Origin of the sequence: Candidatus Tisiphia endosymbiont of Stenodema calcarata (assembly GCF_964030695.1) — a bacterium.
Classification (GTDB): domain Bacteria; phylum Pseudomonadota; class Alphaproteobacteria; order Rickettsiales; family Rickettsiaceae; genus Tisiphia.
The window spans coordinates 749726-865068 of the sequence record NZ_OZ034911.1 but is presented as its reverse complement, the minus strand read 5'-3'; the positions used below and the strand labels follow the sequence as shown (position 1 = coordinate 865068).

General features: G+C 32.2%; 93 protein-coding genes, 2 tRNA genes and 2 pseudogenes (2 of these 97 running past the window's edge). 62 read left to right on the top strand and 35 right to left on the bottom strand.

Annotation, left to right across the window (positions count from 1 at the left end; all coding sequences use genetic code 11):
• The 12 genes from atpA to ACQH1W_RS03875 form a co-directional block, all read left to right on the top strand.
• Nucleotides 1–793: the 3' portion of a F0F1 ATP synthase subunit alpha gene (gene atpA / locus ACQH1W_RS03930; protein WP_341763245.1), read on the top strand. 779 nt of this gene lie to the left of the window's left edge; 793 of the gene's 1572 nt are visible here — the last part of the coding sequence; its start codon lies beyond the left edge, outside the window; its stop codon occupies nucleotides 791–793.
• Between the two features lie 212 nt (nucleotides 794–1005).
• Complete coding sequence (gene atpG / locus ACQH1W_RS03925; RefSeq protein WP_375333123.1) at nucleotides 1006–2043, top strand: ATP synthase F1 subunit gamma; 1038 nt, start codon at nucleotides 1006–1008, stop codon at nucleotides 2041–2043.
• A 20-nt stretch (nucleotides 2044–2063) separates the two neighbouring features.
• Nucleotides 2064–3497 (top strand): F0F1 ATP synthase subunit beta, encoded by a 1434-nt coding sequence (gene atpD / locus ACQH1W_RS03920; RefSeq protein WP_375333122.1) that lies wholly within the window; start codon nucleotides 2064–2066, stop codon nucleotides 3495–3497.
• The gene (gene atpC / locus ACQH1W_RS03915) at nucleotides 3497–3892 is read left to right on the top strand and encodes an ATP synthase F1 subunit epsilon (protein ID WP_375333121.1); all 396 of its coding nucleotides are present in this window, start codon (nucleotides 3497–3499) and stop codon (nucleotides 3890–3892) included. The genes atpD and atpC overlap by 1 nt, the downstream gene beginning before the upstream one ends.
• Nucleotides 3893–4258: 366 nt before the next feature.
• Entirely contained in the window at nucleotides 4259–4675 is a 417-nt protein-coding gene (locus tag ACQH1W_RS03910) for a 6-pyruvoyl trahydropterin synthase family protein (protein WP_342278694.1), read from the top strand.
• A gap of 18 nt (nucleotides 4676–4693) precedes the next feature.
• Complete coding sequence (gene cutA / locus ACQH1W_RS03905) at nucleotides 4694–4990, top strand: divalent-cation tolerance protein CutA (RefSeq protein WP_341755864.1); 297 nt, start codon at nucleotides 4694–4696, stop codon at nucleotides 4988–4990.
• A gap of 315 nt (nucleotides 4991–5305) precedes the next feature.
• Nucleotides 5306–6511, top strand: coding sequence for a dicarboxylate/amino acid:cation symporter (locus ACQH1W_RS03900; protein ID WP_341763250.1), 1206 nt, complete (start codon nucleotides 5306–5308; stop codon nucleotides 6509–6511).
• Nucleotides 6512–6737: 226 nt separating this feature from the next.
• Nucleotides 6738–8042 carry a citrate synthase gene (locus ACQH1W_RS03895; protein WP_375333120.1) on the top strand — a complete coding sequence of 435 codons (1305 nt, stop codon included), beginning with the start codon at nucleotides 6738–6740 and terminating at the stop codon, nucleotides 8040–8042.
• A 647-nt stretch (nucleotides 8043–8689) separates the two neighbouring features.
• Nucleotides 8690–9217 carry a ubiquinol-cytochrome c reductase iron-sulfur subunit gene (petA, locus tag ACQH1W_RS03890; protein WP_341763252.1) on the top strand — a complete coding sequence of 176 codons (528 nt, stop codon included), beginning with the start codon at nucleotides 8690–8692 and terminating at the stop codon, nucleotides 9215–9217.
• 6 nt (nucleotides 9218–9223) lie between these two features.
• The gene (locus ACQH1W_RS03885) at nucleotides 9224–10420 is read left to right on the top strand and encodes a cytochrome b (protein WP_341763253.1); all 1197 of its coding nucleotides are present in this window, start codon (nucleotides 9224–9226) and stop codon (nucleotides 10418–10420) included.
• A 107-nt stretch (nucleotides 10421–10527) separates the two neighbouring features.
• Nucleotides 10528–11310: a cytochrome c1 gene (locus ACQH1W_RS03880; protein ID WP_425361198.1), complete on the top strand. Its 783-nt coding sequence runs from the start codon at nucleotides 10528–10530 to the stop codon at nucleotides 11308–11310.
• Between the two features lie 1311 nt (nucleotides 11311–12621).
• Nucleotides 12622–13263: an HD domain-containing protein gene (locus ACQH1W_RS03875; RefSeq protein WP_425360936.1), complete on the top strand. Its 642-nt coding sequence runs from the start codon at nucleotides 12622–12624 to the stop codon at nucleotides 13261–13263.
• On the opposite strand, the gene ACQH1W_RS03870 is transcribed toward ACQH1W_RS03875, so the two are convergent.
• The 8 genes from ACQH1W_RS03870 to ACQH1W_RS03835 form a co-directional block, all read right to left on the bottom strand.
• Nucleotides 13250–14584, bottom strand: a complete 1335-nt coding sequence (locus ACQH1W_RS03870) for an MFS transporter (protein WP_425360935.1) — start codon at nucleotides 14582–14584, stop codon at nucleotides 13250–13252. The two genes, ACQH1W_RS03875 and ACQH1W_RS03870, sit on opposite strands and share 14 nt — an antisense overlap.
• 836 nt (nucleotides 14585–15420) lie before the next feature.
• Nucleotides 15421–17670 (bottom strand): tetratricopeptide repeat protein, encoded by a 2250-nt coding sequence (locus ACQH1W_RS03865; protein WP_375333116.1) that lies wholly within the window; start codon nucleotides 17668–17670, stop codon nucleotides 15421–15423.
• A 608-nt stretch (nucleotides 17671–18278) separates the two neighbouring features.
• On the bottom strand, nucleotides 18279–19190 hold the full coding sequence (gene miaA / locus ACQH1W_RS03860; RefSeq protein WP_341761218.1) for a tRNA (adenosine(37)-N6)-dimethylallyltransferase MiaA: 912 nt from the start codon (nucleotides 19188–19190) through the stop codon (nucleotides 18279–18281).
• Nucleotides 19191–19627: 437 nt separating this feature from the next.
• Nucleotides 19628–19703: transfer RNA gene (locus ACQH1W_RS03855), tRNA-Ala, on the bottom strand.
• A gap of 40 nt (nucleotides 19704–19743) precedes the next feature.
• The gene (idi, locus tag ACQH1W_RS03850) at nucleotides 19744–20295 is read right to left on the bottom strand and encodes an isopentenyl-diphosphate Delta-isomerase (protein WP_341763256.1); all 552 of its coding nucleotides are present in this window, start codon (nucleotides 20293–20295) and stop codon (nucleotides 19744–19746) included.
• Between the two features lie 4 nt (nucleotides 20296–20299).
• Nucleotides 20300–21586 carry a lipid IV(A) 3-deoxy-D-manno-octulosonic acid transferase gene (waaA, locus tag ACQH1W_RS03845; protein WP_375333115.1) on the bottom strand — a complete coding sequence of 429 codons (1287 nt, stop codon included), beginning with the start codon at nucleotides 21584–21586 and terminating at the stop codon, nucleotides 20300–20302.
• Nucleotides 21587–21594: 8 nt separating this feature from the next.
• On the bottom strand, nucleotides 21595–22173 hold the full coding sequence (locus ACQH1W_RS03840; RefSeq protein WP_341763401.1) for a lysophospholipid acyltransferase family protein: 579 nt from the start codon (nucleotides 22171–22173) through the stop codon (nucleotides 21595–21597).
• A gap of 50 nt (nucleotides 22174–22223) precedes the next feature.
• A complete protein-coding gene (locus ACQH1W_RS03835; protein WP_375333114.1) occupies nucleotides 22224–23426 on the bottom strand; it encodes a pyridoxal phosphate-dependent aminotransferase in 1203 nt (400 codons plus the stop codon).
• A gap of 606 nt (nucleotides 23427–24032) precedes the next feature.
• Between ACQH1W_RS03835 and ACQH1W_RS03830 the strand changes: the two genes are divergently transcribed.
• From ACQH1W_RS03830 to ACQH1W_RS03800, 7 genes are all read left to right on the top strand, one after another.
• Nucleotides 24033–25055, top strand: a complete 1023-nt coding sequence (locus ACQH1W_RS03830) for an SAM-dependent methyltransferase (protein ID WP_375333113.1) — start codon at nucleotides 24033–24035, stop codon at nucleotides 25053–25055.
• A gap of 7 nt (nucleotides 25056–25062) precedes the next feature.
• Nucleotides 25063–25818 carry an MlaA family lipoprotein gene (locus tag ACQH1W_RS03825; protein ID WP_425360934.1) on the top strand — a complete coding sequence of 252 codons (756 nt, stop codon included), beginning with the start codon at nucleotides 25063–25065 and terminating at the stop codon, nucleotides 25816–25818.
• 13 nt (nucleotides 25819–25831) lie between these two features.
• Nucleotides 25832–26413, top strand: coding sequence for an MlaC/ttg2D family ABC transporter substrate-binding protein (locus ACQH1W_RS03820; RefSeq protein ID WP_425360933.1), 582 nt, complete (start codon nucleotides 25832–25834; stop codon nucleotides 26411–26413).
• A gap of 284 nt (nucleotides 26414–26697) precedes the next feature.
• Complete coding sequence (locus ACQH1W_RS03815; RefSeq protein WP_425360932.1) at nucleotides 26698–27693, top strand: ribose-phosphate diphosphokinase; 996 nt, start codon at nucleotides 26698–26700, stop codon at nucleotides 27691–27693.
• A gap of 14 nt (nucleotides 27694–27707) precedes the next feature.
• Nucleotides 27708–28808 (top strand): alanine racemase, encoded by a 1101-nt coding sequence (locus ACQH1W_RS03810; protein WP_375333111.1) that lies wholly within the window; start codon nucleotides 27708–27710, stop codon nucleotides 28806–28808.
• The gene (locus ACQH1W_RS03805) at nucleotides 28798–29577 is read left to right on the top strand and encodes an MlaE family ABC transporter permease (protein WP_341753861.1); all 780 of its coding nucleotides are present in this window, start codon (nucleotides 28798–28800) and stop codon (nucleotides 29575–29577) included. Before ACQH1W_RS03810 ends, ACQH1W_RS03805 begins: the two co-directional genes overlap by 11 nt.
• A 16-nt stretch (nucleotides 29578–29593) precedes the next feature.
• Nucleotides 29594–30352 (top strand): ABC transporter ATP-binding protein, encoded by a 759-nt coding sequence (locus ACQH1W_RS03800; protein WP_341763265.1) that lies wholly within the window; start codon nucleotides 29594–29596, stop codon nucleotides 30350–30352.
• Between the two features lie 87 nt (nucleotides 30353–30439).
• Here ACQH1W_RS03800 and ACQH1W_RS03795 read toward each other — a convergent pair.
• A pseudogene (locus ACQH1W_RS03795) lies at nucleotides 30440–30655 on the bottom strand (IS481 family transposase); the annotation flags it as partial.
• 43 nt (nucleotides 30656–30698) lie between these two features.
• Here ACQH1W_RS03795 and zapE point away from each other — a divergent pair.
• From zapE to ACQH1W_RS03770, 5 genes are all read left to right on the top strand, one after another.
• A complete protein-coding gene (gene zapE, locus ACQH1W_RS03790; protein ID WP_375332982.1) occupies nucleotides 30699–31730 on the top strand; it encodes a cell division protein ZapE in 1032 nt (343 codons plus the stop codon).
• On the top strand, nucleotides 31720–32337 hold the full coding sequence (gene tmk, locus ACQH1W_RS03785) for a dTMP kinase (protein ID WP_341762347.1): 618 nt from the start codon (nucleotides 31720–31722) through the stop codon (nucleotides 32335–32337). The genes zapE and tmk overlap by 11 nt, the downstream gene beginning before the upstream one ends.
• Nucleotides 32338–32342: 5 nt before the next feature.
• Nucleotides 32343–34517, top strand: a complete 2175-nt coding sequence (locus ACQH1W_RS03780; RefSeq protein WP_375332983.1) for a 3-hydroxyacyl-CoA dehydrogenase/enoyl-CoA hydratase family protein — start codon at nucleotides 32343–32345, stop codon at nucleotides 34515–34517.
• A 730-nt stretch (nucleotides 34518–35247) separates the two neighbouring features.
• A complete protein-coding gene (locus tag ACQH1W_RS03775; RefSeq protein ID WP_342278657.1) occupies nucleotides 35248–35619 on the top strand; it encodes a hypothetical protein in 372 nt (123 codons plus the stop codon).
• Nucleotides 35620–35640: 21 nt separating this feature from the next.
• Nucleotides 35641–35940 carry a hypothetical protein gene (locus ACQH1W_RS03770; protein ID WP_341762345.1) on the top strand — a complete coding sequence of 100 codons (300 nt, stop codon included), beginning with the start codon at nucleotides 35641–35643 and terminating at the stop codon, nucleotides 35938–35940.
• A gap of 395 nt (nucleotides 35941–36335) precedes the next feature.
• On the opposite strand, the gene ACQH1W_RS03765 is transcribed toward ACQH1W_RS03770, so the two are convergent.
• The 4 genes from ACQH1W_RS03765 to ACQH1W_RS03750 all read right to left on the bottom strand — a co-directional run bounded on the left by ACQH1W_RS03765 (nucleotide 36336) and on the right by ACQH1W_RS03750 (nucleotide 39186).
• Nucleotides 36336–36992, bottom strand: a complete 657-nt coding sequence (locus tag ACQH1W_RS03765) for a 2OG-Fe(II) oxygenase (RefSeq protein WP_341762344.1) — start codon at nucleotides 36990–36992, stop codon at nucleotides 36336–36338.
• Between the two features lie 23 nt (nucleotides 36993–37015).
• On the bottom strand, nucleotides 37016–37255 hold the full coding sequence (locus ACQH1W_RS03760) for an exodeoxyribonuclease VII small subunit (protein WP_375332984.1): 240 nt from the start codon (nucleotides 37253–37255) through the stop codon (nucleotides 37016–37018).
• A gap of 212 nt (nucleotides 37256–37467) precedes the next feature.
• Complete coding sequence (locus ACQH1W_RS03755; protein WP_341762342.1) at nucleotides 37468–38658, bottom strand: fatty acid desaturase; 1191 nt, start codon at nucleotides 38656–38658, stop codon at nucleotides 37468–37470.
• Nucleotides 38659–38733: 75 nt separating this feature from the next.
• Nucleotides 38734–39186 carry a hypothetical protein gene (locus ACQH1W_RS03750; RefSeq protein WP_375332985.1) on the bottom strand — a complete coding sequence of 151 codons (453 nt, stop codon included), beginning with the start codon at nucleotides 39184–39186 and terminating at the stop codon, nucleotides 38734–38736.
• 358 nt (nucleotides 39187–39544) lie between these two features.
• Here ACQH1W_RS03750 and ACQH1W_RS03745 point away from each other — a divergent pair, with 358 nt between their 5' ends.
• The 6 genes from ACQH1W_RS03745 (at nucleotide 39545) to ACQH1W_RS03720 (ending at nucleotide 44448) form a co-directional block, all read left to right on the top strand.
• Nucleotides 39545–40006, top strand: coding sequence for a division/cell wall cluster transcriptional repressor MraZ (locus ACQH1W_RS03745; protein ID WP_341761205.1), 462 nt, complete (start codon nucleotides 39545–39547; stop codon nucleotides 40004–40006).
• Nucleotides 40003–40953, top strand: coding sequence for a 16S rRNA (cytosine(1402)-N(4))-methyltransferase RsmH (rsmH, locus tag ACQH1W_RS03740; protein WP_375332986.1), 951 nt, complete (start codon nucleotides 40003–40005; stop codon nucleotides 40951–40953). Before ACQH1W_RS03745 ends, rsmH begins: the two co-directional genes overlap by 4 nt.
• Nucleotides 40943–41356, top strand: coding sequence for a cell division protein FtsL (gene ftsL / locus ACQH1W_RS03735; protein ID WP_341761203.1), 414 nt, complete (start codon nucleotides 40943–40945; stop codon nucleotides 41354–41356). The genes rsmH and ftsL overlap by 11 nt, the downstream gene beginning before the upstream one ends.
• 253 nt (nucleotides 41357–41609) lie before the next feature.
• Nucleotides 41610–41792: a palindromic element RPE1 domain-containing protein gene (locus ACQH1W_RS03730; RefSeq protein WP_341762340.1), complete on the top strand. Its 183-nt coding sequence runs from the start codon at nucleotides 41610–41612 to the stop codon at nucleotides 41790–41792.
• A 13-nt stretch (nucleotides 41793–41805) separates the two neighbouring features.
• Complete coding sequence (locus ACQH1W_RS03725) at nucleotides 41806–43509, top strand: peptidoglycan D,D-transpeptidase FtsI family protein (RefSeq protein ID WP_375332987.1); 1704 nt, start codon at nucleotides 41806–41808, stop codon at nucleotides 43507–43509.
• A 168-nt stretch (nucleotides 43510–43677) separates the two neighbouring features.
• Entirely contained in the window at nucleotides 43678–44448 is a 771-nt protein-coding gene (locus ACQH1W_RS03720; protein WP_425360931.1) for a GNAT family N-acetyltransferase, read from the top strand.
• 3 nt (nucleotides 44449–44451) lie between these two features.
• On the opposite strand, the gene polA is transcribed toward ACQH1W_RS03720, so the two are convergent.
• Both polA and ACQH1W_RS03710 read right to left on the bottom strand, forming a co-directional pair.
• Nucleotides 44452–47121 (bottom strand): DNA polymerase I, encoded by a 2670-nt coding sequence (gene polA / locus ACQH1W_RS03715; RefSeq protein ID WP_425360930.1) that lies wholly within the window; start codon nucleotides 47119–47121, stop codon nucleotides 44452–44454.
• Nucleotides 47122–47215: 94 nt separating this feature from the next.
• On the bottom strand, nucleotides 47216–48493 hold the full coding sequence (locus ACQH1W_RS03710) for an MFS transporter (RefSeq protein WP_425360929.1): 1278 nt from the start codon (nucleotides 48491–48493) through the stop codon (nucleotides 47216–47218).
• 153 nt (nucleotides 48494–48646) lie between these two features.
• Here ACQH1W_RS03710 and ACQH1W_RS03705 point away from each other — a divergent pair, with 153 nt between their 5' ends.
• The 7 genes and pseudogenes from ACQH1W_RS03705 (at nucleotide 48647) to ACQH1W_RS03675 (ending at nucleotide 62290) form a co-directional block, all read left to right on the top strand.
• Nucleotides 48647–49237 (top strand): hypothetical protein, encoded by a 591-nt coding sequence (locus ACQH1W_RS03705; protein WP_375332990.1) that lies wholly within the window; start codon nucleotides 48647–48649, stop codon nucleotides 49235–49237.
• Nucleotides 49237–49653: pseudogene (locus tag ACQH1W_RS03700) on the top strand (YqaA family protein). The gene ACQH1W_RS03705 and the pseudogene ACQH1W_RS03700 overlap by 1 nt, the downstream one beginning before the upstream one ends.
• Nucleotides 49654–49665: 12 nt before the next feature.
• A complete protein-coding gene (locus tag ACQH1W_RS03695) occupies nucleotides 49666–53094 on the top strand; it encodes a PD-(D/E)XK nuclease family protein (protein ID WP_375332992.1) in 3429 nt (1142 codons plus the stop codon).
• A gap of 298 nt (nucleotides 53095–53392) precedes the next feature.
• Complete coding sequence (gene xseA / locus ACQH1W_RS03690; protein WP_375332994.1) at nucleotides 53393–54742, top strand: exodeoxyribonuclease VII large subunit; 1350 nt, start codon at nucleotides 53393–53395, stop codon at nucleotides 54740–54742.
• A gap of 27 nt (nucleotides 54743–54769) precedes the next feature.
• Nucleotides 54770–56362 carry a transporter substrate-binding domain-containing protein gene (locus ACQH1W_RS03685; RefSeq protein ID WP_375332995.1) on the top strand — a complete coding sequence of 531 codons (1593 nt, stop codon included), beginning with the start codon at nucleotides 54770–54772 and terminating at the stop codon, nucleotides 56360–56362.
• Between the two features lie 282 nt (nucleotides 56363–56644).
• Complete coding sequence (locus tag ACQH1W_RS03680; protein ID WP_425360928.1) at nucleotides 56645–60643, top strand: hypothetical protein; 3999 nt, start codon at nucleotides 56645–56647, stop codon at nucleotides 60641–60643.
• A gap of 108 nt (nucleotides 60644–60751) precedes the next feature.
• Nucleotides 60752–62290, top strand: coding sequence for an Npt1/Npt2 family nucleotide transporter (locus tag ACQH1W_RS03675; protein WP_375332997.1), 1539 nt, complete (start codon nucleotides 60752–60754; stop codon nucleotides 62288–62290).
• Here the strand turns inward: ACQH1W_RS03675 and ccmA are convergent.
• Nucleotides 62271–62873: a heme ABC exporter ATP-binding protein CcmA gene (gene ccmA, locus ACQH1W_RS03670; RefSeq protein ID WP_341762328.1), complete on the bottom strand. Its 603-nt coding sequence runs from the start codon at nucleotides 62871–62873 to the stop codon at nucleotides 62271–62273. The genes ACQH1W_RS03675 and ccmA overlap by 20 nt on opposite strands.
• A 125-nt stretch (nucleotides 62874–62998) precedes the next feature.
• On the opposite strand from ccmA, the gene acnA reads away from it, so the two are divergent.
• The 7 genes from acnA to ruvC all read left to right on the top strand — a co-directional run bounded on the left by acnA (nucleotide 62999) and on the right by ruvC (nucleotide 71770).
• On the top strand, nucleotides 62999–65659 hold the full coding sequence (gene acnA / locus ACQH1W_RS03665) for an aconitate hydratase AcnA (RefSeq protein ID WP_425360927.1): 2661 nt from the start codon (nucleotides 62999–63001) through the stop codon (nucleotides 65657–65659).
• Nucleotides 65652–66008, top strand: a complete 357-nt coding sequence (locus ACQH1W_RS03660; RefSeq protein WP_342278633.1) for a hypothetical protein — start codon at nucleotides 65652–65654, stop codon at nucleotides 66006–66008. The genes acnA and ACQH1W_RS03660 overlap by 8 nt, the downstream gene beginning before the upstream one ends.
• Nucleotides 66008–66838, top strand: a complete 831-nt coding sequence (queF, locus tag ACQH1W_RS03655) for an NADPH-dependent 7-cyano-7-deazaguanine reductase QueF (protein WP_375332999.1) — start codon at nucleotides 66008–66010, stop codon at nucleotides 66836–66838. The genes ACQH1W_RS03660 and queF overlap by 1 nt, the downstream gene beginning before the upstream one ends.
• 226 nt (nucleotides 66839–67064) lie before the next feature.
• A complete protein-coding gene (locus ACQH1W_RS03650) occupies nucleotides 67065–67463 on the top strand; it encodes a hypothetical protein (protein ID WP_341761188.1) in 399 nt (132 codons plus the stop codon).
• Between the two features lie 49 nt (nucleotides 67464–67512).
• Nucleotides 67513–68172: an amino acid ABC transporter permease gene (locus tag ACQH1W_RS03645; protein WP_341762325.1), complete on the top strand. Its 660-nt coding sequence runs from the start codon at nucleotides 67513–67515 to the stop codon at nucleotides 68170–68172.
• A gap of 14 nt (nucleotides 68173–68186) precedes the next feature.
• The gene (locus ACQH1W_RS03640) at nucleotides 68187–71246 is read left to right on the top strand and encodes an efflux RND transporter permease subunit (RefSeq protein WP_425360926.1); all 3060 of its coding nucleotides are present in this window, start codon (nucleotides 68187–68189) and stop codon (nucleotides 71244–71246) included.
• Between the two features lie 38 nt (nucleotides 71247–71284).
• Nucleotides 71285–71770, top strand: a complete 486-nt coding sequence (gene ruvC, locus ACQH1W_RS03635; RefSeq protein WP_341762323.1) for a crossover junction endodeoxyribonuclease RuvC — start codon at nucleotides 71285–71287, stop codon at nucleotides 71768–71770.
• On the opposite strand, the gene ACQH1W_RS03630 is transcribed toward ruvC, so the two are convergent.
• A complete protein-coding gene (locus ACQH1W_RS03630; RefSeq protein WP_425360925.1) occupies nucleotides 71765–72280 on the bottom strand; it encodes a hypothetical protein in 516 nt (171 codons plus the stop codon). The two genes, ruvC and ACQH1W_RS03630, sit on opposite strands and share 6 nt — an antisense overlap.
• Nucleotides 72281–72725: 445 nt before the next feature.
• Between ACQH1W_RS03630 and ACQH1W_RS03625 the strand changes: the two genes are divergently transcribed.
• Nucleotides 72726–73001, top strand: a complete 276-nt coding sequence (locus ACQH1W_RS03625; RefSeq protein ID WP_425360924.1) for an HU family DNA-binding protein — start codon at nucleotides 72726–72728, stop codon at nucleotides 72999–73001.
• A gap of 193 nt (nucleotides 73002–73194) precedes the next feature.
• Complete coding sequence (locus ACQH1W_RS03620; protein WP_375333001.1) at nucleotides 73195–73995, top strand: DNA polymerase III subunit delta'; 801 nt, start codon at nucleotides 73195–73197, stop codon at nucleotides 73993–73995.
• A gap of 107 nt (nucleotides 73996–74102) precedes the next feature.
• Here the strand turns inward: ACQH1W_RS03620 and ACQH1W_RS03615 are convergent, their stop codons facing one another.
• Together ACQH1W_RS03615 and dcm are read right to left on the bottom strand one after the other, a co-directional pair.
• Nucleotides 74103–75422 (bottom strand): type II restriction endonuclease, encoded by a 1320-nt coding sequence (locus tag ACQH1W_RS03615; protein WP_375333002.1) that lies wholly within the window; start codon nucleotides 75420–75422, stop codon nucleotides 74103–74105.
• Nucleotides 75423–75425: 3 nt separating this feature from the next.
• A complete protein-coding gene (dcm, locus tag ACQH1W_RS03610) occupies nucleotides 75426–76427 on the bottom strand; it encodes a DNA (cytosine-5-)-methyltransferase (protein WP_341762319.1) in 1002 nt (333 codons plus the stop codon).
• 858 nt (nucleotides 76428–77285) lie between these two features.
• Here dcm and ACQH1W_RS03605 point away from each other — a divergent pair.
• Genes ACQH1W_RS03605 through ACQH1W_RS03595 form a run of 3 tightly spaced genes read left to right on the top strand, consistent with a single transcriptional unit; the run spans nucleotide 77286 to nucleotide 79771 of the window.
• The gene (locus ACQH1W_RS03605) at nucleotides 77286–78182 is read left to right on the top strand and encodes a DUF2608 domain-containing protein (RefSeq protein ID WP_375333003.1); all 897 of its coding nucleotides are present in this window, start codon (nucleotides 77286–77288) and stop codon (nucleotides 78180–78182) included.
• The gene (locus ACQH1W_RS03600) at nucleotides 78166–78999 is read left to right on the top strand and encodes a DUF2608 domain-containing protein (protein WP_341762317.1); all 834 of its coding nucleotides are present in this window, start codon (nucleotides 78166–78168) and stop codon (nucleotides 78997–78999) included. The genes ACQH1W_RS03605 and ACQH1W_RS03600 overlap by 17 nt, the downstream gene beginning before the upstream one ends.
• Nucleotides 79000–79009: 10 nt before the next feature.
• Complete coding sequence (locus ACQH1W_RS03595; RefSeq protein WP_375333004.1) at nucleotides 79010–79771, top strand: 3'(2'),5'-bisphosphate nucleotidase CysQ family protein; 762 nt, start codon at nucleotides 79010–79012, stop codon at nucleotides 79769–79771.
• Between the two features lie 251 nt (nucleotides 79772–80022).
• Here ACQH1W_RS03595 and ACQH1W_RS03590 read toward each other — a convergent pair whose 3' ends face one another.
• The 4 genes from ACQH1W_RS03590 to ssb all read right to left on the bottom strand — a co-directional run bounded on the left by ACQH1W_RS03590 (nucleotide 80023) and on the right by ssb (nucleotide 82846).
• On the bottom strand, nucleotides 80023–80571 hold the full coding sequence (locus tag ACQH1W_RS03590) for a GNAT family N-acetyltransferase (protein ID WP_341762315.1): 549 nt from the start codon (nucleotides 80569–80571) through the stop codon (nucleotides 80023–80025).
• Nucleotides 80564–81262 carry a 7-cyano-7-deazaguanine synthase QueC gene (gene queC, locus ACQH1W_RS03585; protein WP_341761175.1) on the bottom strand — a complete coding sequence of 233 codons (699 nt, stop codon included), beginning with the start codon at nucleotides 81260–81262 and terminating at the stop codon, nucleotides 80564–80566. The genes ACQH1W_RS03590 and queC overlap by 8 nt, the downstream gene beginning before the upstream one ends.
• Nucleotides 81263–81567: 305 nt before the next feature.
• Nucleotides 81568–82416 carry an alpha/beta hydrolase gene (locus tag ACQH1W_RS03580; protein ID WP_375333005.1) on the bottom strand — a complete coding sequence of 283 codons (849 nt, stop codon included), beginning with the start codon at nucleotides 82414–82416 and terminating at the stop codon, nucleotides 81568–81570.
• Nucleotides 82397–82846 carry a single-stranded DNA-binding protein gene (gene ssb / locus ACQH1W_RS03575; protein ID WP_341761173.1) on the bottom strand — a complete coding sequence of 150 codons (450 nt, stop codon included), beginning with the start codon at nucleotides 82844–82846 and terminating at the stop codon, nucleotides 82397–82399. Before ssb ends, ACQH1W_RS03580 begins: the two co-directional genes overlap by 20 nt.
• A 101-nt stretch (nucleotides 82847–82947) precedes the next feature.
• Here ssb and uvrA point away from each other — a divergent pair, with 101 nt between their 5' ends.
• Together uvrA and ACQH1W_RS03565 are read left to right on the top strand one after the other, a co-directional pair.
• Nucleotides 82948–85815 (top strand): excinuclease ABC subunit UvrA, encoded by a 2868-nt coding sequence (uvrA, locus tag ACQH1W_RS03570; RefSeq protein ID WP_342278619.1) that lies wholly within the window; start codon nucleotides 82948–82950, stop codon nucleotides 85813–85815.
• 84 nt (nucleotides 85816–85899) lie between these two features.
• A complete protein-coding gene (locus ACQH1W_RS03565) occupies nucleotides 85900–86046 on the top strand; it encodes a hypothetical protein (protein WP_341762310.1) in 147 nt (48 codons plus the stop codon).
• 369 nt (nucleotides 86047–86415) lie between these two features.
• Here the strand turns inward: ACQH1W_RS03565 and ACQH1W_RS03560 are convergent, their stop codons facing one another.
• Nucleotides 86416–88257 carry an AAA family ATPase gene (locus ACQH1W_RS03560; protein ID WP_341762309.1) on the bottom strand — a complete coding sequence of 614 codons (1842 nt, stop codon included), beginning with the start codon at nucleotides 88255–88257 and terminating at the stop codon, nucleotides 86416–86418.
• Between the two features lie 864 nt (nucleotides 88258–89121).
• Here ACQH1W_RS03560 and ACQH1W_RS03555 point away from each other — a divergent pair.
• On the top strand, nucleotides 89122–91227 hold the full coding sequence (locus tag ACQH1W_RS03555; protein ID WP_425360923.1) for a hypothetical protein: 2106 nt from the start codon (nucleotides 89122–89124) through the stop codon (nucleotides 91225–91227).
• A gap of 106 nt (nucleotides 91228–91333) precedes the next feature.
• Here the strand turns inward: ACQH1W_RS03555 and ACQH1W_RS03550 are convergent, their stop codons facing one another.
• The 5 genes from ACQH1W_RS03550 to ACQH1W_RS03530 form a co-directional block, all read right to left on the bottom strand.
• Nucleotides 91334–92803: a proton-conducting transporter membrane subunit gene (locus ACQH1W_RS03550; protein ID WP_375333007.1), complete on the bottom strand. Its 1470-nt coding sequence runs from the start codon at nucleotides 92801–92803 to the stop codon at nucleotides 91334–91336.
• Nucleotides 92804–92885: 82 nt separating this feature from the next.
• Complete coding sequence (locus ACQH1W_RS03545; protein WP_410521684.1) at nucleotides 92886–94400, bottom strand: proton-conducting transporter membrane subunit; 1515 nt, start codon at nucleotides 94398–94400, stop codon at nucleotides 92886–92888.
• Nucleotides 94397–94753, bottom strand: coding sequence for a Na+/H+ antiporter subunit C (locus ACQH1W_RS03540; RefSeq protein WP_341763417.1), 357 nt, complete (start codon nucleotides 94751–94753; stop codon nucleotides 94397–94399). Before ACQH1W_RS03540 ends, ACQH1W_RS03545 begins: the two co-directional genes overlap by 4 nt.
• 237 nt (nucleotides 94754–94990) lie before the next feature.
• On the bottom strand, nucleotides 94991–95737 hold the full coding sequence (gene virB9 / locus ACQH1W_RS03535) for a P-type conjugative transfer protein VirB9 (protein WP_341762305.1): 747 nt from the start codon (nucleotides 95735–95737) through the stop codon (nucleotides 94991–94993).
• Entirely contained in the window at nucleotides 95734–96435 is a 702-nt protein-coding gene (locus tag ACQH1W_RS03530) for a VirB8/TrbF family protein (protein ID WP_341762304.1), read from the bottom strand. The genes virB9 and ACQH1W_RS03530 overlap by 4 nt, the downstream gene beginning before the upstream one ends.
• 236 nt (nucleotides 96436–96671) lie before the next feature.
• Between ACQH1W_RS03530 and ACQH1W_RS03525 the strand changes: the two genes are divergently transcribed.
• Nucleotides 96672–96746: transfer RNA gene (locus tag ACQH1W_RS03525), tRNA-Gln, on the top strand.
• Nucleotides 96747–97089: 343 nt separating this feature from the next.
• Here the strand turns inward: ACQH1W_RS03525 and ACQH1W_RS03520 are convergent.
• Nucleotides 97090–97743 carry a queuosine precursor transporter gene (locus tag ACQH1W_RS03520; protein ID WP_341761044.1) on the bottom strand — a complete coding sequence of 218 codons (654 nt, stop codon included), beginning with the start codon at nucleotides 97741–97743 and terminating at the stop codon, nucleotides 97090–97092.
• Between the two features lie 456 nt (nucleotides 97744–98199).
• Nucleotides 98200–98328 carry a hypothetical protein gene (locus tag ACQH1W_RS03515; protein ID WP_341762303.1) on the bottom strand — a complete coding sequence of 43 codons (129 nt, stop codon included), beginning with the start codon at nucleotides 98326–98328 and terminating at the stop codon, nucleotides 98200–98202.
• A 211-nt stretch (nucleotides 98329–98539) separates the two neighbouring features.
• Between ACQH1W_RS03515 and ACQH1W_RS03510 the strand changes: the two genes are divergently transcribed.
• Nucleotides 98540–99139, top strand: a complete 600-nt coding sequence (locus ACQH1W_RS03510; RefSeq protein WP_375333008.1) for a bifunctional (p)ppGpp synthetase/guanosine-3',5'-bis(diphosphate) 3'-pyrophosphohydrolase — start codon at nucleotides 98540–98542, stop codon at nucleotides 99137–99139.
• 111 nt (nucleotides 99140–99250) lie between these two features.
• Here the strand turns inward: ACQH1W_RS03510 and ACQH1W_RS03505 are convergent, their stop codons facing one another.
• The gene (locus tag ACQH1W_RS03505; protein ID WP_375333009.1) at nucleotides 99251–100663 is read right to left on the bottom strand and encodes a phosphomannomutase/phosphoglucomutase; all 1413 of its coding nucleotides are present in this window, start codon (nucleotides 100661–100663) and stop codon (nucleotides 99251–99253) included.
• A gap of 53 nt (nucleotides 100664–100716) precedes the next feature.
• Between ACQH1W_RS03505 and tsaB the strand changes: the two genes are divergently transcribed.
• A complete protein-coding gene (gene tsaB, locus ACQH1W_RS03500; protein WP_375333010.1) occupies nucleotides 100717–101394 on the top strand; it encodes a tRNA (adenosine(37)-N6)-threonylcarbamoyltransferase complex dimerization subunit type 1 TsaB in 678 nt (225 codons plus the stop codon).
• A gap of 335 nt (nucleotides 101395–101729) precedes the next feature.
• Here tsaB and ACQH1W_RS03495 read toward each other — a convergent pair whose 3' ends face one another.
• Both ACQH1W_RS03495 and ACQH1W_RS03490 read right to left on the bottom strand, forming a co-directional pair.
• Nucleotides 101730–103052: a hypothetical protein gene (locus ACQH1W_RS03495; protein ID WP_425361192.1), complete on the bottom strand. Its 1323-nt coding sequence runs from the start codon at nucleotides 103050–103052 to the stop codon at nucleotides 101730–101732.
• A 57-nt stretch (nucleotides 103053–103109) separates the two neighbouring features.
• Nucleotides 103110–104783, bottom strand: coding sequence for a ribonuclease J (locus ACQH1W_RS03490; RefSeq protein WP_425361191.1), 1674 nt, complete (start codon nucleotides 104781–104783; stop codon nucleotides 103110–103112).
• Between the two features lie 63 nt (nucleotides 104784–104846).
• Between ACQH1W_RS03490 and ACQH1W_RS03485 the strand changes: the two genes are divergently transcribed.
• The 5 genes from ACQH1W_RS03485 (at nucleotide 104847) to ACQH1W_RS03465 (ending at nucleotide 110658) form a co-directional block, all read left to right on the top strand.
• The gene (locus tag ACQH1W_RS03485; protein ID WP_425361190.1) at nucleotides 104847–105515 is read left to right on the top strand and encodes a phosphatase PAP2 family protein; all 669 of its coding nucleotides are present in this window, start codon (nucleotides 104847–104849) and stop codon (nucleotides 105513–105515) included.
• Nucleotides 105506–106273, top strand: coding sequence for an NAD kinase (locus ACQH1W_RS03480; RefSeq protein ID WP_341748486.1), 768 nt, complete (start codon nucleotides 105506–105508; stop codon nucleotides 106271–106273). Before ACQH1W_RS03485 ends, ACQH1W_RS03480 begins: the two co-directional genes overlap by 10 nt.
• A 623-nt stretch (nucleotides 106274–106896) precedes the next feature.
• Nucleotides 106897–107340: a DUF2335 domain-containing protein gene (locus tag ACQH1W_RS03475; protein WP_375331075.1), complete on the top strand. Its 444-nt coding sequence runs from the start codon at nucleotides 106897–106899 to the stop codon at nucleotides 107338–107340.
• A gap of 37 nt (nucleotides 107341–107377) precedes the next feature.
• Nucleotides 107378–109243 (top strand): patatin-like phospholipase family protein, encoded by a 1866-nt coding sequence (locus ACQH1W_RS03470; protein WP_425361189.1) that lies wholly within the window; start codon nucleotides 107378–107380, stop codon nucleotides 109241–109243.
• Between the two features lie 233 nt (nucleotides 109244–109476).
• Entirely contained in the window at nucleotides 109477–110658 is a 1182-nt protein-coding gene (locus tag ACQH1W_RS03465) for a hypothetical protein (RefSeq protein ID WP_425361188.1), read from the top strand.
• 550 nt (nucleotides 110659–111208) lie between these two features.
• Here ACQH1W_RS03465 and ACQH1W_RS03460 read toward each other — a convergent pair.
• Nucleotides 111209–112345, bottom strand: a complete 1137-nt coding sequence (locus ACQH1W_RS03460; protein ID WP_375333016.1) for a glycosyltransferase family 4 protein — start codon at nucleotides 112343–112345, stop codon at nucleotides 111209–111211.
• Nucleotides 112346–112434: 89 nt separating this feature from the next.
• Between ACQH1W_RS03460 and ACQH1W_RS03455 the strand changes: the two genes are divergently transcribed.
• Together ACQH1W_RS03455 and ACQH1W_RS03450 are read left to right on the top strand one after the other, a co-directional pair.
• Complete coding sequence (locus ACQH1W_RS03455) at nucleotides 112435–113349, top strand: NAD-dependent epimerase/dehydratase family protein (RefSeq protein ID WP_375333017.1); 915 nt, start codon at nucleotides 112435–112437, stop codon at nucleotides 113347–113349.
• Nucleotides 113346–115343 carry the 5' portion of a glycosyltransferase gene (locus ACQH1W_RS03450; RefSeq protein ID WP_425361187.1) on the top strand. Its footprint extends 384 nt past the window's final position, so only the first 1998 of its 2382 coding nucleotides appear in the window; the start codon lies at nucleotides 113346–113348; its stop codon lies beyond the right edge, outside the window. The genes ACQH1W_RS03455 and ACQH1W_RS03450 overlap by 4 nt, the downstream gene beginning before the upstream one ends.

Genomic DNA, 115343 nt, shown 5'->3' with positions numbered 1-115343 from the left:
TTTTCGTGATAATGGTATGCATGCACTAGTTATTTACGATGATTTAAGTAAACATGCTGTTGCTTATAGACAAATCTCACTATTACTTAGAAGACCGCCGGGACGTGAAGCTTATCCAGGAGATGTATTTTATCTACATTCTAGGTTACTTGAACGAGCCGCAAAAATGTCAGATAAAGCTGGTGGTGGATCTCTTACGGCTTTGCCAATTATTGAAACCCAAGCAGGTGATGTTTCCGCATATATTCCAACCAATATTATATCAATTACTGATGGACAGATTTTTTTAGAAAATGAGCTGTTCTATAAAGGTATCAGACCGGCAGTAAATATTGGTATATCAGTGAGTAGGGTAGGGTCAGCAGCACAAGTAAAATCTATGAAGCAAGTGGCAGGAAGTGTGAAACTTGAGTTAGCACAATTTAGGGAATTAGCAGCTTTTTCTCAGTTTAGTTCAGACTTAGACGTTGCAACTAAACAACTTATTTCACATGGTACAAAGCTTAGCGAAATATTGAAGCAGGATCAATATAGCCCTTTCCCTGTTGAAGAACAAGTGGTTAGTCTTTATGCTGGGGTAAAAAATTATCTTGATAGTATTCCTGTTGAACGAATAAAAGAATTTGAGCATAGAATGCTACAAGAAATAAAACTGAGTGAAAACAATATTTTAGTATCTATTAGAGAGCAAGGACGAATTACTGAAGAAATGGAACAAAAGTTAAAAATTTTCTTAGAACATTTTGTGCAAAACTTTAATGCTTGTTCACTCGATAATCAAGTTTTTCCTTAACCGTCATAGCAAGGCTCTTTAGATGCCGTGGCGATCCAAGTAAACAGCGAAGCTGTTTTTTTAGAGTAACGCTTCGCGTATCCTAGATTGCCGCGTAGTCGCTTTTTCGCGACTTCTCGCTAATAGACGTATTTTTTAATAATTCTAAAAAACTTGATTATCGAGTGTTCAGTAAGTTAAATCGACTTCAGATTAAGATTAATTAGGTAGCTATGTCAGGTTTAAAACAGTTAAGATCTCGTATTAAGAGCATTACAACAACGCAAAAAATCACTAAGGCTATGCAGATAGTTTCGGCTACTAAGTTTACAAAAGCCAAAAACCAAGTTAAGGACTCAGAGGATTATATTGGGATTCTACAGGGTATAATGTCTAGCGTGGCATCTAGCAATAATTTACAGTATCTGCCTATTGAACAGAAAAAATTTTTTTCGGAAGGATTATTAGAGCAAGGTGACTTGAATAGACCTCTTGCAGAATTCGCTTCTGCTAGGGAATTTGCAGAAGCCACGGAACGCAGAACCGCAGCGTACTTAAGTGTACGTGAGGATTCGAGTACCGGAGCGACGCACAAATTACCAGCAGAAGTAGAATTATGCAAGAGGTCTAATATAAATAAGTCACATTTACTAATAGTAGTCACCTCCGAACGAGGTTTATGCGGAGCTTTTAATTTTTTACTGTCCAAGCAGGTAAAATCTGATATTGCAAATTTGGAAAATGCTGGTAAACAAGTAAGGCTTATTATTATTGGCAAAAAGGGTTATGATGCATTTAAGGGACAATATTCCCATTATATTGATGATTATTATGAGTTTCCAAAAGCTCATAATAATAATTTGTCATTTCAAATCAAAAAAAAACTGATGGAGATGGTAGAGGATTCTAGAATTAGCAATTGTCAAATATATTTTAACAATTGTAAAAATGCTATGATACAGATTCCAACTAAAAAGCAAATATTGCCAATTGAAAAACAGCTATGTTCAAATGAGAAATATTTGAGCTATGAATATGAAGGTGAAGGGCTTATTTTGCATATGATTAATCTTTATGTATCGGCTCAAATTAATTATGCTCTACTACAAAATAGAGCTAGCGAAGAAGGAGCTAGAATGACAGCAATGGATAATGCAACCAAAAATGCTAAGGAGCTTATTAATAAGTTAACACTAAAACTTAATAGATCTAGACAAGATATGATTACTAAGGACTTGATAGAGATTATTGCAGGGGCAGAAGCCGTATAAAAAATAAATTAAGGTAAAATATGACAAAAACTATTGGCAAGATTGTGCAGATTATTTCAGCTGTAGTCGATGTGCAGTTTAGTAGTGATGGTAAATTGCCAAAAATTCTCAATGCACTTGAGTGCGATAATAATGGAGAGAAAGTGATACTAGAAGTATCACAGCATATAGGAGACGATATTGCTAGATGTATATCTATGGGTCCAACAGAAGGGTTAGTAAGAGGGCAAGAAGTAATAGATACAGGTGAGACTATTAAGATACCTGTCGGTATTGGCACACTCGGACGCATAATAAATGTGGTTGGTGTACCAATTGATGAAAGAGGTAAGATTGATTCAACTGACTTTGCTTCAATTTACAAACCAGCTCCAAATTTTGTTGATCAATCAACTGAAAAAAACATTTTGGTTACAGGGATTAAAGTCATTGATCTTTTAGCCCCTTATTCAAAAGGAGGAAAAATTGGGTTATTTGGTGGTGCTGGGGTAGGAAAGACAGTGTTAATTATGGAACTTATTAATAATATAGCAAAAGCACATGGAGGATATACGGTTTTTGCAGGAGTTGGGGAAAGGACTAGAGAAGGTAACGACCTTTATCACGAAATGATTGACTCTGGGGTAATTGATTTAAAAAATCCCAAAAAATCTAAAGTAGCTCTTGTTTATGGACAAATGAACGAACCACCCGGTGCAAGAGCTAGAGTTGCTTTAACTGGTCTTACTATAGCCGAAAGTTTCAGGGATTTAGATGGAGGACAGGATGTCTTGTTTTTTGTCGATAACATTTTTCGCTTTACTCAAGCTGGTTCTGAGGTATCAGCCCTATTAGGTAGAATACCTTCAGCAGTTGGTTATCAACCAACATTGGCAACAGATATGGGAGAGCTGCAAGAGCGTATTACTTCAACAAAGCTTGGATCAATTACCTCTGTGCAGGCTATTTATGTGCCAGCAGATGACCTAACTGATCCTGCTCCTGCTGCTTCTTTTACTCATTTGGATGCGACTACCGTACTTAGTCGACAAATTGCTGAGCTTGGTATTTACCCGGCAGTAGATCCACTTGATAGTAGTTCACAATTACTAAATCCGGCAATTGTTGGAGAGAAACATTACTTGGTTGCTCGTGAGGTACAAAAAGTTTTACAGACATATAAGTCTCTGCAAGATATAATTGCCATTCTAGGAATGGATGAGTTGTCGGAATCAGATAAATTAACCGTTACTAGGGCAAGGAAAATTCAACGCTTTTTATCTCAACCTTTCCATGTTGCCGAAGTATTTACAGGTATAGCTGGAAAATTTGTCAGTTTAGCTGATACTATTGAAGGGTTTCATGGGTTGGTTTCCGGCAAATATGACTATTTACCAGAGGCTGCTTTTTATATGGTTGGTAGCATTGATGAAGCAGTAGAGAAAGGCGAAACACTTAAAGAAAAAGTGGCATAATGAATAAAATAATTAGGGTTAAAATTGTAACGCCAGCGAATGTTGTGTTTGACATGGAAGCTCAGATGGTAACAATGCCGGGAGAATTAGGAGAATTTGAGGTTTTACCAGGTCATGAGTTATTAATTGCAAATTTAAAAGATGGATTGACAAAAATTACAGTAGATAATTCTGTATTTAAGTATTTTATCTACTCAGGGTTAGCTGAGGTCACGTGGACAAATGTAAATATAGTAACAGAATTTGCTGTTGATACTAGTAGTTTGCAACTACATGAGATAATTAGGAAAATAGACTCTTTAACAAAAGAAATAGACGAAGAAATTGATGATACAAAAATTGATATTATTAAATTGGATATTGCTAGATATGAATCTTTGCTAGCTCATATTTAAAGAATTAAACAATTCTTCAAAGCAGAAGAGTATATAACATCATAGTACACATTTTTCTATAATCGTCATAGCAAGGCTCTTTAGATGCCGTGGCGATCTAGGTAAACAGCGAAGCTGTTTTTTTTTCTAGTACGCTTCGCGTATCCTAGGTTGCCGCGTCGCCGCTTTTTCGCGACTCCTCGCTAATAGACGATCAGCAGCCATTTTAATAGTGGTTATATAAAAAATGTAGATACTATAGATATAACATCCTTCTAGGCTATTTTCTTAGATACCAGCCGCCTACGCCTGAGATGACATCAAAAGTGCATGGATGATATCCTAGGCTATTAAAACGATGTCTTACATCGATACTTGAGGTTAATTATGATAAAGTGTACTCGTAGAATTGAATTTGATGCAGGTCATAGAATTGTTGGACATGAGAATAAGTGTCAATTTCTACATGGTCATCGTTATGTCCTTGAAGTTACAGCGGGATCAAGTGTTACCGATAATCTTGGTATGATTGTAGATTTTGGTCACATGAAGTCAATAATACAAAAGTGGATAAATGATAATTTTGATCATAATCTTATATTACACCAAAATGATAGAGAAATGGGAGATAGAATATGTGACTGGACTGGTCAAAAAATATATTATATGCAACAAAATCCAACTGCAGAAAATATAGCATTATACCTAAAATTGAATATTTTACCAAAATTGTTTGCTAATAGTTCTTTTATTATTACAAAAGTCAAATTATTTGAAACACCTAATTGCTTTGTGGAGGTATAAGTGGTACAAAGATGTTGTATGATTTTAACTACAACCAATGACCAGCAGGTGGTAGACAAAATAACAACTAGCTTATTGGAAGAAAATCTAGCTGCTTGCATACAAGTAGATAATATAGTCAGCTATTTTAAATGGGAAGGCAAGATATCTTCTGTGCTAGAATATCGTATTGTGATAAAGGCTAAATCTGATAACTACAATACAATAGAAAAGGTGATTACTGATATACATAATTATGATCTTCCGCAAATAATAAAGCTCGACATTCAAGATGGGCTGTCTAGCTATTTAAATTGGGTAACTCAAAGTATCTAATTTAAGAGAGTGTTTATTAGAACTAAGATTTACCCAAACTATATAATCCACTGCTTCCTGAGTTTAAGTCAGCGATGTTATACTCTTCTGCTTTGAAGAATTGTTTTTTGAAAATATCATGGATTCGCATGCGTAACTATACTATATGTACGCTACGCCTTCTCACCATTCATTTTCAAATCCAATTCTTCAAATCATTTGAGTATATCTAGAATTCCAAAGTTGGTGTCATCCTGAACACAAGTGGACATTATCTTGAATTTATTTCAGGATGACGTCGGATCAAAACACTCTTTAAATTAATTAAGGAAAACAATGAAATTATGGAAAAAAGTTACCTTGGGATTAATCCTAGGTATAATGTTTGGTATATATTTTCCTGAATATGTATCTTATATAAAACCGGTAGGAGATATTTTTTTGCGTTTGATCAAAATGATTATTGCTCCTTTAATATTTTTTAGTTTAGTAGCAGGCATAACTAGTATGAGTGACCCTACTTCTCTTGGCAGAGTAGGAATAAAGGCTGTTGCTGCTTTTTTAGGAACTACTTTTTTTGCTGTAGTGTTTGGTCTTACCGTTGCTCTTGTATTAAAGCCAGGTCATGGTGTTCATATTAATTTTGATGTTGCCTCAAATACTTCACAAGAGAAATCCTTTAATATGATTGATTTTTTTGTGAATATTGTGCCTGATAATGTCATAGGGGCTTTTGCCAATTCTAATGTTTTACAAATTGTATTCTTTGCAATATTTTCTGGACTTATACTAAATAAAATGGGAACTAGTGCTGCACCTGTTAAAGATTTATTTCATAGATTATCAAAAATGGTGTTAAAAATGATCTCAATGATCATTCAACTTTCTCCATATGGTGCATTTGCTTTAACGGCTTGGGTAGTCGGTACGCAAGGCTTTGATGTAATGATTAGTTTATCAAAATTAGTTGCTGCCGTAGTGATTGCCATGATATGTCAATATGGTATTTTTGGCATGCTAATTTATGTATTTTGTCGAATGTCACCATTACCTTTTTATAAAAAGAGTTTGGAATACCAAATACTTGCCTTTTCTACTTCTAGTAGTAAAGCAACGCTTGCTACAACTATGCAAGTTTGTCGTGAACGGCTAGGCATCTCTGAATCTAGTACTTCTTTCATATTGCCACTTGGGGCATCGATAAACATGGATGGGTTTGCTATAAATTTGGCTCTTACCACCATATTCTTTGCTCAAATGATGGGTATAGATTTAGCGGTGCATGATTATTTAGTCATTATTATTACCTCAACTCTTGGATCTATAGGTGGTGCTGGTATTCCAGGAGCCTCTTTAATAATGCTACCTATGGTTCTATCTTCAATCCATTTACCGATTGAAGGTGTTGCTATAATTGCTGGAATTGATAGGATATTAGATATGTTACGTACCACCATTAATATTACAGGTGATGCAACAATTACCTTGATTATTGATAACAGTGAAGGTACTTTGGATAGAGATACATATAACTCGGTTTAACAAATATACCAACTGTACAAGTTTAAGTAGATATAACAGCCATAAGATGTCATTCTGCTTCAGTGCGGAATCTAAAAAAATAGCCTAGAAGACTATTTAGACTTTTCTAGCCCCCTGCCTACGCAGGGGTGACATTGTGGTGGTAGGGGTGACAATTTGGTAAAATATATAAAAAAATACATTTTTTGTATTAGTGGGCAACATAAAATATGATAAAAGAGAACATATGACAAATAATGGAATTAAAACTTTGGAAAATGTTGAATTAAAAATAGGTGATAAGTCTTTTAATTTACCAATAAAAAAAGCATCGATTGGTCAAGATGTTATTGATGTTAGCGGTATATATTCATTAACAGGCTATTTCACTTATGACCCTGGCTTTATGTCTACAGCAGCTTGTAAATCTGCAATGACGTACATAGATGGGGATCAAGGGATATTAAGACATCGGGGATATGATATTAAAACGTTAGCAGAAAAAAGTAATTTCTTAGAAGTCGCCTATTTACTGTTAAATGGTGAATTACCAACCACTAATCAGTATAAATCTTTTTCTCAGAAAATTACTAATCACTCTTTGGTTAATGAGCAGCTTAGAAGTTTATTTATGGCTTTCCGTCACTCAGCTCATCCTATGGCAATTATGTTGGCTGTGGTAGGATCTTTATCTGCATTTTATCCAAATTTTTTAAATGTAGAAGAAAATGAACGCGAGTTAGCTGCTATTAGAATGATTGCAAAAATGCCAACTATTGCAGCAATGGCATATAAATATTCAATAGGTCAGCCTTTTATATATCCTGATAATAGTTTAGATTTTACTGAAAATTTTCTCCATATGATGTTTGCGACGCCTTGTGAAAAATATAAGGTAAACCAAGTAGTAAAGAATGCCTTAGATAAAATATTTATTCTCCATGCTGACCATGAGCAAAATGCCTCCACTTCAACAGTACGTTTGGCCGGATCATCCGGTGCTAACCCGTTTGCCTGTATCAGTACTGGCATAGCGTCTTTATGGGGACCAGCACATGGCGGAGCAAATGAGGCAGTAATTAATATGCTGAAAGAGATTGGGACAATAGACCGTATTCCACAATATATTGCAAGAGCAAAAGATAAAAATGATTCTTTCCGCTTAATGGGTTTTGGTCACCGAATCTATAAAAGTTATGATCCAAGAGCAGTTGTACTTAGAGAGACCTGCAAAGAAGTATTAGATGAATTAGGAGAAAATAATAACCCATTACTACAAATTGCTACTGAGCTTGAAAAAATTGCTCTCAATGATCAATATTTTATAGATCGTAAGCTTTATCCAAACGTTGATTTTTATTCTGGTATTATTTATCAAGCTATGGGGATACCATCACAGATGTTTACAGTGCTTTTTGCTATAGCAAGAACTGTTGGTTGGATGGGACAATGGAAAGAGATGCATGAAGATCCCGAACAAAAAATTAGCAGACCTCGGCAATTATATACTGGGTATGTACAAAGAGAATTTATTCCTTTTAATAAAAGATAATTATAGTAAAATCCTATATAGATAAAGCTAATCCGAGAAGGTTTAAGCATAGTACCCTTGTATCTTAAATATTGTCTTTAGTGAATAACTATAAGATACTTAAGAAAACTTAAGTAAGAAAGCTAGTATACAGATAGTACATTTCTTTATAATCGTCATCGCGAGGCATCTTTAGATGCCGTGGCGATCTAGGTAAACAGCGAAGCTGTTTTTTTAGAGTAACGCTTCGCGTATCCTAGATTGCTGAGTTGCCGCTTTTTCGCGACTCCTCGCAATGACGTATTTTTTATGTTAAATTAATATTTTGCTAAAAACATGATTTTAATCCTTTAAAATCATGTTTTTAGCTTTAGAAAGGTTTAAAATGCATTCGCGTTAGCCGCTTTAAGAATGCATTTTTCCTTATAAGCAAAATTAGGGTAATACTTCACTGTTAATTGTTGAATTGCTGAAGCTACCCTTGATTTTTTGTTACTTTTCCAGTAGTCTATTATATTAAATATAATAATAAATATCAAGTTTGTGCAAAAAGTGAAAGCCACTACTATAGAACCTAGGCTCTATAGTTGCACTCATTGTAAAATAATTCCCTACTTCAAGAGTTGTGAAAACAACTATTGAAGTAGGAGAGGTATACTAGTCAGTTTATGTCAAATACTAATGATTATGATAAGGCAACTCGTAGGGATTTTATAACCTTAACTGCCAGCAGTATGGTTGTGGTTGGAGCTGCATGTGCTACCTACCCTCTTGTTGATTCATTCAACCCTTCAGCGGATGTTCTTGCCCTATCTTCAATAGAAGTGGATTTATCTCACATACAACCAGGTCAAACTCTTACTGTTAAATGGCAAGGTAAACCGGTTTTTATTACTAACAGGACTCCAGAAAAAATTGCTGAAGCAAGAAGTGTAAACCTTTCCGAGTTAATAGATCCTGAACTTGATCAAGTACGAGTTAAAGCTGGACATGATAAATGGTTAGTAACTATCGGCATTTGTACACATTTAGGTTGTGTACCACTTGCAAACCAAGGAGATTATGATGGTTGGTTTTGTCCATGCCACGGCTCTCAATACGACTCATCTGGTCGCGTTCGTAAAGGACCAGCTCCTTTAAATTTGGCTGTCCCACCATATGAGTTTATTTCCGATACAAAAATTAAAATCGGATAGTTATTTATGAATGAAACTAATGATCCTAAAAAATCAAACCCCGTTATAGAATGGATAGACTATAGACTACCTGTTTTCTCGTTCCTTAAACATTTAGGCGAATACCAAACACCCAAAAATTTAAGTTACCTATGGAACTTAGGGTCAATAGCTGGTATCGCTTTAGTAATTCAGATAATCACTGGCATTATTTTAGCTATGCATTACACTCCTCATGTCGATTACGCCTTTGAGAGTGTTGAAAAAATTATGCGTAATGTCAATTACGGCTGGTTAATACGTTATATACACTCAGTTGGAGCATCAATGTTTTTTGCTGCAGTTTATCTACACATCTGTAGAGGATTATATTATGGCTCATACAAAAAACCTAGAGAGTTGTTGTGGCATATAGGCATAATAATTTTTCTTACTATGATGGCTACTGCTTTCATGGGATATGTATTACCTTGGGGACAAATGAGTTACTGGGGAGCAACTGTAATCACCAATTTATTTTCAGCTATACCTATTATTGGCAAATCGATAGTTACTTGGCTTTGGGGAGGATTTTCAGTTGATAACCCTACACTTAACAGATTTTTTGCTTTACATTATTTATTGCCGTTTATTATAGTAGCTTTAGTACTACTCCATTTAGTAGCACTACATATTCATGGATCAAATAACCCTAAAGGGATCGATGTTAAGTCATCTAAAGATACCATCCCTTTTCACCCGTATTATACGGTAAAAGACTTTGTTGGATTCGGTGTTTACTTTTTAATATTTGCCTTTTTTGTCTTTTACCAACCAAATTATCTAGGGCATCCTGACAATTACATACCAGCTAATCCTTTGGTTACTCCAGCTCATATAGTTCCCGAATGGTATTTTCTGCCATTTTCTGCCATTTTACGTGCAGTACCGTCAAAGCTAGGTGGCGTAATATTAATGTTCTCTAGTATTTTGTTATTATTTGTTTTACCTTGGCTTGACAGTTCAAAAGTTAGGAGTAGCAATTATAGACCAATGTTCCGCATAGCTTTTTGGCTGTTCATATTTGACTGCTTGACACTTGGGTATCTTGGAGGACAACCAGCAGAAGAACCTTACATTACCTTAAGCCGGTTTGCTGCTACTTATTATTTCTTTCATTTTTTAATTGCAGTACCCCTAATTAGCAAATATGAAAAAACTCTGCCATTACCGGATTCTATATGAAAGACAACAAAGTTATACAAAGGTATTTTATACAGGGGCATATGATATTTAAACCAATATTTAATGGTCTTTCAGGATATCTTTCTTGGATTCCCGCTGTAGCTCGGATGACGTTTTTTCTGTCATGGAGAAACTCTATTATTTGTCTATTCATATTATTACTATCAAACATCTCTATCGCAAACGAAGCACTACCTACAAAAAAGATTGCTTGGTCATTTGATGGAGTTTTTGCAACTGTTGATAGGAAAGCTGCACAACGTGGCTTCCAAGTATATAAAGAAGTATGCAGTAGCTGTCATGGTCTTTATAATTTATATTATCGTAATCTTAAAGATATAGGATTTTCAGATGAAGAAATTAAAGAAATAGCCAAAAATTATACTGTACAAGATGGTCCAAATGATGCAGGAGAAATGTTTGAAAGACCGGCTCTAACCTCTGATCCATTTGTTCGTCCCTATCCTAATGAACAAGCAGCAAGAGCTGCCAATAATGGAGCAGACCCGCCTGATTTATCGTTGATTATCAAAGCAAGACCTGATGGAGCAAATTATTTATATTCTATACTTACTGGTTATAGTGATCCTCCTGAGAATTTTAAACTAATGCTAGGATTAAATTACAACCCATATTTTCCACATAGTCAGATTGCCATGCCAGCTCCCTTGTCAGATGGACAAGTAAAGTATATAGACGGAACAAACTCATCAGTCGAACAAATGGCTATGGATGTTACGATATTTTTACAATGGGCTGCTGAACCTGAAATGGAAAACCGTAAATCCATGGGTTTAAAAGTGATGATGTTCTTAGTAATTTTTATAATTTTCTTCTATATCTCTAAAAATAGAATTTGGAAGAATCTAGAAACAGAAGAGCATAAATGAAGAGTTGATAGAATCAAAATTATGATAGTAGCAGGAGTCGAAGGGTCGAGGTACACAACTGTTGAAAGTTAAAACCGTCTATTAGCGAGGAGGCACAAAGTGCCGACGTGGCAATCTTGTGAAGAAGAGCTTAAATTATCTCGAAGCCGCCTAACAAAGGCAGATATTATTTCATGAGATTGCCACGTCGGCGATTTCATCGCCTCCTCGCAAGAGCAGAGAATGTGATTTAAAAATTTCCTTCCAATCAGCATATATATTACCGTCCCAACTATTTCATAATTTCATTAAAAAAATTCTATACTGTTTTTATAGTGTTTTTTTAGCAAAATTCCCCAAGTTTGACATACAAAATAGTCTATTTTTAACCGTTTTTCACGGGGAGGAAATATGACAGAATCGTTAATTTTTCCGACAACTTAATTGAAAATCCTAACACTATTTTCTATAATATAGTCGGTAATTTTGTCCCGCCTGAGTGGCGAAATCTTACCAATAATTGTGGCAAACAATTAAGTAAAACATCTCGTCAACTTTTATCGTTGATAGTTTCTTGCACGAAAACTGATAGCTACAACAATACACAAGAATTACAAGAAGGCTATCATTTTTTCGAGAAAGAGCTAGAAGTCATACTAATTATCTTTCAATAAAGAATTAATAGGATTAATAATCCAGTTCCAACTAGTGATAGACTTAATAATTTGAGGACTTGCTTCATATTTTAATATAGCATCTGACATTCTATTTAATACATCCTCCATTGAATGGAATAGTTTGTTGTAAAAGAACTTTTCTTTTATTTCTTTCCATTAAACCAGCAAAAGTTGCTCTTGTTGCTGTTATGCGTAAATTACTAGCTTTTATGCACTCTATTGTAAAAAATAATTCTTCTTGGAATGAAAATTTATGTTAAGTTACTATTTTTTTATTGACTTCCATTACGGATGCTCAGGTGTATAGGTAAAATTAGAAAATAAACTAAAAATACTCTGAAATAAATAATAAATATATAACAATTTACACCAAGGCAACCTCATTAAAATATTATTCTAGTTTTTTCTAGCAAGAGTTCTATAACAATATAAATTTTACTGGTATTTTTTTGTCTAGTCATTTACAGTTTACACAACGATTTATAGGATATGTGAATATAAAGGAAGTAGCTGTCTATTTATACAACAACAAAATGCATATTTCAACAAAATACAAAAATATTCATCTTTTGTAAAAATAGATAAAAAGTCCTTGGTAATAATTTATATTTTAGTTTAATCTATAAATTGAATATAAAAATATTTAGGGTTTTTTATGAAAGAAGAAGATATTAATTATCGGGACAATTCAAAGTATGCACCTTGTCAATATGCTACTAGGTTACTGGACAAACTCTGTAAGATGAATGAGGAAGTAAATAGACCAATAGATATTAACGAAGTCAAAAAAGCAATATATTACGCCAAGAAATATCATGGTAGCCAAATGCGGCAGTCAGGCGAGCCTTATTACTCCCATCCACTAGAGGTGGCGTATATGATTTCTGATTATCTTTTTCGCACTGATATTATTGTTACCAGCATACTGCATGATACCATTGAGGATACAAAACTTACTAAAAAGATGATTGCTTATATTTTTGGGGAGCAGGTTGCTAGTCAAGTAGAAGACTTAAACAGGAACAAGCCTCACGGAAAGATTAGCTCGGCGGAAACATTAGATATATTACTTCAACAAGAAAAATATGATGTGGCATTGATTAAATTATTTGATCGAACTCATAATATACAAACTCTAGAAACTAAATCACCGGAGAAAGCAAAAAAAATTATAATAGAAACCCTTAGTAGGTTTATGAGCCTTAGTATGTATTTTAATACACCAACAATTGAGCAAAATTTTGCAGAATTATGTTCTAAATTAATACATACTTATTATAAAACTAATAACTATTAGTTACAGTTATATTCTCCAACTTTGCAAAGTAAAATATCCCAAATCCATAACTTATTACTATAGGCAACATAATACATAGTATTCCTATTTGCCCCATATATTTTGTACAATATATAAAACCAAAAGATGTAACAACAGAAATTGTGGCATGTGCTAAGGCGTATACAATACTACTATAAGTAAAGCGTTTAAAAATAGGGAAATATTTATAAAAAATTGCACTAGCTGGAGCTGAATCAGGTGCAAATAACACGATCAATAGTTGTATTATAAATAAATGTATAGGAGTGCTGACCCTATAAAGAAAATAAGGGCAAAATATTATAAAAGTAGAGAAAATTACCCACCTGACTTTAATAATCTTTAAAGGGTATATTCTATAACTTAAATACGCTAATAATAGCGTAGTGAATAGCTGTATTATCGAAATAAGAAAGTTATGATAAATAATATCTCCAATGCCATAACCAAAAGAATTCCTGAGTATATTACCACAATAAAAATACACAAAATATGTTGGTACTGGACCAGCACATTGAATTAAAAAATAATAGAATACTGTTTTTTTCTGCACTTTTTCTTCTAAAATCGGATCACCTTTTAATATTTTTCTATCAATAAAGTGGTTATCAAAAAATGTTTTTAATCGCAATTTTGCATTAGCAAATTCTTGTGCTTCTCTTAAGTTAGTTCTAGCAACTGTACCTATAGTGGCAATTATCATTCCAAACCAAAAAAGATACCGCCAATTAAATCCATAGTTAGTAATCAAAAAACCAAAACCTAATGCAACCATTGACCCCAAGGAGGCACAAACCGTAATCAACGTTACAACTGGATATTGTATTGGTGGTTTTGTTATTTCCATTAAATATAACTCTGCTCCCACCCTCTCACCTAAGGAAGATATACCTTGTACTGCACGACATATACTAATAATCCATGAAGCCGTAATTCCAATTTGTTCATAAGTTGGTAAGGTAGCCATAACAAAACACGAGGCTGCCATCATAAAGGTTGTAACAATGATAGTTATTTTTCGACCAATAGTGTCTCCTATCCAACCAAACAGCAATGCTCCAAATGGTCTAAAAACAAAAGTGATACTATATGCAATTGCAGTAAAAAAAGCGGCAGAGTCTAGATCATTTTGGGGAAAAAACAGACTATTAAGTAAAACTGTCATATGAACATAAAGCATCAGATCAAAATACTCAAGGAATGTTCCTATTGACAGTAACCCGACGGCTTCTTTTTGTTCTCTCGTTAGATTGGTTTGGGGATAGATAACCCTACCATCGGCTTGTACAAATTTACTCATAGTTGTTTAAATCTTACTTATATATTATCTAGAATTATAATTATATATAACTGTTTTAAAAACCCCCCATGTCAATTTGACATATGGGACTATAATTTTAGGGTTTGATGCTACATAATTTCACAACACATATGGAGTTTCCAGCTAGTGCTATATCTTCTTCCGAGTCAGATGTATCAAGACAAGTGTCGTACGAAGCATTATGCTGGGAAGAAGATGCCCCCTGATATGAGAGGAATTGTTGACAACGCGATTCTAATTGTCTATCAGCTTATCCCTATCATCAAAATCATCAGCCATTTTATATTTTGCCATGCTATTTAGGTTGATTTATGTTGCCATATTTTAATTAGAATCAATTCTAAAATAATAGTCAACTTATTTTAATAAAAAAATTAATTATTTTTCATAATATAAACAATATCTAATATTCTACTCGTATGCGATACGATTTTGATAATCAACATCTCTTTGATCTCAGGCTATATTTTTACCAAATATCTCTTTTCCCCCTTCTAATTCTAATTTGTTTATAGAACCGTGATATTGTTACAACCAAGATTTATTATTTCAATTTTCGATATTATAATTTTCTTGCTATCGTTCAACCAAATCTTCAATATTTATAAATACTATAATAAATGATAGGATATCAGCAGGAACAAAGAAGCCTAAAGAATAAATCTCCTACATTAATTAAACCGAGCTAATGTAAAGTTGGAGTATTGAATGCAAAAATTAATCTCTTAAACAAGGTCTCTTATATATTATAAACACATAATGCCATCAATGATTTTACCAACAGCTGCCGAGTAGAAATCATAGAACCTTAATGTTTAATTGTTCTTGACCCACAAATCCATGTTATATTGTTTGCAATATTCAAACATATCAACTGTATTAGGGTGGTGTATGCCAAACTCCTTAATTTGTGGCTTGCCAAAGAATTTGTAATTATATAAATCTTTGCTTTTACAAGAGGCTCTTGCTCCATGATTATACAGATCACTTATTCGGGCAACATTTTTACTTCTATCTCCATATGAATAATGATATATAACAAACGCTTTTTTATAGGATTCTATAGCTTGCTTAAAGTTATCTTGAGCAAACAAAACATCACCTTGTACTCTATAACTATCTGCTAAATCAACATTTTTAGAATAATTTGCGCTTTCAAAATCGTTGTTTTCATCTGCTAAAAATATGGAAATAGTTTTATTAATGTATTCAGAAGCTTTATCTATTTTACCTAAACCTAATTCACTTCTTGCCATTTCTGTATAAATATCTGCAAATATTTTATTAGGCTTATGTTTAAGGGGTTTATATACGTCATATATCTGTTGAACTTGAGTATAAGCTTCTTGATATCTACCAAGAAAATTTAATATACTTGCTCTATATAATCGGTGTTCACTAAGGGCTAAGGCATTAATATCAAATCCATTTTTTATAAATATTTCAGTAGCTTTATCTACATACTCTAAACTTTCCTTATATTTGCCTTGCATCTCACATAATGCACTTTTTAATTGATACATTATAGATATATCAATTTCTTGTATTACTCCTTGTTTTGCTAGTTCTTCTATCTTTTTAAGCAATTCTTTAGCAAGTGTTATATTACCTAAAAATATCTGAGATTCAGATATATTTGACATAATACTAAATTTAAGAGAATAATTGGCTTCATCATCATCAAACTTATCTACAATATTTAATGATTTATTCAGATAAAAACTCGCTGTGTCAAAATTCCTTAATATCATTTCATGATACACTCCTATTGCTCCTAAGTACCTAGCATAATAAAATTTTTGAGATTCAGACATTTGCCACAATTTAAATTCCTTATTTTTATCTTTTTGATTAAACCAATCAAACATTTGTTTGGCTTTGTCGTTATAAATGTTTAGATATAGAGAGAATAACTCAGACCTTAAGGTAAGTATTGCGTATAAATTAATATTATATTTTTCAGAGTTTTTTAGAAGAATCTCTAAATTTTCTAGTATAGTTTTGGCACTTCTCCACAAATATGCTGAATAAATTCCTTTTGGTTTAGGTAATTTGCTAATCATATTTTCTAAATATATTTTATTATTATTGCCATTTAGTTCTATTATTTTATTGCTGATTATATCATGCATTTCAAAAATAGGGTTATCCTCGCTAGCATTAATATTACTGATTAGCACAAATTTAGATAATTGATATATATCATCCTCTAAAGTATCTTTATTATCAGTAATGATGGTAAGAAGCTGTTTTGAAAAGCTTTGGTTATTTAATAAAGCTATTTTATTAAGTAACTTTACTGCATTAGGGTTTAGCTGTTGAATAGCCATACTAATATTTGTTGCTATTTTATTAGTCGATTGATAGATTTTCTTTTTATATTCCTCTTTATCTAAACCTTTAATTTTGTTAAGTAATTGCGCCCCTTGCACGATAAGTATTGGATAACCACTAAAAGATTGCACTAAAAATTCGATACTATTATTATCCTTATTGTTCAATAAGTTATTAGCTAAAGCTACAATAGTAGGGTGATCGAGTAGCGGCATGGCTATAATGTTATGTAACTTTTCATTATCTTGCGAGCAAAACACTACATGACCATTATGTTCCCAATCAATTAAATCTTGTACTTTTTTATTTTCATTAACTTTTAAATTATCAAACACCAATAACCATTTAGTAGTAGTAGTTAAATATGATATTACTTCTTTTTTGGATAGAGTTATTGCTTCAGATATATTAGCTTGTTTAACCATATTGAGTTGTTGGGCTAATTTAACAAATTGTTCATTAAGGTCTAGGTTACAATCAAAAAACCAAATTAGATCATAATTATTTTTATTCTCATAACTATACATCCTAATCAGTTGAGTTTTACCTATACCACTAGTACCAACTATACTTGCTTGTCTATATTTATTTAAATGCTCATCAAGGATTTTAAGTTGTTGCTCATGATTGACAAAATAACTAACTGGAGTGATTAAATTAGATACTTGTTCTTGAGCAAAAGTATTACTATAAATAATTAGTAATATGAATAATGTTAGAAATTTTTTCATATAATGAAACTGTTGAAAAATAAATTATGCCTTAACGGTACGTATAAAACATATTATTACAAACAATTATAAAGAATAAGCAAAAATAACTCAACTTAAGTTTGAATATTAATAATAAAAATCATTAAAAAAAATAGGAAAGTTTGTTTGCTAATTCTGAACCTAAATTTCACTAACCTAGTATCAGTAGGGCATCTTTACAATCTCAAAGTTCGTATAATCCCTTATGGTGATTTTTGACATGTATAACGCCGATAGACCTCTAAATTATAACCTTATCCCAACGTAACTAGTGATTTGAGCAGTATTATTTATCAGGAGTGTAAATGACATCGTCAAACTCCTCACTTAACGAAGGCATTCTGATTTGCAAACTTGCTGTACAATTTATCACATTAAAATTGATGGAATATATTTACAACATATATGATACAATTAATAGCTCTTTAACCAACTCGGCTAACTGCAACTTTAACACAGTATAGTCGTAAATACTATACAATGAGGTTGATAGCTCACCAACAACAGTTTGTTTATGTTATTACATAATGCACTGCATTTTGTTTGGTGCTTACATCGAACTTAGGTTAATTATAGGTCTAGTTAATTTATAATATCTCCAAATCAATAATCAACTCTTCAAATTGCTGATTATTAGAATATTCTAGAGTTACCTTGTCCTTTATTTGGTTTTTGAACCAAGTAATTTGCCTTTTTGCATATTGCCTAGTCTTAATTTGTGCTAGATTTATGGCATTTTGCAAAGTAATTTCATTATTTAAATAGCATAATATTTCCCGTAGACCAATGGTTTTTATTGCAGAAGAATATATATCAGGAAAATCTTTTTTAATTTGAGCTACTTCTTCAATTGCTCCTTCATTAAATAATTTTTCTAACCTAGTATTACATGTTTGATAAAGAAATTCCCTCTTTGGATGTAGAAAAATTACCTTAAAATCAAATGCTGGAAGAATAGATTTATTTTGTAAGCTTTGGAAAGCAAATATAGATTGCCCGGTTTCCATAAATACTTCATAGGCTCTTATAACCCTTTGAGTGTCGTGTTCATTTAACTTCTGAACAGCTAGGTTATCTAGCTCTTTTAGTTTATAAAAAAACTGGGTTGAACCAATCTTAGAGTGTAGCTCTCTAACATATTGCCTAATTTTAGGAGATATTGATGGTATTTCATTATAACCAAAAAGTAATGAATTAATATATAACCCCGTACCGCCAACAATTATTGGTAACTTGCCTCTACTACGAATGTTTGTAATTTTTTCAAGAGCATAATTTATATATTGTATTACCGAAAATTCTTGTTCTATAGATAAAAAATTATAAAGATGATAAGGAATCTCATTACGGTATATTTGTGATGGCGAGGCAGTAATAATGGGAATCTGCCTATATATCTGCATAGAATCACAGTTAACTATCTCAGCATTATATATTTTAGCTAAATAATGTGCCAAATAAGACTTGCCACTAGCGGTAGGTCCACATATAACTAACATCGAGTCAATAATTTTTTTTGTGTAAGTTAGCTTGATCTTTATATATATTACATTGATCAACTCAAGCTTTTATCAAAGCATTATATTGCAAATCTGTATTCTATATTTCATTTTCAGACGAAACTCTCATATATCCAACCAACATTCGTAAAACCAATGACAAAAGTTGACGAGAGGTTTTACTTAATTGCTTACCACAATTATTGGTAAGATTCCGCCACTCAGGTGGGACAAAATTACCGACTATATTATAGAAAATAGTATCAGGATTTTCAATTAAGTTGTCGGAAAAATTAACGATTCTGTCATATTTCCTCCCCGTGAAAAACGGTTAAAAATAGACTATTTTGTATGTCAAATTTGGAGACTTTTGGTGGGAAACCAAAATAAAAATACTTTTAAGAAATTATAAAAACCTTGGAAAGGTTGGAGGTATCTGGTGGAGACAGGGGGAATCGAACCCCCGACCTTTTGAATGCCATTCAAACGCTCTACCAACTGAGCTATGACCCCTAGAAATACTTTATATCATTAGTTCAGCTTTATACTATAGTTACAGAGCTGAATCTATAAATTTTTTGAATATTTCATTATTTTCTAATATCTCGAACTCTTCGATGCACCAAGGGGAAAATTTTGTTGGGTATTTTTCCATATATAACTTAAAGTCTACCCATTTAAGTAATTTTACTTCTGCTATTTCTTGTTCATTTATTTTTATGATATCATCTGATAAAGCCAAATATATCGGGCATATTTCATTTTCTACAATATTATTTATAGCAAATTTATATCGATAATTAGCAATAATATCTACTTTCTGTAGGTTTACTAAACCTAATTCAAACTTTGCATGCCTATAAATTGCTTGTTCATAAGTTTCGTTAATTTGTGGATGTCCACAAAAACTATTTGACCAGAATCCACCCCAAGTTTTTTTGAGTAAACTTCTTTTTTGTATCAAAAATTCTTTTTTGCTATTGAAAAGAAATACAGAAAATCCCCTATGCAATGGAGTATTAGAATTATGAGCTTTTAACTTATCCTCTATTCCAAGGATATTATCTTGTTCATCAACTAATACCACATGTTCTGAGTATAACATAACATTAATTTCCCACTAAGTGTTTTTCTATAATATTTAAATAATTACCTAAAATTTGTTGGTTTTTATTGACAAATTCCAAAGCATTAGCCTGATAAACTTTAGCTTCCTGAGTACCAGTCTCAGATAGAAGATACTCAATTTTATTCAGTAAATCATTTCCATCTCGAATTTGAGTAGCAGCTTTATTAGTAAGCATTTCATTAGCAATATTAGTAGAATTACTCATATCTGGCCCAAATATAATATAATTAGCAAAATATGCTGGTTCAAGTACGTTATGTCCTCCTTGTTTAAATGAACCGCCAATGAATGAGATATAGGCTATGCTAAAAAACAATCCAAGTTCGCCAAATTTATCAACAATGTAAAGATCATCAGTTAGAATAGGTATATTTTGTTTGGACTTGATACTATAAGTTAAATTTAATTGAGTACACGCTTTTCCTATATCATTCTTACGTTCAGGATGACGTGGAATTAGAATAAAATAGCAATCTGGGTATCGTTGTTTTATTGGTTTTATAATGTTAAGTACTACTACCTCATCGTCTAAGTGGGTGCTAGCAAATACAATAATTCTTTTACCACTCATATGTTGTGTTAAAATTGTTAACTCTTGTTCATGTACAGGTAATTTTTTGTTGGCAAATTTAATGTTACCTAAATTAACTATATTTGTCACACCAAGTTGCGTAAATTTTTGGAAATCACGGTTACTTTGCACAATAATCTCACTAAAGTTAGCGGTAACTAATCTAAAAAATGAACTTATTTTTTTCCATGATTCAAATGATTTATCAGAAATACGTGCATTCAATAATAATAGTTCACAATGTTTTGCCCCTTCGCTAATGAGACATGGCCATAACTCTGATTCAACAAGAATTCCTAGGTTTGGTTGCCAATTTCTAAAAAACTTTTTAACAAAAATAATATTGTCTATAGGAATGAATTGATGAATGGCATTTTGCGGTAGTTTTTGTTGTAATATTTTTCCAGAAGATCTAGTTCCCGAAGTAACCAAAAACTTTAAGGAGGTTTTTGGCATAGTTCTTTTTAACCAAAGATTATTGATATTTTCAACTAAGGTAAAAGCTATAAGAGATTCCCCTACACTGGCTGCATGTATCCAAACTAAAGTTTCATTTCGTTTAGCATGTGCATGGGAAATAGCAAAACGTTCCTTAATACGTTTTACATCTTCTTTGCCAATAATAACTCTTAATACTAATAAAAAGAAATACACTGGAAGAAGTAGAAAACTTAAGACATAGTATAAATAGATCATAGATAGATTTACTTCAACCCCGTTAATGCTTGTGCTAAATTAATATTGTCTTGGTTTTCATTTCCTACAAAAGCTAGTGGTAAGCCTATAAAAGCTGTTATTTTACCAAAAGGTAGAGGCATAATCAGTTTATCCCAACTTTTGAGTAAAAAATATCTAGAAGCACTACAAGAAACTGGTATCAATTTTATATTATATTTTTGAGCAACTTTGTTAATATTACTATTTATTTTATAAATAGGCCCACGTGGGCCATCTGGTGTAATCACTATATTACTACCGTTATGTAACTTTTGGATAATTATTTTTAAAGCTGATACAGGATTCTTATTACTAGAACCATTTATTACCCCAAAGCCAAATTTACCTACTATATCACTAATTATTCTGCCGTCTCGATGAGGGGAAATAAGAGCATAAATATCTTTATGACCAGCAAATATTCCTGGACCTAAAGCCAATCTGTTATGCCAAAAAGCAAAAATTACCCCTTTTTGTGCCAAAAATTCTTGTTTATTGTGATTATCTGAAAAAACAAATTGCCAACGACAGGTAAAATAAACCACTCTCAAATAAGTATACAGCATCTTAGTAACTACACTAAGTACAAAATTGTTTTTTTTAAGGATTTTTTTTATCACGTTAATTGATTACAAGCATTCTTTATACGCGAGCATGCTTGCTCCAAGTTTTTTATCGAAGTTGCGTATGAAATTCTAAAATAACCTTCTAGACCAAATGCAATACCAGGAATAACCGCAACGTTACATTCTTCAAGCAGATATTCTCCAAAATCGTTACTATTTTTGATAATTTTACTACTGGGAGTTTTCAAACCAAATAATTCATTACATTTAGGAAACAGGTAAAATGCCCCTGCTGGTTTATCGCAACTAATACCCTTTGTATCACTTAGAATTGATAAGGTTAGATCACGTTTTTCTTGAAAGTTTTTTGCATTAGGTTTAATAAAATCTTGAGTGCCAGTTAAAGCTTCAATAGCTGCCATTTGGCTTATAGAGCAGGGGTTAGAAGTACTTTGTGACTGAATAATAGTCATTGCCTTAATTAATGATTTAGAACCAGCCCCATATCCTATACGCCATCCTGTCATAGAATAAGCTTTTGATACACCATTAACAGTAAATATTCGATCTTTTAAATCCGGTGCTACTTGGGCAAAAGTATAAAATTTAAAATCATCAAAAATAATATGCTCGTAAATATCATCTGACATAATATTTACATTGGGATATTTGCGTAGTAATTCAGCAATATCTGCTAGCTCTTGGTAAGAGTATGCAGCTCCTGTTGGATTACTTGGTGAGTTAATAATTAACCATTTAGTTTTTTGGGTAATTACTTGCTCTAGAGCTTCAGCTGTAAGCTTAAAATTGCTATCAATGCCACAGTTAACAAATACTGGAATCCCTTCAGCTAACATTACCATATCTGGATATGAGACCCAGTAAGGACTGGGAATAATTACTTCGTCCCCTTGGTTAAGGGAAGCCATAAATAAATTATAGATTACTTGTTTACCGCCGCTTGATACTATTATCTCATCTAACTCATAATCTAAATTATTTTCATACTTGAATTTAGTCTGTACTGCTTGTTTCAGCTCCAAAATGCCATCAACATTAGTATATTTTGTGAAACCATCTCGCAGTGCTTTAATTGCAGCCTCTTTGATATTATTGGGTGTGTCAAAGTCAGGTTCACCAGCCCCAAGAGAGATTATATCTCTACCCAGCTTTTTTAGTTCAAATGTTTTTTTAACTAAAGCTAAAGTTGGAGATGGTTTTATTATATCTAAGCGTTTAGCAATAAGTGACATGATTCTGTAGAACCTTATAATTATTTTCGTATTACGCGAATTTACGCGAATTCGGGATAACAGGTTATCCCAAATTCGGCTGTATATATAGAAACAATCAGGTTTGAAGCGGCTGCCCACCTGATTGTTAAAATATCATTTGCGTTCAATAGATGATTTTAATAATTAAAATCATCTATTGAACGGTAAAAAAGTTAAAATGTACTCGCAGAACCGCTTCAAGAGTACATTTTTCTTTATATCACAGCTAATTTGGGATAAGAATTTGTTAATTCTTATCCCAAATGGGGGGTATTATACTATATTGTTAAAAAAAAACAATTCTTGAAAGCAGAATTTAGTACAATATGATTTATTTTATATAATTTATTACTATTAAGTATTAGTGTCATTTGATATATATGTTATCATATACTCAGATAGAAAATCAAGAATTGCGTTGTCGTCTTCAGGGATCGTAGGTACTCACGTACTAAATGTACGCCTAGCACCTCGAGCCTTTGACTCCTGCTACTATCATGATTTTGATTCTATCGTCTATCAATTCTTCATTTACGAGTAGTATATGATGAATATATGTTTAAAAAATCAAATTTATAGCAATTTATGTTCGGCAGCAAAATTATTCGTAACAGTTACGACTCAATAAAAGACAAAATAAAATTATACTATAATTATATTAAGAATTTCCCATCTTGGTATAGGGAGAAAATCTTTACATCTATCAATTATTTTGTCGATGTAAAATATAGGGTAACACACTTAAAAGAAACTAATTTTAATCTTGGTATAGAACATTTGTATAAAAATAACTTAAATGACGCTATACTAAGGCTTAAATTGGTTGATAAAATTCTTTCTCCTAACGACCATCAAGCTAATTATTGGCTTGGTTGGACATATTTCTTAAAAAATAATTATGAAAAAGCTTTGTATCATCTACAAAGAGCTTTTGAAGCTGATCAAATAAAGTTAGCATCTTTTCTACAAAATTATAATAATTTGTCAGAGATTCCACCGCAAATTTGGCATCAATATAAAAATCTTACCGCTGAATATTATGGCAATAAATTTCGCAGTAATAATAAACTGTACCTACCTTACAGTTTTGTAAGCACAACTATGAATAACATAACAGACTTACCTGATCATTACCATATTTTGGAGTTAGGTAGTAATATAGGCTTAGTGGGTTATGAAGTAAAAAAGCGTTTTCCTGATGGCTTTACTTTTACCGGTATTGAAAATTCAGAAATTATGAATAAGCTTGTCATTATATATGGTAATATTTATGATCAGTTATTAGAAATTTCAATATCGGATTTTATTAAACACGACTCTAATAAATATGATGTAGTACTGAGTTTTAACTCTCTTTCTTTTACTAAAAACCTATTAGATTACTTTAATTCTATTTATTCTATAGTCAATACATTAGGGTATTTTGCATTTTGTTTACCAATAGATAACGTCACAAACCTTTCATTAAAGAGAAAAGGATTTGTTTTTACTATAGCAGATATTAAGAAAGCTTTAGGTCAAACTAAGTTTACCATATTAAATAGTGAAGAATTATCTCTAGAAAAAAATGATAAATACTATATGGTGATTTGTAAGAAAAACCATTAATGAAGCCATGAAGCAATTTATATTACTGTTGTTAGTTAATTTTTCTAGTATAACTGCAATAGCGAGTACTCAAAATACTCAAGATGATGAAGATTTTAGGTATGTTTATAATGAAGGTAAGGGATGTACTCAAGTTTATGACCCTTATGAGAAACTAAATCGTAAAATTTTTGCCTTTAATTCTGTTTTAGACTATCTGTTCTTACGCCCTATTACTATAGGCTATAAACGAATTAGTAATAATTATACTAGGGCTAGAGTGAGCAGTTTTCTAGATAACATTAGTGTGCCTTTGACTGCCGTCAATTATGGTCTACAGATGAATTATGACCAAACTATGAAAAGTCTATGGAGATTTTTAATCAATGCCACGTTTGGTATAGGTGGGTTATTTGATGTAGCAGATAAAATTGGATTGAGAGTTACCAAACAAACTTTGGGTAGCACTCTCGCCCACTATGGAGTTGGTCCAGGACCATATTTAGTCATACCATTTCTTGGTGGTACTAATGCAAGAGATAGTACAGATGCTATATTTACAAATAGTTACTTAAATCCTATAATGTACGCGGTACATAGAGATTTTGAAATCATAGTTTCTGGTGTACAAGTTATAAATACTAGGTTAGGATTATTACCGTTTACTGACTATATAGGATGTAGTTCTACTGATCCTTACATAGCTGTAAGATCAGCTACACATCAAAATCGTGAATCGGTAATTGTCTATCCTAAGCAATTTAAATGCCCTAAACCTAATTAAAAAATGCAAAATTATGAAAAAAATTATTGTTTGCTTAATTTTAAGTTGCCTGTCCTTGTCAGCCTATTCTGCTACTGATAACAAAATGGTAGTTGATAATTATGTTAATCAACTAATAAGAGCTGGGCTAGATGTATGTAATGATGAGAGTTTAGATCAAGATGCCAAAATAGCTAAAACTAAAAAGCTAATTTTAGCTAACTTAGATCTGAATTGGATGGCTAAATTCACCCTTGGTGTTTACAGAAAAACTCTAACTCCTGAACAAATTAAACAATTCACAGAAGTTTACAGTAATTATGTAAGCAAGGCCTATGCTGATTTAGTAAAGAATTACCATGGTCAAGAACCTAAAGTTCAACAAGTGCGTGTTCTTGATGAAGGAGAGTTTATGGTAGAAATGTTAATAGGAACTGCTAAAGTAAATTACTTAGTACGTCAAGTAAAGGGTACAAGCTATAAAACTAATTTAAAAGTCTCAGATGTTATTACAGAAGGTGTTAGTCTTATCAATTCTCAACAGTCAGAGTTCATGAATATTCTCAGTAATAGTGGTTTTGATAAGTTAATAGATGAATTGGGAAAGAGGTCGTGATTTTTTAAAAGGCGTATACTTAATATGTCATTGCGAGCGAAAATATGTGAGCGTGGCAATCCATAGTACCCCACATTTTTCTATAATCGTCATAGCAAAGCTCTTTAGATGCCGTGGCGATCTAGGTAAACAGCGAAGCTGTTTTTTTAGAGTAACGCTTCGCGTATCTTGGATTGCTACGACGCCGCTTGCAGAAACTCCTCGCAATGACGATTTGAGCTTTCGACAGTTGTGGGAGCTTTATTTTATCGCAGCAATGCTACTACTCGTTAATAGACGACAACTTGAATAAAAATAATAAAAATATTTTTTATAAAACACTTAGTGCAAATTATAATTATTGTATACTACAGAAACTTAAACCAATTATTATAATTAGCATGAAAATTCTTGCAGGTCTTAGTCATAAAAAATTAGCTAGATATTTAGCTGAGGAACTAAATTGTGAATATGTGGAAACTTATATTACAGCTTTCGATGATGCTGAAACAAGGGTGGAAATCCTTGAAGATATGCATAAGTGTGATGTTGTTATAGTACAATCTACTTCTAGACCAGCCAATAACCACTTGATGGAACTTTTATTATTAGTTGATACGGTAAAAAGAGCAGGAGCTTCACAAGTAACTGCGGTTATACCGTATTTTGGTTATAGCCGCCAAGATCGTAGATATTGTAGTTTTACTCCAGTATCGAGCCGTCTTGTAGCGAGTATGCTGGAAGTTGCTGGTGTTAATCATGTAATAACTGTCGATTTGCATTCACAGCAATTAGAGGGTTTTTTTAAAATTCCACTACAAAATCTTGATCCAATAAGTTTATTTGCTCCGATTATTGAAACTTATAATAATTCTATTATTGTATCTCCAGATGTTGGTGGTTTTGCACGTGTACGTGATGTGAATAGGCTTTTTAACATGAATATAGCTGTTATTAATAAAAGTAGAGATGTCAAGAAGTCTAATGATAAATGCCAAATATCAGAAATAATAGGTAACGTTTCCGGCAAGCATTGTATATTAATTGATGATATTGTTGATAGTGGCGAAACCCTTTGTAAGGGAGCTAAGCTATTAATGGAAGTAGGAGCTTTATCTGTCAATGCTTTTATAACTCACCCAGTGCTTTCTAGAATGTCTAAAAAAAATATTCAGAATTCTGATATAATGAACGTATATATAACTGATACAATAGAAACTACTGATTTACCATCTAAGTTCCATGTAATATCAGTTGCTCCAATTATTATAGCAGCATTACAAAAATCTGTAAAATTATGAGAATTTAAAACTTTATGCATACTGATAAATGTACACTTGAAATAGACTTAGCAAAAATTCGTGCTAATTATCGTATTATTTCTAAAATTTGTAAAACTTCAGAGATTGCTTCTGTGGTAAAGGCTAACAGCTATGGACTTGGTGCTGATGCTATCGCACCAGCCTTACAGATGGAGAATTGTCAAAGTTTTTTTGTAACCTCAGTTGATGAAGGAATATCATTGCGTAAAGTATTGGGGCAAAAATCTAATATTTTTGTGTTTAATGGTGTATTTAGCAATGATGTTGAGGAATTTAGAAATAGTAATTTAATTCCCGTACTTAATAGTTTAAAACAAGTTGAAATTTGGCAAGAGTTTGCCTCTCTTAAAAAAGAAGTATTACCTTGTACAATCCATGTTGATACTGGTATGAATCGCTTAGGAATGCTCGACACAGAAATGCAACATATAATAGACAAACCTGATCTATTAGTTGGTCTTGAATTGCAGTATATTATAAGTCATTTATCTGCATCTGAAGTAGTTGATGATCCTTATAATTTACAACAATTAAAAAAGTTTAAGCATTATTTAAAATATTTCCCAAAAGTCAAAGCTAGTCTAGCTAACTCTAGTAGTATATTTCTAGGGAAAGAATATCATTTTGACTTAATACGCCCTGGTGCTGCATTGTATGGTATTAATCCTTTGGGTAATACATTTAAAAATCCAATGCATAATCCAATAAGACTGACTGCTCCAATAATACAATTGCAAGAATTACCACCGGAAAGTTACATTGGTTACAATATGACCTTTAAAACAAATAGTAATAGGCTAATTGCTACCTTACCTCTTGGTTATGCTGATGGCTATCCCCGGGCTTTTAGCAATTGTGGGGTAGTAGTTATTGATTCGTATTCAGCTCCTGTAGTTGGCAGGGTGTCAATGGATTCAATTACTGTTGATGTTACTGAACTACCACCAAACAAAATTTTTCTAGGACAACAAGCTGAAATTATAGGGAATTATTGTACTTTAGATAAAATAGCGAATATAATAAATACCATTGGTTATGAAATTCTCACTCTACTAGGTAGCAGATATAAGAGAGTATACAAAAATGATTCTTGATACCGTTAATTTATTAGGTAAACATACTATTGGTTTTGCAAGGACTATAGGGGCTTTTTCTCTATTTACTATTGCGGGAGTCACTAGTATTTTTAAAAGACCTTTATACTACAACTTAGTATTAAAGCAGTTATTGTCTATAGGTTTTTATTCCCTACCAGTTGTAGCTATGACTACCTTTTTTTCCGGTGCTGTGCTGGCATTACAAAGTTATACAGGTTTTTCTCGTTTCTCAGCTGAAAGTTCAATAGCTACGGTGGTAGTCCTTTCAATAACTAGAGAGCTTGGACCAGTTCTTGCTGGTCTTATGGTTGCTGGTAGAGTTGGTGCATCAATTGCTGCTGAAATAGCTACTATGAGAGTGACTGAACAAATAGATGCTCTTTATACTTTGTCAACTGATCCCATAAAATATTTAGTTTTTCCAAGAGTACTAGCCGCAGTTATTACGTTACCATGTTTAGTATTAATAGGTGATATATTAGGAGTAATGGGTGGTTATTTGGTAAGTGTTTATAAGCTTGATTTTAATAGCTTTAATTATATAACGAATAGCTTTAAGTTTTTAGAACCAATAGATGTCATTTCTGGTTTGGTAAAAGCAGCAGTGTTTGGTTTTATTATCTCAATAGTAAGTTGTTATAGTGGTTATTATTCAGGTACAGGAGCAAAAGGAGTTGGGACGAGTACAACTTCCGCGGTAGTAAATTCTTCAGTTCTTATTCTAATCAGTAATTACTTGATAACAGAGTTGTTTTTTAAAGTATAAGACTCGAGAATAGATTATGGATGAATCAAAAATAAAAATACGCTCATTATATAAATCTTTTGGCGATCATAAGGTACTTGATGGTATAGACTTAGATATAAAGCGAAATAGTTCAATAGTAATTCTTGGGGGATCAGGAACTGGTAAATCAGTGTTAATAAAGACTATAGTTGGTTTAATGCAGGCTGATGAAGGTAGTATAGTTATTGATGAAGTGGAGACTGTAAATATTCCAAGTAAAGATAGATTTAAAATGATGAAAACCATGGGATTTCTATTTCAGGGAGGGGCTCTTTTTGATTCTTTAACTGTTCAAGATAATATTACATTCTTTACTGAAAAATTGTATAAATTATCTCCAAAAAATAAAGAGGAGTTAGCTGCATCTAAACTCAATTCTGTAGGTTTGTCTACAAAAATACTGGGTCTTTATCCATCTGAGCTTTCTGGAGGTATGCAAAAGCGAGTATCTCTAGCTAGGGCTATTTGTGGCGATCCGTTGATTCTTTTCCTTGATGAACCAACTACCGGTCTTGACCCTATAATGGCTAATGTTATCAATGAATTAATAATTAAAGTTCAAGAAGAGCTAAAGGCTACTACCATCACCATAACTCATGATATGAATAGTGCTTATATGATAGCTAAAGAGGTTGCTATGATTTATAAAGGGAAGATTTTATGGTTTGGTAAAAAAGATGAGATAAAAAATAGTGATAATCCTTACTTGCAACAATTTGTTAATGGTTTAACTACTGGACCAATTGAGATTTAGTATGGTGTATTCAATAATAGAAAGTCAACTAAATCTACAAAATTAAATAATGTACTAGTTACGACTTAATCTGACAATAAGTAATAATCAGGCAGCTTGATAAGTAATAGCCAAATTGTCTGATATTCTCTCTATATTACTAATATTTTTATCTTTAGCAATATAAAGTGAATCTCTAAAAGTTTGCATTGGTGTTTTACCAAAACAATGTTTACCTGAATGAGACCTTTCGTTATTATAATTTGTAAGCCAAGTATCTATATCAGCTTGTAACTCATCTAATGTATTATAGAGCTTTTTACGGAATAGATAGGTTATACTAAATCTAAAATGAGAATGTAATATATTGCCTGAATTAAAATTTGACGAAAAGCAGTTGCTTTTACTCAGCAGAATTAAAGAGTTTGCTAAACAAATTGAAGATAAGTCGTTTTTTAGATTCTTTAATAGCAGTTTATTAGCAAAAAAAGCTATATATTTATATGGTAATGTAGGTAATGGCAAAACTGTATTAATGCAACATTTTTTCCAAATATTGCAAATTAAGAAATTAATGGTACATTACCAAAACTTTATGCAATCGGTACATAAAGATATTTATCAGTTGCAAGATAAATCACAATCTAAAAATAATATTATCAAAAGAATTGCTGCAAATTATGCAAAGCAGGCGGAAGTAATATGCATAGATGAGTTTGAAATTAAAGACATAACTGATGCTATGATAATAGGACCACTGCTCCTTGAACTCATAAGACATAAGGTGTTTATCTTCATTACTAGTAATATCGAGCCAAAAGATTTGTATAAAGATGGTTTACAAAGGAATTCCTTTTTGCCAATAATTAAAGAGATTTATCAAAAGTTTGAAGTTATGCATTTAGATAGTGATCATGATTATCGATTAGATAAAATTATACACACGACTAATAGACGTATAATATACCCCATTAATGAAGATAATAAGCTTGAGATACAGAATATTATTAGCAAGTTAAATAGTAATAACCGATTAGTTTCTAAGGATATCCTAGTTTTTGGACGTAAAATATCTTTTAAAATGGCTAGTGAAAAAGTATTAGTAACAGATTTTGAAGAGCTATTTGTAAGAGAATTAGGTTATGTTGATTATGTAAATATTTGCCAAAAATTTTCTATCATAATAGTAGAAAATATTCGTATAATAGATTCTGATAACACAGACTTAGCTGTTAGGTTTATTAATTTTGTTGATAATGCTTATTTTTATAAGGTTGTATTATTCATGACATTGCAAGATGAACCTATAAAAATATATCAGAATGGTTTTCGCAAAGGTGAATTTAACAGAACTATTTCAAGGTTATATGAGATGAATAGTGATAGCTATGTCAATTAAAAAGGGTAAATTTATTACGTTTGAGGGTGGGGAAGGGTGCGGTAAATCCACCCAAAGTAATATGTTATACCAGTATTTACTATCACAAAATATTCCCGTAGATTTAACGCGTGAAGTAGGGGGAACTATTTCTGCAGAGAAGATGCGTGACATTTTAGTTAATCAAGATTTACTACCTATGTCAGAATTGCTGCAAATCATGGCGGCACGTTATGAACATATTCATAAAAAGATTATTCCTAAACTAAATTCTGGGATATCAGTTATTTGTGATAGGTTTGTAGACTCTACAGCTTGTTATCAGGGGCAAGATATAGGGATTGATTTAGTTTATGATCTTCATAAGTCTTTAATATCTGATGTGATGCCTGATATTACATTTTTTATTGATATAGATCCAAATATTGCCTTACCAAGGGCATTAGTGCGAGGGAATAATAACAAATTTGAAAGCAAAAATATTGAATTTCATCAAAAAGTCTATGACGGATTTCAATATATATCAGCCAAATTTCCAAATAGAATAGTAAAAATAAATGCTTCAACTCTTAGTGTGCAAGAAATTCATGATATAATAGTTGCGATGCTCGTTACAAAGGTTTGGTGAATAAGATGGAAAATAAAATAGAGAAAATATGTGTTATTGGTTCTGGAGTAATGGGGCTAGCAATAGCTTCCTTGGTAGCCAATTCCTCTAACCGAGTTGTTTTACTAGATGTAGTAAGCAACAACCCTAATGATAGGAATGCCATACTTACCAAGGCTCTAGAAAATATAGAGAAACAACAACCAGCTCCTTTATCACATCCAAGTAAATTAGCGTTTATCACCATTGGTAATTTAGAAGATGATCTAAAGCTGATTACAGAATGTGATTTAATCATTGAAGTTATTATTGAAAAAATTGCAATAAAACATCAGCTGTATGAGAAGATTCTACCCTACCTAAAAGAAGATGCTATTCTAGCTTCTAATACTTCAACCTTACCTTTAAGGAAATTAAAGGAGCAAATGCCTGATTCTATAAAATCTACCATCAGGTCTAGATTTGTCATTAGTCATTTTTTTAATCCTCCAAGATATATGGAATTGCTTGAACTTATTGTAGATTCAGAGGTTAGCTCAGGGGTTATAGAGAGGATATCAGATTTTCTAATACGAGATTTAGGGAAAACTATTATTAAATGTCACGATACTCCAGGTTTTATAGCAAATCGAGTTGGTTGTTATCTACTTGAGCTGGTTGTTCGTAGTAGCATAGATGAAAATTTAAGTCCAGTAATTATCGATAAAATTTTTACTGATTTATTTAAATTACCAAGTACAGGAATCTTTGGCTTATATGATTTGATAGGTCACGACGTAATAAGATTAATTTCTACATCACTAGTTAATTCCCTACCGAATAATGATGATTATCACCAAGTTTACTCAGCATCTTCTATCCTTGATAAGATGATAGAGAATAACTTGATTGGTCGTAAAGCTTTAGGAGGTTTTTACCGTATATCAAAGATAAATGGCATAAAAACTAAAGAAGTCATAGATTTTACAACTTTAACTTATGCAGCATTTGAAGATACCAAGATTGAATATAGTTCTATTGATCAGTTGTTAAATAGCAACTCTAGCTATGGTAAATTTTTTCATGAGATACTAGTGAAGTTTTACTTATATATAACATCTTTAATTCCATCGGTTACTGATAATATTTACGATATAGATACAGCTATGAGGCTTGGTTATAGTTGGAAGATTGGTCCTTTTGAGTTGTTAATTAATCACATAGGAGGAGGATTTGAGTGGCTTAAAAAACAAGCAATGCTAATGAATTTAACATTACCGGAATATATCGCTAATAGTTCCTATGAAACTATTGAACTGAGTCAGTTTCATTTGCCTAAAGTCAGATTAGAAGAAAGTAAGATTTTATTGAAGAATGATTCGGCTCAACTAGTTCTGTATAAAAATAGGTTAGTTTTTACTATTAATACTAAAATGAATTGCCTCAATGAAAATGTTTTTAAACTTTTGTTAGAATCTGTTGATATTGCAGAAAATGAGAAGCAAACACTATATATTATGCCATTAACCAACAATTTTTCAGCTGGTGCTGACTTAAAATTCATTGCTTCCTGTATAAAAAATCAAGATTTTGCTAAATTAGAAGATTTCTTAAAACTTGGTCAAAAAACCATGATAAGGTTAAAATACTCGCATATTAATATTGTTAGCTGTGCTTTAGGTGCTGCGTTAGGTGGGGGCTGTGAAATATTGTTACATTCTGATTTTATTGTAGCTAATCAGGAGTTAAATGCTGGCCTTGTTGAGGTATCGGTTGGCTTAGTTCCAAGTTGGGGAGGCATTAAGGAAATGTTTTATCGTGCAAGTAGCGATAAAAGTAAGCTAGTAAAAAATTTAAGAAATATCCTATTACCAAATAAATCAAGTTCTGCTGATTATTTTATAGCTGATTATGATATTACTAACGTGCAAGTAAATATGAATAAACATTTAATACTGCAAGAGGCTTTTGCCTTGGATTTGCCAGAAAAAATAAAGAAAGTAAGCAAGCAAGTTATTTTATCTAAAGTTACTTTAGCTGAAGAATTTGCAGAAACCAATTTTTCAAAGCAGAAGAGTATAGCTGAGTATGATAATCTTCAAGGATGGCTATTGTCAAAGTTTCAAGATATCATTTCCATGCAACAAATTGATGAGCAAAAATTATTGCAATTTGAACGAGAGATATTTTTAGAACTTGCTAAAAACCCTAAAACTCGATAATCAAGTTTTTTAGAATTATTAAAAAATACGTCTATTAGCGAGGAGTCGCGAAAGCGACGACGTGGCAATCTTTTGAAGTATTACTTTACGAGATTGCCACGTCGACCCGTTGCCGGGCATCCTCGCAATGACGGTTAAGGAAAAACTTGATTATCGAGTAAAAAGATTTTTGGTTTTTAGAACAAAGTTTACTATACAATACTATATCTTCCAATGAATTCCAAAAATTATCTCTGCTAGAAGGGTACTATGGTGGCGAACTAACAAAATTCTCAATAAACTTAATATTCTCACAAATTTTTTTATTAAAAGCACTTTACACATCATAATATCTATTGTATCATATAAAAATATACAGCTCTAAAATTAAAGAGAATTCCTATGTACCCATAAAATTAGACCAAGAAAATGTTATATCCAAGAATAGTAGGATAAAATAACAATAATAAAAAAGATAAAAATTTTATTACAGCAAAGAGAAAGTATAAAGACATTAGAGGTAAAAGTGGCATTACTAAGTAATAAACAATCAAAAAAGTATACTTGAATATGCTCTTCTGCTTTGAAGAGTTGGTTCTTGCAAATACTATCGGGTAATTCGCGTACTCACGTACTGCTTGCGTTTGCTCATCCCTTGTTTGTGTCTCCATTCTCCAAAGCATTTGAGTATACCAATCGAGCATTCGAATGTATAGCTTATCTCGTGGAAGGCAATAAAAGGAGGAATGAAATGATTCAACTATTAGCAATTTCTTCAAGTATTTTAATCATTATTGAAATGCTATTGATAGTAATTTGTATTAAGTGGTTATATAGTATTAGGCTGGCATGTACCAATATTTGGCTTATGAGTCAGGATTTCTCGAATAGTTTCATTACAGCCAAAGAAGAAGTAATTTTGTTACATAAAGAATTAAAAGAGATAACCACTCTAACTACCAAGAAAGAACAGCATATTTTGCACATGACCATTCATTTAGATGAAGTAGAAATGGGCGTAAAAATGTTACTTGATGAGTTTAGGAGAATTAGCACACTCAAAGAGAATAATGCATTACAGAAGATACTGGAAGAAACAGTAAAAACAGTCTTGCACAAATAAGATGAAGGCAATTATATTAAGATGCAGATTACAGCAAATTATCTATATCAAACTGAATCAGAGACTTTGAAGAGATATCAACAAAGGCTAGAAGATTTAGTACTAATACTTAACAATGAAAAAGAGAGATTGCATCATAGCATTGATGGTATAGATAAAGATAGTATAGAAAAACACATTAAATTTTTACAAGATGAAATAGATGAGTTTGATGCAAAATTGGGTGAAGTAATAGGTGGATTAGTAGAACTAGAAGATAAGGTAAAGATATTAGAGACTGTACCTTTATTGATAACTACCCCAATTCAGGATAAGAATTAATAATTCTTATATCGAACTGGCTTTAATATACTCGATGAAAATCAAGAATTGCGTTGTCGTTTTCAGGGATCGTAGCACAACTGTTGAAAGTTAAAAAATCGTCTATTAGCGAGGAGACCGTAGGTCGACGAAGCAATTGTAAGTTAAAAGTATGATATAATAGATATCTATATGACAAGCTTCATGGATTGCCACGCTCACATACGTTCGCTCGCTAATAGACGGTTTAGGGCTTGCAAAGCTCATCGCAATGACGGGTTTTTAACTTTCAACAGTTGTGGTGATGTTCCTGCCTTCGCAAGGATGACATCGGTGGTGGTTAAACTTACATCTATAACAACTAATGGTTGTAATTTTTAAATTGCCCTGTAGCATTTAATGTCCAATAAACCTTATCAGTTAGTGATACCAACATTTACAGAACGACTAAATATATTTTTTAAAAACAATGTTAATTTTCCTCTTTTATTCTTACGCTCAATATCTTCTATACTATTAAGCCAAGTTATTTGAATGACTCGCCTCTCCCCTTCAAACGGCATATGACCATGCCACGAATTCTCAGAGCGAACAAATACTACAAAAGAACCAAATTCCGGAGGAATAATAGCTGCTGCACTTTCAAAAGTTTTTTTATCCTTTAATACCCGAAAACTCCCTCCATCCTTACCTTGTAACCAATTGTCATTTAAATATAATAAAGCCGTAACAATTTTAGATTTACTGTCATTATGGATTCTGCCATCAGATTTTGTTGACCACCTCCTTATAGTTATCATAAAAGGCTTATCTTTAAGCTCAATCTTTAGTTTTTTAGTCAAGATATCAGCAAGTTTAGGAGCTTGCAATTCTTGGATTAAATTTTTAAAAACTCCCTCATACTTTATACTTTCAAGAGGAAAAAAACCAGCACTTTTTATTTGGGGATAATCGATAGAAATGATATCTTTTTTATCTATATTAATTACATTTTTAGCAACCATATAAGTATAAGGAGAATTAGATACTAGAGCTGATTCCAATTCATCGAAATTTAGTAATGCAAAAGACATAAAATTATTAATTTGTTTTTAAATTAGGACTCTACCTTTTCTATAGCGATGGTTGAATCTGGCAGCTTAGTGATTTTTTCAATCTTTAAGCGAGCGGCTTGTAGTTTCTTTTCACAGTGATCTTTTAGTAAGACTCCTCTTTCAAAACTATTAATTGATGAATCTAAACTTTCCTCTCCCGTATCAATTTTTTTTACAATTTCTTTTAGTTCAGCTAAGGCATCTTCAAAGCTCATATTTTCAATAGATTTTAAGTCTAGCATAATAATTTCTCCTTCAAATTTACTTATGCTGTGAAGTATGTCCTCAGCCTTGCCTAACTGTGCAGCATAAGTACCCTTAAGTATTTTTATCGTATTTCCAAAATGAATGGCTGCTTCGTCTGCTATTAAATTTTAATCCATATGTTAAAGGCTGGATACCCAAAATTGCTTTGTTTGTTGTCCCCATTCTCCAAATCATTTGAGTATATATATTAGTTCCTAATATACTTTCTATCTAGCTCGTTATATAATCTATAAATTGCCATTTCTCGATCTTTAATTTTTTTACTAGCAATTTTTAGTAATCTTTCTGATGACTTTTCAGTTAACTGAATTGATGAATGTAGTTGTTCAGCAAGCTTCTTCAGTGATTCCTGAATTTCCATAAAAGATTTTTTTAATTGAGCTTTAATAGATATAGAAGAATTCTCAAGCTCATTAAGCTTTACATACACATGTTCTACCAGTTGATTAATTTTATCTTGCAGTAAATTTAATTGTTGTTTGCGTCCCTCTATTAGGTATTTACTAGTCTCATTTATCTTGGCTTGTATTCTGATTTTGGAAGTAACTTCTAAATTCCAAGCTAGTCCAAGTTTGCTCATTACGTATATTATCCATTTATGGACATCAAAATGATACCACTTAGCACCATTGCGATAATCTGATGGGAAGGCATGGTGGAAATTATGCCAGTTTTCACCTAATAAGAACAAAGCCATCCACCAAATATCTCCTGCAGTACCTTTATAATATTGTTTACTACCAACGAAATGGCATAGAGAATTGACACAAAAAGTTGCCTGTTGTTGCAATGCTCTCCCCATACCAATAAACAGGAAACCAGCATATGCAGAATTGATAGTACCACCTATTAAGTAACCTATTAATGCTGGAAATACAATATTCATAAACGCAGCAATTTGCCAATAATATTTTAATTGCCATCTTAGCAATTTATTTTTACCAAGTTTAACCATAGTAATCCGGTCAATTGACTTATAACTTCCATCAATGATCATCCATCCAATATGTGACCATAAAAATCCCAAGATTTTATTGTCAAACTTTGATGGGCTATGCGGATCTTGATCTTTATCAGTATAACTATGGTGCTTATAATGATTTGAGGCCCAAGACAAGGCTGGTCCTTGTAAAGTAGCAGCTGACATTATAACAAGAATAAACTCCACCGCTGTATTTGTTTTAAAGGCATGATGTGACCAAAGCCTATGCAAACCAACACCAACAGTAATATTAGAACCATAATAACCGGCTATCAGCAAACCTATTTCGAATATACCTATCTTGTGGCTAATGTGATATTTTATAACCAAAAATGCAAGTAAAATTGGGTATATGATAAGCACAAAAAAAGCAAGCCACGAAATTCTTTTTAGCATATATCTAATCTTTAAATAAATTAAATGTTCTTAACTCCATAGCTACAATATAACATATTGCAACATATTGCAATATTACATTTTACGTTTCCATAATTTGTTAAACATCCGTTGTCCGAAATAGAAACTAATAATACCGGCAAAAATAGCCTGATCGTCTATATTCCATAAAACATCAAGATATTCTACGAGGATCGCCGTACTCTGTATGGTTCTATATTGTACATATTTGATGTAGGCATACATAATAAAAAAACTATAGGCAAGGACAGGGCGAACTAACCCATTCAACGCGTCAACCCAATTAACGCCTGATTTATATGTTGAATATAAAGTATTATTTTCAGCAATGTCTTTTGAAGCATCAAGCTCTGTTAGTAGCTTTGTATGTCCTAGTTTATTGATTTCAATTTGTCGATCTAAAAGATTAAGTGCATGTTTTTTATCATTTTGATCCTTTAGAATTTTTAAAATCTCCGGAATAATTGAGCTAATAAAGCCCGTTATTGAAGCAAGTAGTGTAATCATAAAATGCTCATTAAGTTTTAGTATAATATAATTATAGTAAAGTTTTTCTCTGCACTAATACTCGTCATCCACTTTTTTTTAATATTTTTTTATTAATTCTTTGAATCACATATATACGTCAAATAAGTCACAATAGATAAAAATTTATAATTTGTTTATCAACTGTTTAAAACCTTCTTGACTCTATAATTATAGTACAATATCCTAAAAATTCCATATAATCCCAAATTATCCCAATTATAACCAAAAATTAGTTATAACTTAATTATGGGATAATATTTAAGCAATTTTTGCTGTCATCCCAGCGTAGGCTGGGATCTGATACCCCATGTGGTAATTATTGAAAGGTAAAGGGTAAATGAATATTTTTTTATCAAAATATATAAACAATATTGATAAGAAAGGTCGGGTTTCGATACCTGCCAGCTATAGATTAGCTTTGTCTAGTCAGTCGTTTAATGGGATTATTGCCTATCCTTCTTTTAGAAATAAGTGCATTGAAGGTTGTAGTTTGAAGAGGCTTGAGGAGCTAAGTCAAATAATCCAAACCTTAGATCCCTATTCTGAGGAGCGAGATGCTTTCGAAACAATCATTCTTGGTGAAGCTATCCAGCTTAGCTTTGATAGTGAGGGGAGGGTGATTCTACCTAAATCTTTAATAGATCACGCTGGTATATCAGATCAAGCTTGCTTTGTAGGGAAGGGATTGGTCTTTGAAATTTGGCAGCCACAAAATTTTGAAACGTATCTTTCTTCAGCTCGGCAAATTGCTCAAAGTAACCGTTTAACACTGAAAAACATTAAGGATATAGTAGTATGATACAAGAGTTCGCATCATCTCATACGCCGGTTATGTTGAATGAAGTTAAAGAAGTCTTATGTCCTAAAGATGGAGGAAGTTATTTAGATTGCACTTTTGGTTTTGGTGGTTATAGCAGGATGATATTAGATTCTTGTAATTGTCAGTTAGTAGCAATTGATTGTGATCCAAATGTTAGAACTTATGCTAATCAATTGGTAAACGATTATCCTAGCAGAGTGAACTTTATTCAGACAGGTTTCGCTGAAAGTTTTTCAAAATTAGGCTCGTTGAAATTTGATGGGATAGTTATGGATTTAGGGGTTTCTTCTATGCAACTTGATTCTAGAGATAGGGGTTTTTCATTTACCCATGATGGTTCACTTGATATGAGGATGAGCAATACGGGATATAGTGCTGCAGATTTTATAAATGAGGCTGATGAACAAGAAATAGCAGATGTAATTTATAAATATGGTGATGAATCTTATTCTCGAAGAATCGCTAAAAAGATTATAGAACACAGGTTATTAGAGCCTATTACCAATACAGCAAAATTTGCCCATATTGTTCGTAGTAGTATAGGTTTTAGAAAAGGTAAAATTGATTCTGCTACTAAGACTTTTCAAGCAATTCGTATTCATATCAATGATGAACTAGGTCAATTAGCAAGATTTCTAGATAATTGCAAGAATATTTTAGCACCAAATGGTCGACTAGTAATTGTTTCATTTCATTCATTAGAAGATCGAATTGTTAAGAATTTTTTAAAAGCAAATTCTGCTAAGGTAGTTGCTAGGTCTAAATACAGTGTAAAGATTTCGCCTGAAGAAAGTTCTAAAGAATGGCTTAAAATTCTTACAAAAAAACCATTATGTCCATCGCCTAAAGAAGTTGCACTTAATCCAAGAGCAAGGTCTGCAAAGTTGAGGGCTGGACAGAAAATAGGTAATATATATGGTAGTTAGAGTATTTAGCTATATAGTGGTAGGTACTATAATTCTTTCTATTTATGGCTTATTTAGAGTCAAAGATAAGGTCATTAGTTTGCATTATCAGCTTGGGGAAGTTTCAAAACAACTAACTGATGAGAAAAACATGATTCACGTGTTAAAAGTCGAACAATCATACCTTATTTCTCCAGCTAGACTAAGAAAATTATCATCACTTTATTTACAATTAGATACTATTAAGGTTAAGCAAATGATTAGTGACCCTTTAGCACTTAATGAGAGTAAAAAATATGCAAAGGCTAATGAAGTAAGTGGCTCGTATTCTAGTAAAACCAACACTAAATGGCGTTATAAAACAATTGCTAATAATAAATACATACAAACTGTTTCAACTAAAAAAACAGAATATATTCGATGAAAATCAACATTAGTATGGTACTTACATGGAAAAAAAGATGTTATACTCGATGAAAATCAAGAATTGCGTTGTCGTCTTTAGGGATCTTCGGTGCTCACGTACTAAATGTACGCTCCGCTCCTCGACCCTTCGACTCCTAGCACTTCATGATTTTGATCTTCGTCTACCAACTCTTCATTTACGAGCAGTATATCCTGATTCGGTGTGGGATCTAAAAAAATACCTTGAAAGACTATTCAGTATTAGACCTCTTGTGAAATTCGCTTGTGCTAGGGAATTTGTAGGAGACACGGAACGCAGAACCGCAGCGTACTCAAATGTACGTGAGGATTCGAGTATCGGATCGACATCCAAATTACCAGCAGAAGTAGAATTGCACAAGAGGTCTATTATAGATACGCTACTTTCGCAGAATAACATACTAATAAGCCATTAGCAGTAGTATGTAGATGGGTAACGATATATTTTTATTGGTATTTCTAAAAAATACTCTAACTAAGATGAAGAAAAATTTTGGTAGTATTATTTTATGGGATGTAGGTGCTAACAATACCAAAATCAGATTATTAATAGTCAGCTGTTGTTTTGCTATGTTTTTTTGTGGTCTATCATATCGCTTAATAATTGTTGCGACCAATGGCTATGTTAAGCCAGAATATCAAGTAAAAAATAGTGACTTTAGGAAAGAGATAGTAGATCGTAATGGTAACTTATTAGCAGTAAATTTACCTTCCTCCTCATTGTTTGTCAATCCACAGAAAGTAATTAATCCTTCGCAATGTTTAGAAAGATTATCCAAGATATTGCCTGAGATTGATAAAATGAAGTTACTTGCAGAGCTACAAAGTAATAAAAGTTTTGTATGGATCAAAAGGGATTTATTGCCAAAAGAGCAAGAGGCGATATCAAATTTGGGAATGCCAGGTTTTAGTTTTGAACAAGAACAAAAAAGAATCTATACTTTTTCCAATTTATTGTCACATATTATAGGATATGTGGGTAGGGATTTGGTTGGTCTTGCTGGATTAGAAAGAACCTATGATAAGTTTCTAACTAATTCTGACTTTATACAGCCGGATCAACTTAAAAAACCTCTTGAACTATCTATAGACGTAAGATTACAAAATATTCTAAGTGAAGAAATAGATAGGACATTAAAGGAGTTTAGTGCAATAGGAGCGGTGGGAATAATTGTCAACCCTAATAATGGTGAGATTTTAGCTATTGTTAGTAAGCCGGATTTTAACCCACATTATCCTAGTAGAGCAAAGCCAGAAGAACTGTTTAATATGGCAAGTCTTGGTATCTATGAGATGGGGTCTGTATTTAAAACTTTGACTATGGCCGTAGCTTTTGATACTGATTCTATAGCAATGAACGATGCTTATGATATTAGTTATATGAAGGTAGGGGGATTTAATATCAAAGATTATCATCCAAGGCAAGGATGGCACAGTGTTCCAGAAATTTTCTTGCATTCATCAAATATTGGTGTTAGCCAAATTATGCTTGAAGTTGGGAAGAATGATTTTAAAAACTATTTAAAGAAATTAGGTTTACTAGATCAGCTTAAAATTGAGTTACCAGAGAGAGGTACTCCTTTGTTTCCATCTGACAAGAGGTGGAGTGATCTTACTACTGCTGTTATGGCCTATGGTTATGGCATTTCAATTAGCCCTTTACACTTTATGCAAGCAGTATTGCCAATAGTAAATGGAGGGATATTATATGATCTGACTCTAATCAAAAGGCACGATGAGCGTCTTGTTGGCACGCGTGTTTTTAGTGAGAAAACCTCTAAACAAATGAGTGAGTTATTTCGTTTGGTGGTAAAAGAAGGGACAGGACGTAGAGCCGATGTTAAAGGATATCTTGTCGGTGGTAAAACTGGTACTGCTGAAAAATTAACTTCAGATGGACATGGCAAGAAAAAATATCTTAAGAATAGCAGAATGTCATCATTTTTAGGTTTATTACCAGCCATTGATCCCCAATATATTATTTTTATAATGTTTGATGAACCAAAAGGAACAAAAGAATCTTTTGGCTTTGCTACTGCTGGCTGGACTGCAGCTCCTACTGTTGGAAGAGTCCTTGAGCGAATGGTATCACTATATGGAATAGAGCCAGTTGAAAAAGGGGAAGGGTTGTGATATTTTTTCTACAGTAGTATCAACTATCTAAACCATATTCCAACTGATAATATTTTTTCTTTGCTAAATTTACTACGGTTCTTATATCTTAAAAATATGCTATAAGAACCTAAGCAGAAGTAGAGTTTCGCAAGAAGTTTAATATTTTTTAATATTTATTTGGTAACAATGTCTAAGCAAATTAATACTTTACAAGATGCACTTACATATTATGAAAGAATTTGTGGTAAATTCGATGTAGCCATTGGTGAAGAGAATGAAGATGGTATATTAAAAAGTTATATATATACAGATAGATTTCGTGCTGAATCATTATACACTACAGAAAAGGATTTTGTAAATTTCTCGGATCAAATTAAACAATTATTTAACGTTACATTTGCAGATCCTGCTGTAATGTCACAATATGCAACAGGAAAAGTAAGTACTCAAGAAGAATTTGCAAAAAGAATTAACGAACAAAGTTTTCGATGGAACAATGGTTATCCATTTGCTGCCTTTTTAGTTACAGACAAATCTAACGATGTAGTTGTTGGATATGAAGTGATAGGTAATGGTTCTAAAGAACACGTAGGGGAAATTGCTTATTTGTTCAATAAAGAATATCATAGAGGTGCTGCAACACATGTAGGATATGAGAATGTTGGTGCATTAATTTTGGGATATGGTAAAGAATTAGCAAAAAAACAAGATTATGTAAATAAAACTTATGACGAAAAATCAGTAAAATTTGTTGGAGGTGAAATTTTTACTACAGTTCAGGCTACAACGCTAAAAACTAATACCGCCTCTAAAAAAATACTAGAAAATTTAGCTTTTAAACTAGTTGGTGAATCATATAAGTATGGAGGTAATAGGTATGAATTTGAATTACACTACGATACTGTACTAGACGCACCTTTAGCTGGTGATACAAAAGTAATTTTGGAATGGGAATAATGACTATTTGACATATGGATTTTTAGTTTTAATATAAATATGTGTATTTAGCCAATCATCTCCTACCTTGGTTTCAACAATAAGTGGAATGGCTAATTTAGGTGAGTTTTCCATAGTGGTTTTGATTAGGTGAGTGGCTATTTCTATTTCATCAATAGGAGACTCAAAAAGTAACTCGTCATGGATTTGTAGAATTAGTTTGGTTCTTAATTTTAATTTCCGTATCTTACGGTCAAGATCAATCATTGCCACTTTTATAATGTCTGCACTAGTTCCTTGAATTGGAGCGTTGATTGCTGCCCTTTCGGCAAATTGCTGTAGGGAGTGTTTTTTATCATGGATTAAGGGAATAAAACATTTCCGCCCGAATAGGTTTAGGACATAACCATGTTCCTTGGCATAGTTTTTTATATATTCCATATATTTTTGAATTTCCGGGTATTCTTCAAAATATTTTTTTATGTATTCTGCTGCTTGTGCAGAGCTAATATTTAACTGTTTTGCTAGTCCAAAGCTACTGATACCATAAATAATACCAAAATTTATGGCTTTTGCTTTACGCCTATGTTCTGGTGTTAAATCTTTTTCGGTAATTTTAAATATATTACAAGCCGTTTTACTATGTATATCCTCACCATTAACAAAAGCTTGCTTTAAGGAGGGTATATCTGCCATGCTACTTAAGATTCGGAGTTCAATTTGTGAATAGTCAGCTGAAATTAATTTATGCCCATATTCTGCAATAAAAGCTGCTCTGATTCTGTTGCCTTCTTTCGAGCGAATTGGCACATTCTGTAAGTTTGGATCTTGAGAACTAAGCCTACCAGTGCTAGTTGAAGTTTGCAAAAATGTGGTATGTACCCTATTAGTTATTGGATTTACTTGCAGGGGTAAGCTATCTGTATAAGTATTTTTTAATTTAGTTAAATGACGCCATTTTAATAATAAATCGGCAATAGCAAAACCACTCTCGCTAATTTTTTCAAGTATTTCTGCACTAGTAGAATAAGACTTAGCTTTTGATGACAATTTACCAAAGGGTAGTTGCATTTTCTCAAACAAAATTTCTCCCAGTTGCTTTGGTGAAGCAATGTTAAACTTTGTACCAGTAATGGTAAAAATTTCCTGCTCTAATTTAGTAATTTCATTACCAAATTCACTTGATAGCTGTTTAAGATACTGTGAATCGATTTTAATCCCAGCTTTCTCCATTTTATCTATTATATAACATAAAGGTAAATCAATTTCTCTATATAGTGCTAAGGCATGATTATCCTTTAACTCTAACAATAGTTTTTGATAATCAGTACTAAAGCCAGTAATTATTTCTGCCATGGCTTCTAAATTATCCTTTTTCACCGAATCAAACGGGTCTTTTTGAGGTTTACCGGCAGATATCAGATATTGCATTAGTTCTAGATCTTCGCATGAGTATATTTCACTATCGACAAAGAATTTTAATAATGATTTTAGTTTATAAGTGATTTTCTTAATAGACTTATTTTTTAGCAATTTGAGAATATCAGGCATAAACCATTGATGCAGATAGTTTTGGCGAAAATCATCAGAAAGTAAATCAGGCATATGGCTAGGGGTTCTAGCTATAAACTTAATGTTGTAGCATTTATCATCAATCGATAAAATTATAGAAGGATTTTGTCCTAGATGATCTGATAGATAAATACTAACAACCCCATGCTCTTCAGCTTTAATCGTCACAGAGTCAAGCTGTTGTTTAGAAGATATCTCCTGAACTATGACTTGCTTAATAGGCAAAGATTCATTGGTAATTTGTATTTGGAATAAATTTTCCACTCGTTTGTTTAGAGATTTAAAACCATATTCTGCTAGAAAGTCAGAGATTTGCCTATTATCAGGTGGTCTATATTGCAATAAACTAAAATCCAAGTCTATATTAACATTATAATCTAAACCAACTAGTTGCCAGGAAATTAATGCTAGATCCTTTGAGGAGTTAATGATTTCCCTTTGACGATCGTTACTGATTTGATCGAGAGACTTTAAAAGTTCTGCTAACGAACCAAACTGTTTTATAAGTGTTGCAGCAGTTTTAGGACCAATGCTTGGAACACCTGGTATATTATCTGACTTATCACCGATCAAAGCCATTACTTCCCTGAGCTTACTTGGTCCTACACCAAATTTCTCTATCACGTCATCTTCAGATATGTATTTTGCTTTTATAGGGTCATACATTTTAGTATGCGAATTAATTAATTGCATTAAATCTTTATCAGAAGAGATAATAATAGTATTTTCTTGTAATGCAGTTGCTTTATTGGCTAGAGTGGCAATTATATCATCTGCTTCACAACCAGCTTTCTCAATTATTGGAAAATTTAGGCTACTTGCTGCTAGACGAATAAGTGGTAATTGATCATTCAAATCCTTTGGTGTAGGCGGTCTATTTGCTTTATATTGCTCATAAATTTGGTGACGAAAATTCTTACCACCAGAATCAAAAATAATGACAGCATGCTTTGGCTTAAAATCGTTCAATAGTTTTAACAAAATGGAGGTAAAACCATACAATGCTCCAACAGCTAAGCCACTCGGAGAAGTTAATGGTGACTGAACATGGTATGCTCTGAAGACAAATCCATAACCATCAATTATTAATAAAGTATTTTTGTTAATTGTTTCGTTGGTCATTTTGTTATTAGGACAAATGGTTATGTTTATGTAGTATACAACAATTATAATTTGCACTAAGCTTTATTAGTAATATTTTATAAAATATTACTATTTAAGCTGAAACAGTCTTTTCCACAAGCCTATTGATTGATATTTGAGTTTTTGACTTTTTGGACAAGTAGTAAAAGCCGGTGATTCCAATAAGGCAACAAATTGGAACTATAGAAATTGCCATAATAAAATCAAAGCGACTATAAATAGGTACAGCTGATTCACTTAGTAGACCATCCCAGTTGTAAGATATTAAATTACTCATAATTTTATGGAAAAAATGTCCGAATGACATATTAATGCAATTGACTATCTCAATAGCAAGTCCAGCAGATTTATCTGTAACAAGGTTACCTACAACAGTAAAAATTAGAACTTGATAACAACAAAAAACTCCTAATAAAAACATTAGAGAACTACTAATAAAGAAATTTAATGAAGGACAATATAATAGAATAGTAAAAATTGCTACCGTTAGCAATCCAGTCATTATTATTATAAAATTAGATGATTTTGATAAATTAGCAATAAGTGCAAGTATTGGACCACCAAAACACATACCTATATAAACGAATGAGGTAACCAAGTTACTTTCCATATCATTCATTTGATAAACTTGTTTGAAGAATGGAATAGCCCATACATCAGCAAAACCTTCTAATGCTCCTACCATTAGACCACCACAAACTCCAATAAATAAAATAGTAGGATTTAATAAGAGCTTCAATATTGAAGATTTGGAGTCGCTAGTATTAGAATTACTTCTTATATCATCGGTTTTTACTAATAAAATCATTAGTCCAATGATAAATCCAACTAGAGCTAGACTATTAAAAGTTACGTCATAACCAAAATGTGTAAATAATAGCTTCATTGGAGTAATGCCAAATACTGCTCCAAGTAAGCCAAAGGTAAAGGAGAATCCAAGCATTAAGGAATGATATTTAGCCGGGAAGGAGCTTCTAGTAATCTTAGCTACTGATAAAAAACCTACAGCAGAACCAGCTCCGATCATAAATCTACCAATGAGTAAGTAATTAAAATCAGTGCTAGCAACAAAAGTTAGAGTACCAAGAGAGGTAACTAAGATAGATAAGAATGTGACAATCCTAAAATTAAATTTATCTAGCATTATGCCGATTGGTAATTGCATTCCTGCATAACCTAGATAATAATATCCAGCAAACGTACCAAATGCTATGGTATCAATGGCAAATTTTTGTATAATTTCTTCTCTAAGAATTCCAGTTGAGAGTCTTAATATAAATTGAAAAGCAAAAAACAGGGTGGCAAGAGACCATAGCAAAAGTGGTTTTTTTAAGGATAAAGCTTTGTCCACAGGAAAATTTAAATTATAATATATTGTATTTTAAGGTAGCAAATTATAGTATCGATAATATTTTGTCAAATTTATTATTTTTGAATTTATAATTGCTGTTATATCGAGATTAAGATAATATTATAAGGTGATATGCTTTAATTAAGGGGTTTTATGCAATTAAGAATATATTTTGATACATTAAAGAAAACAGCTTTTGGGTCTTGGTTTGCTCGATATAAAGAATTTTTTAAGGATGAAGATTTGAATAAAGATAAGTCAGTTGTACAATCTCAATTAGATGAAACTGATAAAGATTATAAAATAGTTATCACATCTAATGACGTTATTAAAGTATTAAAAACAAGTCAAAGTGAGTTGTTTGAAAAAGAAATAACACCTCATGTTATTGGAAGAGTTGTTACAGCAATTACTAACCTGCAGTTACAAAAATTTTCAGACTTCATATTAAGGTTACCTGAGAAAGTAGAAGAGTATATAAATTATTTTTGCAATGAGGAAAAAAATAATGGTTTTTCTCTCATTAAGTCTTTTAAAGAGGTTGTAGAAATAGATAAGTTAGTTGAAAAATTTCATAATTCACCAAATCAAGAACATAAAGACAATTATGAAAAAATTAAGGAAGGAATAGAGAGTTTAAACAATTTCATAGCTACTCATCCTATAATAGAAGATGAGGGGTCTCAATTATTAGGAGAAGTACCTGCTATATTTGAAGGTGTGGTTTGTAACCAGTTTGAGTGATGGATCAGTTTGAGGCATATTCGTTATTATTTATTGATAGTTTAGTAGGTAATTTAGTTGTAAGTTTAGATAGTGAATTAATCGTTCACTCTATGAGGATATTTGGTGTTTATAATAATTTAATAATAGTTACTGTCGCCACCATTGCTTCATTATTTGCTACTAGCATAAATTATTTCTTTGGTTTGATATTATTGAAAATTTTTTATTATTCTAAAAATGAATAGGTTCATACTAACCACCAATCATTTTCCCAATTTTTTTTAAAATATAACATATTTATACTTTGGTTTACGATAATACCGTTATGGGGCAAGTTTATTCCTTTAATTGCCGGTTTTACTAAAACAAGATTTTTAAGAGTTTTAGCTATTAGTGGTGCTGTCAAGTTATGTTATTATATTTGTATGATATAATTAGGGAATTTAATGAACCTTTATAGAGTCAACCCGTCTTCATCGTTTTTGGATATAGTAGCTGATTTTATTCTAGATAATTTTGCTAAAGAATCTATTAGCAATCTTAAAATTATATTGCCGAGCGGCTTTGCTTGTTTAAATTTACAAAATATTTTGATTAAGAAGCAAAATATTGCGATTTTACCGAATATTATCCCTTTTTCCAATATTATGGCTGAAGGTGAGGAAATATTTGGTATTACATCAGAAAATCTAGAACCTATAACGCTAGAGCCTATAACGTTTTTGCAAGAGAGAATTATATTAGCAGAAATCATCCATAATTACCCTAAGCTACAATTCAGTATAACACAATCTTTACAGTTTTGTTCAACAATAGCTGAGTTATTTTATCAGCTAGCTTGTAATAATTTATCGATAGATTCTGTAAATGAAATAGAAAAAATGAATCCATCAAAACATTGGAATGTTATTTATGAATTTCTTAAATATACCCATCATCAATGGAAAAAACAGATAGAATTGTTCGGATTGCTAGATCGTGTAAATTATCAAATAACTATGATGGAAGCAGAGATAGCAAGGTTGAAAAGAGCTGATACCAATTTAATAGTAGCGGGTGTCATAGGTCACAATCTTATATCATGGAATTTCTTAAAGAATGTTGCTAATTCGCCGTGTGGTTTTATAATTTTACCGCCTATTAGTAATAGACCTCTATTAGAATATGATAAGCATGAAGAAGATTGTTTATATAGCCTAAAAAAATTACTGACAACTCTAAATAAAGATTTATCAGATTTTCAGCCTTTAGGTAATGAGCAACAACATCATTCTATTCTAGATCAGATAATTTTTGAGGATATAGTTAATTCAGGAGAATTAGATAGCAGGTACGATGGAGCGAAGCCTATAGATAATAGGCGAGTGATCGAAGACGACGTTACAAAATTCTCATCAATTGACTATAAAGATTTAAAAACTAGCGAGTCTATAGATTGCATAAAATATTTTGAGCTTGAGGATATTTTTCAAGAAGCAGAACAAATAAGCCTGATCTGCAAACAGTATAGTGATAAGAAGATAGCTATTATTATTAATAATCAAACAAGCAAGAGTTTTTACTGTAATTTTTTGACCAAATATTCTTTAGAATTTCAAGATTTACTAGGTGATAATTTAACAAAAACGCTAGTTAGTTCTCTAATAATTTCTGTTAGTGAAATATTATGTAATGATTTTGATATAAAAAAGTTATTCTTACTATTAAAGAATCCTTTTATTAATTGTAAATTAGTACCAAAATTAGAACTATTAATGAGTGGTAAGAACCGTTTCATACGGCAGCCTAGTCAGATGCTGTCTTTAGTAGAAAAAACCAATGATGATGCATTAATAAAGTGGTGTAAGAAACTAATAGACTTACTTTATACAAATAGTGGTAGTAATTTTGTTAAAATATTAAAATCCTCGATTAAGATTGCTGAAAAACTTTATCCAAATATTTGGTATGAACAGCCTGCTACTGAACTATCAACTTTTTTATCTAGCTTAATCAAAGATAATTGTAATCTAACATTAAGTAATAAAAAATGCTTTCCAGAGTTACTTAAATCTTTAATGTTTAGTTGTAAGTATTTTGCACATAATAATTATTCTAAAAATATAATTATTGGTAAAGCTGAAGATTTAATGTTACTTAAATTTGACCTAGTAATTTTATCCGACTTTAATCAAGGGAGCTTAGCTTCGTCATCAGCTATAAATCAGTGGATTAATGAGCAGACGCTTAAAAAATTACATATTGCTACTGGATCTACCATACATCAATATTATTTCTATTTATTTCTGCATAATGCTCAAGTGATAATTACTAGAGCAAAAAGACAAGATGGTAAATCAGGTTTATTACCATCAAATTTATTACTAAAATTGCAATTTATTTTACAGAAAAGTTTGATTTCAGAAAATTATTTAACATATTTATCAGAAAATAACTTAGTGGATGTACCAAATAATAGATATCTTTCGAAACTCGCTTGTGCTGAGGAATTTGAAGGAGTCACGGAACGCAAAACCGCAAGCAGTACGGCAAGCGTACGTGAGGATTTGAGTACCGGAACGACGTACAAATTACCAGCAGAAGTAGAGTTTCAAAAGATATCTAATGTTAATATGGTTGAGTCAATTATAGCTAATCCGACTAACATTAGTTCGTCATTGCGAGGAGCTACTTTAGTAGCGACGAAGCAATCTAGGGAAGTGAATAGAAATGGATTGCTTCGTTCGGGCTTCGCTCCACAACTGTTGAAAGTTAAAAAATCGTCTATTAGCGAGGAGACCGTAGGTCGACGAAGCAATCCATATGACAAACTTCATGGATTGCCACGCTCACGTACGTTCGCTCGCAATGATGGCATGGACTTCGTCCAAACCCATCAATGGACTTCGTCCATATATGACGATTTAAGCCTTACAACAGTGCTTAGCAATGACGTCAAAAATACTAATTGGGTTAGCCATAATCATAGTGGTTATGTATATAGTCCAATTTTTCCTGAAGTGATATCAGTTACTGATATAGAAATGTTAGTACGGAATCCTTATAGTTTCTATGCTAAAAAGATTTTGCGTTTAAGAAGTAAGGATATGATAGGGCAGGAGCCTAAAATATCTGAATTTGGTAGTTTTGTTCATAAGGTCTTAGAACAATATTCTAAAAATTATGATAAGTTAGAAAATAACAAAATTGGATTAATATTGGAGATCAGTAATAATATTTTACAGAATACTATTCTACCAGCATATACACAAAAAATTTGGCAAATAAAATTTATTCCTATTGCTGAGTCTTTTATTGAGTTTGATGAAAAACGCAGAAGTGATTTCCAATATATTTACTCAGAATGTAGAGGAGAAATTTCGTTAAATATTGGAGGGCAAGAATTAACAATAATTGGAGTTGCTGATAGAATTGAGGTAGATGAACTTGGGGCAGCTGTCATTATCGATTATAAGACTGGTAGCTTACCGAGTAAAAAAGATGTAGAAGCCGGATTATCTCCGCAGCTAATCATTGGAGGTTTAATGTTACAGGAAGGTGGTTTTGCTATAGTCAATTCAGGAGGATTTGGTGCTAGGAGCGATGGAGCGACGCCTATATGTAATAGGCGAGCGACGAGTGACGACGTCACCAACTTCTCATCAATTGACTATATAAAAGTTCATAGCGTTAAACAGGTTACTTATGTAAAAATTTCTAGCTCGAAACCAATAATCCAAACTTTGGAAATAGACTTAACGAAAGAAGACTTAGAGCGTCATAAACAGGGGATGATGCGAGTACTAGAATATTATGTAACGAATAAAAACTTTCCATATGATATTGATTTACTAAAGTATGACGACTATGCACATTTGGCAAGGAGAGATTTATGAAGAAAATAGCTCGGCGTCATTGCGAGGAGGCTGTAAGGCCGACGAAGCAATCCAGTAACATCATTTATCTATAGATTGTTTCCTAGATTGCTTCGCTTACGCTCGCTAATAGACGCTGTGGTATAGGTATTTGTAAACTTTCAACAGTTGTGGCATAACACCCTAGGCTATTAAACCGATGTCTTACATCAATATTTGAGGTTATAATACACTAATTGTCTATTTGTTCTTGAATTTATTAGTTTAAAATGCTTATATAAAATCATTTTCAAAATCCACTATCTAAAGCAGTGTCATTATGTTAGAAGAAGATAGTTTTATTACTAATCTAGTAGATCAGGAATTTTCAGTTACTGAAATTTCTAGTAAGATCAAGGAGTTGCTAGAGAATAATTTTGGTTATATTAGAGTAAAGGGGGAAATTTCTGGTCTTAAGATAGCAACTTCTGGTCATGGTTACTTTAATCTTAAAGAAAATACAGCTATTCTAGCCTGTACTTGTTGGCGTCCTGTACTTGCAAAAATTAAGTTTGTACCAATTGATGGTATGGAAGTGGTAGCTAGAGGTAAGCTTTCTGGGTATGCAGGAAATTCACGATATCAGCTATCGGTAGAAGTCCTTGAACCCGCAGGTCTTGGTGCTATCATGCAAATTCTCAAGGAGCGGCAAGAGAGATTAGAAAAAGAAGGTATATTCAATAAACAAAAAAAGCCACTACCTTTTCTGCCTAATAAGATTGGGGTGGTTACATCAATGACTGGGGCGGTAATTAAGGACATTATACACCGTATTAATGACCGCTGTCCATCTCATATACTAATATGGCCAGTTGCTGTTCAAGGCGAAAATGCTGCAAGTGAAATTGCTAGTGCTATTTCAGGATTTAATGAATTAGATAAAGATATAAAACCTGATGTTATAATTGTTGCAAGGGGAGGGGGGTCTATAGAAGATCTGTGGGCTTTCAATGAAGAGGTAGTAGTACGGAGCGTATTTAATTCAGCTATTCCTATTATTTCTGCAGTTGGACATGAAGTGGATAATACTTTAATTGATTTAGTAGCTGACAGGCGAGCCCCCACACCAACTGCTGCAGCTGAATTTGCTGTACCTGTGCTTTCTAATTTACATTATACAATCAGTTCGTATTATGATGTACTACGCAGTCGTATTAATCAGCTAGTTAAATATGAACAGCAAGCAGTTAACTCTAATACTGACATTTTTAGGAGTATAACTACTTATATAGACTATAATCAACAACTTCTTGATGAACTCAGTTTTAGATTAACAGATTCTTTGCCTAACCTACTCAGATTTAAAGTGGCAAAACTTGACTCACTTAATATAGAAATATTAAATCCTCTAAGAATAGTTAATTATCAGTCGTTGGAATTAGTGCATCAATCTAATTATATGCTAAAATCTATTAGCACTAAGTTAAAAAATTATGAGCATCAATTAAATTTAAATAATTTGCTACTTACAAGTCTAGATTATAAAACTGTACTAAAACGTGGCTTTGCGGTAATTAAATCAGAAAATGGAGAATTCATAACATCAAAAGTTGTTGCAAGCAAAAAACAAGAATTTAATATTAAGTTCTTTGACGGTGATATTAATGTATGCTGCAAAAACTTGGAATAGACCTTAATTTAGGAGAACTAATGCAAAATGCAAGTACTTAAAAGTATCATCCCGATTATTATTATTGTGCAAAACTTTTTTACCTTTGCTAATCCTGAGGATAGTAGTAATCAACTATCTAGTATTCAGGACAAATATTTTACTCAATGTACTGAAGAAATGTCTGATAAAGATAATCTGCTTGTTGATTGGTATCCACTAGAACCCTACCAATTTAGTCATATAGCTAAAAATGGTCACTATTGTGTTACTGGCTTAGATATTGAATTAATCAATAGTATTAGTAGCAAAATTAGCATTGGCGTACAATATGCTGATTCTGTGTGGGAGCGAGCAATATCAAATATAGGGCATGGTGACAGTGATATGGTGGCGGGAGCTACTTATACTGCTGAGAGAGCAGTCTTTGCTAATTTTTCTCTTCCATATCGATTTGAAGAAATTTCCTTATTTACTTTACGTTCAGCAAAAAAACAATTGAGTTTTAGTAATATAAATGAATTTTTAGCTCAGATACGTTTACTAAATTTCCGTCTTGGTATAATTAAAAAAGCTGTTTATGGTGATGCAAGAACGACTGATTACCTAAATCAGGTGAATAATAATGATATTATCATTAAATATGGAAGTAATCTAGAGTTATTTAATGGGCTGCTACGTAATGAAATTGATGGGTTTCTTGCTGACAGAATTTCAGGGGTAGCTCTTTCATTAAACTATATTAAAAAAGATCAAATAGAAGAAATCCCTACTGGTATTAAAACCCCTGTACATTTAATGTTCAGTAAGAAAACTGTATCTTCTAACATAGTCGCACGGTTTAACGATTCAATAAAAGAATTTGTCGATAGCGATGAATATAAAAAAATCGTTAAAAGCTATATATATCATATTTTATTGCCAAAATCTATTGATTCAGAATGGTGTTATATTATTGGAGTTATCGGGAGTATAGCATTCGCGATTTCTGCTATCACTATATCCTCTAAAACAAATGCCACGTTGTTTGGTACTTTTGTATTAGCAATGTTACCGTCTCTATTAGGATGTATTTTACTCGATATTATAATAGTACACCATGGTGATAATATAAAACTTGTTTTGACTCCATATTATACTTTCCGTGTTTTTATAACGGTACTTGTTGGCTTCTCTACCGTTAAACTCCTAGCTTATTATAATAAGCAGTTATATGAGGATAGTTTTATCCAAAAAATATGGAGTAATACTCTTGTTATTTGTGATTCTTTAGGGCAAGCATCCTTTATGATAATTGGCGTTGTAACCGTAATTGTACAAAGAATTGAACCTTTAGAGTTTTGGGGGTCATGTTTTGCGTGTTTGACTTCTAGTGCTGGTATAATATTGCGGAATTTAATTTGTAAGCATGACAAGAATATGGAGTATATACCTAGAGAAGTTAATTTTGAAATATTTATATTATGGGGTGTAATCTTTAGTATATTATTAGATGCTTATGCTTATAATCCTAATTATAATACAATAAAATACTCTATTATTACGGTAATTGCAGGTGCTTTTGTCAGTAGGTTTTTAGTTCACTACTATAATATTCCAAACTTAACTTTTCGTTCGGATAATGGGAGTATTGCGAATTGATTCTTTTAGCTAATGGTGATAGAATTGATGTCATATATGGACGAAGTCCATGCAATCATTCCCGCGGGGGCAATACCACAACTGTTGAAAGTTTATAAACACCTATACCACCAGCGTCTATTAGCGAGCGTAAGCGAAGCAATCTAGGAAACAATCTATAAATAAATGATGTTACTGGATTGCTTCGTCGACCTTACAGCCTCCTCGCTAATAGACGTATAGCTAAGATTAACATATGGCTAAAACCTTCTTAGGTTAACTATAAATAAAGGAGAATTAGATATGAGTAAAACAAATGATAAGGTATCAACCTTTACTAAAGCCGTCAAGCAAGTTTTTAAATCGGCTAATCATACTTTGAAAAATCTACAAGAAAATATTTATAAAAAAGAAAAAGAAGTATTAGATATAAAGAACCTCAAAGATAAAGAAAAAATTGCCAAACAATCAGCAAAAATAGAAAAAAAGATAAAAAAAATAGAGGAATATAAAAAATTAGTTGAGCAAAGGCAAGCGGATTTATTAGCAGAAATTACTAAGTATAAAGAGTTAATTGCATTAGCAAGGCAAGAACCTCAGCAAAAACCTCAAGAAAAAAAGACAAAAGAACAACTGAAGTCATGGGAAGAAAAACTTAATGCATGCAACAAAGAGATAGAGGATTATAACAAGTTAGTTAACTCACATGATAAACAGCAAGCAGGAAAGGAGATAAAACAGGAACAAAAGCAACAAGAACAACAGCAAAAGCAAGCAGAAAAAGAGATAAAGCAACAGCAAAAGCAACAAGAACAACAACAAAAGCAAGAAAAAAAGGAGATAAAGCAACAGCAAAAGCGAGAACTTTCCTATCAAGAAGAAAAAGAGAAATTTTTTAAAATATGTAGCGATATTTTAAAAGATCAAACTCATTTAGAGAAAATATTATCTCCTTTAGCAGAGGCAAGAACAAAAGAAAAAGGTATTGGTAAAGGTCAGGCATTTAAAGCTGCCATAGAGGGTATACAATTTGCAGTAAGTCATGCTAAAACAACTGTTGGTGTTATAACTTCAGGGGGTTTTTATGCTAAGGAAATAGAGAAATTGCAGAAAATATTAAATGGTGAAGAAAAATATGATCCATCTAACGCTCCTTTCTTTATAAAATTATTGCAAGATCCTGATACAAAAACATTTCTTACTCAAAATGTCGAAATAATTAATGGATTAGTGGAAAATCTTGCTCCAATTCTTACCAAGATTGCATTAAAAGAGTTGGGGAAAATAGATGAGATACAAAAAGATTTTAACTCTAAAAAGGATGATATACAGAAATTACCGGAACTAGACAAAGAATTACAAGAGCTAAAATCATCTACAATAAGAAAAGAATCTAAAATTAAAGAATTAGAAGAAAAAATTGATTCTTTAAAATCTCTACAAGCCAAGTATGATAGGGCTATTTTATTACAAGAATTAAAGAAATCTGGTTTTGATGAGAAATATATAAACAGTCAATTATTACCTATTATCAAAAATACCGTTGTTGAGATACTTAAAAATCCTGAAAATATTATAGAAATTGTACAGCTAACTGCCGATAGAGCTTTATCTGACGATCCTCAAGTAAAAAAAGATTTACTTGCTACAATATTAGATAAAATAGATCTTATTGTACTTATAAAAAATGATATACTATCTAAATTCTTAATTAATGATGGAGAAAATATAGCCAAAGCATTGCAAATAATCGTTGGATCAAATACAGAACTGCAGGGAACGCTTAGTAGCTTGGGAATGGAAAAAGAATTATTACCGGAAGTAGTACCTGTACTGTCAGAACTTATTGGTAACGTTTTAGCAAACCATGCAGGGGTTAGTAATATATATGAAGCTTTAAAGCCAGTTATATTGGATGATACTGATGATAAAATACGAGAGGCTAAAACTATTTCGGAAGTAAGTCACCTAGATAAACAAGGGGGAGCTAAAAAACTTGCTATTGTTAAACAGTTACCTAATATTTTGTTACAAGATGCAACCTTAACAACACTAAAAGAGAGATTGCCGGATGTTTTAGCAAAAAATAAAACAGAGATTGCCAATGTTGCTGTTCAAGTTTTGCCAAAATTGCTTGAAACACTAAAGAGTAATGCTGAATCTTTAGCTCAAAGCAATACTCAAAATTTAGAGAAGGAGGATATTTATAAAGTAGTAGTATCACCTATTGTTCCAATGCTAGCTAATGTGAACCCTGAATTTTATGGGAAGGTAATTCCTACAGCTATTGATGTGCTACAAAATACCATGAAAGCACTAAGTCTAGAGCAAATAAAGGCACTCTATCAAGATATACAAACAATAACTCAGGAAACTGGTGATATTGAGTTGAAAGATCAAGCTACAGAAAGATTAATTAAACAATTTATAGGATTACTTGAAAATGTAGATGTCCAGAAAAATATAAAGGAGGATTTGCCAAATTTACTTAGAGCAAATACAGAAACTATCAAGGCTATAGTTAATAATATTAGCAATAATAATCCCCAAATTGCAAGATATGGTGTACCACAAGAATTGATAGATGCTACAGTGCCATTAATTGTCGATATAGTGTCAGATGGTCTTAGTACAGTGCCAGAGCTAGTTAGAATTAATAGTAATTTAGCTAAGTACCAAAATGAGCCTAGTAATGAAACTAGTAATGAAGCTACGCTAGAAATTTTGTCTAATATAATTGATGATGCAGGTAAGATTGCTCAAAATATTACTCCTCTATTAACTAAGAGTATCCCTGCTTATTTACAACAAAATAAAGATACTATTTTAGCAGTTACAAAAAATGTAACTGAGCAAAAAGAGGTTAAAGCTAGCCTAGATCCTGCTGGAGTTAAACCTGAGCTAGTATTAAAGATGGCTGAGTTAGCTATTGATATTGTCCCACAAATATTACCAATAGCAACTGATTTGGTTAATGCTACTTTAAAAGATAAAGAGGGGGTAACAACTATTATTACTAAAATTCAAGACGTAGTAAATAGTCCTGAACAAGAGAAAATTGCTCAAGCTGTTACAGTAGCAGATTCTATTTTAGATTTTATAAATAAACCAGAAAATGCAGATGTGAGGAAAATAATTGATAAAGATATTCCAAATTTTCTTAGCAAGAATGCTGACCGATTTGGTGCTGTAGTTGATGAATTTCTCAATACGACAGTTGTGGGTAGGAATTTAAAAGTAAAAGGTCAGGAAATTATTGAGTTAGCTAGCAAAAAGATACCAGATTTAACAAAGATAGCCGAACAATTTAAGACTGGTAATTATAACATGGTTATGTTCGGGATATTCAAATTATTATCTGACAAGAAATTACTAGGAATAGTATCAGAAACATTAGTTGAAGGGGCTAGATTCCTAATACAAAGAAGTTTTACCTCACTGAGAACACGTAGACAAAAATGGAGTGAATCTTTAGGCAAAGTTCGTTTTAGTTTTTCTGATAAAGATTCTCAGCAGAGTGTTCAGCAAAGTTCTCAGCAAATAGATGAAGGGAAAGTTGATTTAAGTGAGTTACTTCAACAACAAGCTGATGCCACCAATATTGGTACAATCTCAAAAACTGTAGAATATTCTCTAATAAGTAAAGATTTCAGAGGTTTGGTTTTTGACAAAGAAAATCCGATACCTACTGAAAATGTTATAATTAATGGGTTTAATTTTGATAAGGCGATATTTAAAGAACGTTCTTTTCAAAATAGTGAAATTAGCAATTGCTCTTTTAAAGGAGCTATTTTTAAAGATAAAATTAGTTTTGAAGGGGCAACTATTGATGCAAAATCTTTAAAAACTCTTTTGCCTGCAATTAATAAATATAATAAAAATCATGCAAATAATAAAATAACTTTAGATAATGTTAAAATTGTTGGCGATATAAGTGGGCTAACATTTAAAGATATTTCTATGAAAGGCACAGATTTGACTGAGGCACAATTTACTTCAGAAGACTCTAAGTCTAAGAGCAAGGCAATTAGTAAAGCTACGTTTGATCAGGTTAGTTTTGACGAGAAAACGAAATTACCTGAACATAAAAAAGATGTTCAAAGTGAGGCTAGAAAAATAGGTAAAGAAGCAACCAGTTATGTGGCAAAGAGTACTAAAAGTAAGAATGGTAAAATGGCCATTAATGATATAAAGAATAGTGTATCTAAACATGTTGTGCCAAATGGGACATCTAACAGCGATATAAAACATTTGCCATCTCCCAAGTCTAAACAAACAACAATTACTGGAAGCGTAATATAAGGTATATGTTAATCTTAGCCTAGCTAGAAGCGATGTATTAAATTATAAAACCACTTGACATGGTTTTTTTTATAGTTTAGGTTGCTTAGAAATGAACATGGGTATTAAATGGATGCAGTAAATTCTTCTTTCAATATGTGGAATAGGGCTAGAAATAGTAAATTTAGACACGTTGTTTGGCCTATTAGATCTAACGAGTTAGTAAAGTTTATACCTATGGCTTTACTAATGTTTTGTATTCTCCTTAACCAAAATCTAGTACGTAGTATCAAAGATAGCTTGGTAGTGACATTAATTAGTACGGAAGTTTTAAGCTTTATAAAACTTTGGGGTGAGATGCCTATGGGTGTCTTATTTGTCATTCTTTACTCCAAACTTTGTAATATTATGACAACTGAGCAAGTGTTTAGGATAGTAGTATCTTTTTTCTTGGGATTCTTCATATTATTTGCTTTTGTGTTGTTTCCATACCGGGAATATTTTCATCCAGATCCTGAAGTAATAGAATATTATGTTACCGTACTTCCACATTTAAAATGGTTTATCATCATTTGGGGAAAATGGAGTATTGTGTTATTCTATATAATGGGGGAGTTGTGGCCAGTAATTGTATTTACACTATTATACTGGCAACTTGCTAATAAGATTACCAGTATTGAAGAAGCTCCAAGATTTTATACGTTTTTTTCCTTATTTGGTCAAACTAACTTACTAATATCTGGCAGTATAATTATATATTTTGCCAAAGGTAAACATTTTTTGTTACCTCTATTTTCCCATCTTAACGACAAAACAGAAATTCTCCTTAAATCGTTTATGCTAATCATTATAATTTCCGGTCTAATTTGTTTAATCTTGCATAGATTTGTTGAATCGAAAATTATAGAAACTACTAAAAATATTAGATTCAAAAATAAAAGAACCGATATACTAAAACTAGGGTTAGTTGACAGCAGCAAAATAATTTTTACATCTAAATATTTAGGAATTATTTGTGTATTAATGATTTCATATTCCATGACAATCAACCTAATTGAAGGATTATGGATGTCTAAAACCAAGCAATTATACCCTAGTACCCAAGCATTTATATCTTACACTGGTGAGGTGTTTTTTTGGACGGGAGTACTTACTTTAATTTGTGCTTTTCTAGGTAGTAGTTTAGTTAGGGTTTGTGGTTGGTTTTGGGGAGCAGTGATCACCCCTATCGTAACACTGTTATCAGGTATGATGTTTTTTACCTTTGTTGTACTAGAAAAACCTTTAATGGCAATTATGACTGGTCTTAGTTATCTTTCTCCATTAATGATAATTGTTTTTGTAGGTGGTTTGTGGCATGTTTTAGGGAAAAGCGTAAAATATTCATTGTTTGATTCTACTAAAGAAATGGTATATATACCTCTTGATAATGAAATGAAAACTAAGGGAAAGGCAGCAGTAGATGTACTTGGATACAAAGTAGGAAAATCTTCTGGAGCAATTATTCAATTTGTCTCTTTCAGTATTTTCCCAAATGCTGTACATAACGATCTAGCTGGTTTTTTGATGGTTGTTTTTCTTGTTGTTTGTGTAGCTTGGATTTTGGGTGTAAAAGTCTTAAATCGATATTACAAAAACTTACTAAGGTCTAACAATTATAATCCTTAAGGTTGATTATTTGTGCTGTCTTAATATCTATATTAGAGTGGGAGGTAGCCACAATAACTCCAGCATTATTTGCTTTCAAAATAATCAAGTTATATAGTAATTCTTTGTTTTCTTGATCTAGGTTTGCTTCTACTTCATCTAATAGCCATAAATTTGACTGGCAAGCAATGAGTTTTGCTAAGGCAACTTTCTTTTGGTTACCAGCAGACAGCTTGTAACATTTCTCATGTAAAATATTATGTAACTTGAAATAGTATATCGAAGATTCTAAAGCTTCAAGGGAATCATAAATTGTAGACCAAAATTTTAGATGCTCTAATACAGTTATTTGGGATTTTAATCCAAGATTATGTCCAATATAATTACAATAAGGTTTCTTTAAATATTTACAGTTCAATGATCTATACAAAACATTGCCACTTGTTGGATTTTGTATATTAGCTACAATTCTAAGTAGTGAAGTCTTCCCGCAACCATTTGCTCCCTGTAAATAAACTATAGATGATGGTAAAAAAGTCATACTAATATTAGTGAAGATAGTTTTTTCGTCTATAATAAGAGTTAGTTGTTCAAATGACAGCATTTATACGATTCTAAGAAAGTTTTTATATAATTTACTTCAAATATTTATTTTTTCAAGTTAAGTTAAATGAAGGCCTTAGTGGTAGGTATTTTTAGTGTATACTTGAATTTTAAAAAATTGGAGAAATGGCAATGAATCCTGATTATCTTAAAGAAATATCTGTAGGAGATAATCTTTATAAAATTTTTGATATAAATAAAGCGGCAAGTGATATTAATCTTGAGTTAAAGCGTTTACCTTATAGTTTAAGGATATTATTTGAAAATGTCCTTCGTCTAACTGGTAGTAAAAAAAACTTGTTACTATTTAAAGAATGGCTTAAGGTTAGAAAATCCGACGCTGAGATACCGTTTATGCCGGCTAGGGTACTGATGCAGGATTTTACCGGAGTTCCTGCTATTGTTGATTTAGCTGCTATGCGTGATGCTATAAAAAAACTAGGGGGTAATCCATTAAAGATTAATCCTCTGATTCCGGTTGACCTTGTCATAGATCATTCTGTACAAGTTGATTATTATGGAACAAGTGATGCGTTTGCTAAGAATGTCAAAATGGAAGTAGCACGGAATCTAGAGCGTTATGAGTTTTTGAAATGGGGGCAAGAAGCATTTGATAATTTTAGAGTAGTACCACCAGGAACAGGAATCTGTCATCAAGTTAATTTGGAATATTTAGCCAATATTGTGTGGAGCAAACAACAAAATGGTGTAACTTTCGCTTATCCGGATACATTAGTTGGCACAGATAGTCATACTACGATGATTAATGGTTTAGCAGTTCTTGGTTGGGGAGTTGGGGGAATTGAAGCTGAGGCAGCCATGCTTGGTCAACCTTTATCAATGATTTTACCAGAGGTAATTGGCTTTAAGTTAAGTGGTTCTTTAAATGGTATGATTACAGCTACAGATTTGGTGCTAACAGTTACCCAAATGCTAAGAAAGAGAAATGTAGTCGGCAAATTTGTTGAATTTTATGGAGATGGGTTAGAATCACTGAGCTTGGCAGATAGGGCGACTATATCAAATATGGCTCCTGAGTATGGTGCTACTTGTGGGTTCTTCCCAATTGATAATGAGACTATAAAATACCTTAATTTTACAGCTAGAGATCAAAATAGAATAAAGCTAGTAGAGCAATATGCCAAGCTACAATCATTATGGTTTGATCCAATAATTACTCCAGAATATACTGATATATTAGAGTTGGATTTATCTACTTTAGAATCTTCCCTAGCTGGTCCAAGACGTCCACAAGATAGGGTTAACCTAAAAAATGCTGCTAGTAATTTTAAAACTGAACTACCTTCTCTAACTAGAGGTGATGTTGATATTGATAAAAAATACTCTGTTGATGAGCAATATAGTATAGGACATGGTGATGTCGTAATAGCTGCAATCACAAGCTGTACAAATACTTCGAATCCTACTGTGATGATTGGGGCAGGCTTGCTTGCTAAGAAAGCAGTAGAACTTGGGTTGATGAAAAAACCATGGGTTAAGACTTCATTGGCCCCTGGTTCAAAAGTAGTAACGGAATATTTAAAAAAAACTGGACTTGACCAGTATCTAAATAATTTAGGTTTTAATCTTGTCGGCTATGGTTGTACTACTTGTATAGGCAATTCTGGTTCGCTTATGCAGGAAATAGAAGAGACTATTGCCGGGAACAATCTTGTTGTTGCTTCGGTGTTATCTGGTAACAGGAATTTTGAAGGAAGGGTACACCCTTTAACAATAGCTAGTTATTTGGCTTCTCCTCCCTTAGTCGTTGCTTATGCCCTAGCAGGTACTATGAACATTGATCTTGAAACTGACGTGATAGGTAAAGGTCATAATGGTAAGGATATATATCTTAAGGATATTTGGCCAACCCACCAAGAGATAAAAGAGTTAATAGATCAATCTATTAACTCTAAAATGTTCAAAGACAAATATAGTGAAGTATTTTTAGGCGATAAAGAGTGGCAAGATATTAAGGTAACTAAAACCGATACTTATAATTGGAGTAAAGATAGTACTTATATTAACAATCCTCCTTATTTTGAAGGTATTGAACATATATCTAGTAGTTTGCACGATATAGAATCTGCTAGAATATTAGCTATTTTTGGCAATTCTATTACGACTGATCATATATCTCCAGCCGGCAATATTAGTAAAACAAGTCCTGCCGCTAAGTATTTAACTGAGCATGGCATTCTACCTCTCGATTTTAACTCTTATGGATCACGGCGTGGCAATCATGAAGTAATGATGCGAGGCACTTTTGCCAATAATAGGATAAAAAACGCCATGTGTCCTGGAATTGAAGGAGGGGTAACTATAAACCAACTAGGTAATCAAGAGAGTATCTATGATGCTGCAATGGATTATAAAGCTCATTCTGTGCCTTTAGTAATTTTTGCAGGCAAAGAATATGGCTCTGGTTCATCAAGAGACTGGGCAGCAAAAGGTACTAGTTTACTTGGAGTAAAAGCAGTAATTGCTGAAAGTTTTGAAAGAATTCATAGGGCAAACTTAGTGGGTATGAGTGTTTTACCGCTTGCTCTTTCTTCTTCTACTGTAAATGACTTAAAACTTGATGGTTCTGAGTATGTCACCATTACTGGCTTGAGTAATGAAATAACGCCTTATGAGCAACTTAATTGTATCATAAAGAGAAAAAGTGGTATAGTTGAGACTATCAAAGTAATATTACAAGTTTTTACAGATAATGAGATAGACTATATAAAACATGGTAGTATAATGCATCTAGTAGTTAAAAATTTAAGAGATGAACATGGATAAGGAGATTAAGAAATACATAAATGCAGGGAAAACAAACCTTATAGTAATATATATATTATTTCTGTGCGGAGTAGTTGCACCATTATTACCTATTATTGGAGCAGTTTTTGCATATATTAATAAGGATATTAAAGATAGACTTTTAGCTAGCCATTACACTTTTATATTACGTACTTTTTGCATAGGATTTATTGGTATTATAATATCTATGATAACCACTATAATACTAATTGGTCCGGTGTTATACGCATGCTTGTTTGTTTGGTTTATATTAAGAATCGCTATAGGTCTCAAATATTTGTTGAATGATACAGGACATCCAAACTATATGACTTACTGGATAAAATAATGTTTATTGAAACCGTACTTGGAAAGCAAACTAAATATGCAGATTTGTATGACAATAGTTTACTATACCCAATCAGTCGTAAATTTGCTAGAGATAGCTTACAGATAGTAGGTTCTTTGCCGTTTAATGGATTTGACATTTGGAATTGTTATGAAGTTTCTTGGTTAAGCCCAAGTGGTAAACCTGAAGTAAAAATATTGGAGTTCATGGTAAGTTGTGAGTCGCCTAATATTATAGAATCAAAATCACTAAAGCTTTATTTAAATTCTTTTAATAATACTAAGTTTGATAATAGAGAGCAAGTAAAGGAATTAATTGCAAAGGACTTAAGTTTGGTATTTCAAGCACCTGTAACTGTTTCTATAAAAGATTTAGAATCATATGAGGGAACAAAGCTGCAGTCCTTTTCAGGCATAAATTTGGATAGGCTGGAGGTGACAATTACTAGTTTTGAGACTAGCCAAAATTTGCCAAAATTATCTGAAGACGATACGCAAGTAGTAAATGAAGTACTATATTCTAACTTGCTAAAATCGAATTGTTTAGTTACTAACCAACCAGATTGGGCATCGGTACAAATTAGTTACAGAGGCAAAAAAATTGACCATAGTTCTTTATTAAAATATTTTGTATCATTTCGTAATCATAATGAGTTTCATGAACAATGCGTTGAGCGTATTTTTTGTGATATTAATAAGTTTTGTATTCCCGATCAATTAACTGTTTATGCGAGATATACAAGACGTGGTGGCATAGATATTAACCCTATACGCTCCAATTGCAACCTAGAGGTTACAAAACTTAGTAATATAAGACATATTCGTCAATAATAATGCTTAGTGGTAGTATCAATTTAGAGTATATTTATATTAAACTCGATAATCAAGTTTTTTAGAATTATTAAAAAATACGTCTATTAGCGAGGAGACCGTAGGTCGACGAAGCAATCCATATGACAAGCTTCATGGATTGCCACGCTCACATACGTTCGCTTGCAATGACGGTTAAGGAAAAGCTTGATTATCGAGTTAAAGTGGAGAAAATATTGGAGAAAATATGGGCAAAAATAAGTTAAACTCGAATAAAAAACTACCTCCGGGTGTTCAATTAAAGGACAATTCAGATAGTTCTGAAATGAAATCTGAAACAATAGACAATTTGGTTAGTCAATTATCGAGATTATCAAAAGAGTATACTGATATAGTAAATTCTGCAATTTCTAAAAACTTAGCAGTTGTTAATAATCGTATTAGAATAACCGAAGATATATTTAGTCAACTCTTATCATCGATGAGTAAAGGAATGCAGGATAATGTTGTACTTACTAAAGATTTGTTGAAATGTAATGGGTTACTAGATTTAGCTTTGTTACAGCGGAAAATGTTTGAAATATATTGTACTAATATGATGAATTCTTCCATTGAGGTTGCTCGTAATATACGGAAATTTGAATAGGTAGTAAGTTTGGCACAATTCCAAAATTGAGGTTATTTAAGAGTGTTAGATGTTTGAGCAATTACTTGATTTTTCTTCTATATATTTTATTATGCAAGGGATGGTAGTAACACTGAAATACAGTATAGTTTCAGTGTTATTAGGGTTGATTATTGGTATCTTACTAGCAATTTGTAAGGTAAGTAAAAGTTGTGCGTTAAGACTGTTTGCTAATTTCTATACATCTATTTTTCGTGGTACTCCGTTACTTATACAACTTAGCATAATTTATTTTGGTTTACCTAGTGTAATTGGCATTAAGCTTGGTGTCTTCGTTGCTGGTAGCATAGCTTTCTCATTAAACTCCGGGGCATATGTTTCGGAAATAATTAGAGCTGGAATTAATAGTGTTGATAAAGGACAGATTGAGGCAGCTAAAGCATTAGCTATACCCGAGAGATTAATGATGAAAGATATTATCTTGCCCCAAGCCATAAGAAATATCTTACCTTCACTGGTTAATGAGCTTATTAATTTAATCAAAGAATCATCGATTATATCAATGATCGGTGAAATGGATTTAATGCGTAGAGCTCAATTAGTATCGCTTGAAAGTTATACTTATTTTACCCCTATGTTAATAGCAGGACTTTGTTACTATGTTATGGTAATAATTATCAGTAAATTAGCTAAAATTATTGAGAAAAGACTAGTAATTGGAGCTGAGTAGGATTTATTGATAATATGTACTTAAGTGAAATATGTATAAAACGTCCGGTATTTGCAACAGTGTTGAGTCTAGTGGTTGTTATTTTAGGGGCGGTATTTTTTACTAAACTGCAAATTAGGGGTATTCCCGATATTTCTTTTCCTGTAATAACAGTATATGCAAATTACCCTGGGGCAGATGCTCTTTATATGGAGAAAGAGATAACAACTCGTATTGAAAAAGCACTAAAAACTGTCAAGAACCTTGATACTATCACTTCACAAAGTACTACAAGTAGCAGTCATATAGTTTTAAGATTTCTATCATCGGTTGATATAGAAACAGCCTTAAACGATGTTCGGTCTAAAATATCTGATATAAGTTACATATTCCCCCAAGGTATGAGCATGCCTTATGTTGCTAAGATGGATGCAGATAATTTCCCTAGTTTGTATTTAAGTATCAGTAGTGATGTATATGATGATTTACAATTAACCCAAATTGTTCAAGATAGCGTAAAAACCATTTTAGAAAAACTTGAAACAATAGGTCAGGTTGAGATATATGGTGCTAAAGATTACTCTATGCGTATAGAACCAGACCCGGTAAAATTATATCAGCATAAAATGTCAGTGTTAGAAATTGAGAGTGCTATAAAAAAACAAAATATTTATTATCCAGCAGGAACTATTAAAACAACTGCACGTGATTTTACTGTAAGATTAGATGGCTCTTTAAGTAAACTGGAAGAGTTTGAAAAAATTATACTAAAAGTGAAAGATGCTAATATATTAAAGTTACGGGATATTGCTAAAATATATTTAGCCCCTCCAGATACTGAGGTAATTTTTAGATATAACGGAAAAAACTCGATAGCACTTGGTCTTATAAAACAATCGAAGGCAAACATACTTGATTTATCCAAAGAGGTTAGATATTCACTAGATAAAATAAAAAAAAATCTACCTAAGGGTATAACAATTGATATAGCCCATGATTCATCAATTCCAGTTAGGGCTTCAATCAGATCAGTATTCTTCACTATCATGGAAGCACTAGTTTTGGTTATGGTAGTAATATACCTGTTCTTGGCATCAGTAAAAATCACCCTCATACCATTTGTAACTGTTCCGATATCATTAATTGGTACGTTTATTGTTATGTATTATTTAGGATTTTCTATCAATATATTTACCCTTTTAGCAATGATATTAGCTATTGGTTTGGTAGTAGATGATGCAATAGTAATGTTAGAAAACATTTTTAGGTACAATGAAATGGGGCATTCTCCTATAGAAGCTGCCTTTCTTGCATCTAAGGAAATTGGTTTTGCCATTGTAGCGATGACTATAACACTTGTTTCAGTATTTTTACCAATAGGTTTTATAGATGGATTTATTGGTAAGTTATTCATTGAATTTGCTTGGACCTTAGCATTCTGCGTTTTATTTTCCGGTTTTGTGGCGATTACTTTAACGCCAATGATGGCAAGTCGAATGATTAACAAAAATGTTCAACCTCCTTTAGGGTTTTTAGTTAAATTTGATCAGTTCATTAAATTAGTACAAGGCAAGTATTTGTACTATTTAGATCTTGCTCTTGATCATAAAAAGAAATTCTCACTTATTATTGCACTATCTTTAGTTGTACTAGTTGTTAGTTTTATTTTTGTCAAAAAAGTTTTTATTCCTCAGGAAGATGATGGTTTCTTACAAATTTTCTTCACTGGTCCTCAAGGTTCTAGTATTAAACAATCAGAAAAAATAGTAGCAGAAGCTGAGAAAATACTTAGTCCTCATAAAGATATAGCAGGTTATTTGACAATAATTGGCTCTGGAGGTAGTAACAGTGCTTTTGCTTTCGTACCTCTTAAAGATTGGAAGGAAAGGTTAATGTCACAAGAAGATATAAAAAATATGCTTAATAAGCAATTTCAACAAATAGCGGGAATGTCGATTTTTGCTCAAAATCCACCTTCGTTGGTTAGTGGTAATGCTAGAAATGCTGTCGAATTTACTTTACAGACCTCACTTGAATATGACGAGTTAGATCAAATATCACAGAAATTCGTTAATAAAATGAAGAAAGATCCAGTTTTTATCAATGTGGGTAGTGATTTAAATTCTTCTATGCCGACAATTGACGTAATTGTTAACCGAGATAAAGCTTATCTGCTTGGTGTGAGTTTAGAAAATATAGGAATAACATTGCAATATTTGCTGGCAGGAAGAAAAATTGGTGATTTCAGAATGGGCAATAATCTCTATGATATAACTATGCAATATAACCTAAAATACCGTAATAGTACCGATCATTTTAGTAAGATACTGATACCAACCAATAAACCAACTAATAATTTGCTGCCATTAAGTGTAGTTGCTAATATGGTTGAGAAAGTGTCTATTGAGTCTTATAACCACTATAATAATTCTAGATCTGTAACGATTTCGTCAGGTTTAGCTCCAAAGCAAAAAATTACCGATGCCATAAATTCGATAAATACTATAGCTGATGAATTATTGGATAGTAGCACAACTACATTAGAATATATTGGAGAGATTAAAAGAATGACAGAATCACAAAGTAATCTTATTGTTACTTTCTTATTTGCTTTGTTGTTTATTTATTTAGTGCTTTCGGCTCAATTTGAAAGTTTTACTGATCCTATATTAATACTTATTGCTGTACCATTCTCAATTACTGGAGGGGTATTAATTCTCTTAATATGTGGTAATACGCTTAATATGTATAGTAATATTGGTTTGATCACTTTAATTGGTTTGATAACAAAAAATTCTATTATGATAGTAGAATTTGCTAATAACTTAAGAGACCAAGGACTAACTGTTAGAGAAGCTGTAACTAGGGCCTCTAGCTTAAGACTTAGACCTATTCTAATGACTACTCTAGCAACTATTTTTGGGGCAATGTCATTAGTGATTAGTTCTGGAGCGGGAGCAGCCGCTCAAAATTCTATTGGTTTAGTAATAGTTGGTGGAATGAGTATAGGAACTCTTTTCACTATATTCGTTATTCCAGTTTTATATCAAAGTTTTAAAAGGGAATATATTCAAATAAATGAATTGAAGAATTAGATAATTTTTTACAAAAATCTATTAGTGGGGGAATAATTTTGATTATACTAGGAATTGACCCATCTTTAGCTGGTATGGGATGGGGGGTAATTGATACCAAGCCTCTGAAATATTTAGATAGTGGGGTCATAAAGACTAAATCAAGCGAAGCAATGCATAAAAGGTTAGCTTTCATTAGCTCGTCCTTGCAAAAGATAATAGTACAATATAAACCTGCTATTGTTGCTATGGAGGAGACATTTGTTAATATAAATAATGTTTCATCTTTAAAATTGGGATATGCTAGAGGAGCAGTCATGTCACTTATAGGAGGATATGATATTGCTTTTCAAGAATTTAAACCTAATGTTATCAAAAAATCTGTAGTGGGTTATGGTCATGCTGAAAAAAATCAGGTTCTGCAAATGATTAAACTTTTACTACCAGGAGCAATTGCAATCAGTAACTTTGATGAAGCAGATGCCCTTGCAGTGGCTTATGTTTGTTGGGCTTATACTTCAAAAACTCCCATAATTGAATTATAGCAATTCTTTACCTTTTGCTTTTTTCATTTTTTCTTCTTCTTTTTGCTTACCTTTAAATTTTGTTAGAAACTCATCTGTTATGTATATAAGACTCATACTAAAGCTAAGGAATGGAGCATCTAATATAATAGTACAACTACCATCGGCAAATCTAATCTCCTTATTACCTAAATTAGGGTTTTGGCTATGGGTGAGTTTGTATTTTTCTGAAAGTAACTCATAAAACTCTGTAAATTTATCGTTATTTATCGTTAAGATGATTGCTTGGATAATATTATCATCATTACATATTACTAATAACTCAGTCAGCCCTTCTAATTTGACATCTCTAACATTAACATAATAATTATATCCATCCCAATGATTCCTCTCTTTTTTGGTAATCTGATATACTTGCTCTACATCCGCTATACTTGCTTTATTTAATTCAAAACCCAATGGAGCTGGATTAGCACTAGTATTTAAACTAAAAATTGAAATAAATAATATGTAGAATAGTCTAGTGATCATAAAAGTTACCTTTTTATATATTAAATAAGAAAATTATAATATATAAATTATCATGATTTTCAACTAATTATTTCATTTAAGCAAAAATAATATACTATCCTCCTAACTACAGGATAAGAAACTAACTTGATGTAAAATAGATACAATTTTATTGAAATTAGATTATAAAATAATATATTCAAAAGTTCTAAAGAAGTCTCAGTTGCAGTCAATTTAGTGTTTGCTATAATCTAGCCAACGAGATATAACAAATCTTGCTGGTATGTTAGTATATACTCGAATGCTTTGAAGAATTGTTTTTTAAAATATCAAGGACAAACGTAACAACGTACCTTATGTACGCCCCGCTTGTTCTTCATTTTTAAATCCCATTCTCTAAATCATTTGAGTATACTAAATACATTAATGTCTGAAATGTTAACAATTTATTTGGAGAGTTGATCATATGAATAAAGGAGAATTAGTAGCATTAATGGCTGAAGCAGGTCATTCAAAAAGTGATGCAGAAAAAGCCCTTACTTGGGTTGTAGATAGTGTACTTAAAGCACTTAGTCGTGGTGAGGACGTTAACCTAGTGGGGTTTGGTTCTTTCCATATACAAACTAGAGCTGCACGTGAAGGTCGTAATCCAAAAACTGGTGAGAAAATGCATATTGCTGCCTATAAACAACCAGTCTTTAGAGCCGGTAAGAAAATGAAGGAAGCCTGTAATAATAAGTAACCTGAGTTCAATACAACAAAACTAGTGTCATCCCTGCCTACGTAGGGGTTGACATTGCTTTTGCCATACAAGTATCATTACTTACGTTGGCATTTCTGACCCATGTTAGGGATAAGAGTTAGTTAATTCTTATCCCGAGTTCGCGTATGTTGGCAAAGCCTAGAAACCTATTTTTTATTATGCCATTAGTAGAATGATCAAAGAATATCTTGAATGTAGATTCAAACAGGCTAGGCTTTATAATAGTTGGCTGATTGATGTTGATGATACCGCAAAAGCTTTAGAAGATTTGCTTATATTTATAGAAAGCAGTTTGATTGTAGATAAAATTCAATTAACAAATCATCCGGATTATCGGTTAGTAGCTAGGGATAATTCTGTGACGAGCAGTGTCAAAGACATATCTATTGACCAAATTAGAGATTTACAGCAATTTTTTTATAGAACATCATCAATCTCTAAATATAGAGTAGCTGTTATTTATCAAGCAGATCTAATGAATCTCAATGCAGCAAATTCCTGTCTTAAACTTTTAGAAGATACGCCAAAGGATAGTTTTATTTTCTTGATTACCTCAAGGGGTGCTGGAATAATAAGTACTATAAGATCTAGATGTGCTAAAATTAACATAAAATCACAAAATCGCTTAGTGGGAAGTGATATATATGTTAAAATTACGACGTATATTGCTAACTATGCAAATCCTAAAGTGAGGTTAGATCTTATCGAAGAGTTTACCAGTAAAAACAAGGAATTATGGGGAGATTTTGCTTGTAGCATGCTATATTTAGTTAATAGAATTACTAAAAAATCTCTCAATATCAATATTGAATTCAATGAATTAGAGAATAAAATATTTAATCAATTGCGTTCTAATTCCCCTGATTATTTGATAACAAAATTTGCAAATATCAAACGAATAATAAATAATACCATAGATTATGACCTAGATCTAAGGGCTAATACCATAGCATTAATAGAAGAGTTATGGTAATTTTGTGAAGGAGGTCTTGACTATCATGAAGATTGCCACAGCACCTAACGGCATTTCGCTAATAGGCGATTTTTTAACTTTCAACAGTTAAGGGGTTGACATCACCCTTAATGGCGATGATTACTTGAGCCTACTATTAATTTATTACATCGATACTTGAGGTTAATATATTTATTTTGTCTTGTTTTAACAAGCAGTAGGAAATCTTTTAAATTTATAATATCTTGTTGTTGATTTATCGTATAAGTTGCCTTTATTTCATTCGGTAAAACTAACGTTAAATCATTTGACTTCATTTCTTGAGTTTGATTTTCTGAAATACTTGGCTCTAAAGTAAATAAATGCTTCTTCTTGATTCGTTTTGCTTCAGACAAGATTTGCTTCCATCTATCTTTACAAGTTGTTTTACTTGCCAGCATTGATAAACCAGTATCTGCAAAATGTATATCATGATATTTGGCAATATTTGGAAAAATAAAATCTGGTTTTGACTTATTTTCTGTTATTCCGCTGTGTGTATACATCACCTTGTTTGCATTAAAAATAAAAGATAAATGATTCTCAAGAGCTTTACCAGCACGAGATTTTCTTGCATTTTGTATAGATAATGAAAATTGTAAGAAGCTGTCAACATCAACATTGTTATTTTCAATAAAGCCATTTTGTAATTTATGAACTATCTTGATCCTCTCAAGAGTTTTGTATAGAACCTCTTCCTTTTCAAATAATCTCACAATTGCAACATCCGGCTCTTCAATTGGGTCAATTTCTTTTTGCATTAACTCTAGTGTGAATTGCGAAAGTTCACTCGTACTTGGTATTTTATTGTCAAATCTTTTCTGCATTATCTCTAAGTAATTTTCATTCAATTCTTGGACTTTTATGCCTAAAATATCCAAAATAAATCGTGATGCAAAGGTAACTTTATTATTTGTATTTTGAATTTTCTTAATCTGAAATTTATTATTATCTTCTATTTTTTCAACTCCAAAGAGCCACATAATTTGTTTTTCTGCAGTGCTGTTATGCTGTGCTATAATTACATGAAACACATCATTTTTTCTTGCAATAGCCAAGAAATCACCTTTCTTCATTCGTTTTGTAGCATCATTTGTTTGGTAATATAGTCGATACTCACTCCTCCCAGTTTTATCATGACTCTTTGCTCTAGCATCGTACCAAGTCAGGAAAGCATCTTGCAAGATATTTTGTGATTCATCTTCGTTTAAGTAAATAAAAGTAGAGTATATTTGCTTCTTTTCGAGTGTATTATTATTGCACAAACGAAACAGTTCTTTTAATGCACGGTCACCATTAAATTCATGTTGATTAGAACCGAGTATCGTATCAACTTTACTTAATGTTTTAAATGCTACTATTTCAAAATAGTCTGATAATAATCCAGAATATAGCACGTTAGTTCTCATGAATTATAGAAATTTTGTTATATATTCTGCAACTTCCCTAACAACTGGAATTACCACAGAATTACCAAACTGTTTGTATGCTTGCGTGTCACTAACAACAATTTTAAAATCATCCGGAAACCCCATCAATCTTGCACATTCCCTAGGAGTTAATCTTCTAGGATTTGAGTTTTCTTGATGTATTAATATTTCAGCCCCATCTTTATAATATCTTGCTGACAGAGTCCTGCTAATGTCATCATCCATGCAAAGACTAAAACCAAAACCATTGCCCTTTGCACGGTGTTTCTTTGCGTAATCTTGTAGATATTGCCACAGTTTGTCCGTAAGGGTATATTTCTTATTAATTTTACCATTTTTTTCGACATAGCCATTAGTAATGTCATCTTTATTTGAATTATTTTGGCAATGAAATATTGTTTTAATTATATGTTTTGTATTGGGCAAATCTATTTTATGTAAATTTATTTTTGCATCTATCCTATTTGCTACTATAAAAAGCCTTTCCCTGTGCTGTGGTACGTAATATCGTGCATCAATAACCCTTTCAGAAACAGTATAACCTAAATCTCTGAGTGTTTTTTTAATAATTGCAAATGTCTTACCTTTATCGTGTGATAATAAATTTTTTACATTCTCTAAAAAGACGATTTTTGGTTTATGGTAGCTGATAATTCTTGTAACATCAAAGAAGAGAGTTCCCTGAGTATTGCATAAAAACCCGTGTGGAATTCCTAAAGAGCAACGCTTTGAAACCCCAGCTATACTAAATGGTTGACACGGGAATCCTGCACATAAAATATCGTGAGGGGGTACATTTTGTTCGTGTACTTGTGTTATATCACCATCAATTTTATGATCACAGCTAAAATTAGCTCTATATGTTTTTAATGCCGATGTATCAATCTCGCTAGTGTAAACGCAGTTACCACCAACAGACTCAAATGATCTTCTTACACCACCAATTCCAGCGAATAAGTCAATAAAAGTAAAGTTATTATACATAAACCTCATTATAATGCAATTAACCACAATATTACAAATATATTCAATAGATATCTTTCGAAATTCTACTTCTGCTGGTAATTTATTCGTGCTACCGGTACTCTGCTTCTCACGTACATCATAGTCCGCTGCGGGTCAAGGTTTCGTGATTTCTTTAAATTCCTTAGCATAAGCAAGTTTGCCAAAGATATCTATTATTCATAGATATATCAAGCGTATTTTTTGAAACATCTATTCCCATAAATATCTTGCTTTTTTCAGTCATTTGCTTTACCTATAATTAGTGGTTGTTTTGCAAAGTTTTGATACATGATTATAAATTCGATCTCTAAAGGATTCTGCTACCGTTCGTATACTCAAATGATTTGGAGAATGGGGACAACAAACAAGGGGTGAGCGTACTAGGCGTACATGAAGTACGTGAGTACGCGAATACCCCGCAAGTATTTGCGAAACCAATTCTTCAAAGTAGAAGAGTATATCATACTTTGTGATTCAAGGGAGGAGGGCATCAATATCCCTTCGGTCTTTAAAGACCTATCTAATTTAAACGGTGTCACTCCTTCCTGACCATATTAACTCCATAAAGAGCTAATATTCAAGATACAATCCAAAAAATAACCTGCAAAGGTCGTTAGATAATATGGATTCCTCTACCTACGCGGGAATGACATTGAGTTAGATGACCTGCGTATGACATATAGTCAATTCAGGAGGATTTGGTGCTAGGAGCGATGGAGCGACGCCTATATGTAATAGGCGAGCGACGAGTGACGACGTCACCAACTTCTCATCAATTGACTATAAAAGATGTAGGGCAACTACTTTTGCTATAAACAAAAAATAAGAGCAATTTCTATGCTAATCAGAAGAATTAAATTTAAAACATATAAACTCATCTCTTACATAATATTACTATTACCATTAATAGTAAATGGTAAGATTATTGATACTAATAGTTTAGACCAAATAAATAAGGACTATGAAGAATTATGCAATAATTATTCCCCTAAAGATATCTTAGTAGTCTTGGCTAGAGAAAAAGTTATATTCAAATCATTTTTCCCTCCAATTATCCAATTGAATAAAAATGAGTTATCTAAGCTACAGGAAATATTCAAATCAGTTAAACCCTCAAAGGATACTTATTTTGATACAATACTGCTTACAGAATACAAAAATGAGTTATTAGATGTCAATTTGCCTAATTTTATAAAAAATATAATGGATAAAGGTAGTCCAGTAATTGTGAGTGATCATGGTTTAACTGGTAACTTTAACAATATAAAGAAACTAGAAATATGGGAAGCTGAGTATTTAAAGAAATTTAATATTGATTTGTCCAATAGTTTCCCACAACATAATTATCTTATTTTTAATAATATGAAGCCTTTTGATAATACTTATCCAACATTTTATCAGGGTATATTGAGTAGTAATAATAATGCCTCATTTCAGTTGATATTAAATTTTTTAATAGAAGTGAAGTTTATGCCAAAAGTTTTAATAATGGTCGATGGGAATTCCAGTGAGTTGACTGCAATGGAAAGTCAACTAAGAAATTATGACGATAATGTGATGTTTATTGGCTATAATTATAAATTATCTGACCAAAAAGAATCAATATTCAATTCTCGTGATTTAAAAAAATCACTTAATGAATTGGTTAATAAGGTAAATGCAGTAAAGAGAAGCAATGACAAAATCAAAGTTAAGAATCAAGAGAGTGTAAATCCATATGATAATAAAAAATAACTTTTTATTAAAATTATTGTTAATTTTTATCATGTTACCATATACAAGTTATGCAATAATTATTCCCACTTATTCTATAGATTCTGTTACGGTAAAAAATTTACTTGAAAAAATTGATGCATCTAGCTTAGTGCTAATCAATATTGATGATACAATAGTTACGCCTAAGTCTAAGATGTTTCGTTATGCTAATCCTTATAGAGGGTTTGTTGAAGAGCTGGCAAGTTTGGCAAAATATCATCCTAATATGGATGAGATAATTGCTAAGTTGCTATTGCAAAGACAAGTTATGTTAGTAGAAGCTAGTTGGCCAAAATTTATCGATAAACTGAAAAGTTCAGGGGCTTTGGTTTTTGGGTTTACTAAAATTAACCCAGCATGTAAACTGATTAAAAATTATGAGGAATGGCAATATGAGCAGCTAAGTAGACTCGGTATTAAATTTACTGATAAAGTTAATAATAAAGAAATATTAAAATTTGATGAAACTGATAAAAGGTCACCAATTTTTCATAAGGGTATAATATTTACCGACTATCTAAATAAAGCTCAGGCATTACGTGAGTTTATGAGTATCACAAATATTTTACCTAATAACATTATTCTCTTTGAGAATAAAAAAAGTGAATTAGATAACATAGATAATTTTTTAAGAACAATTGATCTAGATTGTTATGGGGTAGAATATTTAGCCGTTACAGAATTACAAGGTACTCCACAGGAGGATATAGTGAAATTTCAACAGGAAATATTATTAAAAACAGGAAAGTGGTTAGAAGATGATGAGGCTAAACAATTTATAACAAATAGCAAATAATGAATAATAAATGATGCTTAATTTAATTAAGTCTTTAAAAAGTTTAATTACTGAAGCTGGTGGGATTGCTCTAATTAGAAGAGATTTAGGGTTAATAGTTTCTTATAAAGATGATAATTCTCCCGTGACAAATGCTGATAAGGAAATTAGTAGCTTTATATATGATGGTTTAAAGGACCTAGCACCTAATATTCCTGTAGTTTGTGAAGAAAGAGATATAATTGCTTTGAATAGCAATCAATTTTGGCTGATTGATCCGATTGATGGTACAAAAAGTTATATCAAAGGTGAGGATACGTATACAGTAAATATTGCATTGATAAAAAATGGTATGCCTATTATTGGTTTTATCTATCAACCATCCGTGCAAAAATTACATTATACAGATGCTAATAATGCTTTAAGAATTGAACAAAATGGCCTAGAAACAAGCTTTGATGCCCTACCTAAAACTCATTATAGGGCTGTTGTTAGCTCACATTCGTCAAATTCAGATATCAAGAAATTCCTAAAGAAACATCTAATTACTGAAATAGTTACTATACCAAGTTCAATTAAATTATGTTTAGTAGCAGAAGGGAAGGCGGATATTTATCCCAAGTTTGGTCCAACTATGGAATGGGATATTGCAGCGGGACATGCGTTAATTAAAGCTAGTGGTGGAAATATTGTAGATATAGATGGAAATGAATTAGTTTATCAAAAGAAGAACTTCCAAAATCCTCATTTCTATGCTTATAGTCGATATTTCCCTATCTTTACTTCGTTTTGATATTGATTTATAACCTCAAATATTGATATAATAAATTAATAGTAGACTCAAGTAATTATCGCCATTAGGGGTGATGTTACCCCTACGTAGGCAGGGGTCTAAAATAACTCAACACAAGCTATCTTGGTCATTTTTCTAGATTCCTCCCTACACAGGAATGACATAACGCCTGCAAGGACGACACCATAGGCTATTAAACCGATGTCTTACATCAAACTGATTTGTTTTAGGTTGAAAATTTTTACAGAAACCTAAAGCACTCTAGCGTAAATATAATAATCCCTATGTACTCCTTGAACAATTTCATATTTCTTAAGCAAACCCTCTTTGACAAAATTACATCGTTCTAAAACATTAATTGAACGTATATTGTCATTTATTACAGTAGCTTGGGTTCGAACAATACCAGCATATTCTATAAATCTTAAAATAGCTTTGATAGATTTTAGCATAATTCCTTTACCCCAAAATGCAGGATCAAGATCGTAGCTTATTTCTGCTTTGAGGTGCATTGTAGAAACAGTATTAAACCCAGCCGTACCTATAAGTTTATTATTATCTTTAAGGGAAATACCCCAGTAAAATCCTCTTTGGTGATGAAATAAGCTAGACCAATATTTTAGTTCATCAGCAGCTTGTGGGATAGTTGATGGAATGTTGTTATCTGTCAAGAAAGGACGCATCTCTAATTTACTCATATAACCAAAATAGTCTTCTGAATCATCACTAGTTAATTCTCTCAGCACTATGTTGTCTAGGTCTAACATAGGAAATTGGTGATATATAGAATGATTAAGCATGTGTAGAAGCGATTTTATAATTAATTGGGTCAATTGTATTATTTTCTTCAAAGGCCCTAAGTCTAAGTAAGCAGGAATGACATGTCCCACAAGATAACCCATTAAATGGGTCATAACAAGAAATTGTTTTGGAGTAATCTACTCCTAATTCTAGACCGGTTTTGATAATTTGCCCTTTTGTCATATTTATTAAGGGAGCATGAATGGTAATTCGTGTACCCAATACTCCTACCGCAGTTGCAAGATTAGCAAGCTTTTCAAAAGCGTCTAGGTACTCTGGACGGCAATCTGGGTAATTAGCATAATCAGTTGCGTGTACCCCCATAAAAATATCAAAGGCTCCTATTATTTCACTAAATCCCAAAGCATAACTTAAAAATATAGTATTACGTGCTGGTACATAAGTGATTGGTATATTATCCCCTAAATCACTATGATCTTTATATTTTGGTACTTCTATAGCATCATCAGTAAGAGCTGATCCGCCAAAGCTACGTAAATCAATATTTACAATTTTATGTTGTTTGATATTATAGTTCTTAACTAACTCTTTAACTTTCTCAAGTTCAATATTATTATGTTGAGAATAGTTAAAACTTATGGCATGAATTTCGTAATTCATTTTTTCTATCATTGCTAGTACTGTGGCTGAATCTGCACCGCCACTAACTAAAGCTACTGCCTTCTGCATAAAAATCTCCCATGATTAACCATTAATTCGATATAAGAATTTGTCAATTCTTATCCCAAATTCGGTGAAATTATAGATTGCTTCGTCGACCTATGGTTTCCTCGCAATGACGTTTTATAGGCGTATATGTCTATTAGCGAGCGAACGTACGTGAGCGTGGCAATCTATTTTGCTAAAAACATGATTTTAAAAGATTAAAATCATGTTTTTAGCTTTAGAAAGGTTTAAAATGCATTCGCAAAACCGCTTTAAGAATGCATTTTTCCTTATATTAAAGCTAATTCGGGATAAGAATTAGTTAATTATTATCCCGAATTGGGGTTTGTTATACCACAGGTAAGATTAATTTTTAGCACATCCTGCCACATCTTATCCCAACCTTTGGTATGAGTAATATTAGGGAAAATCTTTTGCTGTATACAATCTGAAGAACTAGCTTTTATATAGCCCTGCATAATTTTACTTGGTACTATTGCATCCTTAGCTCCCGAAAGATGTAATTGTGGAATATTGCTAATTTTTATGGCATAATCTATGGGATTTAATGACTCCTTTAACGCATATATCCCATGATGTTTACTGAAATTCTCAATATCAAGATTACCAGCTATAGTTATTATATCTTTAATATGCTTATTTCTTGCTGCAACCAAGACAGCAACTCCACCACCCCCGGAAAAACCAACCAAACTAGCTGGTTTACCATTACTTATACTATTTATTACTATATTTGTTGATTCTATAACCTCCTTGGCAAGTCTTTTGTCTGTCCAATAGATTTGACTGCAATTGGGGTTAAGTTCTACTGGCGTATATTGGCACGGACGAGCTATATAAACTATATTAGGTCTAGTATCAAGAGCTGCAAGCTTAAGCAACATAACCTTGGAAGGGGTTGGATTGCTAGAAACTGCGTAACGCCCTATACTAATGCTACCATCACCTTCAATATAAAATACGTAAGGGCTATCTTTATCTGAAACACGTTGGTAAGTTGTAATAACAAAATCGCCAGCCTTAACTAGTTTTTTCTCAAAGTTGTTTATTGAGGCTACCTTATCTGCCTCCTTAATCCTAGTATCTATAGATGAAACACACGCAGAAAATAACAGGGATATAGAAAGTAGAACAATTTTAAAAAGGTATCTCATCATCTAGATCACTATGGTCAAAGTTACTATTACCAACTGTGCTTTTTGGTACAATAGAATCTAGGGAGTTAGTCCCACTACCTTTAGAATCTAATAATATAAATTGTGAGTTAAAATTTTGTAGTACTATTTCTGTTGTATATTTTTCTTGACCAAGGTTATCCACCCATTTTCTAGTTTGTAAATTACCTTCTAAATAAACTTTAGTGCCTTTCTTGGCATAATTCTTTACAACAGACACCAAACCTTCGTTAAATACTACTATTCTATGCCATTCGGTTTTTTCTTTCTTCTCTCCAGTAACACGGTCTTTCCAAGTTTCAGAAGTAGCGATACTGAAATTTGCTATCTCTTTACCATCAGCCGTGTGCCTAATTTCTGGATCACGCCCTAAATTACCTATTAATACTGCCTTATTTAAACTACCAGCCACAGATCATTACCTATTTAAAAATTACTATTGCAATAGTAATTCAAAACAACCTATAATGCTACAAGTTTTTTGATAAGTTCCTTAAAAATTTATAACAAATTATGATACAAGAATATATTAAAGTTCGTGGTGCTAAGGAGCATAATTTAAAAAATGTAAATGTTGATATTCCAAGAAATAAGTTTGTAGTAATTACAGGGCTTAGTGGTTCTGGAAAATCTTCACTAGCTTTTGATACTATTTATGCAGAAGGACAACGTAGATATGTTGAAAGTTTATCTTCATATGCTAGGCAATTCTTACACCTTCAGGATAAGCCTAATGTTGAATCGGTCTCTGGTTTGTCACCTGCAATAGCTATTGATCAAAAAACCACATCTAAAAATCCTCGTTCTACAGTGGGTACTATAACTGAAATTTATGATTATTTAAGATTATTATATGCAAGGGTAGGAGTACCTTACTCTCCAGCAACAGGTCTACCAATCAAGAATCAGACCATATCAGAGATGATAGATGCCATTCATAATTTTCCTAAGGGTACTAAATTATACATATTAGCTCCAATTATCAGAGGACAAAAAGGTGAATTCAGACGTGAAATGCTTGATCTTAAAAAACAGGGTTTTGGGCGATTATTCATTAACAATGAAATTTATGAGATAGATAATCTTCCAAAATTTGATAAGAATAAAAAACATAATATTGAAGTAATTGTTGATAGGATTTCTCTAGAAGATGATTTAGGTAACAGGCTTGCAGATAGTTTAGAAATCTCTCTTAAGTTAGCAGATGGTATAGTATATGTTGAAATTGTTGACCTACCAAACGGATTAGAAACCAACCTTACTAAAGGCTCGAAAATCATTTTCTCAGAAAAATATTCTTGTCCAGTTTCTGGTTTTCAAATTACTGAAATAGAACCAAGAATTTTTTCCTTTAATAGCCCATTTGGTGCTTGTCCTAAATGTGAGGGTATCGGCACAGAATTGTGTCTTGATAAAGAATTAATTGTTCCAAATAGCAGAATTAGTATTAAAGATGGAGCTATAGCACCTTGGGGGAAAATATCCTCAAAGTTTTTTTTAGAAACATTAAAAGCTTTAGCAAGTCATTACGAGTTTTCATTAGACACTCCTTTTATAGAACTACCAAATACTGTACAGCAAGTATTATTCCATGGATCAGGTGACGATGTTATAAAATTTCAGTATCATGATGGTTCTAAATCTCAGGTGGTACAGCAACCTTTTGCTGGAATAATACCTAGCTTACAAGAAAAGGAGCGTAAGGCTGATTCTTCTTTAGTAAAAGAAGAATTATTAAAATACAAAGCAGAGTACAAATGCACATCTTGTGAAGGTTATAGACTAAAAATGGAGTCTCTTTGTATTAAAATCGCTGATATGCATATTGGACAAGTATCTACCATGAGTATTTTGCAACTACAGAAATGGTTTAATCAATTAGACAAACAGCTCAATAAAAGACAAATGACTATCGCCGAACGCATATTAAAGGAAATCAAGGAAAGATTACAATTTCTTATGAATGTTGGTCTTGATTATCTTGCTTTGTCTAGAGAATCAGGAACTCTGTCTGGTGGAGAAAGTCAGCGTATTCGCTTGGCATCACAAATTGGTTCAGGGCTTAGTGGTGTGTTGTATGTACTTGATGAACCCTCAATTGGTTTACATCAACGTGATAATGCTAGATTAATAGAAACTCTCAAGAGTCTTCGAGACCTTGGTAATACAGTGCTTGTTGTTGAGCATGATGAAGAAACAATGTACGAATCGGATCACATTATAGATGTCGGACCAGGTGCTGGTATTCACGGTGGACATATAATAGCACAAGGAACAATTGAGGAAATTAAACAATGTCCCAATAGTATAACGGGTAGCTATTTAAGCGGTAAACAATCTATTGAAGTGCCAACAAATACTAGAGTATCACCTGCGGGTAAGGTAATAGCATTAACTGGGGCTATTTCTAATAATTTACAGGATGTTAATATTACAATTCCTCTGAGCAGTTTTACAGCAATAACGGGGGTATCAGGTAGCGGTAAATCAAGTTTAATAATTCATACTTTATATAAAGCCGCTTTAAAATTTTTAGAACCCTCTTCAAAAAATTTTCCAGGAGAATATAAGTCAATTAAAGGTCTTGAATATATTGATAAGGTTATTGATATAAACCAATCACCAATAGGTCGCACACCAAGATCAAATCCAGCAACTTATACTGGTGCGTTTACCCATATTAGAGACTGGTTTGCTGAACTACCAACTGCAAAAGCACGGGGTTATAAAGTTGGTAGGTTTTCATTCAATGTTAAAGGTGGAAGATGTGAATTATGTCAAGGTGATGGTCTGATTAAAATAGAAATGCATTTTTTACCTGATATTTATGTAAAATGTGATGTTTGTAATGGAGACAGATATAATAGAGAAACCCTTGAAGTTAAATATAAGGATAAATCTATAGCTGACGTTCTTAGGATGACAGTTGAGGATGCAATGAGTTTCTTTGCTAAAGTACCACTAATTTACGAAAAACTTGTTACTTTAAATGAGGTAGGACTTGGTTATATAAAAATTGGACAATCTGCTACCACTTTGTCTGGAGGCGAAGCACAAAGAATAAAGTTAGCTAAAGAGTTATCAAAACGCTCAACCGGTAAAACTTTATATATACTTGATGAACCAACAACAGGGTTGCACATAGATGATATTAATAAATTGCTTAAAGTGCTGCATAAGTTAGTTGATATGGGTAATACTGTTATAGTTATTGAGCATAACCTAGATGTTATCAAAACAGCGGATTATATTATAGATGTTGGACCTGAAGGTGGAGATAAAGGCGGTAGAATAGTAGCTACCGGCACTCCAAAGGATATCGCTGCTTGTAGTGAGAGTTATACTGGACAATATTTAAAGCATTATCTAGACCAGTGTTAATGTAGCTGCGATGAGCTGCCATTTTCATTAGCTAAGATTATTAGCGATAATAGATTAAAATGCATTCGTAGAAGTGCTTCAAGAATGCATTTTTCTGATATTATAGCCAGTTTTAATGCATTCGTAAAATGCACTAAAATCGAAGAATGGTGGGGCGTAGTGGATGATTTTAGAACCCAAACCGAAGTAAGAAATGTGATAAACCAGCATCCTTATCGTACATTTGTATAGATGTATCAATTTAATTAATCTTTGGGAGTATCTTGCCTGAATAATTTTAAAGTGTAGATTTGACCCCTTTTGAAAAAAAATTGTAATGTGACTAAAGCCCTAACCTAGTCATACTAAAACCTAGTTAAGATATAAGCTTTTAGAGTTTTAATTTTCAATTCTCATGGGGGCAATTTTACAGCAGGATGCCACATGGTGTACGTTGCGAACTTTTTACCAGTTTAGGTTAGAATTTTTGCAAATCCCTTTAAAGGCTAATTATAACAAAACTCTGCCTTTAACAGGGCTTTTATAGTTAGCCCCAAATAACCTAACTAAAGAGTAAATTTTAATAATAGGGGTAAGGAATTTATGTATGTAATATTTTTCTTAATCAATTTGGTATTCTAGTACTACTTTTTTGCCACAAAAGGTCATAGAGATTTTAATGATCTTTTTGACATGTTTGTGTTCTCTTATCTTAGTGTCATATTGTTTATCTATAATTTGCTTTAAGCCCATTTTGGCTACTGAAAGCAAATCTTCTGCATTTTTAGCAATCTTATACTCAATAATAATTGCTTTATCTTCTCTACCAGCTTTGGGGATCATGATAATATCAGCTCTACCACGACCTGACTCTTGTTCGCTTGCTATTATGTAACTAGGGGCTAACATGTTAACAAGCCCTAGCATAAAGCCACTATAAAATAATTCTGCCTTTTTCTCCCCTGTTTGGTAAAAACTGGTAGAATTTACCAACAACTCTTGTAAACGCTCTTTAAATTCCTCTACTTTACCTGCTGGCAATAAACTGATAAAAGAGTAATATCTAGAACTATCAATTTTTAGCTGATCAGTTACCCATTGTAGAACTCTTGTTTCATAAATATATTTTACTTCATAATTAGGGATAGATAGCTCATAAACATTCTTTTCCGGTATTTTGGCAGTAGGGTTTAAATAACCACTGAACAGTAATAAACTGAGTAATCCTATTGGTTCATTGATATCAGCAAAACTTATTTGTTTGGTAATAGGTGAGATAATACTTCTCCCGGCAGCTAAGCTCTGTAAATCTTCTTGCATTTCATCGGATAGCAGTATTTTATCTATTAAAGCTGTTCCCCCACTATCAAGCCAATAATGATCGAGCTTACCTTTGTGTGCTAAACATTGCATGATTGACCATGGATTATAAATTACCTCTCCACCAAATGTATAACCATTATACCAGTCTTTAATCTCTTCATGACTGGTTTTGGTAGGTACTTTAGTCAATAAATCATCAACTTCTATTTGGGTAAAGCCATAAGACTTAGAAAAATCATCATCAAGTAAGGTATATTCACTAACATTATTTAAATCAGAAAATAAATTAGCTTTAGCAATTCTTAATATGCCAGTTATTACTCCTCTTTCTACACAAGTATTACCTTTTAGGCTGCTGCCAAACATCCCACGGAATATCTTTAGTACATCATCAAACTCTTTTGATTTATTGCCAAATTCAATGTATGAACTATTAATTGGTGTATCATATTCATCGATTAATATATAAGCTTTTTGGTTAAAATGTTTGTAAAGTATTTCACTTAAAAACCTTAAACTATCCTTAAGGTCTTCTTTATCAAGATTTCCTGTAAAATATTGGTTTAATTTTTCCTTTTGTACATCATCTAGTAAATTCTTATTGTCTGCTATATAGTGTTTTAAATAGCGATGGTTAGAGAACAATCTTATAACCTGATTCCGTATACCGTTTTCAATTTCTTGGTAACTGCTGCCCTTAACATCCTTAAAACTTATAGAAATAACCGGATAATTACCTTGTTGAACCATAGCGTATTCATTACTATTAATCTTTAAAGGTTTTAGAGTCCTTTTACCTTTAATACCTAAATCTACTATGCCTCCAGTAAAGAGTTTATGATTTACTCTCTTTTCTTGTGCTAAAGGCTTGCCGTCCTGATCCACTTCTATTTCAAAAAACTTCTTGAGCATGTCCATATTAAGGCTTTTACCCCAACGTCTTGGTCGAGTGATTAATATAACATCTCCACTATCTTCTAGGAATTCTTTGATCATTAGACTTTTGTCAATAAATACATCGCTATTTAACAATAATGTTTTAAAGTCATCAGTACCTACCCTCATTCTAGGGGGCTTGCTACTCTCAATAATATTAATGTTCTTGAGATTTGTCTTGATATCAGAAAGTTTGTTAATCATATTACTTGATATTTTAGTAGTTTGTTGATTTCTTTAATATTTCAACTAGTAATCAGAGCTATATGCTCAGATGTCATATTTTTTTAAGTAAATTTTTAGCTATAGCAATTTTTTCTTTTCCTCTCCGCTAGTTTCTGCAGCTTGTTCAATCTTTTTGGATTGAGAAAATGGGAAATAGCCATACTAGATAATCAAAATTATATCAATCATGTTATACGATAAAGTATAGCACATAAACTATAAAGCACTAAGTAATATAATGCAGAAATAGCATGAATTCTATAATTGCTAAAAAGATTGCTTCAAGGATGAATGCAAAAGGACAGACATCTCTAGTACACTACCTTTTTAGCTTTTTTTGGTGATTTAGCTCAAATTGTTTGCATGGTATACAGTAGACTTCTTTCGAAACTCTACTTCTGCTGGTGATTTGTACGTCGATGCGGTACTCGAATCCTCACGTACATTAGAGTACGCTGCGGTTCGAGGTGAAGCGTCTCCTTCAAATCCCTCAGCATAAGCGAGTTTCGAAAGAAGTCTATTGACTTCAATATCTATTCTATCATACTTTTAACTTACAATTGCTTCGCTTACGCTCGCTAATAGACACTGTGGTATAGGTATTTGTAAACTTTCAACAGTTGTGCCACTTTGTGGCTTGCGATGACAATTATTTGTTTCTGTAATTTAGTATTTTCTATCATTAGTTGTGACTTTTAAACTGCCTTGGTTCAACATTTCAATAAAAATACTTGCAATTTCTAAAATACTTCATATAATGTGCTGGATTTTTAATAAAAACCGTTTGTACCGGTAATATTAGTTTATCAAAATAAAAAAAATAACTTTAAAATATTATAAATTATGGCAAAAAATAAAAACTTCAATATTGAACAATACCTAAAACTTACTAATAATTTAGAGGAGCAGGAGCCTAATAGTAATGATGTTAACATATTAAGTAAGTTGATAGAAGAAATACGAAATCAAATGTTTGGGCAGAAGAGCGAAGAATTGTATAAAAATGCACAACGATACTATGATACTGAACGTGCTTTAGAATTGATGGAAAATAATAATGAAATAACAGTAACTTTTGACAATGTACTTGGCATATCAGTTACACTAACAAAAAATGCAGCAAAACAAATAAAAACAGAAGTTGAACGGAGCGTACAAGCTATAGAAATTAAAAAAGAACTGATAAATAGTTTATGGCAGAAATTTGAGCAAGACAAGAGTCATGCTCCAAAAATATATAGTGAGAATGCGTTAAATGAAGTCTTAGAATATTTAGGTTATGAAGCAGAAGATTTAGTGTTAGCACCATTTAATAGTTTACCTAATGCTCAGCCCCAAGTGCCAATGCATAATGGTTTAAATGAACAAGATGAGTTTGGAACTATGGCGATCTATAATCGTGAGATTGCACTCGGTGGATTTGCTGGTGGTTTTAATGACGCTCACGTAGGAAATCATCAGTTCAATAACTTCAGAGATGATGAAGACGCCTTAGATAGTTTATCCAATGCTCGAGCCCAAAGACCAATGCATAATGATTTAAATGAACAGGATGAGTTTGGAACTATGGCAATCTATAAGCGTGGGGTTGAGCAAGGTAGATTTGGTGGTGATTTTAATGATGCTCACGCAGGAAATAATCAGCTTGATACCTTCAATGCTGAGCAGGGTAATGCTTTTAATGGTTTAGATCACACCCAAGCGAATTATTTTCTAAAAGAAATGAAACTTTTATTTAGACCAATACCTGCTCACTTACATCAGTTCAAAAAACATTGTGAATCTAAGTTTTTAGAATATTATACATATGGTAATATTAGTAGTATTCAGAGTATAATAGACAGTGAATGCATGCTAGAATACAGAGCAAAGATTACACAACAGATTATTTCCTTAAGAAACTCCTGTTTTAATGATCAATCTTTCCATCATCCGAAGCAAAAGCCTGTTGTAGAGGAAACCCCATTGATTTCAGGTATGGCTGGTATACAATTGCAACAACCGCTCGTACCAAAAGCTAGAACAAGCCTAGCACAAAGCAAGCCTCAAGAAGCTGCAATAACTCAACCACGTAATTTAGATGAAGAAGTGGAAAAAGTAAAAAAATGGTTTAAAGACAACAATCTATCGGAATTAACTAGTTTCAGCACACTGCTTTTAAAGAAATATTATCAAGATCCTTCACAAAAAAGTAATTTGGATAAAATCTGTGATAACGATAGAATTTGGGGTACAAACAGACAGAAATTGATTAGTCTTATCACAGGCGAATCGATTGTACGTGAAAATTTTCTTTTAGAACTTGAAAAAAATGACCTAAAAGTTTCTAGTAGTACAGAAAAGGCTATTATGCAATTCCTAAATTCAGGAAAGCCATTAGATTGGTCTAGCATAAACGAAGAGCCACTGGTACAGATATTTATAGAGCAAGAACTCTGTAAATACCAAGCACTAAAAAATACAGGAAAAGCAAGAGAGTACACTATGGATTATAAAGCATGGCAACATGCAAATGAAACAACAACAAATATAGCGGCAAGGGTAGCAACAAACAAACTACAGGCAGAGCAAGTTGCCGAACAAGCAAAAATCCAGCAATTGTTGAAAGATTACCCTAATACAAAACTAGTATTCAAGCAACTGCAAGAGTTAAATCTAGGTTACTCACAGGTCGATAGAGTTGTAAAAAAGATAAATGAGTTTCTTAACAATCCAAACAGTGATGAACAAACTTTTAACGCAGAATTATCAACGGCATTACTATCAAATTACTCAGATGATGAGTTCAATCTTGTAAATAAAATATTTACTGCTACTATTTCATATAAAGAAAGATATGATCACAACGGTAATGCAGGCTATTTAAACGAAGATGTAGGTCATAATGCAGGTTATTATTACGATCACGATGATTATACAATAAATTTATTAGGGGAAGAGGGAATTTAAAAGTCATTTTTCACTTTTGATGCCATCCCCGCGAAAGCGGGGATCTAGCAAGTATTTAAGCTTGGTTTGTAGTTTCATTTTATCTATAGGCTTCGCTCCATCGAATTCAAGTTATAAATACAAAAAACTTCTTAATAAAAATTTGTATAAAATAAAATAATACCACCATGCACGAGCATATAACTAAACTCAATAGCATAGAATTAGGCAATTTATTTTCTATAGAGAATATTTTAGAATTATTATCAATAGGCTTATAAATAAATATTATCAGCTTTGCTAAATACAGTGCAGAGAATAGCGTACTTAAAGCTAGTACTACCATAACTAATATTTGATTTTGTTCTGCAGCAGCTAACATAATATAAAATTTACTAATAAAACCACCAAAAGGAGGAATGCCTATTAAGGATAAACTGGCAATGAGTACCATAAAGCTAGTTTTGGGCATTTCTTTAGCAGTACCTATAAGATCAGAGACTTGGTTGGTATTCTTTAAGCTATAAATACTTCCCATTCCATAAAATAAACAGATTTTAGTAAATGAATGTGAACATAAATGTAGGATAGCAGCTCCCATAGATTTTGATGTAAACATGAAGCTACTAAGTAAAGCTATAGATAATTGGTTAATGGTAGAATAGGCTAATATCTTCTTAATATTATCACTCTTTAACGCTTTAAAAGAACTATAAATTATAGTTATAATTGGTAAGAAAATAACCCAGTTAAGTTCTACAAAAAGAGATTGTAAATATTTAAGACCAAAAATATACATCAGAATTTTATAAATGCAAAAAAGTCCAGTTTTAACAACTACCACAGCATGTAGTAAGGCACTTACTGGGTAATGTGCTACCATCGCGGCTGGTAACCATTGATGTACAGGAAATAAAGCTGCTTTTGATATACCAAAAATAAACATTAATAACAAAATTATTGTTTGATTCTTGGAGAAATAATACTTGATAAAACCTTGCGATGTAAAATCTCCATGACCTGCTTTAGCATAAATAATTATTAGTGCTGGCAAGAATAGTAATGTCCCTGAAATCATTAATATTTTTAAATATTTATAAACCCCTGCCATAACTTTATCTCCACCACTGTGACCAATTAGTGGAGCAGTTGATAATGTTAATAGTTCATAAAAAATAAACATAGTAAAAAGATTTGAAGATAATGCTGCCATCCCGCCAAATAACACACTTAGATTAAGGAAGAATAGAAAACGACTTGAATTATCGATATTATTGATTGCCAAATATTTGGTTGTATAAATTAAAGCACAAATCCATAAAAAGCTCAGCAAAGTTAAAAAAATGAGACTGAGTGCTTCTAAATGCAGCCCTATAGAAAAATTACCATATATGTTTATTGACAGATTTGCTTTTACGCCTTTCAGAAACAACCAGTCAATAATTAAAATATTGACAAAAAAGAAGCTGCTAATAGTAATTAATAAAGAGTTACGGGTGTTATTATTACTATTACTGATAAGGGGAACTACTAAATTTAGGATAGCTAGCAGTAAAGTCGATAAAATCAAAAAACTAGGGGTAATAGCAGAATACATTACTGCTCTCCGAGTGTCTGTAACTCAGGGGTATTTGCACTTTTCCCGATATTGTGTCTGCAAGCAATGGAAGCACTATATCTCATATCGTTTTCATGACTCCTAAAAAAGGTAAGAATATTGGTAGAAAAAATTGCATTATACTAATAAAAATTAGTCCACAATACTTAGTGTTCGATTTTAATTGTGTATAATCGTAGTGATCCCAACATAGTTTTCTGGCAATTTTATAATGATAAAGTAACGACATAGCAGAACTTATGACAACAATAACAAACTCTAACCACATATTTTCAACAATCAACAACTCGAAAATACTAATCTTAATGAAAAACATGCTACTTATTGGCAAACCACAGCTGTAAATTAGACTAAAAACTACCAAAACACGCCATAACATACTAAACGGTTTCGAAATATCAGAATAAGCAATGATCAGAAATAAAGCGATCTTGTTAAGGCTATCAGCAAACAAAAAGGGAAATAACAGTGGTTCACCTCTAGGAATAACTAAAAGCAAAAACATATAACCAATTTGCACCGCCGAAGAATATATAACAATATTTCTGACTCTTTGGCTTCTGCAAGCAAAATATGTACATAAAATAATAGTTGCCAAAGCGATTAAGCTGATAAAATGTGATAGATACTTAATGATCACATTGTAATCAATAGTAAAATGAATGAACCTCAAGATTATATAAATACCAATTATACTGGATATACTAGCAAGATATGTCAGAATAACAGGAGCAGCTGAACTATAGGTCCTGATCATCCAAAAATGCATAGGAAAAAAAGCTGTTTTTAGTATAGAGCCAATGAGAAAAAAACTAATGCCTAGCATCACTATTTTGGAGTCATAATGCGTCTTAAGAAGCATTAGATATCTTGCAAAATTCGCTTCTGCTGAGGAATTTAAAGGAGCCACGGAACGCAGAACCGGAGCGACATCCAAATTACCAGCAGAAGTAGAATTTTGCAAGATATCTGAAACATCTAACATATTAAGGCTGCCTGTGCTGCTTAATAAAAATCCAATGCCTATTAATATCAAAGTAGCCCCGACAGTACCAAGCATAAGATAATCGAAAGCACCGATAACAGCCCTAGGATTATTGCCCTGTGCCATTAATACATAGCTACTTAATGAAGATATTTCAATGAATACATAAAGATTAAAGAGGTCATTAGTACTTACAATACCAAGATAGCCGCTATGGGCAAATAATAAAACTGCATAAAATAACGATTGTCTTTTTCTATCAAGAAATCTAAGTATGGTATTTGTAACCAATTTGTTACAAAAGATTAGAAAAAATAATAATACGCAATTAATATAGATAATTATAGGTTGGTTCAGATAGTCTAGCCGATATTCAATACCTATAGGGGCATGCCAATCACCAAAATTATATGATACGCCCTCTTTATTAATTACAGATAAACCGTAAATACTTAAAAATAAACTTAGTGCAATCGATATAACTGCTATAATTCGAGTAGCTAGCCTATAGCGAAAAGTGAGTATTGAGAATAACGCTCCAAAAAATGGTAGCAATACTTGCAGAGCGGGAAAATGTTTAATTAATGTCATTCACTTCGATCATTAGTCGTTTCGCTAAAATTAATCTCACCTTCTGATATAGTATTAAATTGCTTAGAAATACGGTAAATCAAGCTAAGACCCAATGATAAAGTAGCAAACCCAACAACAATAGCCGTGAGCATTAACACCTGAGGGAGTGGACTTGAATAGCTATGTAGTATTGTACGTTCAATTGGTACAATACCTCCATTTACCTTACCAAGCATAAGGTAAAAAATTAGCACCGAACTTTGCATTACACTAAGCCCAATAATTTTACGAACATAATTATCACTAGTTAACATTATAAATAAACCACTAACTAATACTAACAGTGTAAAAAAATATAAAATTTTTGAGATATATATAGTTTCTAAAAACATTATTACTTAACTTAATTAATAGACTTCCTGCATATAGTTAACCCGAATAACATTACACCAAATTCACAAACGTCATTGCGAGAAGCTAGTTTAGTAGCGACGAAGCAATCCATAAAAGTAACCAAAAATGGATTGCTTCGTCGACTCACGTTTCTTCGCAATGACACCGGTTCACTATGGCTAAATGTTAATCAGGTTAACTATTTAGCTATAAGTTTAATACGGCTTAAATGCTTCATTAAACACACATACTATTTTTTTACCATGACGTATTGACAGCTTGTGAAATACTTGTTCAATAATCACCATATTAGCGTTATCTTGTGAGAGTCTATAATTTACCATCGACTCTCTAAGAGCTTCATCAACTGCAAAAATAGCTGGTAACTCAGCATTTTTATCTCTGAATTGTAGGTAAGTATACACTCCATCATCAAAAATTTTAATTGGTGCAATCGATTCATTACCACTTATGGAATAATTAAAATTATATTTTTCAGGATGCGATAAATCAAGGTTAGCTGAAGATGTAACGTAATTTTGTAAGTGATCTCCAGAATTCTCATCATCAGGATAAATAAACCTTAAATTAAAAACCATATCTGGATCTCTCATATCTAAGGCTTCTGTAGCATATAGTTCAAAAAAGTAAGTTCGCTTATTAGTAATAAGCGTCATGTTAGTTGTAGCATCTTGTTCCATCGGTTTAATGAAGATCCTATGACCCGCTGGTACTATTTGCCAAGAAGTGGTGTCTCCCATGGAAATACTAACTATTTCTTCATCTTTTGCTAGCTCTATACTAGCCTGATAACCATAATATCCAGTAAACTTAAATACATCATCAGGACTATAAACCATTACCCTAATTCTACTATCAATCGGCATTGGTCTAGATTCCCTAACGGCTAACGCAGTATTTACAAAAAATACTACTACAAAAAATATTATTAGTTGCTTCATCTTATTTTTTTACTTTTATCTTCTATTAACTTAAGTTTGTAACCAGTGACAGCAAAATTAAATCTTGAGTTAGGCGGTAGATGTATATTAATTGCATCTATTTCAAAATTTATTGTAGCTTGCCACACCATATTTTCTAAAATATCATTAGAAGCGTTTTTTGCCAAAGATGTAAATGTAACTTCAGCCTTATTATTTTTATGATAAACCACTGATGATATATTAACAGAACGCTTTAAGGACTTTTGGTAACGCATAACTGGAGACAATGGATTGTCAATATTCATAAAATTGGCAAATTGTCTAAATATTATACGCGTAGAGTTATTCTGCATAAATATATACTGAGGACGAAGTAAATCATAGTCATATGATTCTCTATGTATAACGTAATTTCTAATCATAATATCTGCAATAGAATTAATTGCATTATGCTTAATATGATTAGCGTTAGTTATTGTTGCACTTTTAAGGGATTTAGCACTAATTGCGTATCTCACCTGACGCTTTACTGGTAATAAAGTCTCAAAATTAATCACCACACTTAGAAATAATACAAAAAGAACTACACTAAATATCAACAAAAATGTTCTGTGTACAAGTGGATATATATATTTAAAATTATACCATCTTTTAGCATCAACAAAATATTCACCAGACTTAATATATTCTTGAACAGAACTTAACACCTTATCCATTAGCTTTAAAATAATTGCTTACCTATATCGGATTCTAACACATATTAGAAAAGATGTTATAATTTTTTATAAAAATTATTCTTTTAGCCTGTTCAAAAAGCTAATTTTGTGTCTACAATACCAATAAAAATCGTATTAAGAATAGTCAAATTAAAAAGAGTATTTGACTCAAGAAATGTTTGTTGTTATAAGCTCTGTGTATACTAAGTGTACACTTATACACTAGTATTTAATGATGGGGCGTAGCCAAGTGGTAAGGCAACGGTTTTTGGTATCGTCATTCGGTGGTTCGAATCCATCCGCCCCAGCCATTCTCCGATTTTAGTGCATTTTACGAATGCGTCAAACGGTGGACGCAAGGTATAGTCTAGCTTCTGACCGTTTAGTTTGAGGTTCTTCTTTACTAACTTCACCACCAAGTCTTAAATCAATTAATGAATCTAGCTTGCTTTCGATCTTTGTATGTTATTTCTTTAGGTAAACAAAGAATATGCAAGAAATTCTAACTAGGAATATGCGTTTTTTCTTGCATTTTACGGGAGATCCATACAAGGTTATGTTATAAATATTGGTCATTTTAGAATGTTATTGATAGATGTAAGTAAAAAATGACTTGTGTGAGATACGAGAACAATTTATAGGGGAATAAAAAAATTAACTTTTATATTTAGTAACATATTTTATTATGCTAACTCCTATGTAAAATAAAGGAGTACTACATATTGTGAAGAAAAGTTTAAATGAATAGCTGTTCACTATAAGTGACCACATACGATCTATTGGTAGCACTCCAAATATACTCATGAAGCTAATAACAATACAAGTATCTATAAATAGCGAAATTGCTGTACTGCCATTGTTCCTAAGCCATAGCCATCTACCATGAGTGACTTTACGTATCCATAAATAAATTGTAATATCAATAAGTTGAGCAGTGTAACAGGCAATAATTGAGCCTATGAAAGCAATACTATATAACCCAAAAACCTTATGAAAAGTTATATTATCGATTTTAGACCATTCTGTGGCATTTAACCTATCCATTATTGCTATAATTAATACAACAATTATATTCATAGCTAGTGCAAGTTTAACACAGAAATTAGCTTTGGTTTTCCCATAAAATTCAACAATTAAATCAGTAAGTAAAAATGTTAATGGGTATGTTATCGCGCCTACAGAAAGTTCAAAAGTATAAAAAGGTAATATTGGTAAGAAAACAAACTTTTGATATATTAAATTACCTATTACAATGAGAATTGCAAATAATACGCATATAGTAATATAAATTTTTTCATCTATGGTCATGTTTTTGGAATCATAAATTAAGAATATTTTGAGTAAAAACTATAATTTAAAATAAATAAGTTTACCTAAAATTCAACTTATAAAATTATTTATATATGGTAAAGCTTGTTGTATTATACTGCTTGTAAATGAAGAGTTGGTAGACGATAGAATCAAAATCAACAAGTGCTAGGAGTGTTCAAGCCGAGGAGCACAGCGTACATTAGTACGTGAGGAGTGGAGATCATAAAGTACGACGACGTGATGATTAGTTTTCGGAAATGGTATAAGTCCCGTAATTAAGGTTAGTTCATTAGACTTCTTTCGAAACTCTACTTCTGCTGGTGATTTGTACGTCGATGCGGTACTCGAATCCTCACGTACATTAGAGTACGCTGCGGTTCTGCGTTCCGCGTCTCCTTCAAATCCCTCAGCATAAGCGAGTTTCGAAAGAAGTCTATTAGATATCTTGCAAAACTATACTTCTGCTGGTAATTTATTCATGCTTCCGGTACTCTGCTCCTCACGTACATCATCGTCCGCTGCAGGTCGAGATTCTGTGGCTGCTTTAACAACTTCATCATGCTTCGGCTTCTTTGTAGCCATTGTAATAATTTATTATGAGTTTTTTTGTTTGCTAGGCTTGAGTACCAAACACATTAGGTTGTATATGTTTACTCTTAGTAGGTATAATTGCCTATATACTTGTTCAATAAATGATTTTCTAGCAATTGACAAGCTTATTTTTATTTGTTAGCATCAAAGACTACCATAATATTATTTTAAAAACAAATTCACTACAACTAGAATATCAAATATGCAATCTCAAGATACTAACGATTTACGTAAAATAGCTGATATTATTAGTACTAAGCTAAGTGAAAATGATATAGCAGCAACAACATATTATAGATTAAAAGACCCTTGTTCTGCCTTAAATAAGATGATACTAAAGACTAACGAATTAACGGATCTAGTGGCTTTTAGATTTATAGTTGATAAGCTAGAATATTGTTATAAAGTGTTGGACATTATCTGTGGCATCTATTCTGTTAAAACAACAGAGAAAAAGAACTATATTGATTATCCTAAAGATAATGGTTATCGTTCCTTGCATATTGTTACGAGTGTCGGCAACCCTAGACGTGATGTGGAAATGCAGGTACGAACCAATGAGATGCATGATATAGCAGAATTTGGTACAGCAAATCACGATGAATATAAAAAGACGCAGGCAGTAAAGATAAGAGAGTTACTGCCTACTGGTATATTGAATGTAGCTGATATTAATACTGAGCTAAATAAAGCGTACGACATCTTTACCCATTTTAATTGGACTATACAAGAACTTATTGATTATGAGCAAACAATTATAAATCTTTATCGTATTTATCAAGACAACTTGCGTAAAGTATGAAGTGCATAGTGTTATTGAGTAACTAAAATATGTGCTTAACGCGAATTCGGGATAAGAATTAACTAATTCTTATCCCGAATTGGGGTATATGCTAAAATTTTTTTGGGTTAGCTATAGCTTCAAACCATATTTGGCTAGTAAAGATGAAAGCTCTAATTTTATACTATTTAGTTCTTCCAAACTATCTGATTCATATCTAGCAATAATTTTAGCTTCAGTATTCGAAGCTCTTAGTAACCACCATGCATACCCTTGAAATTTATTGGGCATATTATGTGAGTCAACCCTTATACCATCAATATCGTTGAAACTAATATTTCTGCTGTTTAAATCCTCTTTTATTTGCTGAATAATATCAAATTTAAGGTTATCTGGTACAGAAATCTTAATTTCAGGGGTACTATAACATTTAGGTAACTCATCTATCATATCGTCCAAAGTTTTTTTTGACCTTGATAATAAATCAACAAACCGTAGGGCGGCATAAATTGCATCATCATATCCGTAATATTTATCAGCAAAAAATATATGACCACTAGTTTCACCGCCAAGTAACGCCTTAGTTGTTTGCATCTTATCTTTGATAAATGAATGGCCTGTTTTCCACATTATCACGTTTCCGCCATATGACTTAATCTGATTAAATATGCTACTGCTTGATTTGATATCCATTATAATAGTTGCATTTGGATTTTGATCAATTACATCCTTTGCTAATATACCAAGGATTTGGTCGCCTAAAATTATTCGTCCTTTCTTACTTACAATGCCTATACGATCTCCATCCCCATCGAATGCAATACCAATATCGCAATCCTGAATCTTAACTATCTCTATTAGTTGTTCTAGATTCTTGGGAATAGTTGGATCTGGGTGGTGACTAGGAAAATTACCATCAATTTGCGAGTTTATAACGATATTTTTGTTAGGTAATCTTAATGCTAATAAGTCAATAATATTGCCAGCCGCGCCATTGGCAGGATCCCATGCGACTTTTATTTGAGGATCTATAGTTATTTCTTGCAAAATCCTATCTAGATATTTATCGGTAACATTTAAATTGCGTATATTACTTAGTGCTAGAAATTTTTTTGGTATAATAAGATTGGTGGACCAATCTTGGCTTAGAATATTATTCAGTAAATCTTGTATTTGTTGGTCGAAAAAAGGCTTGCCTTGTGATAACAACTTAAAGCCATTATCATCTTTGTGGTTATGGGATCCTGTTATCATTATGCTAGCTTGTGGCTTAAATATTTTATCAGCAAAATATAAAACAGGGGAGGGGACAATACCTATTGAGCTAACCTTCCCCTTAGCTGAAATAATGCCATTAACCAAAGCATGGTAAAGGGCAGGGGAGCTTAATCTACCATCACGTCCTATAAATATTTCGTTCCCTTGCTTGGATATATGCATTTTGGTAAAACAAAAGCCAATTTTATAAGCAATAGTTGGATTAATATCTATTAGACTGCTGCCACGAATGTCGTACAGTCTAAAAATTGTTCTATTTATTTCCATTGTTATTATAATTGAGTATACTTACAAAACTTGAAATATTGATTATATTATAAATGAAAATTTTAGCATTTGATACGGCAAATAATAGTGCATCTGTTGCAATCTCTGAAGATCAGGTTATTCTAGCCTATATTGAGGAATTAAGGTCTTCTATGCAAGCTGAAACTATAGTGCCAATGATTGAAGAAGCATTGAAAATAGCAAAGCTTTCTTATCATGACTTAAATTATTTGACCGTTACAAACGGTCCTGGCAGTTTTACAGGCATTAGAATAGGGCTATCAGTGGCAAAAGGCTTGTTGCTAAGTACAGATATAATAGGCAGTACTATATCTAATTTTGAGTTTTCTTGGTGGATGGCTAGCAGGCAAGTAAAAAATTATAATAAAATTTTTATTTTTCTCAATGCATATAGAGGGCAATTATATAGCCAAGTTTTTGACCAAAATGAACAAGCTTCTATTCCTTCACTGATAAATTATGACCAAGCTGTGGAGTTATTAAATACAGAAGATGCTACTATTAATGTCTGTGCAGGTAGCGGGGTAGAGATGATATACGACAAGATTAGGGATATAAAAAATTTAACAATTTTACCTCGTTTTACTAGAGTTAAGGCACTGCATATATGTAAATATATAGCCGATAAAATAAGGAAGCACAATTTCTCTAACTCCATAGAGCCGTTATATATTAGACCAGCTGATGCAAAGATTAGAGTTCTTACATAATTCTACTACTATATACTCGATGAAAATCAAGAATTGCGTTGTCGTCTTCAGGGATCGTAGGTAGCCACGTACTAAATGTACGCCTAGCACCTCGACCCTTTGACTCCTGCTACTATCATGATTTTGATCTTCGTCTATCAACTCTTCGTTTACGAGCAGTATACTCGGTGAACTTCAAGAATTGGTGTTCCCGCGACTAAATATCTGTGCTGCTCCGTTACTCATATACGCTACGCCGCTCGACTTTGCTACTGCCTAGCTCTTCTTGAAGTTATACTATCGTCTACTCAACTCTTGAAATCATAGCAGTATACAAGAAGTCTATTAAAAATTTCTTAACCTCTTCCTTTAGCTTTCGTCTTTTCATTATGTGGAGGTGGTGACGTTGGTGCTTTAGATGACATATGTGATTTTGCTTTTTGCCCGACAAATTTTGCTTCATTCTTCAATTGTTCAGCCAATGGTAGTTTGCTCTTGTCATCAGAATATCCATGCCATTTGTCTTTTAAATATTCACAAATTCTTTTAATAAAATTTTTCCTTGGTATTATCGTATTCGATGATTCAGCTCGATCGTTTACTAATTGCTTAGTAAATTTCTTTACTGTATATTTATTTGGATTATCGATAAACTTATTTAACTGTTCCGCAGCTTTTTTAGCAATGTCATTAATGGACTGTGAACTTAATTTCCCTGTCTTTGTATCTTTTTGAGTTTTGATTGCTTGATCAATTCGCTCTATCAATATGTCAGATAAAGCCTCTGTAGCACCATTTGCTTTTTTAAATGTGCTTATTGTTTGCGGCTTTACTTCTTCATCTGATATGATTTTTGCAACTCTTTCTTTCATATCTGTTTTATATTGTTGCTCATTAAGAGGAACAGTTAATAACTCTGTCGATAAAGCCTTATTACTATCAATAATTGCTTGAGGGTCTTTTTTCTTACAATTTGTTTGGATTGCTTGTATATCACTAATAAATCGATCAGCAATCTTACCAGTGCCAGCTACATCAATTACTACTTGCGGTGTTAATTCAGAATCTCCTGCTTTTCCTAACGTAGCGGTAATATTTACAGCCATATAATCTTGGCTATTAAATTCTGTACCCATCATCTTCCTAAGGTCACTATCTGACAAGAAAGCATCCATACTACAATCAAACATGATATTTTGTCCACCGATATATGATACGTTATGATCTTTATCTATAGTGATCTTGGACATACTACCATTTCTTAGCCATTCACTCCCAGGATCATATCCATAGTTATCAAATGCTTTTAGTTGCAACTTAGAGAATCCAACTATAGCACCAGCTATACTACCTTGGTGATTTGCAGCTAAAATATATTCTGTTTGTGTTTTTGATAAATGATAATCCTTTGTTAATATATCATGCATATCTTGATAAGTTACCTTATGGTCCTGACCTTTGGATGACTTACACTTAGCTAGTAAGTCTACTAGCTGTCCATCTTGGGTTTCAAGATAAAAGACACCACGTTCTATATCCTTGTTAACCTGTTTTTCACTAGACCTAGGATTTTTTTGATAATCTTTGTCATGTTTAGGATCAAAGGACTCTGCTATATATTGTAAGTCTTTATCTATATTTTGTGCAGCATCATCAGATGTAAAACTATGTGATTTCATAATATAATATCTCCTTAGTTAACTTGCATTCAATAAACTAGATTAATAAACTAGTTTTCAATAAGCTTTTTCCACATTGACTATGATAATGGGTGATTTACTTATCTCATGTTTCAATGTTTTACGAATAGCTGACCTTACAGCATTCTCAATCTGTTCATTGAGAATGCTACCTTTTGATTTTTTCTGAATTTCTATCGTTTCAGTAATATCATCTTTAATCATATTAATTAGCTGTGCATCATCGTCAGAGTCAAGAAGCCCCGGCATAGATAAAATAGGGCTGCAACTAAGGCTACCATTTTTATTTATTACCAAACTTGCCACTACTATACCAGCATCACGCATACGCCTACGAGTTCTAAAAATTGATGATTCTGCTGGTAAAAGATAATTGCCGTCAACAGCCAAATAACCTGTTGTTACCTTGGATAAAATACGAGGATTATGAGGATCAAGTAATAATAAGCTACCATTTTCTACCTCAATAGCGTGTTTTATACCATTTTTACGAGCTAATTTTGCTTGCTCATGTATATGTACCGGCTCACCATGCACTGGTACACAAATCTGAGGTCTAATTAGAGAGTACATGTGTTTGAGTTCGTCAATTGCTGGATGCCCAGAAACATGTACAAAGTGATCTCGTTCAGTTATCACTTCAACTCCTGACCTTACAAAAATATTAAACATACGGAAAATTTTCTTTTCATTGCCGGGAATAATTTTTGAAGAAAATATAATTGTATCTTTAGGAGCTAACTTTATACTATGGTGACTATTATTTGCCATTTTTGCAGTAGCTGCTAGAGGCTCACCTTGGCAACCAGTAGCAATAACTAAAAGTTCTTGCCTTTTAAATCTTGCTATATCTCGTTCATCGATCAAAGGGGCAATATCTTTCATATAACCACTTTCCTGTGCTGCAAGCAAAATTCTATGCAAACTTCTTCCCGATAGGACAACTTTTCTTTTTGCCATCTGACCTGCGTGAATTAGGGTCTCAAGACGAGCCAAATTTGAGGCAAAAGTTGTTACCACAACCATCTGAGGACAACCTGCGATAATATCTACTAAACTTTTACGTACGTCTCCTTCCGAGCCAGAAGTTCCTTCATTAAATACATTAGTTGAGTCACAGACTAAAGCTAGAACCCCTTCATCACCATAAGATTTTAGTAGAGCTTCATCAGCTTTCTTACCAAGTACCGGATCATTATCAAATTTCCAGTCTCCTGTATGGAGAATATTGCCAGCTTGTGTACGTATCATAATCGCCTTCATTTCTGGAGCTGAGTGGGTTAGCGGTATCATCTCTAGTTGGAATGGATCAAGATTTATTTTTGCCGAAGGCTTTACTTCATGAATTTTTATAGTTTTAGCAAAATCATATTCTGCTAATCTAAGTTTTAGAAAATTTGCTGTAAAGGTAGTGGCATATATTGGACATTCTAGGCTACTCCACAAATATTGGATTGCTCCCAAATGGTCTTCATGTGCGTGAGTTAGAACTAAACCTACTAGATCTTTTTTATAGCGTTCAATAAAGCTAATATCAGCAATTATCATGTCAACACCTGGTAAATAATCATCGGCAAAACCGCTACCGCAGTCAACCATCAACCATTTTCCTTGATAATGATATAGATTGACATTTATGCCTATTTCATTTGCACCACCAAGTGGTAAAAATAGTAAATCATTTTTATGGTTTTTAATGTTGAATGACATATTAACTTCTATATTATGTAGGGTTTGAGTATACTTTTATAACTTATTTTTGGCTTGTAGTCTATGATTAATACTAATTTAGTTTATACTAGTATATTCACCTTTGGTATAGTTTTATTATTAACTATACTATTTCCTAATTTGGATATAGATTTCTCAAAATTATTCTACGACAGCAATAATGGATTTATCTATCGTAACAATAATATTGTACTATTATTATTTGAAGTTATTCCCATATTAACTAAACTACTGACTATAGTAATATTATTATACCTACTTTACTTAATTGTTAAGTACAAAACTTTTAATAGGCTTATTATTTCAGGAAGCATTTATATAATTTTATCTACAGCAATAGGTTCTGGGCTACTAGTAAATTATATATTTAAAGAAAATTTTGGTAGGGCCCGTCCGCTGCAGATTAAAGAGTTTAATGGTACAAAAAATTTTACTAGAGCCTTCTCAATCTCTAATGAATGTTTACATAATTGCTCATTTTCATCAGGCCATGCAGCTATGGGGTATAGCTTAACTAATCTTGCTTATGTTGCTCCTTTGATATTTTTCTCAAGAATTTACAGTATTACATTGATTTTTAGTACATTAGTTGGACTAAGTCGTATATTAATGGGAGGGCATTTTTTAAGTGATGTACTGGCTTCTTGTGTTGTTATATTAACAATTAATCATTTATTGTATTTATGTTGGCAAAAACTAAAATTAATTTAAATAAAATTGCGATTGTTTATAATAGTTCTACAAAATCATTAGGACTAGTTAGACAGCTTGAACTAGTTTATAAGTTTTGTAAGGTAGAAGAAGCAGAAATAATTGTTGTAGTTGGAGGGGACGGGGAATTACTACATGCGATACATCGTTATATGCATCTTGATGTTTCTTTTTATGGAATTAATTCTGGTAACATTGGGTTTTTAATGAATCCAGTTATTGTTGAAAAGTTAATGGATAATTTACAAGAATCTATAATTTCTCATTTATACCCTTTAAAAATGCAAGCAGAAAGCATAGACAATAAAACCTATACTGCCCTAGCTATTAATGAAGTATCAATATTTCGTAAAACCAACCAAGCTGCTAAATTCAAGATCGAAATTGATCAAGTTGAGCGTATGAGTGAATTAGTAGCCGATGGGGCAATGGTTGCAACCCCAGCTGGCAGTAGTGCGTACAACTTATCTGCTGGAGGTCCTATTTTGCCACTTGAGTCAAACGTATTATGCCTCACACCAATTTGTCCTTTCCGTCCAAGACGCTGGCATGGTGCGTTACTACCATTTTCTACTACTATAAAGTTTGAAATCTTAGAAAGTAATAAAAGACCAGTAAATGCAGCTGCAGATTTTCAAGAGTTTGATAATATTAAGTCAGTATTAATTAAATCTGTAAAAAACAAGAAGATAAAGTTATTATTTGATAAAAAAAATAGCCTTGAAAATCGAATTATTAAAGAGCAATTTAATGAGTAATTCACCTTACGTATAACATTTAAAAGTTATAGGGAGAATAGCCTAGAGCTATTAGCGAGGAGTCACTTTGGTCATAACTGTCAAAAGTTAGTAAATACAGTTTCCCTATACGTCTATTAGCGAGCGAACGTGCGTGAGCGTGGCAACCCATGAAGCTTGTCATATAGATTACTTCGTCAACCTACGGTCTCCTAGCTAATAGACGATTTTTTAACTTTCAAGCAGTTGTGGGTTGATGTCATCCCAGCGAAAGCTGGGATGACATAATGGCGGTGACATCTCCCCTAATGGCGATGATTAATTGAGCCTACTATATAATTTATTACATCGATACTTGGGGTTAAAAAATAATTTTTATCAAAACTAAAGATTATTTCTCCCTTTTTTCTTAAAGCTTTGTTATAATTACTCTAGTTAACCTGAATTTGATAGTAATAAGTTAATAAATTTAATATGAGAATAAATGAATAAAGAATTTGTAAGACATTTCCTAATAGGCTTTTTTAGTATATTTAAAATATCTCAAACGACAGTAAGAAAAAAGCCAGAGATAGATTTACTTGAATACTTTATTAGGGTAGAAAAAGATATTAATTCAACATTTCAAGAAATAAGAAAATAATATGAAAGATAGTAAAAGTTTTTTTGCTAATAACAATAGGTTGAACAAAGGATATTTAAAAGTTAGTAATCCTAAGGAGTCTGATAATAGCTTCTATAGTAAGAAGTTTGCACATGTTTTGCCACCTGTAGATTTAATGGCAGAATATGAAAATATTTATCCAGGAACATTGACAAAGCTAATTGCCATGGCAGAAAAAGAGCAAGTACATAGACATCAGATGGATATTAAAAGTATTGAGGTTTATGAAAGCGTAACAAAAAAAGGTAGAATAAGTAGTATTATATTCATGATAATGGTCTGTATTACTACTGTAGTTTTGGCTGTGTTGGGGCATTTTATGATTGCCAGTATTTTCACTGTTTCAGTATTGTTAGGCATAGGAACTGGAGTATTCTTGTCTTCTGCTAAATTTACTAAGCGGAAAGACTATACTAGAAGGTGAAATTATATAAGAATTTTATAATAATTGAGTAAAGATTATGAGTAAGTTACAAAAAGAAATGCAAGAAAGGCAGCAAAGTCCTTTTAAATATGTAGTTTTTAGTGGTGGTGGAGCTAAGGGGGCTGGATATTCTGGTGTTTATGAGGGCTTGAATGAATCTAAAGTAATTGAAGGGGTAGAAGCAGTTGCAGGATCATCGGCAGGGGCAATAGCTGCTGCAGTGACTGCATTTGGTATACCACCTAAAGAATATGAAGCTATTTCAAAAAATACAAACTTCAAAGATTTACTTGGGACTCAAGGATTTTCAATTGGTCCGGTGCCGCTTAGCAAAGATGGTACTCCATTATACGAACTTGTAGATAAGACTATAAGAAAAGGTGCTTATAACTTTTTAAAGGGCAAGAATTTTGTGGAACTTGCTACAGTGAGACATGAAAGGATTTCAGAAGAACTGAGAGAGTTAGACAAAAAAAGGCAAGATCTTTTAAATAAGATTGAAACATTAAAACAACAAGATGATAATAATAGTCAGCAGATTGCTGATATAAATGAAAATATTCGAGGTTTAGATTTTCAGGAACAAGATTTTAAAAAACAATCCAAGAAAATTCAAGCTATAATAGAATCTAATGGTAAAGAATTCATTGAATTAACAAACAAATGTCAAAAGGGTGGTGAACTCCTTTTTAAGGATTTAGCTCTTTTAAGACTTCTTGATCCAGTGCAATTTAAAGACTTATTAATTACTGCAGTAAGGCGAGATGATAGTACTTTACAAATTTTTAGTGCTGAAAATACTCCTGATGTTCCAATTGCTAGAGCTTGCCATGCTTCCGCTTCTCTTCCTTTAGTTTTTCAACCTGTAAAAATTGATGGTGTCGAGTATGTCGATGGGGGGTATAGAGACAATACTCCTATAGGCTATTTCCCCGAAAATGACAGTAAAGTCGATGTTGCGGAAGAGTTGGATGGTTTTGAGAATGTTACCCTAGCAAAAAAGCAAGGTAGGGTTTTAGCTCTTGCCTTCGGCAGTGGTATGGATGATTCAGCAAATATTGCTATATATAGTGCTAAGAATTTTGAAGGTCCAAATGTCCTAGTGAAATTTTTACTTGATGTAGTATATAAAATGCTAGCTAAAGTTGGGGGAAATTTTATATACACAAAAACTAATGAAAAGACTTTTGATGATTTACGTGAGAATGCATTAAATACGGTTACATTAGATACTCAAGGTATATCTACTCTCAGCTTTGATCATGCTGAAAAATATGCAGGTTATTTACATATTAAAGGTCGTTTTCAGACTTTGGAGTATTTAGATAATTTTGAACTTGGTAAAGGGGTAGATAAAGCATTTGAACAACAAAAATTTTTCCTAAATGTTTATGAAGTTTATGATAATGAAAATTTGAATAAAACTTTTTTTAATAAGCTATTAGATCATATAGCTCCAGCGGAAGAAACTAAAAAAAAGAACTCTTGGCAAGATCGTGATGTTATGCGAAATCATCAAGACAAAGCTGACACATTGTTATCTTTTTGTACGGAAGAATGCTGGAAGGGAAAAGATAACAAGGCTGTATTAAAAGAGTATGTAATAGTTGCAGCAACTGCACGCAATAATGAACTTAGAAATGATACCAAGTCTATAGAATCACTGATTAAGACCTTAAATAATCCAACAACACCGAGTAAAATTAAAAATGATTTTGTAGAATTATTAGCTATTGATAAAAAACAAGATCAGAGATTTGATACAAGTAAAAGTCCAGCAAAGAATATTACTGAATTTAAGTTTACAAAAGAAGATTTTAAAGATTTTCTAGGTAAAAATAAAAGTGAGGCATTTCGAATTAGTAGTGGAGGAAAGGGAGTAGGGCAGACTAAGGGGGGATGATATACTCAAATGATCCTACGAATTGGACTTGAAAATGAATGGTGAGCATGCTAGGTGTACATATAGTCATATCTTTACCCATAAGTTGTAAGTAGTAGAAGAATAGTGTATAAATATCAACCAAGTAAACAAATAATAGGTTGATAAAAGAAGATGCTAAAGTGGATAGAGAAAGAACTAGAATATGTAGATTTGGGAGATGAACATTTAAATGAAATTAATAAAGGTATATTATGTTGGAAGTAGTAAATATAAACGAGTTTAAAGCGGACTTAGAAAATTTTAGAATTGAAGAACCCACTGATACAAGTAATTTATTTTCAAGTTTTAGCTCTAAGAAAGATTTGTTAGATACAATAAAGACAGGTAATGTTGAGAAGTGTGAAACGCTTTTTAAGAGTCATTATGATATTAGTTCTCTTTATGTTCTTAGCACTCATCATGTTAGAGATTGTGACGTATATGTGTTTAGCTATATTCTCAGTGAGTTAATTAAAACTGCGGGATTCAATAGTGTAGGATTTCTTCAAACTTTAGGGAAAGCTATAGATGATCCAAATATTAATACTGGAGCATGGTTGTATCTCTCTGTAAGCAGCTATGATAGCCTGCCTGAGTGTAACCCTTTATTAAATGTCCTAGAAGTCCTAGAAAAAAAATTTAAGAATATTCGCAGTGAGACCAAGTATCTTGTTGAGCGTAATAGTGTAGCAGGATATTCAATTTTTTCAAAAAATGCAACAAAGGACACTGAATCAAAATCCATTACTTCAGATGAAAATTCAGATATTGCTGCTAATACAATGTTAAAAATAGCGGACTTAGAAAATTTTAGAATTGAAGAACCCACTGATACAAGTAATTTATTTTCAAGTTTTAGCTCTAAGAAAGATTTGTTAGATGCAATAAAGACAGGTAATGTTGAGAAGTGTGAAACGCTTTTTAAGAGTCATTATGATATTAGTTCTCTTTATGTTCTTAGCACTCATCATGTTAGAGATTGTGACGTATATGTGTTTAGCTATATTCTCAGTGAGTTAATTAAAACTGCGGGATTCAATAGTGTAGGATTTCTTCAAACTTTAGGGAAAGCTATAGATGATCCAAATATTAATACTGGAGTATGGTTGTATCTCTCTGCAAGCAGCTATGATAGCCTGCCTGAGTGTAACCCTTTATTAGAAGTCCTAGAAAAAAAATTTAAGAATATTCGCAGTGAGACCAAGTATCTTGTTGAGCGTAATAGTGTAGCAGGATATTCAATTTTTTCAAAAAATGTAACAAATGACACTGAATCAAAATCCATTACTTCAGATGAAAATTCAGATACAGTTTATAACAATTGTGACCCACAGCAAGCTGAATCGCTTCCTATTGCAGGTGAAATTGATACAGTGTCTGAAGATTTTTTATAATATAGTCATCATTGTACACATCATATCTTTACACGCGAATTCGGGATAAGAATTTGTCAATTCTTATCCCAAATTCGGTAAAATTATTGAAACAATCAGATTTGAGACGGCTCTGCATCTGATTGTTAAATTAATATTTTGCTAAAAACATGATTTTAAAAGATTAAAATCATGTTTTTAGCTTTAGAAAGGTTTAAAATGCATTCGCAAAACCGCTTTAAGAATGCATTTTTCCTTGTATTAAAGCCAATTCGGGATAAGAATTAACTAATTCTTATCCCGAATTGGGGTTTTACCCATAAGTTTTTAAAAACCTGCCTTAGTTTCTTGCCATCCATTAAAACTGCCATTTATGCTACTACTTGGTTTATTGTTAAATTGTGATATACTGCTCGTAAATGAAGAGTTGGTAGACGATAGTATAACTTCAAGAAGAGCTAGGCAGTAGCAAAGTCGAGCGGCGTAGCGTACATGAGTAACGGAGCAGCGCATATCTTTGGTCGCGGGAACGCTAATTCTTGGAGTTCACCGAGTATACCAAATCTAAAAATTAGTTTATATAAAAATTAGTCATCTTCTCGGAGATTAATTTAGAGTCATATTTTTCTAAAATATCTTGTCGAATTTTTTTACCTAGGTGTTTTCTAAGTAGAGGCATAGTGATTAATAGCTCCATAGCTCTTGCTAAATCTTCTGTATTTTGCGGTTTAACTAATAATCCGTTTATTTGGTCTTGTATTAATTCTCTACCACCTGGGACATCAGTAGTAATAATGGCTCTACCATATGCCCCAGCCTCTAAAAGACTACGGCTTAGCCCTTCACGGTAGGAAGGTAATGCTGCAATATGTGCTTTTTTCCATATTTTTTCTATATTTTTCTGATAACCAAGATATTTGATATATCCTAGATTTTGATAGTCTTCTAATATTGATTGTGCTATTGATTGCTTATTATCTTTGTCAGGTTCGCCAACTAACCAAAACTCAGCATCTATACCTTTTTGTTTTAATATTTTTGCAGCATATATAAATTCATATATACCTTTATCAACAATCATTCTAGCTACCAATGCCACCACTATTTTACTACCTAGTGGTTCTAGAAGAGAAGGAAACTTTTCAGTTTCTATACCAACGCTGCATTGTTTAACAATTAAATTTTTGGGTGCTATAGCTAATTTTACCAGTAAGGCTAAATCATCATCGTTTTGTACGACAAATAGCATGCTTCTATAATATCCTATTATGGATATTATTCTAACTATAATGCTTCTAACTAATCTTAGCAAAAAATTACTACTTATAAAAATTAAACCCATACCAACAAAAGTGTTAATAACTTGCGGTAAACTCTTCTGTTTTGAGCATATGCTACACAAGAAGGCAGTTATACTCCCATAAAAAATTGGTTTTATAGTAAAATTATGCAATATATCCGGTTTCTCTTTATTTAATATGCTAATTAACTTGCTTAATAATACTAAATCAGTAAAAGGGTTGATACTTCCACGCTTTATTGAAATTGGAATTACTCGTAAACCATGCTGTTCTATCTTATCTTTAAATTCACTAATATTTGTTAATACTTTAACTTCATAGCCTTGCATTTTAGCGGTTAAAGCAATTGGTAGAAGATGGGCATAAAAGTGCCAATCTGTATTTGTGAAAATGATAATTTTTTTCATTTGCTTTTCTTAATAATAATTCTATAAATAATACCATAGAGCAAATACCCACTTAATTATATCATAAAAATTAACTGCACTAATACCATATGTCAAATTATTTAGTCACTGGAGGTGCTGGTTTTATCGGTTCACATCTTGTTAACTTACTAGTAAAAGAAGGCAATCAGGTTGTAATATTAGATGATCTTTCAATAGGTAATTTCAATTATTCGTTTAATAAAAATGTTGAATTTGTTCAAGGGAATATCTTAGATCAAGATATTTTAGAAAAATTATTTAGAAATATTGATGGTTGCTTCCATCTTGCAGCGATAGCAAATGTACAGGAATCAATTGATAATTGGTATCACAATCATCAAGTGAATTTAACGGGAACTATTAATATATTTCTTCAGGCAAGTAAACAGAATATACCAGTTATATATGCATCATCTGCTGCTGTTTATGGTACAGTAAGTGACTTTCCTTTACAAGAGAATGGTAAGGTAAACCCGCTTTCTCCTTATGCAGTGGATAAATTAGCCTGTGAGCTGCAAGCTAAGGTTTTTGGTGAGCTTAAATCTCTTAAAACCTGTGGCTTACGCCTTTTTAATGTTTATGGTAAAGGGCAACTTAGAGGTTCTGATTACTCTGGTGTAATATCAATATTTAAACAGAAAGTAGAAGAGGGTAAGGAGCTGGTTGTTTTTGGTGATGGTAATCAAAGTCGTGATTTTATACATGTTTCAGATGTTACCAATATGTGTGTTAGAGCCTTGTCTATTGCGAGTACCTCAGCCCCTGTACTAAATGTTTGCACGGGACGTACCTACTCTATAAACGAACTTATTCAACTAATTAATAAGATTGCTATTGTCAAAGGGATAAAATATCTACCAAGTCAGGCTGGGAATATAAATATTTCTGTTGGCAGCACAGAATTGGCTCAGCAACTTTTAAATTATATGCCAGTATATGGGTTAGAAGCTGGATTATTAGAGTTATTTAGTGTAAATTTATGAATTCAAAAGAAACCCTGATTTTAGTATCTGATGTTAGGGGATGGGCTTTTGATAACGTCTCTCAATATGTTCAATCTTTACTAAGTGACCAATATGATTGTCATATTATTTACAGCTGTGATTACAAAATATATAAGGATTTTTTAATCAAATTAAACCAATATACTTCTATTAAATTAATACATTTTTTCTATCGTGGCTATCTGACAGAATTACTAACAAGTATAGCAGATAATTCTAGTAATAGTAAGGCTACAGGAGAAATATTATTAAATACTACCATTACCACTAGCATACCTGATCATCTATTTATTGAAAGTGAAAGTGAAATATTAAAAAATTTACCAACTTTCCAATTTATTGATAACTACTACACTACTTCTAAAAGATTATATGATATTTATGCAAATATCATAGATTATCCAAAGCCTTGGCAAGTAATTTATGATAATGTACTAATTCATAATGCGGAATCAAGTCATGATGAAGATCATGCAAGTTTAGTTGTAACATGGATTGGTAATAGTTCTTGGGGAAGTTGGCATAGTAGTACTCCTGATTATAAAGGTCTAAAAACAGTAATTATACCGGCACTAGAACAGCTTGATAAAGATGGAATTCATATCAAAAGATGTATAGTGGATAAAAATGAGCGAATACGTTCTAAACAAGAAATTTGGGAGATTTTAAAAAAAACAGACATTTTGCTAATAGCATCTGTGCAAGAAGGAACGCCGCTAACCATCATTGAAGCTATGGCATTTGGTTGTGCAATTATCACTACGGATGTAGGTATTGCTAGGGAGGTGTTACCTGAGGTGCAGCATGAATTTATAATTAACAGGAATCATACAGGATTTATAAATGCAATAAAAAAATTAAATGTTGAAAGGGAACTATTAGCAAAGATTAAACAACAAAACTGTTTATCTTATCAGGAAATCTTTGCAAATAAAACTCAAATGCAAAACTTATGGTATTCATTTATAGAAGACTCAGTAAACAATCATACCAAAAAACAGATATTACAAACAAAACAACAAATTTTAAGAAATATAGAGCTTGTTAATAATAAAGATTCTTCCTTTGTAACGTATAGACTGCTCTCAAAAATCCTTTTTCCCCCCTTTCTTAAAGAAATAGCACGATTTCTTCTAAAATATTCTTGGGTTAAGTTGTCTGTTAGACGAATAATTACTATGTTCTATTCTTTTTTTTCAAAAAATGACTATGATAATTTTAAAAATTTTATAATCAAATATCAAGGACAAAATCAAGATCGATGTCATTCCAGCAACGGTGGAAATCTAGATCCGCTGCCTCTAGGACAAAAAGATATTGATGATATTTATGTAATTTATCCTAGCATTTTTCTTGGAGTTGCTAATTCCACTAAAGGATTATTTGATAAAACAATTCCTTTTCCTATGGGGAAACTCAACGTTTTGATAAGTTATATTAACTCATATTTACCTGACAAAGTTATTACTCAAATAGCAAAATTACTTATAAAGACAGGTATTAAAAACTTAATTATATCTGGAGGGCTTGATGTTCATATTCAATTAGTAGAGAAGCTACATGAAATGAAAGGGGATAATTGTTTAAATATCTACTATTTATGGCATGGTTCTCCTGCCCAATGGGTAAATATTGGTCATTGCCAAATTTTTTATAGATGGTTGAATTTATATAAGCAGCATAAAATTAAAGCCATTATCACTCTGAAAAGTGGTCTAGAACAATTTCTTATAGCCAATGGTGTACAATCTTATCTATTACAAAACTTCATACCATTGCTGCTAGACAAAAAGATAATTTCCCGAGAAACTTTAAATTTACCTGGTAAATTTAAAATTGGTATATGGAGTACATCAAACATATGGATCAAGAATCTCTACCCTCAATTTGCGGCGATAAGTATGTTTAAAGATCGAGTTTGTAGTTATACTAATTTCTCTTTTGATAACAATAAATATGCTTCTTGGATGATG

Bases quoted from the DNA above. Each gene is read 5' to 3' on its own strand.
- atpG (WP_375333123.1), top strand. From the start codon at position 1,006: ATGTCAGGTTTAAAACAGTTAAGATCTCGTATTAAGAGCATTACAACA.
- atpD (WP_375333122.1), top strand. From the start codon at position 2,064: ATGACAAAAACTATTGGCAAGATTGTGCAGATTATTTCAGCTGTAGTC.
- atpC (WP_375333121.1), top strand. From the start codon at position 3,497: ATGAATAAAATAATTAGGGTTAAAATTGTAACGCCAGCGAATGTTGTG.
- ACQH1W_RS03910 (WP_342278694.1), top strand. From the start codon at position 4,259: ATGATAAAGTGTACTCGTAGAATTGAATTTGATGCAGGTCATAGAATT.
- cutA (WP_341755864.1), top strand. From the start codon at position 4,694: ATGATTTTAACTACAACCAATGACCAGCAGGTGGTAGACAAAATAACA.
- ACQH1W_RS03900 (WP_341763250.1), top strand. From the start codon at position 5,306: ATGAAATTATGGAAAAAAGTTACCTTGGGATTAATCCTAGGTATAATG.
- ACQH1W_RS03895 (WP_375333120.1), top strand. From the start codon at position 6,738: ATGACAAATAATGGAATTAAAACTTTGGAAAATGTTGAATTAAAAATA.
- petA (WP_341763252.1), top strand. From the start codon at position 8,690: ATGTCAAATACTAATGATTATGATAAGGCAACTCGTAGGGATTTTATA.
- ACQH1W_RS03885 (WP_341763253.1), top strand. From the start codon at position 9,224: ATGAATGAAACTAATGATCCTAAAAAATCAAACCCCGTTATAGAATGG.
- ACQH1W_RS03880 (WP_425361198.1), top strand. From the start codon at position 10,528: ATGACGTTTTTTCTGTCATGGAGAAACTCTATTATTTGTCTATTCATA.
- ACQH1W_RS03875 (WP_425360936.1), top strand. From the start codon at position 12,622: ATGAAAGAAGAAGATATTAATTATCGGGACAATTCAAAGTATGCACCT.
- ACQH1W_RS03870 (WP_425360935.1), bottom strand. From the start codon at position 14,584: ATGAGTAAATTTGTACAAGCCGATGGTAGGGTTATCTATCCCCAAACC.
- ACQH1W_RS03865 (WP_375333116.1), bottom strand. From the start codon at position 17,670: ATGAAAAAATTTCTAACATTATTCATATTACTAATTATTTATAGTAAT.
- miaA (WP_341761218.1), bottom strand. From the start codon at position 19,190: ATGTTAGTTATATGTGGACCTACCGCTAGTGGCAAGTCTTATTTGGCA.
- idi (WP_341763256.1), bottom strand. From the start codon at position 20,295: ATGTTATACTCAGAACATGTGGTATTAGTTGATGAACAAGATAATATC.
- waaA (WP_375333115.1), bottom strand. From the start codon at position 21,586: ATGATCTATTTATACTATGTCTTAAGTTTTCTACTTCTTCCAGTGTAT.
- ACQH1W_RS03840 (WP_341763401.1), bottom strand. From the start codon at position 22,173: ATGCTGTATACTTATTTGAGAGTGGTTTATTTTACCTGTCGTTGGCAA.
- ACQH1W_RS03835 (WP_375333114.1), bottom strand. From the start codon at position 23,426: ATGTCACTTATTGCTAAACGCTTAGATATAATAAAACCATCTCCAACT.
- ACQH1W_RS03830 (WP_375333113.1), top strand. From the start codon at position 24,033: ATGTTCGGCAGCAAAATTATTCGTAACAGTTACGACTCAATAAAAGAC.
- ACQH1W_RS03825 (WP_425360934.1), top strand. From the start codon at position 25,063: ATGAAGCAATTTATATTACTGTTGTTAGTTAATTTTTCTAGTATAACT.
- ACQH1W_RS03820 (WP_425360933.1), top strand. From the start codon at position 25,832: ATGAAAAAAATTATTGTTTGCTTAATTTTAAGTTGCCTGTCCTTGTCA.
- ACQH1W_RS03810 (WP_375333111.1), top strand. From the start codon at position 27,708: ATGCATACTGATAAATGTACACTTGAAATAGACTTAGCAAAAATTCGT.
- ACQH1W_RS03805 (WP_341753861.1), top strand. From the start codon at position 28,798: ATGATTCTTGATACCGTTAATTTATTAGGTAAACATACTATTGGTTTT.
- ACQH1W_RS03800 (WP_341763265.1), top strand. From the start codon at position 29,594: ATGGATGAATCAAAAATAAAAATACGCTCATTATATAAATCTTTTGGC.
- tmk (WP_341762347.1), top strand. From the start codon at position 31,720: ATGTCAATTAAAAAGGGTAAATTTATTACGTTTGAGGGTGGGGAAGGG.
- ACQH1W_RS03780 (WP_375332983.1), top strand. From the start codon at position 32,343: ATGGAAAATAAAATAGAGAAAATATGTGTTATTGGTTCTGGAGTAATG.
- ACQH1W_RS03775 (WP_342278657.1), top strand. From the start codon at position 35,248: ATGATTCAACTATTAGCAATTTCTTCAAGTATTTTAATCATTATTGAA.
- ACQH1W_RS03770 (WP_341762345.1), top strand. From the start codon at position 35,641: ATGCAGATTACAGCAAATTATCTATATCAAACTGAATCAGAGACTTTG.
- ACQH1W_RS03765 (WP_341762344.1), bottom strand. From the start codon at position 36,992: ATGTCTTTTGCATTACTAAATTTCGATGAATTGGAATCAGCTCTAGTA.
- ACQH1W_RS03760 (WP_375332984.1), bottom strand. From the start codon at position 37,255: ATGCTAGACTTAAAATCTATTGAAAATATGAGCTTTGAAGATGCCTTA.
- ACQH1W_RS03755 (WP_341762342.1), bottom strand. From the start codon at position 38,658: ATGCTAAAAAGAATTTCGTGGCTTGCTTTTTTTGTGCTTATCATATAC.
- ACQH1W_RS03750 (WP_375332985.1), bottom strand. From the start codon at position 39,186: ATGATTACACTACTTGCTTCAATAACGGGCTTTATTAGCTCAATTATT.
- ACQH1W_RS03745 (WP_341761205.1), top strand. From the start codon at position 39,545: ATGAATATTTTTTTATCAAAATATATAAACAATATTGATAAGAAAGGT.
- rsmH (WP_375332986.1), top strand. From the start codon at position 40,003: ATGATACAAGAGTTCGCATCATCTCATACGCCGGTTATGTTGAATGAA.
- ftsL (WP_341761203.1), top strand. From the start codon at position 40,943: ATGGTAGTTAGAGTATTTAGCTATATAGTGGTAGGTACTATAATTCTT.
- ACQH1W_RS03725 (WP_375332987.1), top strand. From the start codon at position 41,806: ATGGGTAACGATATATTTTTATTGGTATTTCTAAAAAATACTCTAACT.
- ACQH1W_RS03720 (WP_425360931.1), top strand. From the start codon at position 43,678: ATGTCTAAGCAAATTAATACTTTACAAGATGCACTTACATATTATGAA.
- polA (WP_425360930.1), bottom strand. From the start codon at position 47,121: ATGACCAACGAAACAATTAACAAAAATACTTTATTAATAATTGATGGT.
- ACQH1W_RS03705 (WP_375332990.1), top strand. From the start codon at position 48,647: ATGCAATTAAGAATATATTTTGATACATTAAAGAAAACAGCTTTTGGG.
- ACQH1W_RS03695 (WP_375332992.1), top strand. From the start codon at position 49,666: ATGAACCTTTATAGAGTCAACCCGTCTTCATCGTTTTTGGATATAGTA.
- xseA (WP_375332994.1), top strand. From the start codon at position 53,393: ATGTTAGAAGAAGATAGTTTTATTACTAATCTAGTAGATCAGGAATTT.
- ACQH1W_RS03685 (WP_375332995.1), top strand. From the start codon at position 54,770: ATGCAAGTACTTAAAAGTATCATCCCGATTATTATTATTGTGCAAAAC.
- ACQH1W_RS03680 (WP_425360928.1), top strand. From the start codon at position 56,645: ATGAGTAAAACAAATGATAAGGTATCAACCTTTACTAAAGCCGTCAAG.
- ACQH1W_RS03675 (WP_375332997.1), top strand. From the start codon at position 60,752: ATGGATGCAGTAAATTCTTCTTTCAATATGTGGAATAGGGCTAGAAAT.
- ccmA (WP_341762328.1), bottom strand. From the start codon at position 62,873: ATGCTGTCATTTGAACAACTAACTCTTATTATAGACGAAAAAACTATC.
- acnA (WP_425360927.1), top strand. From the start codon at position 62,999: ATGGCAATGAATCCTGATTATCTTAAAGAAATATCTGTAGGAGATAAT.
- ACQH1W_RS03660 (WP_342278633.1), top strand. From the start codon at position 65,652: ATGGATAAGGAGATTAAGAAATACATAAATGCAGGGAAAACAAACCTT.
- queF (WP_375332999.1), top strand. From the start codon at position 66,008: ATGTTTATTGAAACCGTACTTGGAAAGCAAACTAAATATGCAGATTTG.
- ACQH1W_RS03650 (WP_341761188.1), top strand. From the start codon at position 67,065: ATGGGCAAAAATAAGTTAAACTCGAATAAAAAACTACCTCCGGGTGTT.
- ACQH1W_RS03645 (WP_341762325.1), top strand. From the start codon at position 67,513: ATGTTTGAGCAATTACTTGATTTTTCTTCTATATATTTTATTATGCAA.
- ACQH1W_RS03640 (WP_425360926.1), top strand. From the start codon at position 68,187: ATGTACTTAAGTGAAATATGTATAAAACGTCCGGTATTTGCAACAGTG.
- ACQH1W_RS03630 (WP_425360925.1), bottom strand. From the start codon at position 72,280: ATGATCACTAGACTATTCTACATATTATTTATTTCAATTTTTAGTTTA.
- ACQH1W_RS03625 (WP_425360924.1), top strand. From the start codon at position 72,726: ATGAATAAAGGAGAATTAGTAGCATTAATGGCTGAAGCAGGTCATTCA.
- ACQH1W_RS03620 (WP_375333001.1), top strand. From the start codon at position 73,195: ATGATCAAAGAATATCTTGAATGTAGATTCAAACAGGCTAGGCTTTAT.
- ACQH1W_RS03615 (WP_375333002.1), bottom strand. From the start codon at position 75,422: ATGAGAACTAACGTGCTATATTCTGGATTATTATCAGACTATTTTGAA.
- dcm (WP_341762319.1), bottom strand. From the start codon at position 76,427: ATGTATAATAACTTTACTTTTATTGACTTATTCGCTGGAATTGGTGGT.
- ACQH1W_RS03605 (WP_375333003.1), top strand. From the start codon at position 77,286: ATGCTAATCAGAAGAATTAAATTTAAAACATATAAACTCATCTCTTAC.
- ACQH1W_RS03600 (WP_341762317.1), top strand. From the start codon at position 78,166: ATGATAATAAAAAATAACTTTTTATTAAAATTATTGTTAATTTTTATC.
- ACQH1W_RS03595 (WP_375333004.1), top strand. From the start codon at position 79,010: ATGATGCTTAATTTAATTAAGTCTTTAAAAAGTTTAATTACTGAAGCT.
- ACQH1W_RS03590 (WP_341762315.1), bottom strand. From the start codon at position 80,571: ATGCTTAATCATTCTATATATCACCAATTTCCTATGTTAGACCTAGAC.
- queC (WP_341761175.1), bottom strand. From the start codon at position 81,262: ATGCAGAAGGCAGTAGCTTTAGTTAGTGGCGGTGCAGATTCAGCCACA.
- ACQH1W_RS03580 (WP_375333005.1), bottom strand. From the start codon at position 82,416: ATGATGAGATACCTTTTTAAAATTGTTCTACTTTCTATATCCCTGTTA.
- uvrA (WP_342278619.1), top strand. From the start codon at position 82,948: ATGATACAAGAATATATTAAAGTTCGTGGTGCTAAGGAGCATAATTTA.
- ACQH1W_RS03565 (WP_341762310.1), top strand. From the start codon at position 85,900: ATGCATTTTTCTGATATTATAGCCAGTTTTAATGCATTCGTAAAATGC.
- ACQH1W_RS03560 (WP_341762309.1), bottom strand. From the start codon at position 88,257: ATGATTAACAAACTTTCTGATATCAAGACAAATCTCAAGAACATTAAT.
- ACQH1W_RS03555 (WP_425360923.1), top strand. From the start codon at position 89,122: ATGGCAAAAAATAAAAACTTCAATATTGAACAATACCTAAAACTTACT.
- ACQH1W_RS03550 (WP_375333007.1), bottom strand. From the start codon at position 92,803: ATGTATTCTGCTATTACCCCTAGTTTTTTGATTTTATCGACTTTACTG.
- ACQH1W_RS03545 (WP_410521684.1), bottom strand. From the start codon at position 94,400: ATGACATTAATTAAACATTTTCCCGCTCTGCAAGTATTGCTACCATTT.
- virB9 (WP_341762305.1), bottom strand. From the start codon at position 95,737: ATGAAGCAACTAATAATATTTTTTGTAGTAGTATTTTTTGTAAATACT.
- ACQH1W_RS03530 (WP_341762304.1), bottom strand. From the start codon at position 96,435: ATGGATAAGGTGTTAAGTTCTGTTCAAGAATATATTAAGTCTGGTGAA.
- ACQH1W_RS03520 (WP_341761044.1), bottom strand. From the start codon at position 97,743: ATGACCATAGATGAAAAAATTTATATTACTATATGCGTATTATTTGCA.
- ACQH1W_RS03515 (WP_341762303.1), bottom strand. From the start codon at position 98,328: ATGGCTACAAAGAAGCCGAAGCATGATGAAGTTGTTAAAGCAGCCACA.
- ACQH1W_RS03510 (WP_375333008.1), top strand. From the start codon at position 98,540: ATGCAATCTCAAGATACTAACGATTTACGTAAAATAGCTGATATTATT.
- ACQH1W_RS03505 (WP_375333009.1), bottom strand. From the start codon at position 100,663: ATGGAAATAAATAGAACAATTTTTAGACTGTACGACATTCGTGGCAGC.
- tsaB (WP_375333010.1), top strand. From the start codon at position 100,717: ATGAAAATTTTAGCATTTGATACGGCAAATAATAGTGCATCTGTTGCA.
- ACQH1W_RS03495 (WP_425361192.1), bottom strand. From the start codon at position 103,052: ATGAAATCACATAGTTTTACATCTGATGATGCTGCACAAAATATAGAT.
- ACQH1W_RS03490 (WP_425361191.1), bottom strand. From the start codon at position 104,783: ATGTCATTCAACATTAAAAACCATAAAAATGATTTACTATTTTTACCA.
- ACQH1W_RS03485 (WP_425361190.1), top strand. From the start codon at position 104,847: ATGATTAATACTAATTTAGTTTATACTAGTATATTCACCTTTGGTATA.
- ACQH1W_RS03475 (WP_375331075.1), top strand. From the start codon at position 106,897: ATGAAAGATAGTAAAAGTTTTTTTGCTAATAACAATAGGTTGAACAAA.
- ACQH1W_RS03470 (WP_425361189.1), top strand. From the start codon at position 107,378: ATGAGTAAGTTACAAAAAGAAATGCAAGAAAGGCAGCAAAGTCCTTTT.
- ACQH1W_RS03465 (WP_425361188.1), top strand. From the start codon at position 109,477: ATGTTGGAAGTAGTAAATATAAACGAGTTTAAAGCGGACTTAGAAAAT.
- ACQH1W_RS03460 (WP_375333016.1), bottom strand. From the start codon at position 112,345: ATGAAAAAAATTATCATTTTCACAAATACAGATTGGCACTTTTATGCC.
- ACQH1W_RS03455 (WP_375333017.1), top strand. From the start codon at position 112,435: ATGTCAAATTATTTAGTCACTGGAGGTGCTGGTTTTATCGGTTCACAT.